Source organism: Echinicola shivajiensis, from assembly GCF_018642165.1.
GTDB classification, from domain to species: Bacteria; Bacteroidota; Bacteroidia; order Cytophagales; family Cyclobacteriaceae; genus Echinicola; species Echinicola shivajiensis.
Genome location: NZ_JAHHZM010000007.1, coordinates 1 through 115343, shown reverse-complemented (window position 1 = coordinate 115343; position 115343 = coordinate 1). Strand labels below are relative to the sequence as shown.

Sequence of the window (115343 nt, the reverse complement as noted above, 5' to 3'; positions counted from 1 at the left end):
ATAAGCCTTTGTGGGGACCAGATCTAAAAACACCATTTCCGCCAATTGGCGAGCTACCTGCCCTGACTTCTCCATGACTACCTTCGCCAAAATAAACATCTTGAAATTCTGTATAATCTGCACAGATCCATGGATTATATGAAATCAAACGATTCGAATTACCTGCTCTTGCAGCAAGACCCATTTTTTCGAATGGGGCAGGATAATACACCAATCCATCGTCAAAAAACCAACCATCAAGGTCCTCTCCCAAGTTCTCACCAATTTCTTTGATCACATCCATCCAGTTGGCAAAAAACACATCACGTTGTCCGCTTCCTGTTGCCGCAAACTCCTCTGGCCATTTTTGGGCTTGCCACCAATCAGTTTTTCCTCCCATATGACTGGCATGTCCTAAATGATAATAAAGCATAAAGCGAATATTGTTTGCTTTAAGTTCATGGGCCAATTTGCCTATAAAATTCTCCGAGGACGTTCTTTCACTATTACCGATTATCCTGTCGACACTTTTCGAAGGCATCATTAATTTATAATCCCACCAAGTGAGCGACCAAATAACATAAGATGCTCCTGTTTCTTTTACCATGGCAACGAATTTATTAATATCAAAATCACGCGCCATTTCATCCATGGTCTTTCTTTCCTCTCCTTTTTGGGGATAGGCCCAAGGACCATATTGAAACATCAAGCCATATCCTGTATCAGCAAACCAATCAGTACTCACCTTAAACTGTTCAACTCTTTTTCTATAATCACTCAATTCGTCCTCTTCAATAAGTTCCAAGGACTTTACGGACACATTTGATTTATTTGTCTTTTTGATCAAACGAATGATATTTTCTCCCTTTGAGAGGGAAATCATTCCCCCATCAATTTTATCCCATCCATCTATTGAAGAGGTAAATAGTAAGTTTGAACCATTATTGAGCACCTGAATTTCGAATTGTTCTTGCGGCTTGGCACTTAATAATACGTCTACATGAAAGCGACCAGATTTTTTGACATTCACTCTACATTCCAAGGATTGATTTATATCATTAAACCCTTCCACCCAAAAATGCTTAGGAGATTTGTCTGGCCACTTTACAGTAAGTCCTTGGCTCATTGTTGAACTTGCTGCCATCAGCACAGTGATATTGTCTGTCTGCTTGTTCAGATTAATGTCAACAACACCCTTCTCTAATTCATCTGTTTGGGCATATAGGACCGTTGTGAACATAAAGATTAGTATAAAAGGAAAAGTCTTCATCTTTTTATATCGCATGTTTAGATTGGAATTCGGTCGGTTTAAATCTATTGGCATATATTAAACCGACCAACATAATTATTAGGAAGTATACCAATATAAATGTGTCGGGATTTTCTGCTCGAAATTACTTTCAGCTTCCACATTATTTAGGAATAGTAATAGAAATAACCGACTGATTTCTCCAAATCTCCAACTCCACTCGCCCTTTCCAAGCATTCCCTTTTTCAGCTTTTTGCAGGCTCATTACATCATTTACCTCATCACCCCAGCTGCTTAATATCACATCCCCTTTTTGTAACTTTGACATATCAGAAGAATCATACCCATTAGGCACCTCCAATACCAATATTCCAGCAATTTCATTCAATCCAGCTGCAGACTGTTCTCCTAATGTCTCCACCTTTTTCAATTTAAAGCCATGCCAGCCATAAACCTTGGATGCTTCCTCTTTTCTCTCCAATAAAAGATCTGGAATCTTTGGTTGTCCTGCCTTAGACTTTAGCACAGGAGAAACCACTCCGAACTCATCCATATCAAAATTCTCAAATCCCACAGAAGTTTTTGCTGGAGAATTTGTCTGAACCCTAAAGTCACCTTCCTCAGGAGCAACAAATAATGGATTCCCTGACTCCGAGCTGGCATCTACCCCAAACTCTTGTGTTTTGCTCAAATCAGAAGCTGCGGTAAAGAAATTTTCATCCACCTTATCACCCCAAAAATCCACCCTGATCTGCTTATGTGCAGTCATCACGATATTTCGGGTAAAGACATCATGGCTTTCCTTGAACCATACATGGGGATGGAAACCATTATTCACCGTGATATTATTGTACACCGTTCTGTAAAAACCTTCCCTGAGCTTCAAACCACCACTCAAGCAAAGGTTATTGTAAATCTCATAATTACTGGAACCATCATCCAAATCGATGTCCCAGCCATGGTCACAATGGAAGCGATTGTTTCTGATGATGGTGGTTTTGATAGCATCCAACCTTATCCACTCAGGGTGTCTTGCGGTCAAATCATTCATCTTACTTCGATTGGGATGCCAGTAGCGATCTCTTCCCCAAGAGTTGAAAGCGCCATGATCACCTGTTTCCATTACCGTATTGAAAACATCATTATACTCGATGATATGACCTCCCCAAGCACCGTCTCCTATATTAATACCAGCTCTGGGAACATCATAAATGGTATTGTGGCTAATATGTAAATCCATCGCCAGCTGTATCTGAACACCTGCCACCTGCTTTTCTATCAGGCCTATATTCCTGATCAGGTTATCCGAAGCGGTGGAATTCGAAGGATAATTAGCTGTCTTTGGACCAGGAATCGTGTCCAGGTTTTCCTCTTCGACAAACTCATGGTAATTAAAGCTCGGTGAACGAAGGGCATCGGCTCCGCCCACAAAACTGATGGCACTCCCGCCGATCTCCTCGATCAAGTTGCTGCTGATATTCGCCTGACGGTTATAATTACTTACAAATATGGCATTGCCTCCAAGGTTTCTAAAAACCGAATTAGTGACAGAACAGTTTTCTGTTCCGTCCATCAAAATAGTCCCTCCTCGGTAGATTGTCCAGTCACTACGCATGAGCTGTTCTTCGGTCTTCATAAATGTAGGGGCAGTATGGGTAAATTCAATTCCCTCAAAGCTGATATACTGTACTGGATGGTCTTTTTCTCCTTTAAGCGTTACCAAGTTTTCCAAAACAGCAATTTCTACCTGTCCAATATCCTCTTTGCCCATCCCTTCATTGGGATAATAGTAGAGCAAACTTTTCTTTGTATCAAGGTACCATTCTCCCGGAGCATCCAATTCCTCAAATATATTCTCTACAAAACGCATGCTTTTGTGCATCTCACTTTCACGGTTATTTTGCCAGCCTCCTTCATAGGCTAAGGTCCCATCTGCATTCTTGCCAGTAATCACATAATGCATTCCTCCCCAGCGCCCGGAGTGCAGAGCATGTATAAAGCCACCTGTTGGATTATTCCAGCTATCGATTCTTTCTTTGGAAAGGGCATCCTCTGCAAAACCACTATACGGATATACTCCTTCCTGATAATTAGGATAGCGGGCCCTGATTTGCTTTTGGCCTTTGATAAACAAAGAGGAGAACTGAAGTCCTTTTGGTACTTTGGCCACCAATATTTCATTTTCATACGTCTTCCACTTTAATTCCAGTACCTTTCCTCCACTTAGCACCACCTCTTTTCCTTCTTCTGCACGGATTATATAGGGCGCCGCTTCATTGCCGGATTCGATGGGCCCAAACACCAATGGTTCCTGTAAATAATAAGTTCCTTCCCTGAGGATCAGGTTAACTTGATCTTCGGAGTTTTCCTCCTTAAAGTCTTTGATGACTGCCTTAGCTTTGGTTATGCTAGCAAAGGGTGATTCCACAGTTCCTGCGTTTTTATCACTCCCACTTGGGGACACATAAAATGTCTTTCCATCTTGGGCTTTGCTCATTAACGAAATACAAAAGACGCTCAGGAACGCAGCTGTAATCTTCTTAAACTTCATAGTATATCTTATCAAATAATTTATGTTCATCACTTTGTTACGGACAAAAGAACATATTAGGTCGTTTGGTCTAAATAAATGCAAAAAGAAAAGCCTGAGAAACCCTCAGACTTTTCTTTTGATTATTGGTAAAGAGGATTTTGTTCGATATTATTATTGGTAATTTCCTCAATAGGAATCGGCCAAGTCTGATTATAGGCTCCAATAGGAACAGTCAGAGAATTACCTTTCAAGCACCCAATAAATTAACATCATCCTTTAATACCTCTTGCCAATTTCAAGATGCTACACTATATCAGCTTAAACCTTTTCAAAACTACTTTATGAAGGACTACTTTGCTCAATGATAATCATTTCCTCAGGTTGCGTTTCTATTACCAAAACATTCCCCTCCCACTTATAAGACTTCGAATTATTAATTTTTATATTTTTTGTTTTAAATGGATTATCAAGTTTCAGTAATCCTCCTTTTTCCGATTTGACTTTTACAGAAACGACTTTGCCATTTCCTTTTTCTGCTGATATAAGAAAAGCGCCATAAGTTCTTAAATCAGTAAAACTCAAATCATCCCAACTTTTTGGAATAGCTGGAAATATTTTAATGATCCCTGTATGGCTTTGAATTAGCATCTCTTGAATTCCAGAAGCAAAAGCAAAGTTTCCTTCCAAGGTAAAAGGACGGTATAAAAACGTAGACTTACCGGATTTAGACTGATCTCCATTCACATGAAAGGTATTTTTTAGACAAAATGAACTGGCAAAATCCCTTAAGTACCGGGCAGCCCCTTCTCCATCAAAAGCTCTGGCCAAGATATTTCCAAACCAACTGTAAGAATACCCAGTCCAGTAATCCGGTCCTACTTTTTCCAGCTTTTCTATTGTCGCTTGAATAATTTTTCGGGCCTTTTCTCCATCACTCCAATCAATATTTCCAAAAGGATGGATGGCCATTACATTAGAAAAATGACGATGCGACACATTATAGGGATGTCCCTTCGCAAAGGTTAATGCTCCTGTCTCGTCCAAATCATAAGCTGGCAATTCCTTCCTTAAGGCTCTCCAATGTTGAGCTTCTTCCTCCAAACCTAATTCGGTTGCCATTTCCCCTGCAGCCTTGAATGCAAAAGACATACAAGCTAAGTCATAATTGGTTATATCCTTAAACCATGCCTTAATACTATTATCATAAATTTCTGGACTTGAACTTAAAGGAAGTGTTCTCACTCCATTTTTCATAATAGAGATTTCCTCCAAATGGGTGGCCACATCTTTTAAATAAGGATAAGCCCTTTCCCTTAGAAATTTTTCGTCCATGGAATATTTCCAATGCAAATAAAAATGCTGTCCCAACCAAGCCGAAACGGTGGGTGAAAACGCATATTGTATCCATCCGCCCATTGGCTCCCCTGTTAGCGTGGCCACTCCTGGCACATTCAATCCAGATGTTCCATAAAAGTCCTTGGTATATTTCTTATGCACACTGCGTTGATTCCACAGTGTATTTAAGTATCCCATTCCAGCCTTTAATTGATTCCCGGTATAAGTAGGCCAATAACTTAATTGTGTATTGAGGTCATGATGGTAATCGCCCTTCCAAGGAGGTAATTTCCCATTATCCGCCGTCCATACTGCCTGCAATGAGATGGGATAAGAATCATATCTGGTAGCAGATCCAAACTTATACATTTCATTATAATACTGTTTTTCCAATAACTGATCTGGAATATTGATACTGGAATGAGACCAGTATTCTTTCCACCAATTCGTATGCGCTGTTTTGGCTTTGTTCCATTGAGATGCCAAAGCCTCATCTACCATGTCTGATGCATTTTCATCATCCATCGATGAAGTTAAGGCCCAAACCCCAATCATTCTGTCACCTTCCTGTTTCCATTTAACCGCTGCTTGGTAATAAAAATCGCCCCAACCTTTTTGCTTGTATACCATTTTATTCCCTGTTTTGGTTACTGCTCCTTGTTGGTAACCTAATCTGGACAGGGAAAGGCCTGTAACCGGACCATCATCTTTATCTGCTGGTTTTTCATATACTGGAGGTATCAATTCCGGCACAAAAGAGGCATCTGCCCCTGTTACGACAAACCATCCAACATTTTTATTGGCATGGACAAATGTTTGCATATTTGCGCCGTTTTCCCATTGTACCTGACAAACTGCATTATCCAAATGCAGGCCAATATCTTGCACCTTTCCCATCTTCTCCAGATTAAACTCCAAAGCTGCCCCGGGAATTTTAGATGGTGCCGGATTATTGTCATAAGGTGCATCAAAAGCATCCTGAACAGATTTATAATCATCCTCCATGACCTTATCATATACCCATTTAAAACTGAATTTTTTACTTTGGATATTTTCCATAGGACGCATATCCCATAAATCCACCCGATCCAAAGACATCCTAAGCTTGGTATCTTTTTGCCATATCAGCGCTCCAATAAAAGCATTCCCCAAAGGTATACCTTCATCCCAAACATGGGGTATACTATCAAACACCAAGTCATGCTCGGAGAATTTTATCACCTCCTCCTTTTCCTGGCATGACATGATGCCTATCATACCCATAAAAAAAACCATAGCTTTCACTTTCAGGCTATTCTTTGAGCGGTTTTTAATGTATTTGTTAAATCTACTAGTCATTCTTATAATTGGGATTTGGATAGGGCATTTGGGCATTTACTTTTGAACGCCATTGATGTAATTTTTTCCTTAACTCTTTTACCTTTTCGGGATGCTTTATGGACAAATCATTCTTCTCTGCGATATCATTTTTAATATCATACAACTCACAGTGCATATCTTCATAAAACTCAATCAACTTATAATCTCCCATTCTAACGGCCCCAGCAGGTCTCCCCCCCAAACCTCCGCTATAATGGGGATAATGCCAGAAAATAGGCCGTTCTTCCTGTTCTTTGTTCTCAAGCAAAGGCTTGATACTTATGCCTTCCAGCCCCATAGCTTGAGCAGGTTTAAGATGAGCAAGATCCAATAGGGTTGGATAAAAATCTATCCCAGAAACTGGAAAATCATAGCTTTTACCTTTGTATTTATCAGCATATTTAATCACCATAGGCACGCGGATTCCTCCCTCATACAAATAGCCTTTACCAGCTCTAAGCGGCAAATTACTAGTAGGAATATTATCGGTACGATTACTGGTGGCCATTCCTCCATTATCAGAGGTAAATACCACTATGGTATTCTCATCCAGCTTGAGTTTTTTTAAGGTAGCTAAAATACGCCCCACATTTTCGTCCATACTCTCCACCATGGCCGCATAATGGGGCATATTTTGCTGTTGTTTTACCCAAGTCTTGCCATTTTTATCAAACTCCTTATTGGAGAAATCTGTTTTCTGCAGTTTTTCCCGGTATTTCTCCACCTTATCCGGCTTTCCTTGCATGGGCAGATGAACCGTATAAAATGAAAGGTAGGCAAAAAAGGGTGCTTCCTTATTTTGCTCTATAAAACTGATTACCTCATCTGTCAAACGGTCAGTCAGGTATTCCCCTTCATAACCATCTGTCAGTTCTGGATTCTTATAGGGAGAAAAATAGCCTCCTGCTGGATGCCCAGTTCTATTGGCCCCTTTGTTTATGTCAAAGCCCTGGAATTGTGGATAGTATTTTTCTTCCTCTGCGAGATGCCATTTCCCTGCTATCATGGTTTTATAGCCAGCATCCCTGAAACTCTCAGCAATGGTGTATTCCTCCAAATCAAGCTGTAGCTTAAAGGGATGCGAAGTTAATTTTTGGTCTTCGTGTGGCCCAAAACTGCGATTTCCCGGGATATAATCGGTAAGGTTTAATTGAGCAGGTGTTTTCCCACTCATTATCGCTGCACGTGCAGGGGAACATACTGGGCAAGCTGAATAGGCATCGGTGAATACAGCCCCTTCTTCAGCCAGCTGATCAATATTGGGGGTTTCATAAAAGGTGCTACCCGAATATCCTAAATCCTTCCAGCCTAAATCATCCACTAAAACGAATAAAACATTGGGCTTTTTTTCCCCCTCCTTTTTATCGCATCCTGCAAGTAAAATTAAATTAATGATGAAGATGCTCTTGATAAGTTTTATGCTCATTATTTATGCTTTCTCCCTGTTTATTGCTTAATACCCTTATAAACCAATTCAGCAATAGCCCTATATCCTGCCTTATTGGGATGAACCCCATCCTTCTCTGTAAACAGCTCAGGCTTATGATCCAGTGGGGTATTCAAATCAATAAACCCTACATTTTCATCATCAGCTACTTCTTTGATATATCCAATTAATTGCTGTAGCCTGGGCTTTCGTATTGTCAGTCCCTTCACACGATCATCCTCCAGACCGGGGGTTTCCAAAACCATAGGAGATGGCGCACAAATCCAAATTTTAGGTTTTGACTTTAATGTTTTTAACTCTGCAATCAGGTCTCTATAATCGGCTTCATATTCATCTTGGTATTCCCAACATTTCCTATTGCCACAGGTCCCCATACCACAGGTATCATTTGTTCCCAGACTAATGACAATCATATCAGGTTCCAATGCTTTAATTTTAGAAAGTTGATCCCAAACCGTTGGTATGCCTTTTCTAATTAGCGTACAACTGCCAACACCAAAATTTGACACCTCATACTGTTTGCCAAGCAATTCCTGTAATTGAGCGGGATAAGAATCTGCGTCTCTATCTTCAAGACGCGCGCCATAGGTTATGCTGTCGCCAATACAAGCCACTTTTATTATTTTATGGTTGGAGCTATGTGCTTCAAAATTGTATGGAATGAATAACACACATAGCAGCAAACTAACTTTTACCAAAAAAGATCTGCGCTTTATCATCTCTATACTTTTTATACTATTCCACATAAAATACTTCCATTGATTGGACCTGCGCTTCTCCTTTGGATGCTAAAACCCTAAGCCTCACTTTAGAATAAACCTGGGGCTCAAAACTATGGATAAACTTATGCCCTATGCTTGAGCCTTCGAAAATCGTTTGCCATCCCTCTTTTGTTTTTCCTTCTAAACTAAACTTCCTGACACGCTCTCCTTGGGTGATGTCTTCCATCAACACAATTTGATTGACTTTTTGCCCTTTTTCTAATTTTAAATTAAAGGCCTTACCTGCTCCAGAAGTGGAGGCCAAAGGATTAGAGAACCTCCTATTTATTTCATCGCCCCACTCTTTTAATCGTTGTACGTCGGGCTCAGGAAGTAAACCATCAGCATTTGGGGTCAACCCCATAATCAAAGAGGTATTATGCCCTACACTATTACTATACATTTTCATTAGATTTTCCAATGGGTAAATGCCCGCTTCATCATTGGGTTCCCAAAACCATTCGTGTCTCCCATTATACCCTCGTAATGGTGCATCACTCATGGCAGGCATATAATATTCCCCATTGGGGTCACCTTCTTTCAATAGCTGAAAATTATTTTTAAAAATCACGTCTTGGTTGGTGGAATGGGAATAGGGAAACGGAAAGGTACCCCAACTAGGATAAGGCACAGTACCTGATTCACTTCCTCCCCAACGAATATCTGCACGCTGGGTATTATGATAAAAGATGATGTTTTTTTGATGTTTCTTTACAATGGGCAATATATCGGCACCTCCTTTTTCTGGCCCATGGGCACCACCATCAAACCATACCATTGCCAAATCCCCATAACGAGACATCAGCTCCTCAACCATACCTTCACAAACGCGATTATAATGTGCTTGTCGATTCGCTGCAAAAGCATCATCTCCGCTTACCTTAAAGTCATATACCCCATAGAATGAATTCCAACGAATACCGATATATATACCAGGCTTAATTCCATACTTTCGGCATGAATTAACAAAATCGCGAACAATATCCCCTTTCCCATCACGCCATTTTACCGCCTTTAAACTATACGGATTCACGTCACTTTGATAAAGGGCAAAACCCGTTTCGTGAGTAGCTGTTAAAATCGCTATTTTAAAGCCTGCATCCTTAATGGATTTTATCCATTGATCGGTATCCAGTTTTTCGGGATTGAAAATATTATAATCTGCAATGGGAGTTATTCTGTTTTTTGCTTGGTTGTATTTAAGCCCATCAAAAACATGAAGGTCATAATGAAAAACGGCAACCATTTCCGCATTTTGCCAATCTAACTGAGCCTGTGTGGGTATAGGTACCACTGCATTGCTTTGCGCATTTAAGATGGTAGATACCGATAAAAACAAAGTCAGTGTTCCAATTAATAGTTTTATCATAATAGTTATTTATTAAATCGAGCCTTAACATACCCTATCATCACTTTCTTCCATAAGTTTTGTATTACTGAAGGAAAAGCCTGATACCTTTCACTTTCCCTATTCAACATTATTTGGGTAATTGAACTTGGCAAAACTTTGGTTTAGTACAGATCACCTTATTTGTTTAATGCTGCGTATTGATTGATGAGAGGAGTCTTTTTATTTAGTTATTATTTCAAATCGTACCAAGTAACATTCATGTTTATTGGGGACCATTGATATGCCCCATTTTAATCCATCTCCCACAACTACCGGAGCGGTTAAGTCTGGACGAAAAGCTCCCGGGGCAACTGCCCTTTCTTCCGCTTTTGCGTTAAATTTGTCCGACATAAAATCCACCCCATCAGGTGCATATTCAAAGGTTTCTGACAGCGAAGCAAAAGCGCCTACTCCTGTACCTTGTGGCCAGATGAGTACTTCATGGCTTCTTTCGAGAATGGCTTTTCCAAGCTTAGTATAAGGCCCGGCAGGATGCTTAGAATAGGCCACGCCCATACTTGTGTGCGCAGGCCCTCCTTGTCCACTTATCAATGACCGGCCTTTATAATACATCCAATACAATCCATTACGATACAGTAATGATGCATCATCTATTCGATAACTATCGAACTTTTCAGGCTCTACACTTACTTTCAGGATGGGTTCATTGCTCAATCTTTTAAAAGGCCCTACTGGTGAATCTGATACCGCTACTCCAATGGCGGTTTTATCCGTTAAGTTATTGTTCTCAAACTCACCCTCAGCATTTCCTGGTGTCGGTTTCACCCCTGTGTAGTACAAATAGTATTTTCCGTCAGCATAAATGATATTTGGGGTAAAAACAGCTTGGGCATCCCATTGGTCTGCTTCACCTACCTTCAGCATTTCACCCACTTCCGTCCAGGAATGCCCCTCATCTTCTGATTTTGCACACCAGACGCTTGCTCCCCAATATCCCGCACCCCAATATTTCGGCTGGGCATCAGGTATTTTGGTATAATACACATAATAAGTTTGGCCCACTTTTATGACATCACTGGGATCACGACGTGTACAACCTGCTTCATAACCAATTCCGCTTACTTCCTCAAAAGCAAATTCCATTTTGGAAAATTTTTCCTGTAAAGAGTCACTCGCCTGACCATAAGCATGAAGTGAGCACAAAAAGCCGATCCCAATAATTAATATTCCCAGTACTTTTTTCATCATTTCCAATTAACTAATCTTCAATATTATACACAGCCAGTTTTTTAATCTGCGGTTCGCCTTTTGATTCCTGGATTTTAAGTCGTACTTCCGATACATCCAGCCCATCAAACCTATGAATAAATTTATGGCCAATGCAGGATCCTTCAGTAATGGTCTGCCAGCCATTCTTGGTCTTACCCTCCAATACAAATTGGCGCACACGTTCTCCTTTGCTGATATCTTCCATCAATACAAGCTGATTCACTTTTTGATTTTTTGACAGTTTCAGGCTTAACTTTTCCCCAGCTCCAGAAGTACTTTCCAGTGGATTAGAGAACCTCCTTTTTATTTCATCTCCGAATTCTTTTAGTCGTTTCACATCCGGTTCAGGCATTAAGCCATCTGGATTGGGCGTTACTCCTAAAATCAAACTGGTATTGTGGCCGACTGACTTATAATATTTATCCACCAATTTTTCCAGCGAAAAAATAGTATGTTCCCGATTAGGTTCCCAAAACCAATCATGCCCACCTTCACCTCTTAAAGGCGCATCGCTCATGGCTGGCATATAATATTGGCCATTAGGATCTCCTGTTTTTAATAGCTGAAAGTTATTGGCATGGATCTCTTTTTTTGCAGATTCACCTGCACCGGTAGATGGGTAGGGGAAAGTTCCCCAACTAGGGTAAGGTACTGTTCCCGTTTCGCTTCCTCCCCAACGCATATCCGCACGTTGCAGGTTATGGTAAAACAAACTGTTAGGTTGATATTTTTCGAAAATAGACAATACATCCGGGCCACCTTGTTCAGGACCATGCGCACCACCATCAAACCAAACCATTGCCCAATCACCATAATTGGAAAAAATCTCGGTAACGATATTTTCAATCATGATATTATAATGCTTTTGCCTGTTTTGTGCAAACTGGTTATCGCCGCTTACTTTGAAGTCATGGATACCGTAAAAAGCATTCCATCGTGTACCGATATATACCCCGGGAAGAATCCCATACTTTTCGCAGGAAGCTTTAAAATCCTTTAAAATATCGCCTTTACCATCTTGCCACTTTAGTGCCTTCATACTATAGGGAGTGGCATCACTCTGGTGAAAAAAGAAGCCCGTTTCATGGCTAACAGTAAAAATAGCTATTTTAAACCCAGCATCTTTTAGAGACCTTATCCATTGATCCATGTCATATCGCTGTGGATTAAAGGTATTATAATCTTTTACGGGTTTTATCCGCACATCCTTTTGCACATAAAATTCTCCATCAAAAACATGCATATCCCAGCATACCAAGGCTGCCAATTCAGCATTTTGCCAATCCAGTTGCGCTTGGGTGGGAATGGGGATTTTACCAGTATTCTGGGCCATGCAGGTAATTGCCCAGAAGGTAATTATAAAGGTATTGATTATATATTTTTTCATCTTTTACTATTTTGAAAACAAGGGGCAAGGCCAACTAGGGCAAAGCAGTTGGAAACATTTCAGCCTAATTATGCTCTCTATACCCTAAACTTCTTTCACTTTCCATTACCTTAAAAGCTTTATAAATACGGTTTCCGTGTTCTACTAGCCCAGCAGGGGTTAGGTGAGTTTTGTCAGCCTTTGGAAGACCATACATGGTGGTATAGATTATATTGACATCCTCTTGAGCAATTTTTTGTTGGGCTACGACCACAATTGGACGCTCCTCGACGAGGTAATGCTGTTCATCAACGCCCAAAATTATTTTGAGATCATCATACGCTAGGACATCATTACGCAGGTGGTCTATCATGTGATTTAAATTGGATTGGTACATTTCAGCTTCTTGCTCGTCACCAGCATCTGTCTCCCCTTGAATCCACACAAATCCGTGGACCTTCACCACATAGCCTTCTTTTTCCAGTTGATCAATAGCCTTTTTTAAATCCTTGACCATATGATCATAAATTCCTTGCTCGCCAGGTGCTTTCCAGTCCCTGGCTAGACCAGTGCCGCCCCTAGTATATTTGAAAATTGCGGGGTTATAACCTGCCACTTTCAATTGACGGGCAAAACTTACTTCAGGACCAAAGTGACCAGCTGGGTACCTTCCTTTTTGGGCTTGCATGGTAACCCATTCCCCATTTGAACTATCATGCCCAGAAACAGTCCAGTTCAATAATATGGATTTATCAAGGCCTTGTTCATCTTTAGGGTATTCTTTCGCATCACCGGTGTAACCTTGGGCATTTGATTGGCCAGCCCAAATAAAGAGATCAATGTTTTTTTGGGCATGAACTTGTATTGGAATAATTATAAAAAACAGGGCTTTTATAAAATTTTTCATTAGTACTGTAATTATGAATTTGTTCTATTAAGTCTTATGGAGGTTCATTTGAGCACATTTAACTCTTTTGCTTATTCTCAGTAAAAAAACCAAACAGCCAAACTATACAGTTGACTGCTTGATTTCCATCCAACTAATATGATCTTTTGATTATTCTACAATAATCTTAATGGTCCAATCATGCGTGGTTCCATCTGCTGATACGAGCATATAAACAAATTCTCTATCAGATAAGTCTGTTAAAATTCCAGCCGTTGGCGTATCGTCAACAGGCTCGACCCTAACACTTTGATGGTATATCACAATTCCTGCTCTGCTCAGGTCTGCCGATTCGGGCACTCTAACAGTGGCTGTGAAATTTTCATTATCAATTTCTGCATTTCCCATAGAAATAAAGAGTCTTTTTCGGGCAGGTGTCAACTCCCCATTTTCATAATACTCCTGAAGTTCATGTTCATCAGTTTGAAGGGTAAATATGTTCACATTAGTGATAAAGGCAGTGTCTCCCCATTGTCCTTCATCAAAATCAATTCTTGGTTCACAAGAAAATAGGATCCCTACAAATGCTAAAATGAAGGGAATTAAAATATTTTTTTTCATGGATGTTTTCAGTTTAATGATCAATTAAAGTTTAAAACCAACCAGGGTTTTGGGTTAATTCAACACCTGCTTCCATATATAAATCAATTTCATTTTTTGGAATAGCAGATAAATAGGCACGTCCAGGCTCTACAAAGTACCCTTCCCCTGATTCATTGAAATCAGGATTTACGTAGAATGGATTTAAAAACCCGTCTTCGTGAACATCATAATTTACGCCCAATGTCAATCCGTATTTTTGGGCATCAACAGGACCAAGACCATCCGCAGTCAATTTTGATGGATCATTAAAATAATCAACAAACTCCTGGCTATATGCTCCTTTTGGCTTCCATCCATTGATTACATCATGGAAAATCGCCCACCTTTTTAAGTCCCTTTCTCTATGTCCCTCAAAAACCAGCTCCACTTCTCTTTCCCTCCTAATCTCATTTACAATATTTGATTCAGCAGGATCAAACCCATTTTTAGCGGAATAGGATATAGGCCAAGAATTCACTTCACTTAGCACCATTGGGGCCATTCCTACTCTGTCTCGAAGAATATTGACCGTTTTATCCAAATCAGATTGATTGAGCGTACCCAAAATCGCTTTCGCTTCAGCCAAGGCCAAAAGCCCTTCTGCGTAACGAATTAATACATCATCCACCGAACCATTTCTCCATTCATTCGCGTCAAAAATTGCCCCTTTCCATACACGAAAACCCGTAGATGAATAATTGGCAGTAAAAATATTATTAATGGTAGGGTACCTTAAAGGAAGTGCCTGTGACTCAAAACCTACTAATTGATTCTGCGGACCTCTATCCGGAGTCCATATAGATTGCCTAAATCTTGGGTCCAAGTTTTCTCCCAGGCTGTTTAAGCGCTGTGGATCTATAGATAATGAGGACAACTCTTGCGGAACGCCATTCTTATCCAGGTAATTGTCTACTAACTTCTTTGTTGGTGACTGAGGATTATCCACCACTTTATCGTAGAAATTATGTCCTACAATTTCATTTACATCATAAATACGGTATAAAAATACTCCTTCTGAAGAAGAGGCATCTTTTTGGGAGAGTATCTGATTATAGGCCTCATTAAGCGGGCCTCCATTGCTGAACAATGCCGCCCCTTGATGATCAATCAATTCCTGTATGGTAGGTTCAACCATTTGCAAAAATTCTTTACCATCTTTACCATTGACAGCAAAAGGAGTACTTTTAGCACCGTGATAATGCTCCCAACTGCCTTCGTATAAAGCAACCCTGGCTTTCATCACAATGGCCGATTCTCTATTTACTCGTCCTTGCTTTGCAAAAACTGAATTTTTCCAATCCATCTTCTCAATAGCAATGTCCAAATCCTGAAGGATAAATTTGGCTACATCGTATCTAGAGTTTCTAGTTCTGTACAATGCTTCACTATCCGTTTCCAGCACTTCTGTATAGATTGGAACATCTCCATAGCGTTGCAACATATTAAAATATACCCATGCACGGAAAAAATGTGCTTCACCGATGTATTGGTCTGCTTCTATATCACTTGGGACACGTTCAGCATTGGTTATTAAATAGTTTATCTGTCGGATCCAGCTAAAACTACCATTCCAGAAACCATCGGTAGCAGGAGCTTGCCCACTACTTCCTCGCTGCATTAAGCTACCTGAGGGACCTGTCCCCACCTGGATATCCGTATTGGCGTCCAAATAACCATTATGAGCATTACCTCCTTGCTGAAAATGATATCTTGGAAATAGTCTGTAAAAACCATTTACCATTACTTTCAAATCATTTGCTGAGGTGAAAAAGGTAGCATCAGTCATTTGATCCAATGGATATCTTTCAAGAAAATCCTCTCGACAACTACTGATTGATATTACAAACGCTACCAGCAATATCCATATATATATTAGTCTTGATTTCATGTTTAGTTATTTTTTTAATTAAATACCAATGTTCACACCCAGGGAAATTTGACGCTGAGGAGGGTAACCTCTTCCTCCGTACCTGGCAATAATCTCAGGAGAGTATTTAATTTCTGACTTATAATAGATAAAGCCCAAATTTTCTACACTAGTATAAAAATGCACCCGGTCTAACTTGACCTTATTGATTAAACTCTTGGGCAAATTGTATCCCAAACGTAAATTTTGAATTTTAAGGTGTGCAAGATTTAACTGGTACTGATCATTTGCAGCATAAGTTTTAAATGAATGTCTTGGATAATAATTATCAGGAGTTTCCGGTGTCCATGTCCCTAATTCTTTATGGGTTTCAAACCATTTTGAGTTCCATATATCGTGTCCGGCAGGACTCACGTAAAAATTATTTGAAAAGACTTTCCATTCTGGCACCCCTGTTAGTTGTGCCGAAAAATCGAAGCCATTCCAATTGGCGGAAAGATTAAAGCCGTACTGGTATCTAGGATAATCATAGCCGGCAAATACTTGGTCTCCTCGAGCATACCATTTACCACCCTCTCCTGCATTAATCTGACCATCGCCGTTTAGATCTTTCATCATCAAATCTCCCGGATAATACCAAGCTCCTCCCTGGGGTACATTGGCCTCAACATCTTCTATATTTTGGGCAATGCCATTAGACTCATATAAATAAACCTCACCGAATTTTTGACCTGGTGTCCAAGAATTCCTAAACCCATTAATATTATCCTCATACTCAACCACATAACCTATATAATCGGCTATATTAAATTTTAGGGCATAATTCACTGGTTTGTCCATTAAAGTAAACCCAATATCACGCCACTTAACTGTAAATTCCCAGCCACGCGTCTCACTAACTGCGTTATTCACATCAGGCAAACTTGTCCCTATGGTTTGTGGTAAAAATTTAGGGGGGCCTGCTTGGTCATAAATCGTACGCTGGTACCAGTCGTAGGTAAATTCAAGTCTGTTATTCAGCGCTGTTGCATCAAGTCCAAAGCCTAATGTTTTGGGCTTGGCCCAGGTCAAATCAGAACTTACCAATCCAGGCATAAATACCATATTTGGTTTTGAGCTTCCCAATAACACATCCCCATTTCCAATCCCTGTTCCCATAGTTGGGAGGTAAAGGTAATTACCGTTTCCAGGATTACCGGAGGAGGTATACGCGGCCCTTAATTTTAAGTCATGGTCATGTTGGATAGGCCAGAAATTCTCTCTCGCTATATTCCAAGCAGCTGAAACGGATGGGAAAAATGACCACCTGATGTCTGCTGGGAATTTTGAATGGGCATCATAACGTCCATTGAACTCTATAAAATATTTTTCATCATAATTATAGGCCATCCTTCCAAAAACACCTTGGGTGGCCCAGTGACTTAATGCATCCGATACAGAAGGGTTTTCATTATATGTTGTACTGATCGTAGGGATAGAATTGGTATATAGATCCCTACCCGTTCCACTTAATTGGGTATACCGGTTATACTCTTCCTGGTAGCCCACTAAAGCCGTTATGGAGTGCTTATTAATTTCTTTAGAATAATCAGCTACTAGATCAAGCGTGTGGTAATTCCTTAAATCCATTTGTCTGATCACACTACTTTGCGTGGCGGACCTTGCTGAATTACGCGTGCTACCATCTGCATTTATCACCGTAATCACATAGGTATTACGGTTGAAATGGCTAGTAAAATTCCTCCAAGTGTAATTTCCCCTTACATTAAAGTCTTTAAATGGCTTTAATGTAAAGCCACCGGTCATCGTAATCTCATTTCTATCATTGGTTTGATTACCCCCTTCGCCTCTCATGGATGGTCCACTACTTAAAAATGAAGGACTACCATTAGGGTTTATATCTACCCAAGAAGGGAGCGTTGCGGCGGCGTTAGCCCACATATCTGCATAATCAGCTCCACGACCTCGATAATTAGGAGCGACTTCATCTGTCTTCACATAATTCATGCTCATCCTCAGCTCAAGCCAATCTGTAGCATCTGTCTTAACTTTCAGCAAGGTAGTGTACCGGTCTTTCTTATCGTTGGCGCCTTTAATAATCCCATTGGACTCATTGTAACCAAGGCCCATATAATAACTCGTCTTATTTCCTCCACCTGATAAGCTGACATTATGCTGTTGACTAGGAACTGCCTTTTTAAACATGATATCAAACCAATCACTGTTTCCAAACATGTCCCAGTGCGCACCCCATTGACCATTTGGAAGTGCTATATTACTATAATCAATTTCCCCAGAGGCATAATCCCTCATTAACTGTATCGTCTCTTCCTTAAAGATTGGTGTCTGTAATGAATTCCTATATTGTTCATTTACCTTTTCAGCAAATTCATAGGAATTGGCCCAATGTGGCATTCCAAATGGAGTACCTATACTATAGTTGTTACTATAATTGACCTTTATTTTATCCCCTTTTTCCCCCATTTTGGTAGTAATAAGGATAACACCTGAAGGAGCCCTTGAACCATAAATTGCAGATGCAGCAGCATCTTTCAAAACGGTAACCGACTCAACATCATTGGGATTTACATCGCTCATGGTACGCTCTATACCATCCACTAGCACAAGTGGACCTCCTCTTTCATTTATACCTGTAAACCCTCGAATATTAAAATTGGCCTCACTGGCTGGTCCTCCATTAGTAGGGCTGATATAAAGTCCAGCCATGGCACCTTGTAGCGCTTCTGACAATTTATTGATGGGCCTATTGACCAACATTTCACTACCGATTTGCTCTACAGCAGCTGTAAGGTGTGATTTCTTTTGGGTGCCAAATCCCACCACCACAACTTCTTCTAAGGATTGGGTATCAGGAACCATACTGACATTTAATACGGACTGATTTCCTACCGCCACTTCTTGGCGTTCATAGCCCAAAAAGCTATAAACCAACACGGTTCCTTCTTCTACTTGAATAGTATAATTTCCGTCAATGTCGGTTACAGTACCTTTCGTAGTCCCTTTAAGCTGAATGGTAGCACCTGGAATGGGCTGGCCATTCTCATCGGTAACTTTCCCCTTTATTTCAATGGTGTTTATTTTTTCTTGTAAACTTGCTTCATCCGTTTCTAAGCTTGGTTTTTGACTTATAATGATTGTTTTATCATGGATTTCATAGGAAAATTGATAGGGTACCAAAATCTTATCAAGAACTTCCTCAATGCCTACCTTTTTCAAACTGACATTAACTTTTGGGATCTTCTTGATAAGATCAGATCGATACAGAAAATTAAATTCGCTTTGGCTTTTAATTTCCTCAAACACTTGCTCTACAGTGGCCTGATGTAAGTCCAATTTCAGTTTCATATTTTGGGAATAGACACTGGCTGAAACTTTCATCACGCCCACCAATATAAGTATCAGGGTGAGTTTCATGGTTAATAACATTTTACCCCTTAAACCAAAGGGTAGGTTGCTGGGCTTTTTTTCATAATTTTAAATTGCTTAAGTAAAACATTGAGATTTATTCGATTTGTTTTGAGGAGGATGTTGGTAGCATCCTCCTTTTTTATTGTATGGTAACCATCCTCCTTTCTATTTTAAACTTTACATCTCCGGTTTTTTCAATTAATTTCAGAACATCTTCTAAATTCTCATATCTCGGAACTTTACCTGTAAAAGGGATTTCTTTTGCTGCTTGTTTTTTGAATTGAAAGGAGACATCGTACCACCGTGCCAAATCCAGCATAATGGATTCTAGAGGTTTATCTTTGAAATAAAACCAACCGTCTTTCCAAGAGATATATTCCATCACCTCTACCTCCCTTTGTGAAATCACATTTTGGCCTTTAATCAGCATACTTTGCTGGTTCGGAGCCAAGACCTGTTGTTGCTGAGGTTCATCTTCCAGGTAGACATTTACCTTGCCTTCAACCAAGGTTGTATAAATAGTAGGCTCTTCCTCATAGGATGAAACATTAAATGATGTGCCTAAAACTTGAACTATTTGCCCTCCACTAATGACTTTAAATGGCTTTTCCTTATTTTTTGTAACTTCAAAAAAGGCCTCTCCTGTAAGCTCTACACGTCTATCATTTCCCACAAAGGCAGTTGGATACTTCAAGGTGGAACCAGCATTAAGCCAGACTTGGGTCCCATCCGCCAAAGTCAAATTGAACTGCCCTCCTCTAGGTATTACTAGCGTATTGTACTTCACCTCACTGGTGGCTACTTTTTCGCTATTGTACTTTAGAGAAGTCCCCTGGCTGGAAATTTCTGTCCCTCCTATGTCAAGACTAAGATTCTTACCTGAAGAAAGATCATATGAACTCCCATCATCCATTAGCAGGATGGCCTTTTCTGTACCAGGAATAATGGATGAATCAGCATGGATGAGGCGTTGTTGTTGAAATAATTCTGGCCTTAAAATGGCCATAAAGCCTAACAACAAAACAATGGATGCAGCCAATGATCCTACATATAGCAAAACCCTATTATTCCTTTTCAGCTGGGAAAGATCGATTTTATTCAAAATAGAAGACCAAGCCTCTTTGTTTGTATCTTCAGTGTTTTCAAACTGAGATCCATTTTGATAAAACGCAGTTACCTTATCAAAATATCCCTGATGCTCCTCGCTAGCAGACAGCCAGTCTTTTAACTGCCTTTCTTCTTCTATAGTCAAAGAAGAATGAATTTTTTTCCAAATAATTGAAAAGTCTATATTTTCAGAATTTTTACTCACCTATTGCTAGTTTTTACCATATGACACACGGAACTACTCAATGGGTGACAAATTTATTTTTTTTTATTTTTTTCTCAATCTGTTGCTACAAACGGCTTGGATGGAGAAAATTAATTAGCAGGGATGTTTCTATTATATATGAAAAGTTAAGCCCAGAGGCTGCTTTTAATATTATTCAACATAAAACTATTGATAGGATAAAATTGAAAAAAGAAAATGAAGCCATTTAAGCTATAACCATTTTATTACAATATCCCTTTCATAAACAGGGTGTGTTTTACTTGTAAATTACCTTACAGTACGAATTGATTTTGCTCATTTTCAACATGGATCCAAAATAATTATAGCGCTGAGCACCACCCTAATATCCATCAGGAAAGCTTGAAAAATGAATTTAATTCATTGGCCCAACTGTATTATTTTGAACTAATGACCCGCAATAAGGCCCATAATTTTATAGAAAAAAGTTAATATCCAGCGATTCCCGAAGTCCCACCCTTAACTTATCTTTTGCCCTGAGCAATTGGGTTTTAATGGTATTTTCGGTAACCTCCAGTTGGGATGAAATTTCCCGTACAGTCTTTTCTTCCAAATATTTCAGCCTAAAAATTTCAGCCATTTTAGGAGGTAAGGATTCAATAGCCATTTCAATTTTTTGAATAAGCTCAGGATCCTCCAAGTTAACATTTGAATCATTTAAGTTTGCTTCGATATATAATAGGTGATGTTTATCCACAATCTTTAGATTCCTCAAATAATTCAAACACCTGTTCTTAACGGCTTTATACAAATAGGATTTGAATGAAGTAGTAATATTCAAATATTCGGCCTGCTCCCAAATATATACAAATATGTTCTGTACTATATCTTCACAAACCTCAATATCAAATACAAAACCCTCTGCAAATTTTATCAAACAAGAATAATAATCATGAAAAAGTGCTTCAAAAACTTCTTTATTCCGCTTTTGAATTTCTTTTAATAATAATTTATCCTCAATTCTCACATTCAGACAGGTTAGTGACCAATCAAATAGAAATTTATATAAACAAATAGACAGTATAAATACACTTGATTATATGAAATTTTAGAATGATCATTTGTTTAACACGTTTTCTCAATAAAACACAAAACACTTCCATTAATTAACTTTCAGGAAATCCCTAGCTCTTTACCATCATTAAAATCTCCCTCCACTCCTAATAGTAGACACATAAAATGGCCTTCCACCATTGTAGTTAATTGCCAGCGAAACGCATAAAATCACTGCTGTCAACTTCATATAATACAATGTAAAATACTTCGTCCTTCAAGCGGTGACTAAAGGCGGGATCATCAATTAGGGCATATGATCTAAAGCAAATATAATATAAAAAACATGAATTAAAATAATGATATGACAAACGGAAATAATATTATCAAAGAATTTTCTTATTAGCGATCAGCTATTTACAGAATCAAAAACACCCTAATATCTGTATTTTATTAAGCCAAAAGAGAAACTCCCCAACAAAATCAATAGAACCTGCTTATTAAAGGAAGGTATTATATATTGGACAAAAAGTAACCGCAGAATAAAAGCAGTAAAAATGATAAGAAGAAAAGTAAGGCCAATTTAGTAGGCAAAAATATGGGAACTGTTTTCTTGAAGAAGCATTCCTAAAATGCTTTGTTTCTTTATAAACTTCTTTCTGAACTACTTAGGAATCAAAAACCATAAAAGGCTTGGTCCTCGATAAAAAAGGCTTGTATAGTTGATTGGCGGTTGCTATCAATCAATCATTTGCCCCACTCAAAACCTAGCACATTTTGATGCACCAGCTTGACCTCCCTTACAGAATCCACTTGAATATTTTGGAGCAAAACATGCTTCACTGGCTGCTCATCATCTGCCAATATTCGTGAGACAAACTGCACGTCCTTGGCATTTATATTGGTCATTTGAATATCACTAATGGAGGTCAATCTGCGCTCATAGGTAGGGACCAAATCCCTCCACTGGTAAAGCACATCGGTTTCTATGCCCAAAACTCCCTTGTCGATTTTTCCGGACTTAATGTTTTTCATGATGATATTGGAAACATACCCACCTCTTCTTTCATTAGTTTTTATAAATAGCAGGTGGTTCAATTTGGCTCCTTCTTCCACTTTACAATTTTCCATATAAATATTCTCTATCCCTCCGGAAAGTTCACTTCCTATAGCCAACAGTTGATGGCCATTCTTAACCAGGCAATTTCTGATGACCACATTTTTAGTGGGCATATTTAGCCTCCAGGCATCTTGATTTCTTCCTGCCTTAACAGCTATGGCATCATCTCCTTGGTCAAACACACAGTCTTCAATCAATATATTTTGGCTCATTTCAGGATCCACACCATCATTATTGTGACCATGGGCATAGACGTCCACATTTCGGATCACCACATCTTTTGACATAAAGGGGTGGATCACCCAAAAAGGGCTGTTTCTGATTTTCACCCCTTCCAACAAGACATTTTTGCACCTATTGAACTGAATAAACTGGGGGCGGAAATTAGCGGTATCATTTACAAACTGCCTATCTTTTACAGCAACATCCTCAGCCGCTTGCTCATAAAGTAGTTTAAGACTTTCCATATGAGGCTTTGGCCGGGCAAACCATTTCTCCCATGTTTCCATTTCAGCTTTGAGCGTTCCTTCACCTGTAATGGCTACATTTTCACAGTCAAAAGCATAAATCAAAGGAGAATAGTTAAAGCATTCCATACCCTCCCATGTCGTCTGAACTGCTGGCAGGTAATCCTTAGGGGCTCCAGAAAACAACAGCACAGCTCCTTCTTCCAAATGCAAATTGACATTGCTTTTTAAATGTACCTTTCCGGTCAGCCATTCTCCCTTTGGTATCACTACCGTTCCCCCACCAGTGTTATTCGCCTCTGATATAGCTATAGCAATCGCTTGGCTGTTTGCCCTTTTATTACCTTTTTCCGCACCAAAATCTGTAATCACAAACCGATTTGCCTTGCTAAAGTCAGGCACCTTTATGGAAGCAATTTCAAAAGGGGCTTCCAAAACCAACTCTTCAAATAGCACTTCTCCCTTTGGGCTTGAGCATCCAAGCAAAAAAATGAAACCAATTCCCTTACACAACCAACTTAGCCTATTCATTATCTTTGTTCTTTTGAAACTTTTTATATTGGACGCACCCGGTCCTTCATCATCAAATATAATCTGAGGGGCCTTCAAAAGTGTACTGATCAGTACTGTCCAAAACAAAAAACCAGCCCTATAACATAAGACTGGTTTTACAATGAGATAAATTACTCAAACCATCTGGCCTTGTAGACTTTCATATCCGGGAAAGGCACTTTTTTATCAGGTTGATGGAAAAGCACATGGTGGGTCCACCAACTTTTTTCAGGCACGGTATAGATCAGCTGTCCGCTACTTTGCTCTCCCAAACTTTTTATATTTTCCGCTTCTGGAAACCCTTCTATTTTCCCAAACTCTTGGCTGGCCAAATCAAAAAACCATGCTCCAGTATGCTCTGTCATATAAAAACCTTTTTCATCCTCAGAAAGCTGAAGGTCATGGCCTCCTTCTCCCGGTATCTTCCACTCCTTCTCCAATACCAACTTGTTTGGATTGGGCATGCTATATTCTCTTAGCACATCGTATCCCAAGGCAAATAAAGTTTCCCTTTCAGGATGCCAAACTACACCATGGGCAGAATACAGGCTATCTTCGAATACAACTTTCTCGTTTTCATTTATATCAAAAAGCATAATCTTATTACCTGTTTTACTCGTAGAGGCCGCTGCTACAAGTCTATCATTCGGTAATATCTCTACGGAATGGGCGTTGGGAACTGTGGCATAAAATAATACGCTTCGCTCCTTCATATCTAATAAAGCCACCCCTCCTGAGGAAGAAGAGACAAGCAACTTTTTCCCTTCCGAAATTGTCTTGCAGTCATCCATAGAATTAAATCTCTTTTCTCTATACACCTCTGGAAGGTCCATGGTTTGATGAGCATCCCAAGTCCATATGATTTCCGCATGTTCATCATTCGATTTCTCATAATCCACATGCAACACCTTACTATCCCCACAAACCAAAAAAGTGGTGGTATCTTTTGTGCCAGTACAGGCCATGGCCATGCTGCAGCAGACCCCCAAAATACCTGCAAAAACTCTTTTCATCTTTTTAATTATCTTTAAAATATTGGATCCAACAAACAAAAGCCCTGGATCAATGAGCCTACTTCACAAATAAATATCAACAATAAAAATACACATTTAGACCAAAAGCCCTTTCCCCATCTTTTCAAGCTTTCCATATTTTTTTGATGGATGGACGTTAATCTCCCCTAGCAAGGCCCAAACATCTGTAATTAAAACCAGATAAAATTATTTCGGAATTCCTCCTTTAAAAAAAGGAATTGGTAAGAAAAGAAATATCCAGCGACCTTTTTCACATAGCAAAAGTCCCAAATCGCTTTTTCTGATAACTTGCAATTTATATGCTTGAGTGTGCCTTTAAAACTTAAAAAACTTAGCTTCCTTTTTTATTTTAATATTAGTCATTAACAATATATGGCATGAAAAACAATCTTATCTATTTATTGAAACCCTCCTTATCCTTTTGCTTAATCTTATTGCTTGGCAGCTGTGGTACTTTTAAAAAAACCGTAGACAATCAGAATCTATATCCCACGAAGGAAATAGTCACTCCATATCATAATCAATGGACCATAGGCCATTATCAAAATCGAATCAAAAATTTCAAAGAAAATCCCCTTTCCTACGGAGACATAGTCTTTATAGGGAACAGTATCACAGAGCAAGGCAAAAATTGGGGCGAAAAGTTTGGTCAGGAACATATCAGAAATCGGGGGATTTCCGGTGATGTGACAGATGGCATCTTGGCAAGACTTGGGGAAATCATCTATCACAAACCCAAAGCGGTATTTTTGCTGATTGGCATCAATGATTTGTCCAATTATCATCAGGGAAATGAATCTAGGGCAAACATAGTATACCATACCAAAATCCCTTCTCCTGAATATGTCGGCAATAATATTGTCAAAATTGCCCAGCAGATTCACCAAGGCTCCCCAAAGACCAAAATTTATGTCCAGACTGTTCTTCCCAATGCCAGGCCTGATCTAAAAGCCAGCATCAATTTGGTTAACAGCATTATCAAAGAAAATGAGGCCAAAGAATATTACCAGGTGATTGATCTTCATTCCTTTTTTGCCGATCAGAATGGATTGATGAAAAGTGAACTTACCAATGATGGCACCCACCTCAATGAAATGGGCTATAAAGTATGGGTAGCAGCTGAAAAAAAACTAGTTAATTCACTATAAGTGGATATACCTATGCAAACGAATAAAATAACTGAACCACGGTTTATTCTGTTAGTATTTCTTTAACTTATGTCTGCACAACCATAAGACCATTTAAACATGAAAAAACTAAGCAGGAAAGATATCAAGCAAGAGGTATTTGACTTATATGATGCCTATGCCCATAATAAACTGGAACGAAGGGAATTTATGGAGAAACTTTCCGCCTACGCCGTGGGTGGGCTTACCCTAAGCTCCTTGACCAGCTTTTTAATGCCCAACTATAAGGACAATATCCAAGTACCCTTACAGGATGAAAGCCTCAATACTGAAACGATCAGCTATTCCTCTCCCAAGGGTGGCGGAGAAATAAAGGGCCAACTTTCCAGACCTGCGGATGCCAAAGCTAAGCTACCTGGAATTGTGGTGGTCCATGAAAACCGGGGACTCAACCCCTATATCGCAGATGTGGGCAGAAGGGCGGCAAAAGCTGGATTTATCTCCATTGCTCCGGACGCATTAAGTCCGCTGGGAGGTTATCCAGGGAATGACGATGAAGGCAGGGAAATGCAACGCAAAAGGGACAGGGATGAGATGCTGGAAGATTTTATTGCTGCCTTTGAATACCTGAAAAACCATGAGGAATGTTCCGGTGCTATAGGCGTGGTAGGCTTTTGCTTTGGAGGCTGGATTTCCAATATGATGGCCGTAAAAGTTCCTGAATTGAAGGCTGCCGTACCTTTTTATGGTAGTCAACCACCTCTTGAAATGGTCCCACAGATCAATGCCCCATTATTACTCCACTATGGAGAACTTGACCAAAGGGTAAATGCTGGTTGGCCGGATTATGAGAAAGCACTAAAAGAGAACAATAAGGAATATATGGCTTATATTTATCCCAATGCCAATCACGGCTTCCACAATGACACCACCCCTCGCTATGATGAGGCTGCAGCCAAACTGGCTTGGGAAAGGACTATTAAGTTTTTTGAGGAAAATTTGGGGTAAACCCAAATTACAACAAACTAGCTACATTATTTCATCCGAAAAAAACATCTCCCTTCCTTCTTTTTTGAAAATTAAAGAAAGAAGGAAGGGGAATATGTTTCAGTAATGAAAACATCACTTTTCATAAACAGGAAATTCTGTAATTCTTAAAGTCGTACAGCCATATGGTACCAGAGTGATCTCATCCACAATATCCTCTTCCCTCACTCTCTTGCTCCAAAAACCAGGCAACTCAGGAGCATCATTTTCCAGTGTCCAATCTGCAGCTTTTACTCCGCGCATTTTGAGACTTATCGGACTATTTTCAAGATTCCATGGATATTCGCCGTTCCATTTATTTTCTGTCACTTCCACAAATTTGTTAAGATCAGCCAAATCACTTCCCAATAGACCATACTTCCATTCCTCGGCAGGTATATATTCGTAAAATTCCCTATATCCATCATTTCGATTTTTGCACACTTGCTTTTCCTTTATCTTTAAGGAATACACCAAAGGCCCCCTTTCTATCGCTGCGCTGAAGGAGTACCACTGGGAATGCTTCAGTTCCATAGGCAAGGTCAAAGTCACTTTATCCCCATTTTTCCAAGAGCGGTCTATAATCGCCAACTGATTATGGATATCTCCTTTCCATTCTTCTCCATTTATCGTAATCACTGGCCTTTTCGCCCAATCAGGTATTCTTAAATGGAAAGGGAAAGAGGCTGATTCACTCAGCTCCATGCTAAAATGAACTTGATCTCTAAATGGATATCCTGTTGCTTCAATGACCTTTAAATCCACATCATCGGCTACTTTCAGCGCTACCTCACTTGGGGCATACAACAGTGCCGCTACCCCTCCATCATGGGTGGCATACCATAGATTTTGAACAAACTTAGGCCAGGCCTGATGCATATTGGAGGTACAGCAAGGATACCCCGACAAAGTCCCAAAAACAAAATCTGTCCCCTTATGGTGATTGGTTTCAAATGATGTCTGCAATTGATCGGTTAACTTCACTTGATTGGCCGCTTGGAAATACTGGCGACTCATAAAATCATCCGAAGCTTGGGTAGGCAAGGCATTATAAGCGATCTTCTCTAATTGATCGGCATACTGCATGTCCCCGGTAATTTGTAAGATGGATTCCAGGGAAAACATCCCCTCAGCAATCGAACAAAACTCAATTCCTTGGGTAGGCTTATTCCCATGCAAAGGCTCATCTCCACCATACATCCCCTGTGGCTGCCCATGGTACTTTTTCAAGTCGGCCAAGGCTTCCTTAAGGGCTTTGAGGTGATTGACATCCTTATCATATTGGTACTGAATAATGGGTTGCTTCAAGCCCTGGGCCAAATTCACTGTATGGATTCCTCCAATTTTTGACACAGTCAATGATGATATTTCTTCCTGATCAAATGGATACCGCTTCATTTGATAGAAATACCAAGGTGAGGTCGGATCGGTATGGTTTTCTTCATTGAGGAAAACTTGGGACCAAGGAAACGTCTGCTCAGTAAGTAGTTCTCCTAGATCCAATAAAAACTTATCTCCAGTGATATTATACAACCAATAGACCACTTGCAAATTATCACCACCACGTCTATTGGCCCAAAAAGTCCATTTATCCAAAGGGGTGTTTGGAAGTTCTTCCAACTGATATTTGAAATACTTTGTTAAAGCAGAAATAACCCGCTGATCACCCGTAGCATTATAGTATTGTTGCAAGATCTTCAACATCACCATTTTTGGCCACCAATCTTTCCGCATTCCACGCTGCAGGCCTGGCTCGTAGGCAGGTTCAGATTCAAAAGGGATTGGCCCCAAATAGCCATTTTCTTGTTGGTTTTTCAAAGTCCATTCTATCCATGGCTGTACTTTAGCTTTTAATTCCTCGTCATCCAAAAGATACGCCAATGGCAGAAGTCCATCAATCCAATAGGGTCCTCTTTCCCAACCATCACCATCTCCCCCTAGCCATCCATTTCTTGGCCCCATCACTTCTGGATAGATTTCATCTAGATTACCAGTAAGCCCTGTTTTCATCCTCAAAAGTTGATCTTTGATCCAACCTTTTGGCTGGATATTACCCAATGGTAATTCTAAATAAGGCTTCTCTAGCAAGGGCCTGCTATTTTGTAAATAATGGGATTTGCTTACTTTCTTCGCGTATTGCTGGCCTTGGGCTAGGGTCGAAACAGCGAATATGAGCAGGCAAAAAGCCAAAATACGCTCACTCAAAATATTATTCATTATTGATTAGGTATAAATTAGGTTTGAAATAGTTAATTAAAATCACAAAAGTAGAGCTCAAAGCTCATTTCAAGATAGTGTTAACTTCCATTCCAGACCAAGATCATTGTGAATATTCTGAATTAGGTTTCATCTTGAAACAGTGAATTTAATTTAACTTGGGACTAAAAAATCAGTTCTGTTTTACCAAATCCATAATACCTGAAACTTAGCTAACACTATGTACAAAATGGAACGCTACAAATACTGCAAAAAAAAAGCAACAAGTTGAAAATCTACCTGTCGCTTTTTATAAAAGTGAATATTCGAATCTTATCCTTTTAATGAAACCTCTCTAAATGATTTTTCATTTTCTGTAACCTCTAAGCCTTTTAATATTTCCAACTTCCCGGATCCTACTTCTTCTAAGATCACAGTATATTTTCCTTTTTCGAACACTTTAGGTCTAAAAATATTCCCCCTTATTCGCAAACAGTACTCTGTCTGACCGGAGCTTTCATTTACTAGCTTCAAAACCGGGTCTGGCTTGCCTTCTATTTTCAATAATGGAAGATACCCAACAGCCTTTCTGGCGTAATTATCATCTTGGGAAACCGTAACTGGCCATCCTTCATATTGCCCATCAGGATTCTTTTCGGGATCCACATACCTAGGCCAACATTCCAACTTCATATTTCTGGCGGATTTGTCAAAGGTCACTATGCCATATCCTGTTGCCCGATCATAAATGAGCGCAGGTTCTCTCCCGCTTTGGGAGGGGTTGGCTACGGCATGTATGGTCATCTTATTCCCAAAGCCATCATGAAAGTTACCTGTATTTTTGGATTTTCCTGGCAGCGGTTGATGCTCATCGCTCAATTGGGGCCACCATCTCCTGGGGAAAAGATTATTGAGGGCAGGTCCTGCAAACGCATATCCTGAATCTCCGAATTCATCCACCCCATAATGAACCACACTGGCCAAATGCTGGTCACCCGCAATATGTAAGGCAAAGGACTTCCTGATAATTTTCAATGCTTCATCCCTACCTTTTTGAGGCCAGCCATTGGAATCCATATCCGATGTCGGTGCATCTCCTGAGACATACTCCCCAGGCGCTGGAATAGGCAGTTTTGGGACAATACTATCAATAATACTTCCTTCAGGCAAAGTGGCAACCGTACAAAAGTTGGTTTGGGACAAAACCGCCTTCATCTGTACTGACTTGGGCCAATTTACCGTCCAACTTTCAAGAAATTCCAATTGTCTATCTCCCAGCAGCTGGGCTTCGATATCATAGTGTTTTTTGATATCGAAATCCCGGTTTTGGATAAAACCATTGGTGACTTTTGCTTCTTCAGGGAGTACATTTTTTGGGGCAGTCTTGAACTTTCTATCCTCCAAAATCGCAAAACTGACTCCACCATAAATCCAATCTGTATAATAGGTACCAATCCCTTGTTTGACAGGACTTGGATCATAGGGATCCGGTAAGTGTCCTGTTTGCGTCTTCTGAACCATATTCACCCACTCCGGAGGCATTTTATACCCCCCTTGATCTTGGGCGACATAGCCCCAACCTTCATCCGATGGAGCATGCTTACCTCCTTCGCCCCACACATTTCCATGATAAACATCATGGTCATCTGGAATAAATGCACTGGGAATATGACGGAATATTTCGCGGTAGGACCAACCAAACATGTACCATTTACGGAGATAGTCCAACGAGGCTTTTTCTATGGGAGAGGTTTGTATTCCAAAACCTCCCGTACTTTCATAAAACTGATCCCCTAAAAACACCGCTAAGTCTGGCTGATGTTTGGCCACATGCTCACTGACTTCCCCATCTGGAAAGCCATAATCTGCATTACAGCTAAATACAGCCATTTTCACCTGAGACATCGCTGTAGGTTCTTTGGCAATAGTTCCCTCATAAGTATAAGTTTTCACTTGCTCCAAAAGAGGCAATTCCAAATGAACCTGATAAGGGACAGCATCAGTTTGTTTCCAATTTTCTATTCTAAACTGTGCCACCCTTCCCATGAGATCCACCGTACTTTCCTGTATAGTTTCCCACTTTCCATTGGTTTTAGTTTTCAAGGATATCTTATGACCTGCTATGGCCTCAATCGGAGCCAGCTGGGCATTCAACTTAAGCGTATTTTCATGCAAGGTGTACTGCCCAAAGCAAATCGGCCCAAATTCCCGATCTTCAAACTGCAATACTTTTGCTCCATTTAATTTCCAATGAGAAAAGGCCACAGAAGGCTGATCACTCCCTTGTTTGGAGTCACCAGGAAAATGAGACACCAAAGCCAAAGCTCCTGAAACAGCCGCCGAAGCAATCCCCTCAACCTGATGCACTGCTAAAGTATCTCCGCTTTCAGAAAGGGCTGTCAATTTCAAATTATAAAGCCCTGCTTTTGGCTCAGCCTCTAACTTCAAGCTCAGACTTTGGTTCAAAGGTATACTTTCAGTACCCTCACTATCTCCAATAAACAACTTCCCGTCTCCTGTGATACCGGCATCAAGCCCTTGGCCAAACACCGCAGCCGATCGATAGTCATCAAATTTTCCCTTCGCCCCTACATGAAAACCGGCATAGACATCTGAACTTGAGTTTTCTGCCCACCAATCCAAGGTAACATTGAACTCAAAACCGCCCGTTTGATCGCCTAATTCATGGGACAATGTATATAGCGTCCTGTTATTACCTCGGACCACACAGGTGGCTTTGCCTTGTCTGATTTCCCAATCTTGTAGCCTATTTCCCCAAAACTCCGGACCAACCCACTTCATGTCTGGCCAAAGATGCCAAGGACTTTCATAGCTTTTATTATTTGTTAGTGTTAAAGGAATCACCTTCCCTTTTTTTAAAGGTGTTCCTCCTAGCAAAACATGTGGAACAACAGAACTTAAGGCAATGGCTTTAACAGCATGTCTTCTTTTCATATTTCAAAAATTATTAAATGACCAAATTCTACTTATTGTCCAAGGTTTGGATTGATATTTACCTCAGACTCTGGAATGGGCCATTGATCATCCACCCCTGGCCTAAAGTTTTTCGAAGTCACAAACCACCTAAAATCCGGATCAAGTTTTTTGGAGGTAGTGGCATATTTCTCTGAATCAGGAAAAGGAGCTCCCCAAAAATCACCCACCAACACTTCTTCTCCGATTTCCCACCTAAAAATATCCCAAAGTCTGACACCTTCGAAGGCCAATTCTATTCTTCTTTCATTTCTCAGTATAGGACGCAAAGCGTCAGCATTGGTTTCTTGAATCGGAGGAAGTCCCACTGATGCCCGTCCACGAACTGCGTTGATCGTCAGGTCGAGCAGATCTTGGGTAATCGGATTGCCTGCTTCCAACTCAGCTTCAAGGTAACTCAGCAGCACTTCTGCATAGCGGATAATTGGAATATTCCCCCCATAATCATTTCTTAAGTTACCTGAAAAAGACTCATCAAAAAACTTCCTAAGGCCGTAGCCACTTCTGGTGGCTTGCTTTGAGTAAGTCAGCTGATCCACTGAACTGGTGGCATCTGGGTGACAGTTATAGACATTTGACCCAAAGGTACTGTTGTTCCAAAGGAAGTTATACCTGAACCGAGGATCCCTGTTCTCACCCATATCATCATAATTGAACCTAGGGTCGTCATAGGAAAGAGGGCTTCCATCATCAAACCCATAAGCATCAGTCAGGCTGCCCAAAGGATTCACAAAATGCCAACCGCCGGAAATGGCCGGATAGGTATGTTGTGGCAAAGCATTCGGTGCCTGTCCTGGAGCAAATTGGGAGCTGAAGATATTTTCTGAGCTATTTTCCCCATTGGGATTAAACAAGGATTGGTAATCCGGATCAATTTCATTATCTCCCAAATCAATGATTTGCTTATAAGCTGCAGCAGCTTCTGTAAACCTCTTTTCACTAAGGTATATTCTACCCAAAAATGCCAAGGCGGCCTGCTTACTGGCTCTTCCTGTTTCTGATGCCTGAAGCTCCCCATAAGCAGGTAGGTCCTGAGCAGCAGCAGTAAGCTCATCTATCACAAATTGTACTATAACAGACTTCTCCGCTTTCACCACATTATTGGCCTCTTCTGGAGTAAGGGTCTCAGTAACCAAAGGCACCGATCCCCAAAACTGAGACATATAGAAATATTGAGTAGCCCGTAAAAACCTGGCCTCCGCAGCCATTCTTTGGATTTTTTCCGTTGACATGTTTACAGACTCTATATTTTCCAAGAAATCATTACAGATTGCTATTCTTTTGTAAGACCCCTGCCAATAGCCATTAATTACATTATTATTTGGAAGAAGTGTACCATTGGTCAGGCGGTTAATTGTAGAGTTATCCCCACGACGATCATAGCCATTATCTGTTGCCAATTCCAAAAATACTATTCCACAATAGGTCCACCAATCGCTTGGCACAACCTGTGTTCCAAATTCAATGGCACCACGGTACATTCCTGTCAGTGCAATCAATGCGTCCGATTCGGTTCTCCAAAAATTTTCCTGGGCAAATGCATTGGAAGGGTATTGTGAAAGTTTGTCTTCACAGGAAAACATTAAGAGCATAGCTAGGCTCAAAATCATCTGTGACTTGAAAATACTTTTTGTTTTAGTATGTATTATTTTGGGAAATGCCATAGTCTTAGAATTTAATGTTTACACCTAAAGTATATGTTGCCAAGATGGGATAATATGCGCCAGCGGTATTGATTTCAGGATCCCATCCTTGTCTGTAGGAGTTGAAGGAAAGCAGGTTCTCTCCACTCAAATAAAGTCGCGCTTTTTGAAGCCCTATTCTTTCTACAGCTGCCTGCGGAAGGGTATACCCAAGCTGAAGGTTTTTTACCCTTAGGTAAGAGGCGTTCATCACCCAGAAGTCCGATAATACGGTATTTGGTGTACCACTATTTGTAATCACTTCCAAGCGAGGATAGTCAGGATAACGCTCTGGATTATCAGGGTCAAACCTTCCTTCCATCTGCCATCTCTGGATATTACCCAAGTTGAAAAATGCCCATCCTGCATAGTTGTTCAAAAGACCATTGACACCAGCTGCGCCTTGCATCAAGACTGAAAAGTCAAAGCTTTTGTAGTTTAGACCGAAATTGAAACCAAAAGTATATTTGGGAATACGACTTCCTAGATAAGTACGATCATAAGTAGGGTCTACCTTACCATCCGGCACTCCATCCGGTCCGCTGATATCCTTATACCTAATATCTCCAGCCTGAGGATTAGGGTTGACAGCAGTCTGATTTGGCCACTCACCTATATCTTCTTGATCAAGAAATACTCCGTCTGATTGATAACCATAGTACATCTCCATGGGATAGCCAATAAACAAGTTGGAACCATTACCCACGAAACCATTTGGCTGCTCAACATTACCCAGTCCAAGGGTGACCACTTCGTTATTGATCAAGGAAAAATTTCCAGCAAAGGAATATTCAAAATCTCCACTTCTATTTCTGTATCCCAAATCAAATTCAAAACCTGAGTTTTTGGCTTCACCAGTATTGGTTTCACTCATGCTAACGCCCAATACGGAGGAAACACTTGCAGAAGGCTGGAACAGAATATCCGTAGTAGCCCTGTTAAAATAGGTGGCATTAAAGGTAAGTTTGCCCTCAAAAAAGCCTGCTTCAAAACCCACATCTGTGGTCGTGGTGGATTCCCATTTGATGTCAGCATCTTTATAAGTAGAATAAGCTGCGCCAGTTGCAATGCCACCACCGATTGGGTAATTTCGTCCTGACTGCAGCACTCTTTGATAAGGATAATTCCCAATATTCTGATTCCCTAACATACCCCATGAGGCCTTAACTTTAAGATCAGACACCCAATTTACGTTCTGGAAAAAGTCCTCTTCTGATATTCTCCATCCCAATGCCATTGAAGGAAAGAGTGCATACTTGTTACTTTCAGGAAACCTGGAAGAACCATCATACCGGACAGTAGCCTCAAACAAGTACTTTTCATCGTGGTTATATTTTAACCTAGAAAACAGGGACTGAATCGCCCACTCATCATCATATCCGCCTGAAAGCTGATTATCCGCTCCTCCCATTCCTAGCACTGTATAATCATTGCTCGGAAAATCCTGTCGATAACCATTAAAGTAATTAAGGATTTGGTTTTCAAAAGAGTAGCCTACCAAAAAGTCCAAGGTATTATTATTTATCTCCTTGGTGTACTCGGCTAATAGTTGGGTAGTTTTATATACTTGCTTATTGCTGTATTGGTTCAAATAGGATTGGGAAAGATATACATCATCGTTGAGACGCTGGGATGCTAGGTAAGAGCGCTGCTCTAGCAGCGTGAAATTGTAACCTCCTATTCCTGTTAAAACCAGCCCTTTAACCGGTGTCCACGCCAATCTGACATTTGCTCCCATTCTGGACTCTGGATTTTTCAGGTAAGAGGCAGATTGCAGCCAAGAAATTGGTGTACCGCCGCTTTCCGGACCAATGCCAAAATCACCATTGGAGGCTTGCCCCAAATAAACGGCGGGGTAACGCAAAGCATTTTGGATCAACTGATCGGAAAGTTCTCCCCCTTTATTGGCTGTGGCCTGAGGTTCATTCCGCTCTTCAATGGCACCAAACAACCTTGTAGTCATGGTGAGGTTCTTGCCGAGATCACTTTCCAAGTTCAAACGAATATTATAACGTTTATAATTATTTCGTTCAATGATCCCTTGCTGACCAAGGTATCCTGCAGAAAGAAAGTATTTATGAACATCCCCTCCACCATTTAGGTTGATAGTGTGCCCCGTCTGTACTCCTTTTCTGGAAAAAAGTTCATCCAAAAAACGGGTGTTTGGGTAATTATCAGGATCTGACTGATTCTTGTATTTTTCAATATCTTCTTCAGTATAACTGTTGCTTCCTGAAGCAATATTATAAAGCTCTGCAAATTCCCAAGAGTTGGCCAAATCAGGTAATTCTGTTGCTTCATTGAATCCCACATAGCCATTATAACTTACTGTCAGCTTGCTTTCGCTACCACTTTTAGTAGTGACCAAAATAACTCCATTTGCCGCCCTTGCACCATATATTGCTGCAGAGGAAGCATCTTTTAGTACCGATACTGACTTGATATCATTAGGGTTTATATCATCCAAAGTACCCGGGATACCATCAATGATGACCAAGGCATTGGGACTTGCTCCAAAAGACCCTACCCCTCTTACACGGATGGATCCACTACTTTGTCCAGGACGACCAGAACGTTGAATTACAGTAACACCAGGCATTTGTCCGGCGAGAGCTTGGGTTGCATTTGGCACTGGTCGGTTTTCTATGCTTTCAGAGGAAATTTGAGAAACAGATCCAATCACATTGACTTTTTTCTGGGTGCCATATCCAACCACCACCACCTCATCCAAAGATTTCAGATCTGGAGATAATGAGATATTAAGGACAGTTTGATTCCCTACTGCTAAAACCTGCTGTTCATAGCCAATAAAACTAAAAATCAACACTGCTCCCTCTTCTACATCAATACTATATTTCCCATCTATATCCGTCACCGTACCTTTGGTCGTCCCCTGAACCTGCACTGTTGCTCCAGGAATGGGCTCCCCATTTTCATCGGTAACCTTCCCTTTAACCTCTTTAAAAAGGACATCTTCTTTCGGAAAGTGGGGAACCTTTGCATCTCTTAATCGAATAGAAATATTATTATTCACCTGTTGAAAGGATAATCCAGTTTGCCTGCTGATATCCTTCAGCGCGTCTTCAATGGATATTCTTGGAGAGGAAATGGAAATCTTCTTCTTTAAATAGGAATCTCCCTCATGAATGGTAAAATGAAATTCAGACTGGATTTCAATCTCCTGGAGCACCTTGACGAGTTTTTCCTCCTCGAATGAAATACTCACATAAACTTCGTCGATTTTTTGGGCTTCAATCTTATGGGCCAGAACCACATTTAATATTAGCATCTGAAACAAAAAACCGTATAGGGTATATTTGGTCATTTTCAGAATTAGCAGTAAAGGTTTATTTTTCATAATTTTGGGTTATTAAAGTACTGACTAGTATTTTGATAGGTTTATCCAATAAGCGACCAAACCCTTGGGTAAACCGGCTTTAGAATCAGTGGGGATCCATCCTACTGATTCTTCTTTTTTAAAATCTTATGGTTATGTTGTCTCCCTTTATCTCATAAGCAAATTTTTTAGTGTATTGTAAATCAGTTAATATATTTTTCAAGTTTTGTCCTTCGTAAATAGTACTTACATGCCAGTCTTGAGGAATATCTCCCCGCACCTCAATTTTCACCCCAAACCACCTTTCCAGCTTTATTTTCACCTGATCAAAGTCCGCATTGCTAAAGACAAGCTTGCCATCTTTCCAACCAATAATGGTCAGCGGATCAAAAGACCTTTCAAATATTTCATTGGTAGACTGTACTAAACTGGCCTCCCTTCCGGGACGCAGGATCAACCCATTCCCATCATCGCCTAGCTGACTAATCGCTACTTTTCCTTCGACCAAGGATACGCTCAATTCATCCTGCCCAGGATAGGCATTCACATTAAAAGCCGTACCCAAAGCCACTGTTTCCAATCCTTGGCTTTCTACCACAAAGGGCTTGTTCTTATTTTTGGCCACTTCAAAATAGGCCTCTCCGGATAAGAATACCCGCCTTTCATTGCCTAAAAAGCCCTGAAGAAACTTGATCTTAGAGGCACTGTTCAAATAAGCTACCGACCCATCTGGAAGAAACAATTTCGTTTTTTGCCCCGAGGGATTCTCTCTTATCACATAAGTTGCTTGAAAAACAGCCGTAGGCTCAGTATCAGATTCATCCAGAAAATAGTAGAGACTCCCAGCAACACTGATCAATATCAATATGGCTGCAGCATAGTTCCATACGGCCTTCCATGGAGATTTATTCCTTTTTGTATCCTCCATTCCTGCCTCCCAAATCGCATTGATCTTTTCGTCAGAATGGACTAAAATAGGCTCAGGGCTTTTCTCGGCCCAAACATCTTTCAAGTTTTCCAGCAGGGCTAAATTTTCCTCACTTTCTGCCGCCCAATGCTTAATGGTTTCCTTATCCGCTTCACTGGCATTGCCCGCAAACCAGTCTGCCAGTAGCTTGTCTATATGGTGTTCTTCATTGCTCACATTATAAAGACAATCCTAAAAATCAAAAGGCGTAATGGGAGGTGAAGTTTTTTAAAAAATTTTCTCTATATAATTTATATTGAATACCGGATTTGATTGTGTTAGCAAAATATCACCATAATAATCAATTCATACTTTTTTGCTTCAGGTCAAAAAAGTAACCAAAAAACCACGTCGCTATGCATGTATTTGCCTAAAATTAAAGTCCTCCCTCATGCAGGCAAACTCCTCCTGCTAAGCTGCCAATCACCTTTTTGATCAGCATTTCGTCAAACCTGCCTAGCCGGACAGGCAGGCAAGCCTACCTTTTTGCTTGCCCACTTCTTTAATTTCTTAACGCCCAATACCTGCAAGGTGGATTAACCTACACGTTTGCATAATCCTAGACGGATTTTCTTCAGGCTATTGTTCATAAGAACGTTTGGCCCCATGACTTCATATAGAGCAAAAAATACATTAGCCGCTTTTCTGCTAGTAGAACACTTTATTGAGAATTTCATTGCCTCGAAAAAAATTCGTGTAAATCCGTGCAAACTTGTCCGCCGTGGTGGATTCGTGGACTCCCTATCTTAAGCCTTTAAAATCAAATCCCTTCCACAATTCCCGCTTCAACTAAAAAAATGGCAAGCCAGATCATTTGAGCATTTCTTTGAAGGGGAATAATTTTGGTAGAATCGTCTTTGGAGGAAAGGTATTCGGTGATGCCTATTCTCAAATCTTTAACCGCCAATTCCAAATGCTTTTTCACCGTTTTATCTGCGATATCCAATAACTTGGCCACTTCACCAATTTTCAGGCCCTCATCCTTGACCATCTTGAAAACCAACCGTCTCTTATGGGGCAATCGCTCCACGATAGTTGTAATGACATTTCGAAGTTCCTTGATCAACAGTTCATCCAAGGGCTGTACGTATTCCCCCGTCTTGATATCCTCAAAATCGATTATCGAAAAAAGCTGATTTTTTCTCTGATTTATTTTGATCTGGTTGAGACATTGGTTCTTTACGGAAAAATAAATATAGCCCTCAAAATTCTCTATATCCCTTAATGAATCACGTTTCTTCAAAAGTTTGACAAAAACATCTGAGACCACATCCTCTGCCTCCTCAAAATTAGGCAGATAGCAAAGAGCAAAAGAAATCAATTTGGAATGGTACCTCTTAAAAAGCTCCCCAAAAGCCCGCTTATCAGCATTAGCTGATATACGGTACAAAAGCGCTTTATTGGTCAGGGAACTTAGCATAGGTTTATTGGGTGATTATCCTTTCTCCATTTTTTGACACCTAGCCCTTTAAAGCAAAAGCCATTAATGGCTGATCAAAACAACAATGAAGATCAAGTAAAAGAACAAAAATAATTCACAAAGACAAAAATTATAAGCAAAAACAAACGCAAAAACTCTATACGACCAAAGAATAACCCACTTATGAAAAACAGACAAAATCTTTGACTAATTAGATAAAATCACATTTTATAACACTAAAAATCTTCCTACAAATTAAGGCAAGGATAATTCCAACATGAATAGCCCAGTTACACCTCCATATTTCTTCAACCTATTTTATCCTCCACCAAACTTAAAATAAGAAAAAACATCACGGACAGAAAAAACCACGACAAAACTTATCAAAAAAGCAATTACACTGGCTATATAAAATTCCAGTAAAACCACAAAGGACACCAAGTACGGAGTAAAGACATTGATAAATAACAATAGACATCTCCTTTTCACGACTTAGCACCCTCTGTGGTCAGTCAAAATTATGTGGGTTAATTTTAATTTATTGAGGAAGCATCCAGCATTTGTACTGAACTATCATTGATTTCAAAATCATGCATTTGGAGCATCCTGATTACTTCTGCACCCGCCGCAATCACCGGTCCATAGCCATGTGCTGCATAAGGATTGATCGGACGGTGATAATAGAAGGCAGGGTCGAATCCCATTCCAGTACCTACGCAAGTGCCCTCCACTTGCCCTTGATTATTGACTTTAGTACTGACTGCATTCCAGGCCAACAGGGTCATTGGCGCATGGGCCTGATCATCAATCCATCCTTCGTTGATTGCCTTGGCAATACAATAGGTATAAATGGCAGTCGCTGAAGTCTCTAAATAAGAATCATTCTGATCCAAAAGCTGGTGCCAAAACCCAGATCCAGACTGCAGTTTGGCCAAGCCCCTAATATGCTTCTGCAATAAATCCAAGACCATTGGCCTCCCTGGGTGATCTTCAGGCAGGGCATCCAATACTTCTACCTTGGTCAAAATGGCCCAGCCATTGGCCCTGCCCCAGTGGAACTGAGGATGCACATCCATTCCTTGCACCCAGCCATGCATATAAAGCCCCTTTTCTTCATTGAACATCCGCTCAGAAAAAAGTTTTATCTGCCTTACCGCCTCATCAAAATACTTTTGCTCTCCCGTATACTTACCCATTTGGATTATGGCCGGCAAGCTCATATACATATCATCCAACCATAAGGTATTCTTTAAAGGCCGGTTTCTGGCCAAGGTACCATCTTCCAACCTGAATTGCTTATTCATGATATAGTCGATGAAATTCTCAATTACCGGACGGACATTGGCATCCACACCAATTCGATCAGTTTTGATAAAGGCAGCACAAAGTGCCCCTGCATCATCCAAGGCCCCAGGGTATAAAACAGAATGCAAGGCATGCTCTTTTCCAGGTACTTTCTGAAAATGCGGATAAAGATCAGCAATAAACTTTACCCGCTCCTTGGTATAATTGGTATAGGTTTCATCCCCAGTCACCTCCCCGGCCAGAAGCATGGCAGAATAAGTCACTCCCCATTCATAACTTAACAACCTAAAATCACCTTGTTTCAACACTGAATTTCCATCCACCTTGCTAAAGTCAGCAATGGGTGTTCCACCTTCAGCAGTTAAGATCTCGGCAGGGGTTGTCCCTGCTAAATAATCCCGCACTCTATCGATGACAGCCTTCACTTCGGCTTCTTCTGGATAGCCATATGGAACTGGATAATCCGGCTGCAATAAGTGCAAAGGAGTGTTGGTGTCTGTGATTTTCTCTTCAGTTTGTGTTACTTCTTTGGGACTTTGGGGAGAACAGGCCAATACCAAGCTCATCATTCCCAATAATCCTGGTTTCAAAAAGGTATTTTGGATTTTCATATAGTCAGCAATAAATTTTCCTTCCCTTAAATTATTGAATTAAAACATAAAGTTAGCTTTTCGAAAGAATTTACTGTGCTGTAGTGTAGGGCCCTAGTCCAAAAGCCATATACAGCAGTACAGCTATTCTAAATGAGATGCTTAGTTTTATAAGTCCATTATTTATTGTACTTCTGAGAAACAAAGAATTTACAAACCACCCCGATTATGACGTTGAAAAATTCAAAATACAGTCTTTTTATTTTCTTGTCCTCCTTTATCTTATTAGCCCTTACAGCCTTTGTTTCAAAGGAAGAAAAATCAACCCTATATATCATTGGGGACAGTACTGTGCGCAACAGCCGTGGAGATGGTGGCCCAGGACAATGGGGCTGGGGAACCTTTATAGATGACTTCTTTGACAGCACCAAACTTGAGGTCAGCAACCAAGCCATGGCCGGAAGGAGTACCCGTACTTTTGTAAAAGAGGGCCGTTGGCAAAGGGTCCTTGATGAACTGAAGCCAGGTGACTTTGTAATGATGCAATTTGGCCATAATGAGGGCAGCAGGCCGGACACCACACGTGCAGGCTATCGAGGAGTATTGCGAGGTACTGGTAGTGAAACCGTGGAACTTACTTGGCCTGACGGCAGTCCCGAAACCGTTCACACCTATGGATGGTACCTGAAAAAATTCGTGACTGAAGCCAAAGAAAAAGGTGCGACCCCTATCATTTGCTCCATGATCCCTAGAAATAAATTCCAGGACGGAGAGGTAGAGCGAGCCCATCAAGATTATGGCAAATGGGCCAAAGAAATTGCACGAAAGACAGGGGCCTACTTTGTAGATCTCAACAACATGGTAGCTGATCAATACGACCAATGGGGACCGGATGTAGTCAAGGCCCTATTTGAAAGAGACCATACCCATACCAATGAAGCTGGGGCAAGGATAAATGCCTGGTCAGTAGTGAAAGGCATTAAAAGTTTGGAAGATTGTAAACTAAAAGCTTATCTCAAAAAAGACAAACCTACCCTCTATCTCATAGGGGACAGCACAGTCAAAAACGGCCAAGGAGATGGAGCCGGTGGCCTTTGGGGCTGGGGCGACTATATGGCACAGTACTTTGACCTGGACCAAATCAAAGTGCAAAACCATGCCCTTGGAGGCACCAGTAGCCGGACTTTCCAGACCTATGGACTTTGGGAAAAAGTACATGAAAAACTTGAACCTGGGGATTATGTCATCATGCAATTTGGCCATAATGACAGCAGTCCATTGGACGATAGCCATCGGGCAAGGGGCACCATCAAAAGTGCCGGTACAGAAGCAGAGGAAATCTTTAACCCTATCACACAACAATACGAGACCGTCTATTCTTATGGGCAATACCTCAAACAGATGATCACCCAAACCAAAGCTGTAGGAGCTATACCAATTGTCTGTTCACTTATACCAAGAAACAGCTGGAAAGAAGGAAAGATAAACCGTGCTGATAGTAGCTATGGCCTATGGGCCAAGCAAGCCGCATCAGCCCGAGAAGTCTATTTTATCGATTTAAATAAAATTATCGCTGATGGATATGATGACCTGGGAGAGAAATATGTAAGGGAACATTTCTTTAATGATTCTGATCACACGCATACCATCTTGGAAGGCGCCGAATATAACGCCAAAGCAGTGGTCCAAGGTATCAAAGACTTAGATGAATGTAAGCTAAAGGATTATATAAAATAAGTTGGGTTTAATTAGGTTTGAAAGGCCAGGGGTTTCGCCTCTGGCTTTTTTCCTGCCTAAAAGCCAAGAAACTACGCTACACGCTATATTTTTTTTTTTTAAATTAGTCAAATGAGAGCAGTTATATTTTTTCTATTAATCTCTTTAATTTATTTCTCTTGTAAAAAGAAAGAACAAGTCTATTTCAACCCAGATATCCAGAAAAAAAGTTACTTGACTTATTTAAAACCTGAAGGCATTTTGCTTTCAGGAAAAGTTATTTTCAATTTAAAAAAGGATACCACTTCCATATCTCATTACATCAATGGAAAACCCACAGGAAAATGGTTTGTCATCTATGGTCAGGACACCGTTGTATTTAGACATTATTACGACCTATTTGATTCAGTAAACAATGTTTCTAGGTTCAAGTTTGAATGGATTGATGTTTATGAGGAAAAATTCTCCAAAAGTGAAGACGAAGGGGATTTACTATTAGAAACTTTTAATTCTCCTGAATTTATTAATTTAACTAAAGCAGACTCTACCGCTCCCTCTCAAGAGTTCTTATTTTTTGAATCCCTCATTAAAAAAACCAATAAAATTTTGGACAATAAATATTCAGTAGGTTTTGTTCATCATTATGAAGGAGATATTAAACTTTTTTGGACAAGGCTACAAATTAAACCCTCCTTAAGGTGCCACGAATAGAATATCTCCTAATTTTCCTCAAACAACTTTACCCCAAACGGCATATCCTTAAGCTGAATAATATCAGTTGTAGTGCCCAGCACCTCATCCACCAAGCCATAGTTTTTGGCTTCCGGAGCGCTCATATAACGGTCCCGTAAAAACAATTCTTCGATTTCCTGCCAGCTATGCCCTGTATTATTGCCAATAATGTGAAAGAGCTGCACCTGCAGTCTCTCCTGTTCTTTAGTAGCAATGCGCACATCCTCTGTATAACCTTTTGACCCACCACTGGTAGGGTGCATGTGGATGGTAGCGTGTGATAGGGCAAGCCGCTTTCCTTTTTCTCCGGAGGTCAATAGGGCAGTGGCCATACTACCGGAAAAACCAACCGCTACCGTACTGACTGGGGCAGAAATCATTTTGATGGTATCATAAATGGCCAAGCCAGCATAGACACTTCCCCCGGGACTTTGGATATAAATATTGATGGGTTTCTTATTGTCTTGGCTGTTAAGAAACAACAATTGGGCAACGACCAAATTGGCCACTTGATCATTGATGGCACTTCCCAAAAAGATAATGCGCTCTTTCAACAATAGGCTATAAATATCATAGGCTCGGCCACTATGATCATTTTGGTCAATCACCATGGGGACTACTTGGGACACGTTTGCTGCGATCATGATTTTGGAGAAAATAGGTTAAGCATCGATTCTTTAAAACGTCGGTATTTTGATTGGGTAAAAAGCTGATCTTGTACATGAGCGATTTCAGCCTTGACTTGTTCCCTTCCATAATTTCTAATCAGCGAATAGGCACTTTGCTGACTTTGAACTTTCAAGGCAAACTCTTTATCTAATTGTGCTTTTGCATCCATCAATAAACGCTCCCCAGGAGCTTGCAGATGGAAGATATATTCCTCTATATCCTTAATCTCATTTAACGAAGTCCTCATAAGTCAATGCTTTTTCCTTTACTTGATCCCTTACTTTTTCCAAGCACTTATATTTTTGAACTGTGGCTGATCGGGTACTGCTATAGCCAAACTGGCCAGCGAGCTCTTCCATGCTCAGCCGATCATAGTAAAATGACTTTAGCATCTGCATGCATTTTTTACCGGCCTGCTGTAGAAATGGTATAAGCTGAAAAGTTGAACTTTCTTCGGCTATAGCATATTCTTCCACCTCTTCTATTGCTTCCAAATCGTCCATTGCCCATTCCGCTTGTTGGCTCTTATACCGCTTAAACCAAAGGTACTTGGCTACACTAAAGAGGTATGCACTTTCTTGTTGGATTTCCTTGCCAGCAACCAGCTGTTCATAATAAATCACCAAACTGTCCTGAAAAATGTCCTGCGCATCCTCCAGACTGCCTCCTCTTTTCTGGATATACTTCGCAAGGTCCGGAAAGCACTGCTGATAAAGTCTGAGGAAAACGGCTTGTCTTCCCTCAGAAGTTTTCATTTGATCTTTCATGGTTTCTAAACTTATATTCAACTATATGTGCCCTTTTTGAAAGAATATCACCCGGGTTGATCATTTTTTTTCAAAAGATTGCAATCTATCCTATCTATATTCCAGATAAGTCCTCTAAAAAAGGGGACTATTACACGCCTTTACAGCCATGTAATAGAAAAACCAAGCACATCAATAAACATCCAAAAAAGGAAACTTTTCAGCGACGGTTGCTAGCCAAGCTTTGGTCATGACCTCATGGCCTGCCACAGTTGGATGTACTCCATCCCATATCCAATACTCCGGGGGAGCCTTCTCAAAAGCCTTGTCGAATGCAGCTGAATAATCCACCAATAAGGCATCAAATTCCTTTGCCAGTTTTTGGACAATCTCTTTTCTTCTCTGCACATCCTTTTCATATGCCTCATAGACCGGGATACGGCTTCCTATAGGATATACGAAGGGCAAGGCCATGACAATGATCAGATCTGGATTTTGTGCCCTACTCTGCGTCAATATATCACGATAAGCTGTTTCAAAAACTTGAAACTGGGGGCTTTTTTCAGGATTCCTCACATGCTGCCCTGCATCATTGATCCCCACCAAAACACTGAGCAGATCGGGTTCTAGGTCCAATGCATCCTTGGCCCATCGTCCCTGCAAATCAGTAACTGTGTTTCCAGAAATCCCCCGGTTAAAAAACTCCCAGCCCTTTTCCGGAAAATCAGCCCCTATCCGGCTGGCTATGGAAAAGGCATAGCCATGGCCCATAATATGGTTAAGGTCCATATTACGTCCCCTGTTTCCATCCGTAATACTATCTCCTTGAAACAATACTCTCATTCCTTTATCTTCAATTAATTGTTTAACTTTATTTAAAGGCTCCTCTGCAAAAACCGGAATGGCCCCCATTCCCGTTATGGTGGCTGCTGATTTGACAAAATCTCTCCTAGAAATCAAATTATACATCAACTGTTTTTTTAATCAATATAGGAACCAATATGAAGTAATGCGAAAATTGCTAAAAATTTCAATATCAATGAATTGAAATTCAACTACCATCCTTGGATTTATCAGATAACAGCCGTAATTGCAGCTATACCCATCGCACTAAGATAACCCCTAAGATCATGACCCATGATAACCTTCGAAAGCAGCTTGTTGCTCTTCTTCAGTGGGAAGATGCCCATATAAACTTTGATACGGCCATTCAGGATATTCCTGAAACCTTCCGGGGGGTGCAGCCCCCCGGACTTTCCCATTCCCTGTGGCAAATCTTAGAACACCTTCGAATTGCCCAACATGATATCCTTGATTTTTGCCAAAATCCCAACTATAAGGAATTGGCTTGGCCTGAAGATTACTGGCCGGCTTCAAGAGCTCCAGCATCTGCTGAATTATGGGAGAAAAGTATTCACCAATACCGCTCAGATAGACAGGAATTAATACAATTGGCCCTCAATCCAGAATTGGACCTAGCGGACAATATCCCACATGGCACAGGACAAAGCTATTTGCGCGAGCTGCTTTTAGTGGCTGATCATAATGCCTATCATATTGGCCAAATAATACTCGTTCGGCGTCTCCTGGATATTTGGCCCTAGGCATTAATAATCAAGAAACCTGCTATAGCGGCCAAAAATATCAGTCCAAAACCCCAAAGGACGTACTTTCTTAAGGCCTTGCTGCCCACAGTCAGTGATATTCCTATTTTCACCAAGGTATTGCAAAGTGTGGCCAGCAAAATTACGTTTTGGGCTGTAAGGATAGGAAAAGAATCCCCCGCCAGCTTTGAGACTGAGATGGTGATCGCATCTATATCCGTCAAAGCAGCTACAGCACTGGAAACATAGATCCCCTTAGTTCCTAATTGACTGTTGGCGTAACTCACCAGAAACAGGATCCCGGAATAAAGAATCCCGAAAAAGAAAGCTTTCTTCAGGTTAAGCGGCTCACCCAAGGGAAAGCCCGTCGTGATGTCCGAATGGCGGGAAGGCCTTTTGAAATAATAATAAGCCACTCCAAAACCTGCCAAAAACACCAAGACCAAGGGCAAAACCAACTTCCCAAGCATGGCTTGGTTAAAAATGATTATCCACACCAATACCCTGACCACCATCACTGTGGAAGCGGAAAGGATGGCTACTGCGCAATTTTTTGACAAGCCTGCCACTTCCTTGCTCTTTTCGGCAAACACCCAGGCAACTACCGTACTGGAGACCAATCCTCCGAAAATCCCGGTCAGCAATATTCCCCTTTTACTTCCCAAAAATTTCATAAGAATATAGCCTACAAAACCAATTCCGGATGTCAACATGACCACCCAACCTACCTCTCTTGGGTTGAAGACATCATAGGGTCCCATGGTCTCGTTGGGCAAGAAAGGCAATATCAATAAGGAGATGACAACAAATTTTACCAGGGCATAAAACTCATTCTGTGTGATCTGCTGCACAATACTGTGCAAGGGGCCTTTCAAGGACAAAATCACCAAAGCAATTACCGTAACAGCTAGGCTTACCTCTATAAAGCCAAGAAGTGTAGCACAACCTAAAAGATAAGCCATCAGCATGGCAAATGCTGTGGTTCCTCCGATGTCCCCACCGCGCGATTTGATCCAATAAGAGAGCCCACCAAAAAACATCACCGAAAACAGCCCTCCCACAATCAACCAATGGGTAAAAAAGTAACTGAGAAAAGCTGTTAGAAAACCAAAAAGTACCACAAATACGAAAGTCCGCACTCCAGCAAAGATTTCATCTTTGATTGGAGAAGAAGCATGCTCCCGTTCCAGGCCTATCAACAGTCCAATACCCGTAGCCACCAAAAGCCTGATGAAAAAGTCCAGCTGAGTAAGCTGAAAACTTTCCTGATCGATCATGAATATTTCTTCCATTGGCTAAAAAGCGTAACAAAAATCAAGTATTGTGTTTCCCTAAACTAGCATCCAGCCAAAACAGGGCATTCGCCTAGAATTCCATACTATATTGAATTTAACAATTTTAGCCCATTTTATCTGTATGGCACTTGCAGTTGGTTCTGATCACAGGTATTCTTCCCAATAAAAAGATGATGGAATCCTCCAATTAATTCAATAGCATCATAAAGCCTAAATGGAATATCGGCCTGTCGGTAAAGAAAACAAAATCACTACCAGATTGCTCTACATTTCTCTCCACTGGAATAGGTCTTGTCACATTCTTCCCACCTACAATTTTATTATCATAATTTTCATATTGGAAAAGGTTTAGATTTCCCTGAACAGCTACGCGCTCCAATAAAAAATAATTCAAACCAAGTGTTAAGCCCGCGTATAGATTCCTTTCTCTGTATTCCAAACGCTCTATTTCTCCATATGGTGGAGTGATAGAATTTTCAATAGCGCTTTCATTACAGCTAGGACAAACCAAGCTTACGTAATCAGTAGTAAAAACCCCTTTTCCCTGTTCAAAAAGTCCAAAAACAGTGGTTTGAAGTTCAAATCTTTCTCCTAATCTAAAGAACTTGCTAATAAATGGTCCTGTGCCCCAAAGTAAATTATCCGTTTCAAACTTATATTCCTCTGTTGCCCCAATCTCAAAATGATAAGAAGCCATTTCTTGTACATTCTGGGATCTGATCATTCCCATAATTCCTATTGTCATATGGTCATTTACCATGATCCCTCCCTTATTCATCCATTCCCAATTGGTATTATGATATGAATTCTCCAGCACCCTATTCTTGTCAGATCGGGAGATTGGAGAAAATCCAGTGGAAAAAGTCCATTGGGGAGCTTGAGCCAATACCTCAAAAACAAAAAGGGAGACTAGCGTAAAAGTGATTAGTATTTTTTTCATCCTTTAAACAATTTTAATCTTTAACAAAAAACTTACTACTTAGACGCTAGTCATCCGCAACACGTTACAGATTTACTAAAATTTCAGGAATTATTTTATAGCATTCACTCCCACCAATGTATTCCAATTGTAGACATCATCTTCCGCACCAGAGCGGTGTGCTGTAAGCTTTTGCTTTAGCTGATACATTTGAGCGTCCTCTCCTGTATAGGGAAAGTAATCCACTCCGTCCAACTGGATCAATTCAAAGGGAGCTACCACAGCGGCTGTCCCTACACCAAAAGCTTCCACTTTCTTACCTGCTTCAAATGCTTCCTTAAGGTCTTGTAAGCTAATCGGGCACACCTCCATCTGCCAGCCCAGATCCTGGGCTATTTGAAGCAAAGAATCCCTGGTCACCCCTGCCAAGATGGTTTCCCCGGTTGGAGGAGTAAGCAATTTGCCATCCACTATAAACATCAGGTTCATGGTTCCGGACTCCTCCACGTAATTATGTGTTTGGGCATCAGTCCAGATCACCTGATCGAATCCTTGCTCTTGGGCCAAATTGGCGGGATAATAGGCCGCACCATAATTGCCCCCATTTTTGGCCGCTCCTACGCCGCCTTTTGCAGCACGGGTGTATTGCCTTTCTATTTTTACCTTAAGTGGCTTGGCATAATATGCAGCCATCGGAGTGCAGACCACCATAAAAAGATATTCTTTGGAAATACTTACCCCCAAGCGCTCTTCAGTGGCAATCATAAATGGCCGAATATAAAGCGAATACCCTTCTCGGTCACTGATCCACTCCTGCTCCAAGTCCACCAACTTCATGATGCCATCTTTAAAAAGTTCTTCTGGGACATTGGGCATGGCCATGCGTTGAAGGGATTGGTTCATCCTTTCATAGTGTCTGTCTAACCTGAAAATACTGAGCTCCCCATTGACCTGTCGGTAAGCTTTGAGGCCTTCAAAAACCGTCTGCCCGTAATGCAGACACATGGCCAAAGGTGAAACACTCAAATGTTCAAAGGGTTGAATCGCAGCCGACTGCCATTTGCCCTCACTGTAACGGGCCACCAAAATATGGTCGGTGGCTTTCACTCCAAACTGGAACTGGTCAAAGTTGAATTGATCCGCGGTATTATGGGATTTTGTTTGCATTTTGATTTCCATACCACTCCTCTTTCAGGTTATTGTTTTGATTTTTTTCAAAATTAACCAACAATCCACAACCATTACAGATACAGTTTTTCGTATTTTTGACCATAACAGATAAGTTACTATGAATTTATACGAAAAATTGGCGGATGACCTGGAAAGGCAAATCAAAAAAGGCACTTTCAACTACGGTGACAGGCTCCCTTCTGTTCGTAGCATTCATCAGGAAACGGGGGTGAGTATCAGCACGGTTTTGCAATCCATGTACCTTCTGGAAAGCAAGGGTTTGATAGAAGCCAAACCCAAAAAGGGGTATTTTGTCAGTCCCTATCCTCGACCTGACCAAAGTAACCCGGTTATTTCCAAACCTATTGCCAGAAAAGGGAAAAGAGATATCGAGGATTTTATCCAAAAGGTCTATGGTCCTATGGACAGTGATAAGTCTTTGTCCAATTTTTCTGTAGGCGTTCCTTCTCCTGAGATGCTGCCCATTGCCAAATTCAAAAAAATCGTTCGGGACATGATGCGGGATCTCCCCGATGCCTGTATACATTATGAGCCTATCATGGGCAGTGGATACTTGCGTCGCCAAATAGCCAAGAGGACATTGCTCTGGGAAAACAGCTTGTTGGCTGACGACCTGGTCACCACCCATGGCTGTATGAATTCACTGGCCTTTGCCCTGATGTCAATAAGCCAAAAAGGCGATAGCATCATCACGGAAAGCCCTGTATATTTTGGCACCCTACAATTGGCCAAGAGCCTTGGGCTCAATGTCATTGAAATGCCCACTCATAGCGAATACGGACTGGACTTGGAAGCCGTGGAAAAGACCATCAAAGAAACGCGAATTTCGGCGATCATTGTCGTCAGCAATTTTTCCAACCCTATGGGCTACTGCATGCCCGACCAAAACAAAAGGGCTTTGGTAAAGATCTGCACGGAACATCAGGTTCCCCTATTGGAAGAGGACCTTTATGGAGATGTTTACTTTGGTTCTGAGCGTCCCCTTTCCTGCAAAAGTATCGACAAGGATGGCATAGTACTTTGGTGCAGTTCTGTTTCCAAGACATTGGCCCCTGGATACCGGGTAGGTTGGATTGCTCCAGGGAAGTTTATGGACAAAATCTGTAAAACCAAACTTTACCATAATGTCGCCAGCTCCTCCCTTACCCAGGAAGTCATTGCCCGTTTTATCGACAAAGGACGCTATGAAAACCATCTTAAACAGCTTAGAATAAGCCTTCATCACAATCTGATGAAATACTTGCAAGTGATCTATGAGCATTTCCCTCCAAATACCAAAGTAAGTCATCCCAATGGAGGCTTTTTACTTTGGGTAGAGCTGGACCCGATGATTGACACCACCCTTCTTTATGATGAAGCCTTAAAACAGGGCATTAAATATGCCCCTGGGAGAATGTTTACCCTTCGGGATCAATTCAAGAATTGCCTGCGCTTAAGCTTTGGGCTGGACTGGAATGAAAAAACAGCCAATTCTTTGGTCAGATTGGGGCAACTTTTGAACAATAGTCTGGAAAAACAGAAAAGTCTCACCACCTCCTTAAAATAAGCACACCGCTTAAATTAATACCACCCTGCACCGAACAAAAAACACTTATAATCAAATATTTGCATCAATCATCCCTCATTTGTTTTTAAGATAAATTCTGTATTTTAATAGAAAGCCCTTGAAGTGAAATCATATGAATTATAGGAAGTTTGGAAATACTGAGCTGATGGTCAGCGAAATCGGATTCGGAGCCTGGGCAATAGGAGGGACAGCCCAAGTCGGGGGAATTGAAATTGGCTGGGGGCCTTCGGATGATAAGCTGTCCATGAAAGCCCTGAAATCTGCCAAAAATGCAGGAATCAACTTTTTCGACACTGCGGACTTTTATGGTTTGGGCCATTCGGAAACATTAATTGGAAAAGCCTTCCCTAATGATCAGGATATAATAGTCGCCACCAAAGTCGGCCAAAGAGCTGGGAAAAACGGAAATATTGAAATCAATTACTCAAAAGCCTATATCATGGAGGCCTGTGAGAAAAGCTTGCGTAGGCTGAAAAGAGAGTATATCGATTATTATCAATTTCACGTAGCCAAAGTCCAGCACCTAAAAGAAGGGGAATGCATCGAAGCCATGGAGCGATTAAAGGAACAAGGAAAAATCCGCTATTGGGGCAGCTCCCTGAACACATTTTCACCAGAACCAGAAGCTCAGCTACTCATAGAGTTAAATAAAGGACAAGGCTTCCAACTGGTCTTTAACCTGATCAACCAACTCGCTCTGCCCATCATTCGACAAGCTGCTGGCAAAAGCTATGGAATCATTGCCCGTATGCCCTTACAGTTTGGCTTGCTAAGCGGTAAGATCAGGCCTGATAAGATATTTTCTAAAACCGATCATCGATCCTACAGGTTATCTTCCGAATTGGTCAAAAAAGTGCTGGACATCCTAGAACAAAAGGTGCAAGCCATGGCTGAAAAGTACGGCACCAGCTTATCCTCTTTGGCATTGAGTTATATTTTGTCGTTCCCAGAAATCAGTACAGTAATTCCCGGAATCAGAACACCTGAGCAGGTCCAACTAAATACCCAAGGCTTGGTCAAGTTAAGTTTGGAAGACAGAGACTATCTGGAAAATCTTGCCGATTCTGATTGGGGAGAAGTACTGGACATAATGCGCCAAATGGGCTAAATTAATAGAAAGAGAACTGTTTTGATCTTAATTATCTGATCACAACATACAATACAGGGTAGAATCCGGAAGAGAACCAAAATCATACCCTTCGTTCCAAAAATTAACCCGAATTACTTTCAACCTCCTTGATTTCTAATGGATGGCCTTTGGTATGACTGATTTTAATTGAATTACAGAAGCCGTTAAGAAAGGAAGTTAGCTCGCGTCGTGGAACAGCGAGATCCACTTCCTTTTAGGCTGTAGTAATGCAATTAAAATTAAATTGGGAAACATACTCGCTATATTTTAAAGTAAACCAACTCCCAATTTAAAAGTCAGAACAACTGCCTAGATTTTTTGTTACTTTTTCATCAATGGAAATGCGAAGCATTCATGATGACCATCAAGAATAAAACATTAACTGAATAAAAAGTAAGTCTTAGAATTTCAAAATTCCTAATTTAAACTTTCAAACCTCCCCATAACCTCTTTCCAATTAGTAAAAATAATACCCTCCTCCTCAAAAAACTGAATCAGGTCCGGATCTCCAAACATTTTGGCCTCCCATACTCGCTGCTTCCATGAGTTGGTAATGGTCTTCAGGTTTTCTGTATCCGTGGATGGATGAAAAATAATTTCGGTAATCCCCGGATCCAAGGATCTTACCAATGCCTTGAATTTCTCAACCTTTTCTTCATAAGTATCCGCATTTGGAGCACTGGTAAAATCATCCAGTTTTGGCAATGAATAGTCATTGGCCAAGGCAATGATATCCTCATCTATTGGATAACCTCCTCTCCTGAACTTCTCTACAATATGTGGCTTATTAAGATCAATGACATTTGCTGGAATATTATATTCTTCAGCAACTTTAAAAAATACATTGACATAATCCTTATGGCCATAAAGGGTCCCCATATGGGTATCAATATGATTCGGGCGGTAGCCCAGAGCAATGGACTTTTCGATTTGGGCCCTGATTTCCTTTTCTACATCTTCAAGAGCGGCATGCCTAACTACATCAGGCACTTCCGGCCAAAGCATTCCCTGTGGATCCAAAAGGCTGGGTACATCTTTGGGATTGGAGACAGGACCCCATCGGTGGGTCTTCCATTCACTGGTCAACGTCAAATGCAGCCCTATATCCTCCTTGGAACTTTCTTTGGCCCAGGCAATAAATTCATCAAAATTAGGGCAAGGTGGCATGGCAGCAGCAGACTGAATAAAATCATTATTTAGATAATTCATGGTAGCTTCATTGGCTTCCGGGCACATTCCCGCATCATCCGCATGGAGAATAATTACCTTCTTACCAGCAGGATATCCAAGTTTTTCTGCCCAAGTCTGAGGCATTGCCTCGGCTTCTGATCCTTGATCCCCTTTTGAATGGGAACAACTAATCATACTAATGCTTAAAAAGCATATAAAGATCAATTTCAATAAATCCTTCATCAATCTGATTCTTAAAAGTTTATAAGGATATGATTTCTTTAAGTATTACTGGAAATCAATAAAATGTACTATTGTATTATGCGTTTTATTCTGTTTTATGTAAATAACCAAGCCTTAAAATCTAATGGGTGCCTACTTGAAATAATTCCATTTAAATCCATTATTGGATTAATCAGAAAACGCTAAATTGTGTTTTAAACCAAATTAAAATCATGATATTCTTGGTCTTTCTCTATTTTTTAGGATGCGCATTACTTTTGGCAGCCCTTATTATTACTTTTCTAAAAATCCAAAAAATCAAAAAATCTGTTTATAAATCTGAGGACTATTGGTGCATGCAATACCAAAAACACCAGTTTTTCCAGGAAGAAGAACTTGCTCGCGAGAGCCTCAAAGAAGCACTGTGGGCCTTTTTAAGCGCAAAAGACTTAAAAAAGCTAAACAGTGATCTAAAAATGCAACGGTACAGAGCGGGAAAGGTAAAATACGAGCACCTATTTAAAGAAAATGGACTTGAATATCCTGAACCAGGATATTTTCAAACCATGGCATCCTGACAAAAACTGAAAACAAAAAAACACCTATGAAACCAAAGGATAAGTTATTGATCATAAAACTGGTCCATACCATTATCTGGATGTTTTTTGTCTTGGTGATTTTTTATATCCTTTTTTCAGGGATAAGTAACAGGATAAATATTTTCACTTGGATAGGTATTGGATTAATAATATTTGAGGGGCTGGTCTTGCTAATTTTCAACATGTACTGCCCACTGACCGTGCTGGCCAGAAACTACTCCAATTCCCAGCGGGAAAATTTTGATATATTCCTTCCCAACTTCTTGGCCAAGTACAACAAAATCATTTTCACTAGTATCTTTTTGCTTGGACTAATTATTGTGATTTTTAGGACCCTAAACAGTTAAGAAAGTTTGATTAAATCTGATCAAGCACTTTTTGAAGCTTATTCTTCTTTAAGGAATTGACTTAAAAAACTGTGTTTCCAAAATGTTGCATATATCGAAATTCAATACTGTTTTTCCTAAATTGATCTTTCCTACTTTTTCCATCGATGAAAAAGTAGGCAAAAAATCTAGGCCAAGGAGCATTCTTCAAATTGAGAAAATTTTATTTTCGACATTGTTACTTTTGGCTCAATTTGATTTTATGCCAGCTGCTGGAAGCTAAAAATGAGCGGATCTCGCTGTTCCACGACACGAGCTAGCTCATTTTTTCAACGCCTCCATCAACTGTCCCAAAACCGAATGCTCCAAAGGCCTTAAGATGAATATCATTTAAATATTTTGTTTCTAGAATGCTACCTGCAAAGTTTCAGGTAGTCAGGTAAATCAAATTAGTTTCACTCCAAAATCACTCACTTTCATATAAAACCTTGACCTCTTTCATTCCCGTTTCAGGACAGGTGTGGAAGCCAGCGATTCCCCCACTTTTACAAAATTCATTGCCTTCACAATCATAAAACACATATAGCTCATCTGCGCAGTCATAGCAGCCCGAAACCATAAAAATATCCGTTCCATTATATTCATATTGAACGATTTTCTTTTTGGATCCTTGACCATCTGCTTCTTCAAATTGCTCAACTATATCTTTTAGCCAAGGAATTTCTTTCAAGGGATCATTATACTCACAGGCCTTTTTGTTTATTCCCTCATGGCATGAACTTATGAGCAAAATCAGAATTAAATATATTTTCGCTGTTTTCATTATTATCGAAATTCTATTTCCTTACACTCTCTTCTAAATCTATACGAAACAATATTTATTAATGTGACAGCATATTAGAATTTCACCAAAATAAAGACTCAAAAATTAAGGGTAGTTCATTTCCTCCCCATTGATCACCACATTTCCAAGTTTCACATCCTTCATGTGATTGACATTGAATACATGCTCCACAATATCAACAAGACAGTTGATAATCTGGAAGTTCTATACAGCCGACTTATCATAGGCAATGGTTATAATGTCTCTGGGGAAAAGGAGAAAGTATCATCACATTAATTTGATAAATTGTATTAGGCAATAAGCCTTGAACTCCAATTTATATAATTGCCCATACAATCTATTTGCCATGGATTTAGATATTGAGGATAAAACCGTCCAGCAAAGAAAACCCCTAATATTCAATAAAGTTACTGCGTGGCTGATCAAAATAAAAAGAGCTTGGTTAATCACTGAGCTGAGCATAAGGTACCATTATAAAGTAAGATTTATCTGATGACTTTCACCCTTCAGGGTCAGTTTAAAAATGGCCTCCTATTAAGCTTTAGACTGGACTTGAACGAAAAAACAACCAATTCCCTGATCAATCTGGGGGACTTTCTTAATAGTCAACTATTATAAAACAAACAGCAGCTTCATATCACCTGAAGCTGCTGTTTAAAATGGAGCGCTTTAAAACAATATCTGCCCCTACTCCTTGATGATCTTTTGGACTGTCCTTATACCAGAAATATTTACATACATGAAATAAATACCAGATGCATAACTGCTGATATCCCAAGTGCTCACCGGGCTGTCAATCAATCTATCAGCCTTCTTAACTCCATTGACATCATAGATACTTACGCTGACCAACTCTGTAACTTTTTTTGGCAAATAGAGCTTGATCAATCCGCTACTGGGGTTTGGGAAGACCTTAACCTGCACTTCTCCTTCACCATTAACCCTATTTATAGCCTTTGCCAAACTCCGCAGATCAGCCGATTCAATTGAATTAACTTGGGGTTCATTACCAAAGATCAATTTTCCGTAGTAATAAACCGTGATGTTATCTTGCAAAGTCCAATCACTATTATCCATAAATGAATAATCGTTTTCCTGCTCAAAATCAGACCAGTCGGTCTTGGTTATCCTAAGCGCTATTTCACCCGTCTTGCTCAGAGGGGCCAGTTTTCCCAAGGCCTGATCCAATTTTACTTCGACATAGTGGTCCGCACTTAAAGAATCTCCAGTTACATCCATAAAGGCGCCTTGCACATTGTCTTTGCCCAATACAGCATAATCAGCAGTAAGCTTCAAAGTGCCTCCCCCATCTTTGGTAAACCAATACCTAAAACTCAGTCCTTCAAAATCTAAAGGTGTATTACCATCATTTGCTAAATTAAAGGACTTTTTGATCGTATTATCCTTTGAGGAATGATGTTTAGAATAAATTTTGGTCACCCTTTCTTCGGGTACTAGGGAAGGCTCATTGCCCCAAATTAATTTTCCTTGATAATACAAGGTAATGAATGGGTTAAGGGTAAAGTCAGAAGACTCCAGCATGGAATAATCATTCGTTTCATCAAAGTCAGACCAATCTTCATCATGGATTCCCGATTTGATTTCTCCGGAATCATTGCCCTGAGCAAGGTGGTTATTTTCTTCAAATTTATACTCCACATAGCCTAAGGCCTTTTCCCTTGGTTCAGTTAAGCCTACATAACTCATGGCCACTTGGTCTGCTCCCAACGCAGCATAATCCAACCTGGTTTGAATATGCTGGATATTTTCTGGAGTAAACCAGTACCTTGCAGTAATATCCTTTAAATCTACTGCCATGGTATCCTTATTGACCAATTTGAAGTTTGGCTGAATCTGATTATCCACCAACTGATTTAGATCTTCATTTTTGTAAACAACCTTCAGTTTTGGAAAAGCATAATACAAAGCCGTTATTTCAGATGGGTCCAGTGCATAATTATATAGTCGTACATCATCCATTTTGTCCCTATAAGGTTTATCTTCATCAGAATTGCCCAACCTCACAGGGCTCGTTTTTCCTATCCTACCTGTACCTGAACTTGTTTCTGCAGTCATTTGTCCATTGATATAAAATCGGATCTTGCTTGAATCGCTATCCCGAATGGCCACCAAGTGCACCCATTCATCCATAAATATCGGATGGGAAGAACCATTGCTAACGGTAGTACTTACAGAAGTTTTGGTCCTATCATCATCAATAGCAAATGTCAGTCGACCATCTCTCAGTTGGATTCCATACCAATTATCTGCAAAACTTCCTTTATGAATCAAATAACAATCTTTCCCTTCCCCATATCGATAGGTATCTTCTGGAATTTTCACCCACATGGAAATGGTAAACGAAGTCTGATCAAAGGTTAAATGATCGGCATGGGGAATATCAATGGATGCGGTGCTATTCGAGCCTTCAAAAGTATACGCCTGCCCAAATTTCCCTGCTACTCTATCTGAGCTAGCAAAGCCTTGGGCCACTCCATCCTGTTCATAGATACTGTGGTCTTCTATCAAAATCCCCGTCTGCTTATCCATCTTCCAATAGCCCACCAAACCCGCAGGAGCAGCAGCCTCGAACTTCCAAACATCCCCAGTAGAAGTACCATTTGGTCCTACCGCATCCACTCTCCAATAATAGGTCTTTTTTCCTTCCAGATCTTTCAAATAATAGCTGGGGTTTTCTACATCAGTGCTGCCTACCAATTCTAAATTATCTTCTTCCTCTCCAAGGTATATTTGGTAAGAAGTAGTGTTCACACCACCTTTCCAGCTGACAGGGATTTCATCATCAAATCCTTCCAAAATAGCCCCCTCGGCCAATGAAGGAGCAAATGCTTTCATCGGTGTCGAAAGGGTATGGTATAATTCTAGCACATCCTGCTCAGTCAGCCGCTTGTTGAAAAGTTTCACCTCATCAATATAGCCTTTAAAAGGTGTTCCAAACCCATTTGAATTTCCCAAAACAATCGGTTCCAACTGTCCGATACTTTTCTCTGTGCGGTCATTGGTTTCCTTTATTTTGACCCCATTAAAATAAATCCTCAGAACATCATCCTCCCGGTCCCTGATGGCCACTAAATGCACCCAATCTCCCGAAAAAATAGGGGATGCACTAGTGGAAAGTTCCGTTTTGTTTTCATCATCGTCCACAGCAAAACGAAGGTTGCCATCTTTGATCTCTAGGCCATACCATTGCCCAGTTCCACCCGTGTTCTCATCAGCTTTGAACGTACCTTTGTGAATCAAATAGGATTGTGAGGTCGGAGTAGAGGATTTTAGCCACATGGAAAGGGCAAAAGAATGTTCATCAAAATACAGTTGATCTGCATGAGGTATAAAAACATGGGAAGGATTTTCCGCATCAGTGAAGTCCAAGGCATTATTTACCTTTCCTTCTGCCCAGGAAAAATCATTAAGTTCATTGACCTCCCCATCATGCATAAATCGGCTACTATCAGCCACCAAAGTTCCTTCCTCATGATCCATCAACCAAGCCCCTACCAAACCTCTTGAGATATAAGGACGGGTGGTAAAGTTCCATACAGGACCCTCTGTAAGCCCAAGTTCATTGCCCACATCCACTTTCCAATAATAGGTATGACTGGATATCAAGTCTATCAGTTGATACTCATTGGTAGTTAATGAATCCATCAACTGCAAATCCTCAGGATCACTACCTGTGTAGAGTAAATAAAAATCGGTATTATCACTTCCTGTCCACCTTAAATCCAAAGAAGTGGTATCCGCAAAACTGAAACCATCATCAGGATAGGGCAAGCTCGCTTCAGAAGGAGCTGTTGGAATCGGGGTGGTTTTAACGTTCAAAGTATTTGAAGGCACCGCCGTTAGTACACTGCTGTATGGAGTCAATCTAAATCGATAATTCGTATTCGGCTCAAGCTCTTCAACCAATACTTCATTAGTATTTCCTGATAGGCTATCCAACAAGCTAAATTCTCCATTGCCAGTTGCGCTTTCTAATACGATGCCCTCATATCGGCCATCATTATTCACCCAATCCAGCTCAACAGCATAAGGACTAACCTCACCATAAGACAGTTCCGTTATAGGCCTTAAAAAATCTTCAGGGGTTTGCTCCAGAATTCCATTGATATAATGTTCGATATGGGCATAGCCATCAGCAGCTATCTGCATGGCATCAGCAGCATCATTGGGATTCAGCCCATTGGCCGTTTCCCACTCATCAGGAATCCCATCCCGGTCCGTATCTGCTTTTGATGGAGCACCAAAAACTTGCCCCGGACCTCCTGTTGGCAGCTCCCTTTCATTTGAAATCAGCTTGCCCTCCAAGCCAAGGCTGCTCAGCTCAGTCATCAGGAATTCATCAACTTGATCTCTTCGCGGATAGTTGGCCCCTGCCTCCTCTAAAACATAAGCATAACTCTCCTGAGCAGTCATAACCTGTTCTGGGAAAGCATAATCGTAAGGTGTATCCGCAAAGGTAGTGATCCCTTCATATGCAGATTGCTCTACCAATTCTCCGTCCAAAACACCATTTAAATTACCGTCATGATAATTCCCCTCCACATAGGGGATAAATGACTCCGTTCCTCTGGAAAAGGGTCGGATGCTCGTACTTGGCCCATCGATATAGTAATTGTGGATGATATTTGCTCGTGATTCAGCTGTCGATCCCCCCATAATATATCCGCCTCCGCGGCCCCAATTATAGACCACATTATTCACGAACTGATTCCGGTTTTTAACTTTGGGATTCCTTGTATTATTGTCAATATACAAGTTCCTAAATAGGCTGATCACCCCTGACGGTTCCAATAATCCACCACAGGAATGGGTTTCCAGTCCTTGGGAGATAATGCTGTTTTGGATGGTGATACTGTCAGCATGTCCAGTGATAGAGAAAGTCTCATCCCTTCCCCAGCTAGCAGAGACATGGTCAAAGATAAGGTGCTTAGCATCATCTGTCATGGTCATGGCGTCTGCACCACTGGTGCCATAGCGTCCCATCCTTACCCGCAGATAACGGACAATGGAATTGCTTGCCTGGGTGAAGGTAATACCATCACCATAAATGACGACTCCATCTCCCGGAGCTGTCTGTCCCGCAATAGTGACGTTATGGGCAACGACTATTCTTGAATCCGTCTGAATAATCCCTCCCACTTCAAACACTACGATTCTATTGGGTTCACTTACAGCATCTCGAAAGGATCCTGGGCCGGAGTCATTGAGATTGCTTACAATGTACACTTCACCATTTCTCCCTCCTTCTGCAAATCTCCCGGAGCCTTCCGCACCGGGAAAAGCCAAGGTTTGGGCAATATTTTGATGAATGATTAATCCTGTCAATAGGATGGTCAGAAAGCAGGCTAATCCTACTTTCCTAAATGGATAAGTAAAAGTAAAATTCATGTTAGTACTTGGTTATTTTGGTTAAAACTTTACTAACACTTGGGGTTTGCAAAAATAATTATTACTGTAACAGGCAATTTCAAAAATAATGTAAAGGGAACTGTTCTGACCTATACTGTATTACCTCAAAAACAATCAAAGTACGCTGCTCCAAAAATTGCAAAAATCTGGGTCCTTCATGCTCTCCACACCTTTATTTATTCATGGTTTTATTAGTTCTAACCATTTAGAAGTTAAGGGACATCAAGGAATAGAGTTGTTTTTTGAGGAAGAAACCTTCATGTACTTAATCCCTTCATGTCTTCATGGTTTTTTTAGTTCTAACCATTGAGAAGTTAAGGGACATTAAGGAATGGAGTTGTTTTTTTGAGGAAGAAACCTTCATGTACTTAATCCCTTCATGTCTTCAGGTTTTTTTTTAGTTATTAACCATTAAGAAGTTAAGGGGCATTAAGGAATAGAGTTGTTTTTTGAGGAAGAAACCTTCATGTACTTAATCCCTTCATGTCTTCATGTTTTTTTTTAGTTATTAACAATTAAGAAGTTAAGGGGCATTAAGGAATGGAGTTGTTTTTTGAGGAAGAAACCTTCATGTACTTAATCCCTTCATGTCTTCATGGTTTTATTAGTTATTAACCATTAAGAAGTTAAGGGACATTAAGGAATAGAGTTGTTTTTTGAGGAAGAAACCTTCATGTACTTAACCCCTTCATGTCTTCATGGTTTTTTTAGTTATTAACCATTAAGAAGTTAAGGGACATTAAGGAATGGAGTTGTTTTTTGAGGAAGAAACCTTCATGTACATAATCCCTTCATGTCTTCAGGTTTTTTTTAGTACTAACCATTAAGAAGTTAAGGGGCATTAAGAGTTGGATTTCATTTTTATTGAAGAGACATCTACTTTACAACTTCCTTTCTTTAGGTTTCAATCATTAAATAGAGAAGGGAAATTAAGAGCACTTTTAACCTAATTAAGCAAGCATCCTCAATTCCCTTACCGTCCTTCATTTATTTCCTATTCCCAATTTTTAGCCATTTAGTTGAACCAAAAATTTATTCTTTTTCTCCTTCAAACTTAACTTCCTCTCCATTGATCACCACATTTTCAAATTTAACATCCTTTAAGTGGTTGACATTGAATACCTGCTCCACGCTATCAATACGACAATTGATCATTTGGAAGTTGGTTACTGGAGAACTCTCATAAGCATTGGCCAAAACAGCATATTTACCTCCATTTTTGACTTGAAGGTTTTCTACAATGACATTTCGAATGGTCGGAACATGATCACCTTCCTCTTCGTAAAACATATTAAAACGAACTGCTGCCTCTTTATAAGTACCCACCACCACATCTCTCATATACACATTCTCTACGATCCCTCCCCGCTTGGAGCTGGTTTTGATACGAAGCACTCGGTCTAAGTTAGGGCTATCCATCAAAAGATTTTGAGCAAAGATATTTCTAGCACCACCAGAAATCTCGCTTCCGATCACTACACCTCCATGACCTTCTTTCATCTCACAACCCTCAATGATGATGTTTTCGGAAGGAATACCAGGAATTCTCCCATCTTCATTTCTTCCAGATTTTATCGCAATACAGTCATCTCCGGTGTCAAAATAACAATCTTTGATCAAGACATTTTTACATGCCTCTGGATCACAACCATCATTATTGGGTCCCAAGGTCTCTATGCGAACCCGCTCTACTGTAACATTCTCACAAAGCACAGGATGTAGGTTCCACATAGGGGAATTGATCAATTTCACATCTTGGATCAATACATTTTTACACTCAAAAGGTTGCACAAACTGCGGACGCAAAAAGTGTCCTTCCCCAAACACCCTTTCTTCTAAAGGAACTTGGTCATGCACCATTTCATGCAAGAGTTTCCTAGCTGGATTTTGCCGTCCAATACCTTCTTTCCAGCCATAATGCTTGGCACCGCACCATGGCCACCAATTCTCCATATCAGAATTCCCATCCAAAACGCCTTTACCGGTAATGGCAATATTTTCCTGTTGGTAGGCATAGATAAAAGGCGAATAATTCATCAGGTCCATGCCCTCCCAACGACTGCGCACCACAGGTAGATAGTCTTTGGAGTTACGGCTAAACCTCAGTACAGCACCTTCTGAAATATGAAGATTGACATTGCTCTTCAGGTGTACCGCTCCCGTAAGAAATACCCCCTCAGGCACAATCACACGTCCACCGCCTGCTTCGTTACATGCTGCAATCGCTTGGGCAATAGCTGCCGTATTGAGCTGCTCGCCTCCAGCTTTGGCACCAAAATCTGTAATAAGAAAATCCTGTTCCTGAAATTCAGGAGCCTTAATCAAAGCTCGGATGGAATCCAATTGCGACCAAGGACCTTGGTCAACCTGTTCAACTTCCTTTTGGCCACAACCTATCAATAGACTAATTATTAAGCCCAAAATATAATAGCTACTGTTTATTTTCATCATTTATAATTTTACAATTCCACAATCTTCCAATCTCTCTACCTCCCCAATTCCATAGCTGCCAAAATAAATGGCCCTACACCTTTCGGGTCATTGACTCTGATCTTTTCATTGACATAATATTCATAAGAGCCATCCCGATATGGTTTACCTCCCAGTCCTGCTACTGCACATACTTGCGTCAAGTTGAGTTCACCATCCTCTTTCACCTCTATCAACTCACTGATAATCCCCTCAAAGCCTTTCTCGGCCGTCACCCAATAAGCATTATCCAAATGCCCCTTATTCACACCTTTAGCCAATGCATAGACAAACATGCTGGATACCGATGCTTCCAAATAGTTTCCTTCACGATCACCTTGGTCGACCACCTGATACCACAATCCACTTTCCTTGTCTTGATAGTGACTTACGGCTGATGCGAGCCTTTGCAAGATTCCTTTCAGAACCACACTTCCATAATGTTCATCAGGTAAAAAATCCAAGGCATCTACCACTGCCATGGCATACCACCCCATGGCCCTGCCCCATACATTAGGTGATCTGCCAGTTTCAGGATCCGCCCAAGCTTGGAACCTGCTTTCATCCCAACCATGGTAAAGCAAACCTGTTTTGGCATCCCTAAGATGTTTTTCCATCAGCTCCAACTGCAACACGGCTTCATCGAAGTCCTTTGGCTGATTAAACTCCTTTGCATATTGCATCAAAAACGGTGTGCCCATATAAGCACCGTCCAACCACATTTGGTTGGTATAGCGCAGTTTGTGCCAAAATCCACCTTCACTGGTTTTTGGCTGATATTTCAGCTGACCTCTGAGGATTTCTATTGCTTTTTTATAACGTTCATCACCGGTTTGACCATACAGGTTGAACAATAACTTACCGGAATTGATCATATCAATATTATAGGTTTCGTACTTATAAGTTTTGATTTGCCCATCCGTCTCAATCAGTTTATCCGCATAAGCTTGGATATAATCATAATAGGTATCATTGTTGGTTTTCTTCCATAATTCTTCAAAAGCATGTAACATCAATCCCTGTGGATAACTCCACACCGCTCGATCCATAAAATCCACCTGCCAGGCTTCAGGATTCCGCTTCATCACGGACAAAGCCATCCGCTCTGACCAATCCAGATTTTCATCAATCTGCCCAGATTGTCCAAAAGTCAATTGGCTTAAAAAAACGGCCATTATAAGTAGGAAACTATTCTTCTTCATGTCGGTTAAATTCTGGTTGTAAGGTTATAATGTTTTAATTTATAAATGCTTAGATACCGCATTCGAAGTGAAATAATATTTAATGCTTAAAGGATAGCAAAAGGCCACATTGCAGATGCAGCTAAAAAAGCCCTTCGACCCTTCGACAAGCCTGCCTTTCGTCAGACGAGCTCAGGGATCGAAGCTCAATCAAAAGTCTCACATCTTTCATATAATATCTAGCGTCTATTTCAAGGCATTTTCCTCAGTCCCTCCCACTTGACATTCCATTTTCCATTGTCCGGGAAACCCGGATTGGCCCGGTCTGGCGCTCCTTCCCAACCCGCAGCCATCATAGCCACGGTGGTTAGCAATCCCCCATTTCCTGGTAGATAAATTCTCAACCGCGTATCTTGGTAGTTATGACCATTGGGTAGATAGGTATTCTTTTCTTTTCCCATAAACAAGGCCTCCAAAGCTGTTTCTGGCATATTGAGTCTTGCTGCACTCATGGCCATCATCGGGTAATCCCAGCCCCAGGTAGAATCCCAGTTCCAAATCTTCAAAATTTTCTCCAATGTATTTTTCATAATGACCGTATCGATCATATCGGTCTTAGGTAAAATCCCATAAGCCCCCAAAACCACTGGATGATCGTGCAGATAAAAATCATCCTCATAAGCCCTGGGATGAGTGCTGCTAGGCAGATAAAGACTGTCTTTAATGGCCAAAGGAGCTAAATTATCCAAGACCTCTCTCCACTGAGGATTTTCTTCCATACCCAAACGCTTTTGCCAATCCAATGCTATATTCAAGCCATAGTGCCAATAAGCCAACTCAAAAGGAGGATCATCGGTAGCATTGGCAGGGAATAGCTCTTGAGCGGGAATCAATGGCGCAATCAAATGGTATTTGCCATCCTTATCGCTTTTCTTTGCAAAGGATGCCATAAATTCGGCCGTTTCGAACACAAGCTCCTTGTATTTCTCTAAAGTGGCCTGATCCTTCCTATCCTGATAAAGTTGCTCTACAAAGTACAGGATATGAGGTTGCTGCCAGATCAGGTATGGGGCCACTTTGGAGGGGCTTTCATCTCCATAAGGATCAGTCATTTTTTGCCATCTGGCTCCCTTAAATCCCTGACGAGCTGCAGTGGCTTTAGCCTTTTCCAATGAACTGAAATACCAAGGCAGGCTTTTCTCCATTAGGTCCACGCGATTCCAAAGCCCAAAATGCGCACCGTGCCACCAGTGCATTTCCATATGGAACTTTCCATACCAGCTGTTCATGGTTAATCCTGTCTCTTGCGGAGGTAAGGAACCCGCACAATTGACCTTGGTAAGGTATTGGGAAAGCACCACTCTTCTTTCCAGCTCCTCTGCACGCTCATCGGTACATTCTGAAAAATCAATCACCCCACCGGATTGCCAAAATTCTTCCCAACCTTGGCTGCTGCTATTTGCGGTAGCCTTAAAGTCGGGCAATGTATCCTCTCCCTCTTTGGAAAAAAGGGCTGTAAATTCCAATGTTTCCTGCCCTTCTTGGGCATTCAACAGAAAAGAATGCTTTGCTGCTTTTTCAAAAGCGCCATTACCTTCCCAACTAATATCCGTAACGTAATGGGTGCTATCCAATGTCCTGGACACACTTACTTGACTTGGCCTTTTTACTTCTACATAAGAAGTATGTTTATCCTCTTTGCTCCAATCGTATCCAGGACAAACATGGCAACCAGAGCCATAGGGAAACTCAAACTTCACTTTCAATTTGCCACTTGCCACCAAAGGTGAACTGATTTTTGCCGCAATCCCATCTTTTTCCTGGTGGGCAAAAAGTTCTACTTTGACAGGCTGACCTTCTATGGTGTATTCACTAGTGACCTTCCCATTCCATAAATCCAATTCCTGATGAATATTTTCCAGATCATCCACGTCCACCTTACTTCCATCTGATTTTAATATCTCCAAACCAATAATGCCCAAATGCAGACGATGTGGACTGGTCCTGAAATAATCAGTAACTTTCTTTTTTCGTCCCTCTTTCCACTGTACTGGAAAAGATATCACCTGACCAATGGCTGAGGTATCATATCGTAAAATCTCCTCCCATTGATAGTTGTCCGGATTGGGAAAAGCATGCCAGCCCCATTGACTTTGGGTACCAAGGGACACTCCCTTTTCATAATATTCAGGAAATGTCTGCAGGCCGCTGACATCCACCGTATAGGCAAATTCCCCATTCCCCACAGAAAGGGAGGCTAAAGTATCTGGTTCAGTCAATACTACATTATGCCTATTGACCAAGGAAAAACGGTCTATTGGGGTGGATTTCTCCTCCCCACTCTCTTGGGGCATAGAGCATGAATAAAAAGTTAATCCAGCAGACAATACCAAACTAAATGCTTTGAAAGAACGCTTCTTAAATAATTTGATCATATGGGTATTATTGAATTTAATGTGCTTCATAAAAGATATTACTGCGGATAAAACCGACTCATTCATCTCCTTTCCCTCGAAATCCCTTCCTGAAATATTTTTCAACACAGTAAAATCTATCAAAACTGGTTTCCATTCCAACTTAGAGAACGATCCTCTACCAGTCCATTAAGATAATTTTCCAATGCGGTATATCCGTTCTTGTCTGTCCGGTTTCCATCATTAGCATCCTTCGGGTCCAAGCCATTTCGCTGCTCATATTTGTCTGGTATTCCATCACCATCGCTATCTTTATGAGCTTTGCCTCCTTTAACCTTTCCTGGACCTTTCATGGGTAGCTCCATTTCATCACTGATGGTTTTTCCTTTTTTCCCAAGAGAAATCAAGTCATTGATCAGGAACTTATCCACCTCATCCCTGTACAGTGATGCACCTACTTGATCCACAACTTGCTGATAGGCTTCATTTGGATCGAGGGCCATCACCTCTGGATAGTCAAAGGGCTCTTCCATCCACGTAACTGGCTCATATACTTTTCTCTCTACTGGCTCACCATCCAACTTTCCATTGAAGTTCCCATCATACCAATTGTCTTTGGCATAAATATGAAAGTTCTCATTGGACCGGTTAAACGGTGGAGTATCTCCTGTTTCGGGACCGGCTATGAAATAATTGCCTTCTACATTTGCATAAGATTTCCCTGCTGAGCCTCCTCCTTGAATATAACCGGCAACTGCCCAATTGTAGACCACATTATTGACATATTGATTCATACCTTTTACCTTGGGATTTCTAGTATGGTTATTGATCCATAGGCAAGACAAGATAGAAACACCGCCATTCGGCTGGATCAAGCCTCCTGTAGAATGTGTTTGCAAGCCCTGTCCGATGATAGAATGCTGCAAAGTAACATTTTGCACATCACCATTGAGGTCAAAAGTTCCATCTCTGCCCCAAGTAATCGAGACATGATCAAAAATCATATCATGACCGTGAGCTATCCCTATTGCATCTTTTCCCTTGTCTCCAACCTTTCCCATTCTTACACGGACATATCGGGTAATGGTATTGTTGGCATCAGAATAGCTCAATCCATTTCCATAAATCGTTATTCCTTCACCAGGAGCAGTCTGCCCTGCTATGGTAATATTTTCTTTCACCACGATCCTAGACTTAATATGAATCACTCCTCCTACTTCAAAAACTACTGTCCTATTGGACTGACTTACTGCTTCTCTAAAGGAACCAGGACCGGAATCATTTAAGTTGGTAACTTTATAAACTTCCCCTCCTCTTCCTCCTGAGGCATATTTACCAAAGCCCTCTGCACCTGGAAAGGCCAATTGCTGGGCATAGCTAACCGCAGATGAAAATAATGTTATGACTAATAATAATGGGATATATCTCATTTTTCAAATGGTTTTGATGAGTATTGAGTCATGAGAATCCAGCTCAAGACTCAATACTAGCTACTCTATACTTACTATTAAAAAGACAAAACCGGGCAAGAATTTGCCCGATCCTGTACTGAATTAACAAACCCCAAGTATGAAATCAATAATTGAATGACAATAAAGGCCTTGTGGATCTGGTGTTTGATTTGACATGAGTTTTGCCTCTTTTTATTTATTCAGATCGTACTTGATAAACCAGTTCTCAGGTTGCATAAGCAGGTTTCTGATGCTTTCACTTTTTCCAGAAGGATACTTAGCACTTACTCGGTCAGCCAGCATGCTTGGATCATTCCATCTCTTCGCCATCCTGATCATGGCAAAATAAGATCTTGCCTCCCCTGCACTCTCCATGCAGGTTTCTTCCAATAACAGGCTATCCAGACCTTTTTTATATTGCTCAATCTTTTCAGGAGTATCCAAGTCTTCCTTGCTCAGTCCCTCCGGATAAACCGGCCCAAGATCAATCCTTCTTCTCACTCCCCAGTTAATATTTATGGCCGCGTTATAGGTTTCATTATTCAATGGATAGGCTAAATTATCTTCATTTCGGGAAATGTAATTTTGAACTCCATCATTAAGAAATGCCTCCGCTTCTTTAAATTGTTCCATTTGATTGAGTGCTTCAGCAATAAATAAATGGATATCAGCTGCCCTGTAAAGAACAACATGTACATCATTCTTGTGGATATTATCAGCGGTTTCGTGAGCACGCGAGAACTTACGGACTACCCATTCACCATTTTGTCTCCAATAGGTGTAATTTTCTCCACGATAATTATCACCAATCGTGATTCCATCTTGTCTTACCTGCTGTTGAAAACGCCCCATTGCCGCATCTGTAGGGCGTAAATAGTACTTATTGGGCTTTGTATTGGAGAAATACTCTATCAGTCTGTTAGTCTGTTGACGTTGGTAATCAAAAGGAACGATATTGATCAACTCCCTAGTTTTAGTGATTGGATCTCGGTAAAAGAACTGGATCCACTCCCCGTTATAGTCATCATTGCCCAGCTTATACCTTCCACTGCCCTGATCATAAATAAAGGACATTCCCAAACTCACCACTTGCTCATAATTACCATTCCAAAGGTAGAGCTCAATAAGTAGCGGCTCAGGTGATGGACAGATCATGTTCCAAGTTAGGTCCTGTGCGGAAGTACTCACACCAGGAAACAAGAGATCCGACCAAATCAATACCTGCTTACCATCAACCCCATTTACACCACTTTCCATCAAGCTGATGAGTTGACTGATAAGCTCTTCAAAGCCCATCGTGGGATATTGGGACAAATCTGCTTCTTTAGTCAGCGGTTCCTCTAAGTACACTGCTTCACCATAAAGCTTACCCAACATCAGATAAGCCCATACCTTAAAGCGGATCGCTCCACTTACCAAGGGCTCAAAAACAGCATCTTCCACTGCATTCGGATTGGCTTGCTTGTATTCAAAGGCTTTTTTGATATAGTTGTTGGCATTGGAAATCACATCATAGTATTCCCTTGGATCAGCCAGGCTGTTGTCTGGGCTGATGTTATAGTTATAGATTTCCCACAGTTCTTGTGGGGCATTATCCGTAGGTTCAAGGAAATCCCCTCTCAGCTCTGAAAGGAAAATAGCCTTATCTGCAACTGTCTGCACCTTGGCTGCAATGCCCATGTAACCAGAATACAGCTCATTGGTATTTCCAATATAATTTTCCTCTAAGAGCATATCATCCGTATCAGTCTCAAAGTAGCTTTCACAGCTACCCAAGACCAATAAGCTCAAGATTAAGGTATATTTATAAAAAGCATTATACTTCATAGCTTCTGTCATTAAAATTGTAGGTTAAAACCGAATTTGACGGTAGAAGGTAGTGGCATGGCACCATAATCTACTCCTTGCCAAGCGGGCTGATAGGCATAAGAAACCACTGGATCCAGCCCTAAATAGTCGGTAAATGTCAGCAGGTTTTCACCCGCCAAATACACTTCTCCACCTTCGAAAAAGCTCCACTTGCCCAACTGATAACTCAAAGTGACATTATTTAGGCGCAGATAAGATCCATCCTCTATCCAGCGATCAGAGAAACGACTATTGCCCATTGGGTCACCATAGTTGGCTTTGGGAATATCGGTCTGTTGACCATCCGTCTGCCAACGCTTATCCACGGCCAATGACTGGTTCCTAAAATCACTCAGTGATTCCATTTCCCTTCTTACTCCGTTATAGATCTGATTACCTGAACTAAAAGTAAATTGGGCTGATAGGGCTAGTTTCTTATACCTGACTTGGGTAAAAAAACTGCCAAACAAGTCAGGAGAAGCATCACCGATGATAGTTCTATCCTGATCATCAATAACCCCATCTTGATTCAAATCTTCAAATTGTATATCTCCTGCATTGAATTGGTCACCTTTGTAATCCACCAAAGCCAAGGCATCTGCTGCTTCCTGCGTGCTGATCACGCCTTTTGAGACAAAGCCATAGAAATTATAAGGATTTTGACCTACAGCAGATGAAACAGCCCAATTTCCACCATCCATTTCGCGGATAAGAGGACCTTCTCCCCATTCCATGGCAGTGATCTTATTTTGATTTTTATTGATGGTACCTCCTACACTCCAGCTCACATTCCTGTTATCCACCAATCTCAACTGTATTGCTGCCTCAATTCCTTTGTTCTCCAGCTTGGCTCCATTGATATACATTTCTTCAATACCATATACTGAGGAAATACTTTGAGGAAAAATCACATCTGAGGAAATGGTCCGGTAAAGGTTGACGCTGGCTACAATCCGTCTGTCAAAGAACCCTGCATCTATGCCCGCATCCAAGTTTTGATTACGTTCCCGACCCAGACTGGTATTGGCCACATTGCCATTTACAATCCCGGCCAACTGACGGTAGGCCTGACTGGTATAAAACTGGCGGCTCAGACCAGTAGGAAACTGGCTGTTTCCTGTCAATCCATAACCCACATGTATATCCAATTGATTCACAACTTGGCTATTCTTCAGCCATGGGCTGTGCTTTGCTTGCCATGTCATTTCCAATCCTGGATAGACGCCAAACCTGGTCGCATCAGCTCCTGTGGAAGAAGCACCGTCTGCCGACATATTTAAGGAAGCAATCCATTGGCTACCCATGGTGTACTTGGCATAACCGTAAAGGCTCATCCAATTCCAAGCGTTATGATACCCAGAAAAGTATCTTCCCTCTGCATCTACATAGGAAAGGGTTTTATAAAAATCCGAACTGGTATTCCTACCAAAACCTCCATCAAACTCATGCCGGGTCATTACTCCCTGATAGCCAATGCCCGCCTCCAATGGATTTCCTGCCAATTCCTCTACGATGTCCGCACTGACCTTATAGAATAAATTAGAGACTTTACCGGTTCCTGCCCTGGCAGTGTTAAGCGCCACGCCTTCTTCCTGTGGGGCAATGGTCTGATTTGACCGGCCAGGGATAAATGCAGACTGCCGCTTATAGCCAGAATAATAGCCAAATACGGCCTGCATTTTAGTGCGATCGTTTACTTCAAAATTTAATCCTGTGTTCAAGAAGGCATCAAAATTATCCGATTCCATCTTAGTATCATTTACTACAGCCAAAGGATTGGATACTCCAAACTGCCTAACTGCATCATAAGCAGGCAGCTGGTTATTGTATTCATCTTTCTTAAATGGACTCAAGATAGGTGCCTTGTACAAGGCTGCCATCAAAGGATTAGTAGCGTCGTTTAGGATCTGCTCGTGCAGTTTGTTATTCCCATAAGTCAAGCCCATGGAAGTCACCAACTGAAACCGCTGACTCAGTTCAATTTGTGCATTTAGGCGAGTCGTATAACGGGTAAAATTAGTATTATCATAGGTTCCTCCTTGGTTGCTGGCCCCTACAGATAGGTCATACTTCGCAATCGCATCCCCACCTTTTACACGCAGGTGGTTAGAAGTAACAAAGGCAGATTTATCGACCAGCTCCTGCCAATCGGTTTGATTGTTATAAAGGAAATTATAGTAATAATCTGGATCGTCGCGCAAAAAAGGAAACAAATCCAGCATATCGCCCATATCTTCATAACGGGTAAGCCCCACATCTCCGATATAACTTTTAAAATCATCCACACCCAATACCGGCAGGCGTTTATTATTGTAGGCCATGCCATATTGACCGGAAAATTCGATTACAGTTTCCATATCCTTTGGAGAGCTCGTCTCGATCAATAAAACACCATTAGATCCCATGGAGCCATACCGGGAAGCTGCACTTCCCGTTACGAGTTTGATATTGTCAATATCATCCACGCTGAGGACATTGAACATGCTGGGAGAATAGCCTTGGATGATCGCAGAATTGTTCATATCTGGTAAATAGGGCATACCATTGATGATGATGAGTGGGGCATTCTTGCCTGTCAAGGATCGAATCCCCCGCAAATTCACCGTAGCACCTTCTCCTGGCATGCCTCCTTTGTTGATGACATTTAGCCCAGGGAATGCCCCTTGAAGGACATCCTCCACGTACATGGCACTCGGTTTAAAACGTTCCGCGGGTAATACTGCGCCCTTCATATTTCCTTGGGCATCACTTTTGGCTGGCACATCATAATAGTCTGTCCGCTGGGGAATCAGGACAATTTCAATATAATCCCTACTTAACAAAGGAATCACCTGCTCTTGAAATCCAGGAGCCCAAACGGTCAAATCACCCTCCAAATGGTCTAATTCTATACTGAATTCGCCTTGCTCATCCGTCTGGGCAGTACTTTCCTCATGCGCTATCGAAATGTAAGCATCACTGATAGGAGCATCACCGTAAGGGCTGCTTACCTTTCCTTTCAGCACTTGCTGAGCATTGGCCCCAAAAGCCAACACCATCATCACTGCAATCAGTAAGGCTATTTTATGTTGTTTTATCATTGTTCCTTCCATTTTCATCAATAGTTATTTTGGGTGGGTACAAGCGCCCAGTGATAAAGCTTCATTTCTTCTCTGGAGGATTTCCCTAACAAAGCCACCTCTATCCGGATCTTAAAAGTTCGTACTTCATCCCCTTCAATATTCACAACGCCGACCAAGCCGCCGAGACCATCCCATTTGGTTCCTGAAACGGTATTGGTGCTTCTGTCATAGTTCCATGGTGATGAAGGCTCCACGTTTAACTCAGAAGCTACCAGTTGATCATCAATGTAGACATTCAAGAAGGGATGGTTCTTGGACTGAACCCCCATATAAAGGTTATATTCCCCTGGGGGCACTTCCACCACGGAGGCTGTCGTGGTACCATCTTCGTTTTTGTCAAGCTTTACCGGTGTATAATCCACTGCCAAGGGTTGGCCTGGAATATCATCTCCAAACAAGCGAAGGATGGTATATGTACCCGATACATTCAAGCTTGGAAAAGAATAATTGTCCGTGCCCTGCGCCCTGATCTCTGTGGCATTGTGAAAGGTAAAAAGCGCATCACGTTGGGCATCTGGCACAAATTCATAATAATAAAACAGCTGTTTAATGGCCGATATGTGGACATTGTTTGGAATCTTCAAGAAATTCACATCATAGATTCGGCCATTGCTCATCCTTTTGTATTGTGTATTGACACCTTGTATGGAGGTTTTCCACCGTGCTCCAAAAGCAGAAATCAAATCCTCTTCCGAACCATAATCCTCTACTATATCATCATAGAAAACCGCATCCATAATCCAATTCCAAGCAGTCAAAGAATCCTCTCTGGTAAAAGGCTTACCAAATTGGTCATAAAGTCCCTGAAGGTTCTGAAAGCAATTGTCCACCACTTGGTTGCTGGGCAGAAACATGGTCACTTGAGAAAATTCTGACCTAAAATCAACCTCCTCAAAAATCGGATTCTCAATCACAAATGCTGAATCATAGATCGTATTTCCAGACTTATCTACCCCAATCGGAACACTATTTTGGGCATCAAAAAGCGTATCATTAGCCGCAAATACAGAATCCCTGATCATGGAATAATCATCTGAAAGCTGGTAGACATAATCATAAATGCTCTCATCAGGCACCATCAGCTCGCTGATTTCATGTACCACTCCATTTTGACAAAACTGATTTCCATTCGTTATGGTAGCATCTGCCACCATAATGTTATTTTCTATCTTACGGGTCACGGGAATGTATTTTCCATTAAGTGACCTCAACCTCAGCCCATCCCTTAACTTGCTCATATCATAGGTCAGGTTGTTGATATGGTAGCGTAGGACAAATTCAGTATCCAAGTTCATTTGGGCGAGGGCATCCATCCCTTCATTATTCACCGCCCAAACTGATAAATATTGATCTCTGGTTAATTCCTCAGCAATCCCATTCACTTCCAACGCTTCCACAAATTTGGCATAGTCTGGGTTTGATTTCAGGTAATCCAATAGGTTGAGTTCCGAAACCACTTGGGTATTTTCATCTGTTCCTACCAAGCCATAGTGCTCATCCCAGGTTTCTTTACACCCCATACAGAGTATGAGGGCCAGTCCTAATAGATATTTTAAATTTTTCATGCGCTTCATTTTTAGTCAACAGGTTTAAATCTAATGTGATCTAGTGTTAGCAATTCACCGTCAATGGCCACAATTCTGAGTGTATGGCTGCCGGTTTCATCAAAGGTGAATGAACTAGTCATACGCCTCTCCAATGCCCTGTCATAGCGTCGATTGGATACTGGCCATTGACTGCCCAGTCTTTTTCCGTCCATAGAACACTGCAGGTAACCTGTGTTTTCTTTTTCTGTATAGCTGAGGTAAGTCATGGTGATTTCATAGCTTCCCTTGATCAGCACTGGGGTCTCCATCTCTATCCAACCGGACTGTCCCAAATCCAACCGAAGGTGATCGTGATTTACCGCATCAGCATACCAGATACCATCAGCACCTCGATTATTCCGATAAGCCACTGCATTTGGTCGGTATTCAGGTGTCGACTTCCACTTATAACAGCTCAATTCCTCTTGGGTAAAAGCCCTCGTATAAGTGGAATTCAAACTGCTGTTTTGGTATTGGTCGCAAAGGGCTTGCAAGTCAGCATAATCTGTCAAATCCCAAATGACCGTCACCCTTTCCGGAGTGAACAGTGGCATCCAATGGTCCACCTCATGCATGACACCATTTTTGCAATTGATGTTTTCTTCAATAAACTCCACTCCCCTGTTAGCTGCTGCATCAAAGTTCATCACCAAACTTCCAGACCGATCGGCTATGTTAATCAGCTCATTGGTCGCCAAGGTATTGATGTTCATAGAAGTCTCTCCTTCCGGAAACTTACCTAAATCCGCAAAGGACCTAACTTGCGACAGCAAGTGATAATCCACATACTTTCTCAAGCCATTCTCGTTGTCTGTATAATTATCATCCTCCACCTCCAATTTTGCAATCAGATCCTCCAAACTCATGATGCCCTCTTGGGCATATACCTCATCAGACACCGCAAAAGCTGTCATGCGAATTCTGTATTCCAAGGGATTTCCGCTGATATCTGTTTCTTCAATCACAATGGTATTAAGTATATCCGCTCTCCCTGTCATCTCCACTGCCTCCCGGAAGATCGAAAAACGTTCCTCTCCCAGACGATCCATTATCGTGGCCCTTACCGGCACCAGCACCTCTTCCAAACTATGGATGATACCATTGGTCGCCTCGATGTCCAAGTCCTTGATGCGGGATTCCCCGTTGAGGAAGATGGCATTCAGACCACCTTCGCGGAATTCAATGGATAGATTATCATCGGTGGCATTGCGGTCATTGATCACACCGTTTTCAAATTGACTTTGGCTGATTTTAACCTGATTGATGGTGTGGTATTTTACCAAATAGGCAGCATCCTCTTTGGGAATGTCTGTTATATTGGACCAGTTATTGGCCTCCAAATATTCCTGTACGCCTTCATTAATTGGCGCAAAAACCGTATAGGTACTCTTAAGATTCAGCGTATTGTACATATCCGCATGTTGCATAAGCTCTACCCACATGGAAAATTTTTCTGGCTGGGATTCCAGCAATAAGGAAATAGGCAACTCTTCGTAAGCGGTAAATGTCGTCTCCTCATAGGGATCCGAGCAAGAGACCAGTGCCATGACCAGCCCCATTAGGTATATGAAATAGTTCTTTATGATCTTCATGGCGAGGTTAATTTAGGTTATCGTAATAGGGGTTTTGCTCCAAAAGCCTGTTAGCAGCCAACTCTTGGATGTGAATGGGCAAGTAATGGCTGTCTTCGTCAAGCAATTTTGAACGTATGATGGGAGCGGAACTCGCAGGAGCCGTCAGCAGCACCTGGGTAATCAGGTAGTCCTTGTATTGATAGTCATTCCTGCTCGCAACGCGAAGGATATCATACCAGTTTTTACCTTCGCCGACGAATTCCCTACCCCGCTCTTCCATGACCAATTGTAGCATTTCCAATTCCGTGGAAGCGGCCGATACAGGTTCTGAAATTTGGGCGCGTTCACGTATCTGATTGATCAGCTCTGCGGCTTCTCCATAGCTGCCAGTACCTTTCATCACCATCGCTTCTGCCTTCATCAAATAAATATCCGCAATACGATAAATGATCCAGTTTTGGTCACTGTAAACCCTTGGGATACCTGTTTCTGCTTCTGCACCCAAGTATTTCCAAACGCTAAAGTCTCCAGCCAAATAGCTCGCTCCTTCTCCTCGGACATCTTCATCCGATTCCGCAAATAATTCTACCGTGCGTTCGGTAACATTATACCTTTGGTTTGTACCGAACCAGGACATCAAATTATTCGTCTGGCTTTTGTCAAAGTCAAATTGGATTTCAAAAATCCCTTCATTGGTATTACCCTCACTGAAGATGCTGTACCAATTATTATTATTGTTGACCATTCCTTCCAGCAATCCCAGTTGGCCACTGTTGATGACGGCATCGCAAGCCTGTATCGCCTTCTCATACTCTTCCGTCCACAGGTAAACATCCGCTAGTGTGGCATATATGGACCACTTGGTAGCCCTTCCCTTCGCTTCCCAGACGGTAGGCGCGACTTCCTTGGCATATTCCACTGCACCTTCTAGATCCACTTTAATCTGTTGGAAAATTTCGTTGGATGGGGATTTGGCCACTTCAAAGGCTGTCTGATCATCCATATACGGCTCTGTGATCAATGGCACATCTCGGAAATTCCTCACCAAATAGAAATAAGCCAAGCCCCTCAGGAAATAAGCTTCAGACAGGTAAGATTGCATGACATTTTGATTGAAAGAAGGATCTCGCTCCACCACCTCGGGGCCATACTTGATGACCATATTGGCATAATTGATTACCTGGTAAAACTTATCCCACTTCACAAAATCATTACCCGGGAGAATATCCCATTGATTGATTCTAAAGATATCTGCTAAGATGGCCCCACTACCCGTGGTTAGACCATTCCCGCGCATTTCCCCCCAAACCAGCTGCTGCTCCATGGTTTCACGAAGCCTCACATAGCCGGCACCAAGAACCGCTTCCACTTCTTCTTTATTGGTCCAGTATTCATCACTGACCTGATTATTTTCGGGCTGTAGTTCCAGCCAATCATTACATGAACTGATGGCAAATGTCATGACAGCCAGTAAGCATATATATGTCTTTCTCATGTTTACTTCGGATTAAAAGTTCATATTCACACCCATTGCAAATCGCTTGGGACGTGGAGTGGATGCACCGTCCACACTAAGCATGTAAATATTGCTGGAGAGGTTGACCTCCGGATCTTGGCCGGAATAGTTGGTCCAAGTATGCAGGTCTTGAGCGGTAAAAAACACATCAAACCGATCGATCTTATTGGATGACAACCAAGATTTTGGCAAAGAATACCGCAGCGAAACGGTCTTTAACCGTACAAATGAACCATCCTCCACAAAACGATCTGAGCCTAAGTAATTATACCCTTCGTTATAAAGCGCCCTAGGAATATTCGTATCATCTCCTTGATGTCTCCACCGTTGAAGCACAGCAGTACTTTGGTTGGATGTTCCATACATGTTCTCAGTATTGATCCGGGTCTGGTTGACAATCTTCTGCCCAAACCTTCCATGGAAAAAGGTAGTCAGCATGAAGTTTTTCCACCGGATGTTAAAACCGGTACCAGCTGTGAATAAGGGCATGGCATTTCCCAAATAAACGATATCAAATTGATCAATGACGCCGTCTCCGTTGATATCCTCATATTTAGCATCACCGGGATATACACGGCGGTTTCCATTTTGCATATAGACCAGTTCGCCATCGATATCGTACATCAAGTTGCCATCATTGTCTCTTGCATAGGTTTCTTCCCCATTCTGATAGACGCCTTCATAGCGATAGCCATAAAAAGATCCAATTGGATTTCCTTCCACAATCTTGTGGGCATAGGATCCGTTTTTAAACTCATAGTTTTCAAACAGCATGTTTTCGGGAAGCTCCTCCACCTTATTTCGGTTTCGGGCAATATTGAAGTTAAAAGATACCCCCAAGTCCTCTCGCTTGATCGCATCATAGTTAAAAATCAGCTCCCAGCCCCTATTATACACTTCTCCGGAATTGTAGTACCTCACCTCTGAGAATCCTGTGGAAGAAGGTAAGCTATAATCTTTCTGTAATAAATCTGTGGTAAGTCTATCATACACTTCTGCAGTAACATATAACCTGCCCTCCATCAGGGAAAAGTCAATGCCGATATTGGACTGGGTAATCGTCTCCCAGCGAAGGTTTTCCAGCTGGATACTGGAAGGGGAAATGGCTACCATGTCCATATAGCCAGGAGTGATCGGGCTGAACGTACCGATATAAGGAAAGGCGCCTCCTGGAGGGTTACCGCTTTTACCCCAGCTAGCCCTTAATTTGCCCAACTCAATGCCGGCAAGGTCCTTCATAAATGGCTCGTCACCGAAGTGCCAGGCCAAACCGATGGAAGGAAATCCAGCCCAACGGTTACTGGCACCCAAGCTGGAATTGGCTTCCCAGCGATAACCACCAGAAATGATGTATTTACCATTAAAGGTATAGTGGGCATTAGCAATCGTCGACACTCTCCTGGTCATAGAGTTATCAGACTCCATTCTGGAAACGGCAGCGCCATCTGTAGGATCACTTAACGAAACCGAAGCATTTCCGCTGGTTTGACTGACATAACCAAAATTTCTTCCTTCATTGGACTGTACCAAGCCACTGAGGATAATATGGTTTTTATCATTGATGGCCTTATTATAAATCAGTTTATTTTCGGTATTGATATACAGTTGATCTGAAAGCATGTCCGAACTCCTGTTAAAATAAGGATCCGTCCAGAGTACCCCCGTAACTGACTGCGGCAGGAAGCTGGTGTTTTTATTCGTTCTAGTATCAAAGCCTACTGTCCCTTGGTATTGCAGATCAGGGTTGAACTGATACCGCAAGCGAAAGATTACCCGCGCATTATCAGCCTTGGTCTGATTGCTTGATTCATGCACCAATGCTACTGGATTGTAAAATTTATTATTGGCAAAACTCCCCTGGAAATTCTCCAAAGGTGAGAAATATTCCGAAGTCCTGTTTCCATTGGCATCCAGCACATAAGGACTCATATTGGGCATCTTTCTCATGGCCATGGATCGGGCCGACGAAATACCATTTCCCGTCCAATTAGCCTCTTTAATACTCTGCGAATACGACATATCCGCACTTACACTCAATTTATTAGAGAAATTATAGGTTACACTGGCCATGGAATTAAACCGATCCAATGAGGTACCAATCGTCGTTCCTACATCTCGGAGATAGCCTAATGAGACTCGGTAGATGGCCTTGTCCCCACCTCCACTGAGCGAGAAGTTATTGTCCAAAAAATACCCCAGTTGAGTTACCTCATTTATCCAATTGGTGTTTTGGTTGTATTCGTCAAAGTACACCCATTCCGGGTCAAAATTGATTTCAGGTGTCTGAAACAACAAGTCCGTATAGGCTGACCCAGACTGATAGCCTACATCATTGATCGAATTCCAAATCCCGTCCTGCACTAGGCTGACATATTGGGAACCATCGAGCATGGGAATGGTATTGGGCTCTTTCTTCATTTCTGACTTGGTAGAAAAGGAGAACTTCGTCTTGCCTTTTTTCCCTTTCTTGGTTTTGAATATCAGCACACCATTAGCACCTTGGGAACCCCAAATGGCCGTAGCAGCTGCATCTTTCAGTACCTCGATGGACTCTATATCATTGGGAGAGATATTGACCAAGGCCCCAAAATCCTGGTCATTGGCTGTAGCAAAGTTAAAATCATCTCCAAAATTAGTAGGATAAGGAATCCCGTCCACCACAATCAATGGGTCGGAATTGGCATTCAGCGAAGATGTCCCCCGAATCCGAATAGTACTCCTTGATCCAGGGTCAGCACCTGAGATAATATCCACATTGGCCATCCGACCCTGAAGCCCTGACTCAATTGAGGTCATGGGTACTTCCTCTAATTGTTCCACATCAAAGCGCTGGCTGGAAGACACTTGCTCACGCTGGCTAATGCCCAGTGAATTGGTCTGCACGCGCTCCGCCACTACTTCTGCCGAACCATATTCGAAGGCATCTTCATTCAATGTGGCATTGAGGGTCGTTTGATTCCCAATGCTTAACTTTTTGGTTTTAAAACCAATATAGGAGAAAACCACTTTTAGGTTATTTCCCTGAGGAACTGCCAATCGATAATTTCCATTTTCGTCAGAAATCGTTCCATTTAAGCTCCTTTGCTGTTCATTTTCGATGAAGATACTCGCGCCAATAAGCGGTTCTCCACCTGTATCGGTTATTTTTCCTGTCAAAACCGTCTGTTGCTCTTGTGCCTGTAAAGGCAATACAGAGAGCAGCATTAGCAGACAGCTAATGATATAAGTTGTTTTCATAAAACTGGTATTGAGGGTTTAATGTCCTGAACTGAGCACTTTATCAATCTGATAAACAGCGCCATCCACATAGATTTTTGGAAAAACACTGACCACATTGGCCGTCTCTCCTGTAGCCGACCTTACCTGTAGGCCTGTACCATTGTCCAAAAGTGCAAGTTGACTGAATACATCGCCATTTTCCTGGGCAGTGACCAGCTCGCCTTGAACACCCATGCCTGGAAAAGCATAATCGCTATAGCTATTGGTACTCGCCGGCACAAAAAAATACCGAAGAAAATTCTCCAAATCACCTTCATCTTCTGGAATAAGGCCTTGTTCCTTGGCTGCTAAAATGGCCTCGTTGGTCGGTGCAAAGAGCATATAATTGTCCCCAAATAAAAATTCAAATTCGTTATTGGGGTCCACCAAACCCGCTTGGGAGAGGAGTTTGGAAAACTCTGAAAATTCCTGAATGGTACTTGTTCCTGAACTGGCTGATGCGATGATGTATTTGAAACTTCCTTCTTCACGGATTAATGAGCGTTCTACTTCGTAGGCCATGCCATTGTTCCATTCACCACTGACTGCCGATGCTGGAGCAAACTCTCCAAGGTTATAATTATTGGAGGAGGCTACCCCCTCATCAGAGATATACAGATAGCTGAATGGATTTCTTGTCCTGTAAACCTTTGTACCAGAAATCTCCGTGATTTCCTCTGTTACAATATGGTTTTGGACAAAAGCCCTCATCGCACCGGTACTCATAGGTACCCGGATACCATCGGCATTTTCAACCTCTACCGCTTCATCGCCAAACTGCAATGGATTACCTTCGTTCCAGAAAATTTCACTCCCCCCATAAATGGTATTGAGAATGGTCTCATTGCTGGGAATAAAGACAGTAAACTTCAGGGCATCACCGAGAAAGGCTTGCAGGCTGCCTGAACTGTAGAGCATTTGTAAAAACATGCTGTATTCGGGTTGCTGAAGCATAGGACCGATCACTCCACGGAAAAGTTCAGGAACGATCACCTCGTTCAAGCCATAATAAACGCCATTTACTCCTATTCCTTTCTCTTCCACGTCTTGCTCAGGATCAAACTGAATGATATTACCATAGATACTTTGGATATCTCCTCGTTCGATTTCGGAAGGAAAAACAATGCTTCCTTGGTAGACGTGGTTAGTCAGCAATAACCTGATCGGCAAAAATGGCACCTCGTCAAGGGAAGCATAATGATCGGCCCAGTATTCATTAAAGAAAGTCTGCAATGCAGTGTTGTTTGGGGCGAAGACATTATAGGCATTGCCTGAAAGTGCTGCTAAATTTGCATAATCCGCCAGACCAACGCCGCCATTATATGACCATTCGGAAGCGATTTCTGGTAGACCAGTATGTATCTTTATATACAAAGAATCACCCGCCTCTGCATAGGCCTTGGAAGTTTCATCATCATACCAAAAACTGGTAAAACGATCGTAAATTTTTATAAAGTCACTGTAGTTTGCCTCTTGTCCCAGTTCATCATAGATCGTCTCTAATGGTTTTACCACGCGGTCCACAATATAGACATAGCCATTATCAGTAGGCAAGGCATATTCATCTACCGTAGCATTTGAAACATTGAACCCTCCTGAACCGGTCCATCTACTTTCAGGGTAAAAGTACTCGTAATTGGATGCGGCATCGATATTTTTAGAAGTAAATAAGTTATAGGAAAAGACAGGCACAAAGCGCTCCTTGTGAAAAATCGTTCGCTCTTTCCCTGCTACCTTGTCCATCTCCACCGAAACTGTATCCCGGCTTTTGGTACGGTGCTTGTAATACATTCCCGCCAAGGCTGGCTTTTCCACTGACTGTCCCTCAGGACGGTAATTGGCAAAACGATTTCGGGAAAAAGAATAATACACCAAATGGTAGCCCATCAACTTTTTGGCCTCAGCTACCGATAGTTCATCGACACCGCCAATACCCTCTTCAGAAAAGTACTTTTCAAAGGCCTCATCTGACGGAGCAAGCACCGTGATAATTCCTTTTCCTTCCACCAGACTCTTAAATCCCGCTTTTTCAACGGCTTCAAGAAAGATGGTAAAATTTCCCCTGCTTTCTAGCAATTCCCAGGCATTTCCTTTAAGCCATTCGGGACTTTCATAATGTTCTTCCCAGCCTACTTCCCTACATCCAAATAGTAGAAAGCAAGCTGAAAAAAAGTAAGTAATCCTTTTGATCATCTTAACTTGGTTTAGGTTATTAAATTGGGTTGTTAATTTTCTCTGGCAACTATGCCCAGGTCTCAGCCCGAAACTCTATTGTTAAAATCTGCCAATTAGAGAAATTACTTTTCTACTATTAGTTCAGGGTAAAAATTATAATCTAAATATATTGTCATCAGAAATCACAACTGATCTGTACTGTCCTGTGCTGACCATACAGTACGGGTATGCTTGCATTATTTATATATTTTCTTATATTATTTTAATATTTTATTTGCTTAACATGATATTATATTTGCATAATTGATTAGTTTTACACCATTTAATGGTAGTTGCACCTAAATGAAATTCTTAAAATCATGCTGGTATAAAACAAAAATAGCCCCACCCGATAAGAGCAAGGCTATTTAAAGTAAAATTGGCTACACATTATAATTTAAACCGTCAATCTATGTAGCAAAGAAAAACTCAGGACAATATTCTTAAATCCTGAGATCATGACTATTAGAAGTTATTCTTTCATTCCCAATATTAACAAGCTGCTATCTCTCCAAAGTCAGCCCCATCAATCCAATAAGCACCTCAATAGTGGTGGCTTTGACCTCTAAGTAATCCAATTCCTTACTTTGGTCAAGTGGTAGATCCCAAACGGTAGCCGCTCCTCCATCAATCGCATAAGTAGTAAAATGATCTATGGCCGTATAATCATCATGGGCTTGATTACTTATTTTACCTGTTTTTAAATGTACCCTGACAGGTCGTGGAGCACCTGTTTCAAATGCAAAACCATCTATATAATAGTCCTGCTCAATAGGCCACCATGTCTCCGGATTCCTTAGGGACAGTTCAGTAGCACTGCCATCCTTATAATGAATAATGACCTTTCCATTTTCTATCCTGCTTTGCATATGATTGGTAGAACCTGCCATCAACAAATAGGCATGACTAGCCCTGCCGGATAATGAAACCTTTGCACTATCAGGGTAATTATCCCAAATCGAAGTAAAGACAATATTGTCCTCGGCAGGATTTCCTGGGGAGAAGAATGGAATCCCCTGTGGTAAGGTGATTTTATTTTCATCACCAGCCAATGCCCTCAGACCTACATCATCAATATCCATATATGCCCCATATGAAGCCCAATCCCCCATCCCTTGGATGGGTATTTGCAAGGTAGGGTAGGGCGAGCGCGGACTTATATATTCATTTCTAAAGATATTGGTCACTTTATCGTTAAAAGCACCTGAAATATCAATTGGTTCCAACTCCCGAGCTTTAATAGGCAGGTTCCAGTTGACCATTTTTTCACGGGAAAGTAGCTGCTCACCTGCAAACACCTCTATTATATTCGTCCCTGTTTTGAGGAATTCATGCGAATCAATGGTTAAATCTCTTTGTTCCTTGGCCTTAAAATCAAGCTGCTCCTTCCATATATTCCCATTGACTTTGATACTTAGTTGTTGCTTTTGCTCAGCATGGTGATTGACCCTGAACTTTAAGGATGAATCATCCTGTTCCTTTGCCAATATTAATTCTATTACAGGCTTCACCTCAGTGATTATTGGCTCCCACCAACTCATTTGACCTTGCTTTAGTTTTGCAAAAAAAGTACCATGGCCCAGGACATTTCCAATACTCGCTGTTAGTATTTTATCCGCAACTTCAGCCTCCGTCAAGATATTCTCTGGATCATACACCTGTAACACTTCTAATTTATCACTGCCAAGTCTAATCAAATCCCTAGGAACAAGACTTTCTTCGTGTGAAACCGCTTCTATTTCCGCCCCTTTCCAAACAATTGAAATGGTAGCCTTTGCTTCCAACTGAACTTTTATCGAGACCTTGGGGCTTCCCACCTGCTCTCCCAAAGGTTTCCAAGAAGCTTCTTGGCCATCTATCTTCAACTCCTGAATAGACTCGTAAGGAGCATCAAGTATTAAATTCAACTCCAAACCTTTCCCAAAGCGGTTAATTACCTCATACTGATCCTCTTTTCCTTCTCTTTTAAAATCAACTGCCAAATCGGGTATTTTCAGTTTAGCGTAATCCCAGCTGTCCGGAAAACCTGGCTGAATAGTCAAACGATCATGCATCAGGTCAGGCTGTATTCCAAAAAGTCCCTCTATCAAAGAACGCGCTCCCATACCGACAGCATCCGCAAAATCCCTATAAAGCTCGCTTCTCATGGCATCCAAGAAGGACAACTGCTGAAAGTTCCCAGGACTGCCTCCCAAATACATGCTTTCCAAAATGGCACTTTTCCAGAGCTTGAAAGCCCCTGTTGCATTGCCTGCTTGCCAATAGGCCAAACTGGTATGTAAGGCTTCCGCCAATGCCACATTGTTCACAGACCAAGTATAGGGCATCCAATTCGTCGTGGAAATGGTCTGGAATTCCCCTTCTGGAAGACCTGCAGCTACTAAGGGAATATGGGGAATTTCCGTATCCACATATCGGGTCATTTGAAAAGACTGAAAAGCATCCGGAACTTCACTATCTAGGGTATGGTACACCGACCAAACTCCCGCTTGGGGGTGCAATGTCTTCGGCCCCAAAAAGTCTTTGTATTCAGCATACCAGCCACTATCCTTTAACCATAGCTCTTCATTCATGGCCCTCAAAATCTTTTGGGCCTCCGCTTGATACCGGCTTCCATCCTCTCCCAAAATATCCGCCAATTCTGCTGCTTTTTTATGAGCATAATAATTATAAGCCGAAGAATGCGCGACGCCACCACTATTATACTGCAAGGCATCACTGGCCCAGATACTGGCATAGGCATTATAAAGGCCGTCATCATCTGGATCAAAATTGCGCTGCTCCCAAGCAAGGTGTCTTTGGATTGCTGGCCAAACTTCCTTCAGGTATTGAATATCTCCTGTCCAATCAAAATGGCGGATCAGCTGATCAAAGAACACCTGGTTCATATCATAATGATGCGGGCCTGATGGCTCCCCTGGCCTCCTGCTGATATATCCTTTATTGAAAATAGATTTGCCTGTTTTTTCAAGTTGGCGGGCCAAATGTTTTGCAGAGTCAGGGTCATTTCTACTCCCCTCTGGTCCCAAATATTGCGAGGCCAAGTAACCGTCAAAATGGCTTCTTGCCCTATCATGCCAGCCCATCCAATCTGCCACATAAGCTCCTCGCCAACCAGGCAGGGGCATCCTCCAAGCCACTGCACCATGCACATAGGCCGGGGCATCATAAATGGCATCTGCAGCAATCCCCAAGGCGCCACCTATGGTATTGATAAAAGGATCGGGAGTATTCACCATTACCCTATTGGCTAAAGCAGCTCTTTCTTTATTCGCTCTTTCAAATGCTATGGGAAGGTCTGTATAAACCATTTCACCAAAACCTGGCCGATAAATGGCAAAATAATGCTGCTTGGAAGACAAGCTCATTTTCCCCATTATGGCCGCTGCTTCATCTGCCTGGGACGACCAAAGCCTATTAATATCATCCATCGCTTCAGGATTCACCTTTTTCAGGCTAGCCACTTCTGGAAAAACACCCATCATCTTGGCTCTTTCCTCTTCGCTTTTTTCATCACCATAGAAAAGCGCTATCTGATTGCCTTCATTCACCTGTATACTATTTCCTATACAGTTTTCCACCTTCAGATCAAATACAGAAGGTGGATCTGCTCCCAAATCACCCATCCTTCTAAACCGCTTACCTGTCACCCCACCATAAAGCCAAACCAGGTTCACTTCCCCAACTTCATCTTTGGCCATCACCTTAAAAACAGCCCCTTCCCTATCTCTAAGTGGCATGACCACTATTTCTATTTTTCCACCTGAAAGCATAGGGTCTGCAATGGTATAGACCATGGATCCTGCCCGGTAGCGGGACTCGATATAAGTAGCCTCACTCAGCCATTTTGATTTTTCTCCCTGCTGTATGCCAAAGCGGAAGTGTCCTCCCATACCCGGTAAGTAAAAAGAAAATAAAGGCAAATCTCCCGCTTCTGTTCTGAAATCAGAGTGATAACCATAAAGTGCCCGGTTGAACCTACGCGCTCCATTTTTGATTACAAAATCCTCTCCATCCGGTTGGTATCGAAGCTCCCTATATTCCCCATGCCAATATTCCTGTGCAAGGACCAAGGGACTTTGCAGTGTTAGAAACAAGGTTATAAGCAGGACACAAAATTGAAAAATACTGTGTCTTGGAAATCGCTGAATCATAATTTTTGAATTAGTTTTTATTTTAAAAAGGCAGGTGTCGAGTATTTCCGGCTAAACATAAAATAATATTATTGACACAATTTCATTTCAAAGCAGATAATCAAAAGCCAAAAAACCATCCGACTGATGCGGATGGTTTAATTAAGCCTTATTTCATTTCCATCGTTTAATACCCAGGATTTTGGTCATATAAGCCTTCCTTGACATCCAATTGGTTGATTGGAACGGCATAAATCATATCATCAGATGTGATATCGGTAGAGATTTTATTGGCCTCATCTTCCTCCGCAATCCAAGCGTCCATCACTTCGATGGCCATTCCTGACCTTACCAGATCATGCCATCTCAGTCCTTCACCAATAAACTCCCTTCTTCGCTCTTCCATGATCTGCGCATAGGAAACATTGACCAAAGGCAATAAAAGGCCAGCTCTTTGACGAATCCTATTCACCAAGGCATCTATCTCCAACTGTGAACCTCCACTTTTACTCAAGGCTTCAGCCTTCATCAACAAAATATCAGCATAACGTATTACTGGAAAATTCAGCTCAAAATCAAAACGATCTACACCCAGATTATCCAGATCCAGGTACTTTTTGATAAATCTGTCCTGGGTGATATTTCCATTCCCATCATCATAGTTGATCCAAACTGAAAAATCATCACGAACATCATTGCCCTCATAGGAGTCCATTAAGTTGGCTGATACCGTTTTCGGTGCATCAGGAAAAGTCCCTCCTGCAAATGGAATCCCATTGGTTCTGGCAAATGCTTCAGGATAATGATATTGCACATATTCTCCACCTACACCTTGGCCACCACTCAAGAACTGGATGTCAAACACAATCTCCTCATTATTCTCATTGTCATAGGCAAAGATATCTGCATAATTGTCCACCAAATCAAACTGGCCACTGCTGATCACCTGATCCAATAAACTAATGGCCTTATCCCATTCATTGGTACCTAATACTGGTCCATCCGGATGAAGTTGCGTTCCAGACCGGGTCATATATACCCTGGCCAAAAGCCCTCTGGCAGCGTGGGAGGTAGCCCTGCCCAAATCCGTGGCGCTGGTGAATTCATCTGGCAAGTTTGAAATGGCAAATTCCAAATCAGTAATAATCAGATTATAAACTTCAGCAACTGGACTCCTTGGTATTTCCAAGGCTTCCAAAGGAGTAACTGGTCGATCAAACAGTGGAACTTTTCCATAAAACCGTACTAAATCAAAATAAAATAAGGCCCTCAAGAACTTTGTTTCACCCTCAATCCTGGCCCGCATATTATCATCTGCTACCACATCAGCAGTCAGCTTTTCCAAAATGGTATTAGCACGCATGATATTATTGTACAGGTCATTCCAAGTGCTGTTCATAATACCGGCTGTTGCCAAATTGGTATTGAAGTTATTGATCAGGTTATAATCCCTCACACCTGCAGTTCCCGGGCTGTAAATATTATCCGAGCGCACCTCACTCAGTTCAAAATGATTGATTGGATAGGCATTCAAGCCATTATAAACACCTGAAAGTGCTTTGATAAAGTCTGACTCATTTTGATAGAATGCGTTTGATCCCAATGAAGACTTAGGGGATTGATCCAGCTTACTTTCACAGGACATCATTGTTCCAGAGGCCACGCTGATCAAAGCGATATATAGAATTTTTATCTTTTTCATGATACTTGTCTTTAGGAGTTAAAACTTAAGGTTTACACCAAATACAACTGATCTGGAAAGCGGAAAGGCACCGTAATCATCTCCGTTATTGTTAACTGCCTCAGGATTGAAGCCTCCCGTATACTTATCTCCTCCAAAGAAATTTTCAGCAGTGGTATAGATACGGGCACCAGTAAGGAAATTCTTGTTTTTTACCAGTCTGCCAAGGTCATACCCCAATGTAATATTTCTGATCCTCCAATAATCTGATGGATAGAGCCAGTCTGTATTTTTTATTCTACCAAAACTGGACACGGCCTTGCCTGTCTGCCCATCACCAGGGTTCTCTGGTGATCTCCAGCGATTCCTGTGTCGGCCAAGGGTATTTTCAACAAACCCCATTCCCGGACGGTCCATCGCCCTGCCAAAAGTGGAATAGATCAATCCTCCCCATTGGCCTTGCACCAATATATTTAAGTCAAATCCTTTATATGAAAAGGTATTGGTAATCCCCCAAACATAATCCGGATTGGGATGGCCTGAAAGTATCCTATCATCTGGATCGATCACCCCATCACCATTGGCATCAAAATACTGGGGATCACCCTCCTGTTGGTTACCATAAAGTGCCGCTCCATTATCAATTTCCTCTTGGGTGAGGATCCCAATATTCTGCACCAAGTACAGGCTGTACATAGGCTCGCCTACCATAGTAATATTGTGGTTGATATCGAAGCTACCTCCTAAAATCGGCGTGTTTTCTGGTCCTAGCTGTCTGACCTCATTGGTATTATGGCTAAGGTTAAAATTGGTAGACCAAGTAAATTCACCCGTTAGATTCCTGGTGCTCAACTCAAATTCCCAGCCCTTATTCATCACCTCACCGATATTGGTCAAGGCGGAGCTAAAACCTGTTGCGGATGGCACAGGAATATTCAATAGAAGGTTGGTGTTTTTCTTGGTATAATAATCAAAGGAAGCATAAATTCTATTTTCCAATACCCCTAGGTCCAATCCGATATTGAGCATTTCGGACTCTTCCCATCCCAGTTGATTATTAGGGAAATTACCGGGGATCAAACCATTGACCAATGCTCCACCATAGGAATAATTGGCAAAATCCAAGGTAGCGATATGGGAGTAATCTCCTATCCCATTATTACCAGAAAGTCCCCAGCTCCCACGCAATTTCAAATCACTCAAGAAAGATATATCTTTCATAAAGTCTTCATCTGAAAGCCTCCAACCCAAGGACACGGAAGGAAAGAAACCCCATTTGGTATCTTGTCCAAAGCGTGAAGAACCATCTCTCCTTGCCGATGCAGAAATCAAATACTTACCTTTATAATCATATTGCACACGACCAAAATAGGAAAGCAAGGTGCTTTGTGTTTCTGTAGTATTGGTACTTCCTGCATTGATCACCGCTGCATTCAGGGTCGTAATGCCTTCTACATCAAAATTACCTCCCATAGTAAAGGTATTGCGCTTATTGAAATTATAGGACATCCCTGCCACGGCGCTCACATTATGCACTTCATCAAAAGTCCTATTGAAGGAAAGGGTGTTTTCATTGACAAAGGTGAGTTTTCTATACCCGTTAAAGCCCCCCGTAGTCTGCTTATTTCTGGTAACAGGTGCTGGGGTATAGTTTTTATTTTGTTGATCCACATTATCCACATTCAAGGTTGTTTTGAATGCCAATCCCTCTATAAAGTCATATTGTCCATAAATAGTCGCCAGGTTTCTAAATATGGTAGTTTGATTAAGCCTTTCTTCAGCATATGCTATAGGGCTGATCCTAGAGCTGGCCCAGGTATAAAGCGGAATATCTCCCACACCTGTATACAAGCCCGCATCAGCTTCTACCACTGGGGCCATTCCTACCGTAGTATGGGTAATCGCATCTTTACCTTCTACCCCCGGATCATCCAAAGAGGAATAGGAAGGATTGAGATTCAAGCCAAATTTCAATTTATCACTTGCCTGAACCTCTACATTAGCACGGGCAGAATAGCGCTTATAATCAACTCCAACTGCTATCCCTTCCTGGTCCATATAGTCCCCAGAAATAAAATATTTGACAAATTCATTACCTCCTGAAGCATTCAACTGGTAATTCTGTACCAAGCCTTTTCTGAACAAATGGTCTTGCCAGTCCACCAACATTAAGCCAGGGTATCCCTCTTGCATCCATCGTTCATCATACATATAATTTCGATCAAAACCACCCAAGATAGCTTCCCTTTCAGCTAGGGATTGGGAGGCTGACCTGCCCTCACCAGAATTTTCCCATTGGGTATTGATCATTTCTGTGGCGCGATCAATCCACTCCGTAGGGCTCAGCACATCCAGTTTCTTCACCGTCTCATTCCATCCTGTATAGGCATTTAAGCTGATTTGGGCCTTGCCCGATTTTCCGCTTTTTGTATTGATGATAACCACACCATTGGATGCCCGGGAACCATAGATAGCTGCAGCTGATGCATCTTTTAATACCTGAATGGTCTCAATATCATTCGGGTTCAGGTTATCCATGGGATTGCCGCCAGCACTCTCCAAGGGAAACCCATCGATTACATATAGCGGTTGGTTGTTGGCAGTGATGGAGCCTACCCCTCTCACTTGGATATCAAAGCCCCTGCCCGGCACCCCGGAGGTTTGCTTTACCCGAACACCCGCCATTTGGCCGATCAATGCCTGATCCACTCTCTGTATAGGTCTTTCATCTAAATTATCAGGTTCGATTTGGGCGATGGCCCCGGTAATATTGGCCTTCTTCTGGGTACCATAACCTACCACGACCACTTCTCCCAACTGCTGCAAATCCACCTGCATGGTAATATTGATCGTACTTTGGGAACCGACAGTAATCTCCTGCCTTTCAAATCCGATGGAACTGAAAACCAATACAGATTCTTCATTGGGAACTTCTATCTTAAATTTTCCATCAATATCAGTGACCGTTCCCGTACTGCTGCCCTTGATCAGGATACTTACACCCGGAAGGGGCATATTATCTTCGCTTGACAGCACCGTTCCGCTTACTTCTTTGGCGAATTGCTCATGGGAAAGTACAAGAGCATCATTCAATTTTAATTCGGCTGCATCATAAAGCAAACTACTTGCACTAGTTGCTGTACCGCCTGCCATGGCCAACAGGAAGAGACTTCCCTTCAGCCAATGGTTTTTTAAGGTAAATTGCTTTTTCATGGTTTAATTTTAGGTTTAGTTTGTCCAATGAATCGAATCATTTCTACTTAGGAATAATATTCCCAACCATCCTCTACTACTAGGTTTATAAGCATGGAAACCTTGTTTCTTTGGATCAAAAGATTTCTGCTAACTCCAGTTAGTTTTTCATAACATCAGCAAACTAGCATCACTGTTTTAAAAATTTGTACTGTACTATCATGGAAAACGGGCTTTTCAAACGTTTGAATTTTCTACCAAAAATTATCAGAACATCAATAAAACAATATTTAAAACCTTAATAACACCATTAAAACATCTTAAAAAATAGAAAAAACAACCTATTTCAAGACAATATATACTTAAAACAACACCTTAAAATCATAACATCTCAGCACCAACTGTTATGGGGTATCCTGCCATCAATAGTCGTTGAAAATCTAAACTTGAAGCAATACTTCCCTAATTAGATCAAAACCAAGCTTAATACCCCTTAACTTCTTAATGGTTAAAAAATAAAACATAAGCATGTGGCGATATTTGGAGCAAGAAGAACTCTTTCCGTATAAAACAAACCCAAAACTTAATGTCCCTTAACTTCTCAATGGTTAGAACTAAAAAAACCATGAAGACATGAAGGGATTAAGTACATGAAGGTTTCTTCCTCAAAAAACAACTCTATTCCTTGATGTCCCTTAACTTCTAAATGGTTCAAAAATAAAACATAAGCTTGTGGCGATATTTGGAGCAAGAAGAACTCTTTCCGTATAAAACAAACCTAAAACTTAATATCCCTTAATTCCTTAATGGTTTAAAAGACTAAAAAACATGAAGAAATGAAGGAGTGAAGAGCAAGAAGCTCCCTTCCCCTATAAAACCAATCCCAACCCTTAATGCCCCTTAACTCCTTAATGGTTTAAAAATAAAACATAAGCTTGTGGCGATATTTGGAGCAAGAAGAACTCTTTCCGTATAAAACAAACCCAAAACTTAATGTCCCTTAATTCCTTAATGGTTTAAAAGACTAAAAAACATGAAGACATAAAAGTATGAAGAACATGAAGCAATCTTCTACACAAAAACCCAATCCCAACTCTTAATGCCCCTTAACTCCTTAATGGTTAAATATAAAAAATATGAAGATATAAAGGAGTGAAGAGCATGAAGCACCATTCACCTATAAAACCAAATCCAGACCTTAATGCCCCTTAACTCCTTAATGCTTAAAAACACAAATTCCACTCATGCTTCAATCTGGCAATTCCCGAAAATATTCATTCACCATAGGTTTCATAGTTTTGCTAATATTATCAGTAAAAAAATTAATCAATAGCCCCTGAGGCTTCTTTAACAACTTCATATAAGTTAATAGCTGAGCTTCATGAACAGGCAATACATTCTCGACTGCTTTTAACTCTACCACCACACAATCATTTACAAGTAAATCCAAGCGCAAAATTGTTTCTATAACCTGTCCGTAGTATGCTACTGGGACAATCATTTGCTCTTTAACTTTAAAACCTTGCTTTCTTAATTCATAAGACAAGCATTGTTGATACACGCTTTCCAACAAACCAGGTCCCAACTCCCGATGCACCTTTATAGCACATCCAGTTATTTCATAGGACAATTGCGTAACATCAAACTTGGTCATATTCAAAAATGAAGACATCTCTAAAAAATTTTTATCCAACAAAAAACAATAGCTACGAATATAATAAAATCAAATATTAAACTCAATTTCCCTTAAGGCACTAATGGTTTAAAATTAGAAACATGAAGAAATGAAGAGCTCTTCCCAAAAAACAACTCCAACCCTTAATGAACCTTAACTCCTTAATGGTTAAAAAAGAACCATGAAGACATGAAGAACATAAAGCAATCTTCCACACAAAAACCCAATCCAAACCCCTTAATGAACCTTAATCCCTTAATGGTTAAAAAAGAACCATGAAGACATAAAAGCATGAAGAACATAAAGCAATCTTCTACACAAAAAATCAATCCCAACCCTTAATGCCCCTTAACTCCTTAATGGTTCAAAAAACTAAAAACATCAAGACATGAAGGGATGATGACCATGAAGCAATCTTCTACTCAAAAAACAAACTCAAACCTTAATGCCCCTTAACTCCTTAATGGTTTAAAAACTAAAAAACATCAAGACATGAAGGGATGAAGACCATGAAGCAATCTTCTACTTAAAAAACAAACCCAACCTTAATGCCCCTTAACTCCTCAATGGTTCAAAAAACTAAAAAACATGAAGAAATGAAGGGATAATGACCATGAAGCAATCTTCTACTCAAAAAACAAACCCAACCTTAATGTCCCTTAATCCCTTAATGGTTAAAAAAGAACCATGAAGACATAAAAGCATGAAGAACATAAAGCAATCTTCTACACAAAAAATCAATCCCAACCCTTAATGCCCCTTAACTCCTTAATGGTTAAAAACACAAACCACTCCCCATCCCTCCCAGACCATAACAGTTTTTAGCCCATATATTCCTTTCTTAGTCGATTAAATTCTTTAAAATAACCTAAGCCTATGGAGTTAAAATTGTCTAAGGAGAAAAAAAAGTCAAATCACCTAAAAACAGTATTATACCTGCTGACAGGGCTTTTATTATTACCTCAATGGCTTATTGCCCAAACAAAAGAAGTACAATACCTCAGTGGCAAAGACAGTAAACATACCGTTACTTGGGATTTTTACTGCACCGGAGGCAGAAACAGTGGAGAGTGGACCACCATTGAAGTCCCTTCCCATTGGGAGCAACAAGGATTCGGTACCTATAATTACGGCAGGGATTATTATACCTATGGCAAATCCTTCCGTTTTGCGGATGAAAAGGGTCAATACAAACATACTTTCCACGTCCCTGCTGACTGGGCCGACAAAACCATCGAGCTGGTATTTGAAGGTTCCATGACTGATACAGAGGTAAAGGTTAACGGTCAACTTGCCGGGGATATCCATCAAGGCGCATTTTACCGCTTCAAATACGACATTACCGACAAAGTGAAACCTGGTGAGGAAAACTTACTGGAAGTGACTGTCAGCAAAATGTCATCAAACCATTCCGTCAATAGGGCAGAACGCTATGCAGACTATTGGATCTTTGGCGGTATCTTCAGACCAGTTTACCTGCAGGCCTTCCCTGAACAACATATTGCCCATACCGCTATTGTCGCTGAGGCAGAAGGCACCTTCAAGGCAGCAATTCACACCCAATCCACTACTAAAAACAGTAGGATCAAGGCCATCATTACCGATTTAAATGAACGGGAAATCAAAACCTTGGATGTCAAGGTAGACAAAACAGGCATCACCTCGATCGAAAGTCAGCTGAATAATATTGCCACTTGGACTGCTGAGACGCCCAATCTTTATGAGCTGCACCTGAGCCTTATGGAGGGTAAGGAAACGGTCTTTACCAGCAAAGAGCGCTTTGGCTTCCGTACCATAGAAATCCGACAAGGTGACGGCATCTATGTCAATGGCACCAAAGTAAAACTGAAAGGAGTCAACAGACATGCTTTCTGGCCGGAAACTGGCAGGTCACTTACACCAGAAATCGACCTACAGGACGTATTGCTGATCAAGGAAATGAACATGAACGCTGTCCGTACGGCCCATTATCCCCCGGATCCTTCTTTCTTGGACCTTTGTGATTCACTGGGACTTTATGTCATGGATGAACTGGGTGGATGGCAAAATGCCTATGATACCGAATCCGGTGAAAAGCTGGTCAAGGAATTGGTCATGAGAGATGTCAACCATCCTTCCATCCTCTTTTGGAGCAATGGCAATGAGGGAGGGACCAATAAGGAACTGGACGATGATTTTTTACTTTATGATCCTTCCAAAAGACCTGTGCTACATGCCCACCACCGTCCGGGCAATGCCTTCAATGGAATAGATACAGACCATTATGAAAACTATAAGAGCCTAAGCAACAAATTCAAGAGCGACAGCCTGATCTATATGCCTACCGAATTCCTGCACGGTCAGGATGATGGCGGTGCTGCTTCCGGATTGCACGATTACTGGGAGCTGATGTGGCAATCCAAAATGTCTGGAGGTGGCTTTCTTTGGGTATTGGCCGACGAAGGAATTATCCGAACAGATATTCACAATAAAATCGATGTTAACCGCCTCAATGCCCCTGACGGATTGGTAGGGCCTTTCAGGCAAAAAGAAGGCAGTGTCTATGCCATCAAAGAAATTTATTCCCCGGTAAAAATCCAATTGGAGCAACTACCTGAAGCCTTTGACGGCACCATTGCTTTGGAAAACCGCTACCACTTCACCAATCTCAATGAAATCACTTTCGAGTGGAAGCTGGTGGATTATGCATCCATGTCCAGTCCCCAAACAGGATATGAGACTGTTATCTCAGGCCAATTTCAAGGCCCTGATTTGGCTCCTCTGAAGACTGGTTCCATCCAAATCCCATTGCCCGCCAACTGGCAGGAACAAGAAGGATTAAGGCTTACCGCTACCGATCAGCATGGGCAAGAAATTTACACTTGGTCCTGGCCCATTGCTCCTATCCAAGGATTGATGGCACAGATCAAAAATAACGAAGAAGGAAAAACTGGCACTTTCGAAGAAAAGGATGGGCTGATAGCCATCAGTGGCGGAGGCTTCACCCTTAGCTTTGACAAGGAAACCGGCAAACTTGCCCGTATCCAGAAACCTTCAGGGCCTGAGCTTTCCTTTAATAATGGCCCTAGTTTTACCCAAGGCGATGGGGAGGTAAGTGCCATAAGCCATGAAGAAATTGACGGCAAGCAAATCTTCAAAGTCAATTATGATGGTGCCTTGAAATACGCCCAATGGACCATCCAGCCCAATGGTTGGGTAGCACTCACCTATGAATACGAATTGCCAGAGGGCGAATATCCCTATATGGGCATCAGCTTTGACTATCCCGAAGCCAATGTTATCAGCGCCAAATGGCTGGGCAAAGGACCTTACCGGGTGTGGAAAAACAGGCCCCAAGGACAGTTTGGCTCCCACCAGAACCTGTATAATAATACCCATACGGGCGCTACGCCATGGGAATATCCGGAGTTCAAGGGCTATTTTAGCGATATTGCCTGGATGGAGATCAACACCGCCCAAGGAAAGTTTTATATCGTCTCTCCAGGCGACCAACTCTTTGTCAGGTTATTTGACTTCTATGGCATTTCCGGACCAACTTCCTATCCCAAACTGCCTACAGGAGACATTTCCTTCTTGGATGGCATCCCGGCTTTGGGCAGTAAGCTGGCACTGGGAATCACCTCCAGAGCGGGCGTCTATGGTCCACAAGGAGACGACAATAAAGTACTTGGCCCTGTAAAAAGAACCTTGTATTTTTATTTTGGCATTTTACAAGATTGATTTGAAATGAAGTCCATGAATAAACAAATCGCTTTCCGCATGAAACTCCTTCCCGGGCATGAGGAAGAATATGAAAAAAGACACCGGGAAATCTGGCCGGAACTGGTCCAACTGCTAAAGGACAATGGTGTGCTGGATTACTCCATCTACCTGGACAAAGCAACTTCCAGCCTATTTGCCGTACAGACCGTTTCGGGCGACAGCTCCTCGCAGGATTTGGGAAGCACGGAGATCGTGCAAAAATGGTGGGCCTACATGGCCGACATCATGGAGACCCACCCGGACAATTCACCGGTAAGTGTACCTTTGAAGGAAGTGTTTACTTTATAGATACACACGTCACTGCAAGAAGTCAACATTTTCTTAAATATAAAGGAGCTGAATGACGTGAGCTTCAAATCGATGTCATCCTGACGAAGGAAGGATCTCTTCCAGTAACGATTAGCTAAAGAGATTCCTCCTATCGTCGGAATGACAAAGAGCTAAAGTCAATTATTGCCCCCTCGACTGTGATGAGGGCCTCATATATAAAACCAAATTCGACCATAAATAACTCCGCTATAGCGGATAAGCACAACAAAAAAAAATTAACCACACCTGCCTGCCGCCTTTAGGCAGGGATGAACACAGATAAACACCGATGGAGTGGTTCTTTCAGCATATATCTGTGTTTATCCTTTTCATCTGTGGACAATATTCTGTGGACAATATTTTGTCTATTTAAATTGAAAAACCTGCAACCATAAATAACCCATTCATGAAACTCAAAACAGGCCTTTTTTCCTTAAGCTTAGCTACAGCCATATTTACTTTTTCCTGCCAGCAAAACACCGAAACGCAAACTGTCCCCCAAATACAAGCAGGCAGCTGGCCGGAGATCAGCCAGACCGCCAAACCTTGGACCCGCTGGTGGTGGATGGGCAATGCGGTGGACAAGGAGAACCTGAGCTATCTCCTGCATGAGTATGCTGATGCCGGACTTGGTGGCGTGGAGATCGCCCCGATCTATGGGGCCAAAGGTTATGAGGAGCGTTATTTGGATTTCCTGTCCAAACCATGGCTGGACATGCTGCACTATACCGTGGATGTGGCCGATAGCTTAGATATGGGTGTGGACCTGACCCAGGGTACCGGATGGCCATTTGGAGGACCTTTTGTGGAACCTCATTTTGCCGCTTCCAAACTGGAAATCAAGGATTTTGATTTTAATGGCAATGGGACTTTTAAGGCCGATTTGAATATAATAAATGAAAAAAATCCTGCCCTTTCTCCCAAACTACTTGCTGTGATGGCCTATGGTGAAAATGGACAGGTCGAAGATATCACCACTCAGGTAGCAGAAAATGGGGAAATAAATTGGGAGGCGGCAGGAAACTGGAAAATCATGGCCATCTATAATGGCAAAACCGGGCAAAAAGTAAAGCGGGCCGCTCCCGGAGATCAAGGTTATGTACTAGACCATTACGCTGAAGAGGCCATTGAAGATTACTTGGGAGAGTTTGATAGCGCCTTTATCAAGAAAACACCAGGCATACGAAGCTTTTATAATGATAGTTTCGAAGTCTATGGAGCCAACTTCACCCAAGACTTTTTGGAGGAATTCCAAGAACGTAGAGGCTATGACCTCAAGCCTCACTTGCCTGAACTGCTTGGCAAATCAGACAGTGATAACGCCCGCCGGATCAAGTCCGACTATCGCGAAACCCTGCATGAACTGCTCTTGGAACACTTTACCCAACGGTGGACCGATTGGGCGCATCATAAAGGCAAGCTGACCAAAAACCAGGCCCATGGCTCACCGGGCAACCTGATCGACCTCTATGCCACCGTGGACATTCCCGAATGTGAAACCTTTGGCTCCAGCTATTTCCCCATTCCGGGATTGCGCAGGGACAGTGCCGATATCCGCAATGTGGATCCCGATCCCATTATGCTGAAGTTTGCTTCCTCCGCTGGCCACCTGGCAGGCAAAGAACTGATTTCCTGCGAGACCTTCACCTGGCTGGGCGAGCATTTCAAGAGTTCCTTTTCACAGATGAAGCCCGAGGTAGACCAAGCCTTCTTGGCAGGCATCAACCATATATTTTACCATGGGGTGACCTATTCTCCTAAGGATGTGGAATTCCCAGGCTGGTTATTTTATGCCTCCCTGAACTTGACCCAGCAAAACAGCCTTTGGCCGCATTTCAAAAGCTTTAATGAATATATCGCCCGCTGTCAGTCCGTACTCCAGGCTGGCAAACCGGATAATGAACTGATCATGTACTGGCCGGTATATGATGTATGGGCGGATGAGGGCAATATGTTCCAGATGATCTCCGTGCACCATATTGACCACTGGCTGCACCCTACACAGTTTTATGCCCAGTCCACCGCCTTAATGGAACAAGGTTACGCGGTGGATTTTGCCTCCGACAAACTATTAGCAGGGGCACAGGTAATCGACGGTAAAGTCCAAACACATGCAGATGCTACACCTGCCAAGGCCCTGCTGATCCCTGCCATGGAATTCCTGCCTCTAAAAACCTTGGAAAACATTTTAAAACTGGCAGAACAAGGCGCTACGATCATCTTCCAGGAACAGCCTAAAGCTGTACCGGGTTTCCATCAAGTAGAAGAAAGAACAGCTTCCTTAAACAAGGCTTGGGAGCAACTCAATTTCAATGCACAAGGCATTGCCTCCCATGGCAAAGGCAAGGTGATCCTGAATCAGGATATTAAGACTGCCTTGGAAACCGAAAGCATACAACGGGAAGAACTGGCCGATACGGGTCTGCAGTTTATCCGCAGGGCAGTGGGCACGGACAAATACTATTTCTTGGTCAATCACACTGACAAGACCATCCAAAAAGAAATCCCACTGAACCTAACAGCCCAAACCGTAAGCATCCTGGATCCACTGAGCGGAACTACAGGCCTGGCACAATCCCGTATCGAGGGAGAAAAGACCTTGGTCAAGGTTCATTTGGCATCCGGGCAAAGCCTGATCTTGCAAACCAGCCCATCAGCCCATCAGAATATCCCAGCGTGGAAATACCTTGATATCACCAACCAACAAATCACCCTAGAAGGCCCTTGGCAAGTCCATTTCGATCAGGGTGGACCAGAAATCCCAGAAGATCAAAACATGGCAACCATTCAGCCTTGGACCAATCAGGGAGATAAAATAGCCGACCAATTCTCCGGACAGGCCACTTACAGCAGCACCTTCACCCTTCAAAAAGAAGTCGGAAAGAGCTACCTGCTTAAACTGGGTAAGGTCTACGAAAGCGCCAAAGTCTGGATCAATGGACAGGAAGCCGGCTATGCCTGGAGCCTTCCTTACCAGTTACGGATTGGGGAATTCCTCAGGGATGGCAAAAACGAAATCGAAATCCAAGTCGCCAACCTGATGGCCAACCGCATCCGCTATATGGACCAGCAAGGCTTGGAATGGAGAAATTACCACGAAATCAACTTTGTCAATATCAACTATAAACCTTTCGACGCCTCCGGCTGGAAGGTCATGCCTTCGGGAATTGAGGGGCCAGTGGTGATTGAGGTCTATGAAGAATAGATGGGAGATGTGAGATTTGAGACGCTAGACATAAAAAACGAAATTAGTTGTCCCGCTGTCTCTGACGCGGGACCTACTCACTACTTGGCAATGTGTATGGCTTTGAGCGTTGGCATCTTGTGCAATATGTGCAATTCAAATTAATTTGTAAAATGCCCCAGTCGAACCTAGTCCTCGTTTGCAACGAGGACTCTTAAATCCCTGCGTTTATCAATGCCATAATTTATATTTACTATATTGAAAGGATTGGTAGTTAGATAAGGCCCCTAATATTCTTAAAAAAATTTCAATTTATAAGTGAACATGGATTTAGACAATATTGCCATTGATATAATATGGGTTGAAATGACAACATTTGTCGGCGCTCTTTTATTGTGGATTTTCAGTGGAAAGGGCAGAACCTTAAATGAAATTAAAAGGGATAAAAAACTTGTAACCAAACAACTTATTTTCGGAAATGCACTTATTATTCCAGTTTTAGGATTGCTTTCTTATTTTATTTATTCGAAATATAGGTAAAAAATCTTTCAACTGATCCCCCCTTTCCCAGCATCACTCGTTCAACACTGCATTCAGATTCACCTGCCAAGCATAGGTCTGACTCTCCTAAAAGGTTTACCCTCTTTGGAAGGCTTGGCTGTTCCAGCCGTCAGAATGCTTAGTTATTGTGCGTTCGTTTTTTTATTCTTTTTATTAATGCTGTCCCTAAATACTCTTTCAGATTTGAAAATTTCAGTCTGTAATATTCATTCCAATAACTTATCATTCTGCTTTCAGTCTGTTGCCAATATTTAGGGTTTTCTTCTGTAAATGAGTGGTAATCATCTATTGTCTTTTCATTTATGTGTTCTTCCAAGACTTCTAAAATCTCATATACATACTCCCCAAGCAATTGAACTGTAAATGGGATTATCCACTTGTTATCCTTATGAACTAATTTTTCAAGTCTATTTTCCCGTAAGTACCCATTGTGATGTCTCAGAAAAATGCAGTTCAGAATGGTTTTCTGTCTATCTGTTAAATTATTTTCAGAGTCAATGTCCGGCTCGTCAAAGCATAGTCTGTAAGGAATTGTCAGCTGTTCCCCATTCAATTTAATCGTCAATTCAGTCGGATGAATCAGATTATCAACTTTATGAACCTGCCCATCACAAAGCTTCACTTCATTCTTTTCGAGTGGCAATATTTTGATAACCGATTCCACGTCAGATTTGAGCTCGGCCGGAAAGGATTTCAGAAGTCTGTCCTTATATTCTTTGGTTTTATTTTTTGTCAACCAACTCAGCATTAGTTCTTTTTAAATGACGTACAAGGGCTACGGTTATCGCAAGTTGTGGGAGTAGGGACGCGGACTTGTCGGATGAACCATTTTCTTTCTTGGTTTCTAATTTTACACTTTTTCCACAATACCCGTTATTTGCGATGAACCGATGTTGGCCACTGGCTCTAATTTTGCATCATCATATTGTAATGTTCAATTTGATTAGTTTCTTCAAAAATCTTTTGAAATACTTCAAGATAATTGTCTGTGGTAGTGTCCTGTAACTCTACAAATAAATCATCAGGGATTGTATGAGAGCCTTCATTAATCCAACTTATTAATGATCTACAAATTTCTTTTTCTTGTGGATTTTCAAACTTATCGATAAGACTGTCATCTGTATATTTACCAAGGATTTTGAAATAATTTTCAATTATTCTTCTCATCGTATTTTGAATAGTTACACCTGAATGATGGTCTTTATTTTTTAATTCCTTCCAAAGTAGTTCGTATGAATTTTGAATTGGATTTTCCATTTCAAAATCTTGAATAAATGACCGATTCTCTATTTTTCTAAGAATCCAAAAATTTGTTTGATTGCATTCTTTGGTTCGTCCATTTATAAAAGAAACCTCTTTATGAAAATATACATTATGAGTGAGTAATATTAGTTGTTTTATATTAGTATCTCCAGATTTTATCTTTTGAACTATCTGTTTAATTAAACTACTAACCACAAAAAGAATATTACTATCTAAGCTAGAAATTGGGTCGTCAATTACTAAAACTCTTTCTTCAGTAATGTTAGTTTCGGAGACACTTCCTTTGCTAAGTTGTAGATAATACAGAAATGTTATAAAGGTAATCTCTCCTTCACTTAAAGTTGACTCTGCCAACTCACCATTTTCTCTTTGAATTTGATATGTGTTAACCCCAACTTTAGAAGGAACTATTTTAAAATTTTTAAAACCAAAAGATTTTAGAGTTGTATTTATTTCGTCTACAGATGGCTGTATACTTGTGACATTCTTGGTCAACTCTCTGATTTTGATTTTTAATTTTCGATGTTTTTCTAATAATTCTTCTACATCATCATTTAATTTTGAAATTCCTTTTTCTAAACCATTGGCTTTCTTATCGAAATTTTCAAGTTGGTCTTTATTTTCCTCAATTAAATATCTCCAAACGCTTTTAACTAAATTTGTTTTCTCAGTACTGAAATTATCTACTATCTGGTTATGTTCACTGATTAATCTATTGGCATCACTTATTAATTTGGCTATTTCTTCTAATTGAGATTTAGTTGATTTTAAATTAATTTCTCTACTAGGTTCTTTAGTTTTATTATTAATCAATTCTTTATTTACTAAAAATTGATTGTTCAAAGTCTTAAGGAGTGCCGAAAACTTTTCTATTTGTAATTTTGATTTTTTATTTGATTTTTCATTCGTTTCTATTGAGTTTAGTTGATTTATGAGGTTTTCGAAATCTCCGGAATACTTCTCAGATTGTTCTGTTACTTCATTTATATCAGTTAAAAAGGTTTGGTCGAAGTATTCTTCTAGTTGTTTTTTGAAGTTATCGGTAATTGTTTTTTCTTGACAAAAAGGGCATACTTCGCTTTCATCTTCAATATATTTTCTTCCTTCATTAACCCAGTCATTAATGCTCAGTATTTGAATTAGTTTGGCAATTTCAACATCACCTTTTCCAATAATTTTTTTTTGCCATATCTCTAAACTCTCAATACTCTGAATTTCATTAAAATCAATTTCTGTTATCTCGTTTATTTTTTCTGGAGTATCCCCAAAAATTGTTTCTGCTTTCTTAGTTAAATAATCAAATTCACGAAGGTCCGAGGAGTTATTTTTATATTCTTTGAGCAGTCTATTTAAGAAGGATTTCTTTTGCATCACTCCAGTAAATGCCTCCTTAAAATTCTTTTCATTTTTCTTATAAACTGTTTTCCAAATTGTTTCCCTGAATTCATTTTCTAAATCTTCCCGGGATTGTTCTTGTTTGACGAGAGTTTCTCTTTTCTTAGTTCCTTGTTCTTTTAATTCAACTAATTCCTGGTTTTTTAATTCTATTGTAGCTTTTTCTTCTTTTGTTGCTTCTCCAAGAGTAAAAACTCCTGCAATAGTTTCCTTACCAAAGTTTCTATCTCTAAACTCTTTGTTGTAAACCAAAGTCTTTAAATCATCTCCATTTTTCCAGATAATCCTGCAATCTGAATAACTTTCTTTAGTAGGATCTAAAAAATAATTAGAAATAGATGTTTTTCCACTTCCATTAGCTCCATATATAAAGTTTATTTTTTTGAGACTTGGAATATCTATTCCTTCGTCGCAAAATGTTGCAATGTTCCTAATTTGAAAAGAATTGATCATTTAATTATTATTTGTATTTCGTTCAAGAGCTTGTGGCCAACGAGTCAATAAACTCATTGCGTTTATATCTCTTATATTTTCCCAATTTCAAGCATTTACATTCACTTATAAACGTTTGAAAATTGATTAATCCCAAACATAACCAATCCCCTAAAACCAAAAAATACCCCATATGGGGTATTTTTAGATATAATTGGTGAAATTTTGGTCTTTTAGTGTGGTTAGGCTTTGAATTAGGGAGTAGAAAGGAGGGAAAGTCAAATTAGCTTCTAATAGATTAGTTTATGTCCTATAATCTTTTGTAAAATCACAACTCGGATAATTAGAACAACCATAGAACATTCCATATTTCCCCTGTTTTATCGATAAGCCTCCTCCACATCTTGGGCATGTTATCGGATTTACACTGCCTCGTTGATTTGTTTTGGCTTTTCTAATATGTGATTTCCTTGATCCTTTATCAAGCCTATTGAGACTGATCAGTTTTTGATAGATTTGATCAACTTCTTCATTAGATAAACATTCGTTTTTACTAGATTTTGAAATATAGCGCAGTAATTTACTGGGTTTCAAAACGGGAACCTTCGAGGTGATTCTTTTTAGTTTTGAATTTCCAGTAAACACAATTACAGAATAATATGAAACTGATGGAAAGTCAGGTAAAACAGCTTTAAGAGTATTGATATGCCCCCAATTCTGTAATACTGGATTTCTAAACTTGTACTTCTTTCCATATATGGTTTGCGTCCAATAACTTGAACTTTCATGCCCGAATATCCAACCCTTATAATTCTTGGTCTCTATTACAAACAGCCCATAATTAGATACTACTATATGATCAATTTGACTGCTCCTTGAAAAATCCTTAACTAGAACATCATTTATTACCTTATAGCGGTTTCGGTTTAGCAGCTTTAATATTAAAGAAACATTTGCCTCTCCTAAAATGCCTTTAAGCTTTGGCTTTAATAGCTTAAATAATATAGCCAACAAAGCTATTAGGGCAATTAATAAACTTTTAAAAGCACCTTCATTCATCTTTTAAGGATAAAAATTTCACTATTATAAAAGGAATTTCACACATATAATAATCCCTTTGTCAATCCATTAATCAGAAAATCGTTTTAACATCAAGAAGTGGCCTTTTTCAACAATGGAAATGTGTAGCATTCATGAGGACAATCAAGAACAAAACTGCACCCGAATAAAAGGACAACAAATGAAAGCCAGTAAAACCAAACAGTCATTCCAAAAACTCCCCTTTCCAATTATGGACTTTTTATGTAACTTGTCCTTTAGTTTTTTAGTAGCCATCAATATGACAAACTCCGCTTCACATACTATCCATCAGGGTCGAAATATCAAACGATTCCGTGAAATGCTTGGTATCAAGCAAGATGCGCTAGCCCATGAACTGGGTGATGACTGGTCCCAAAAGAAAATCTCTCTACTGGAACAAAAGGAAACCATCGAAGAGGATATCCTGCGCCAAGTAGCAGAAATTCTCCATATCCCCGTAGAAGCCTTCCAGAACTTTGATGAAGAACAAGCGGTAAATATTATTGCGAATACTTTTCAGGATTTTAAAGAAGGCGCATCGGCAATTAATATTAAGCCCGTTTTTGATCCTGCTGACAAAATTCTAAAACTCCATGAGGAAAAAATGGCCCTATATGAGCGCATGCTCAAGGAAAAAGACGAGATGATCGCAAGGCTGGAAAAGCTGATGACGAAGTAAAGACACCCTAGTCCTCGTTTGCAACGAGGACTTTTAAGTCTTTGCGTTTTTAAAGCCATAGTTTATTTGTCTAGTTTTACCCTGTCCTAAGAAAGGGAAGCTTTCATAGCTCCTGAATATGAACTCAAAGAAAACTATCCCCTTCCCTCACTAGAAGAACCCGAAACTTATATCCAAGCCAACAAACACCTACCTGAAATCCCTTCTGCGGCTGAGATGGAGGAAAATGGCATCGAGCTTAAGGAAATGAACCTGCTTCTATTGAAAAAGATGGAGAAAATGACCTTGCATGTTATTCAACTTAACAAAGAAATGGAATCATTAAAAGAACAGGTGGCTGATCTTCAGAAAGAAAATATGGGGTTAAAGGAGGGAATACAGGCTTCAAAGGAAAAGTAGGAGTTATGAGTTATAACCACAAAGTGCAATGAGGTCACAAAGTTTAAAGAAAAATGTAATGGTCTCAGTCATCTCTGGGCTAAAGACTGAGACCATTCTTAAGCTTCTTTAAAAACCTAAACCATATTGAAATGCCTGATTAGACCAGACCCAATCACATTTTTATATACTTCAGCTCAACAAGCTAAAGACAGGAGTAAATTCAGGTCCAAGTCTCTACTACTATAAAGACTTGACCATATTAAACTCATATATTTGTATCCAACCCTTCATCCATATAAGGTTTTGAAATTTTATTATTTAAACTTTAATTAGCATTATAAATTGTATCATATGGACAAACATAGCCTAATTTAAAGCTATAGTTACCATTAATCTCAATAATAAAAGAATTACTAGCTTTATTAACAATATCTGACACTTTCAAAGCTTCAAAGTACTTTTTATCTTTTTCAAGATTTAATAATAATTTATACACTTTGTTTCCATTTTCAATCTTTACAATCTTATATTCATGATTATTATAATCTATATATTTTTCTTTAACCCTTCCTCTATTTATTTCACTCTTAAAAAATTCGTAATGTTCTATACAATTAATATCTTGTCGAGGAAAATCATCAAAAAAGCCTATTGTCCATATTATTATTGTTGAAAATATAATAATTAACATTAATAATATTTGATAATTAAATCTTTCCATTACCAAAATCTTGTTCTACCCATTTGATAAATTACTCCAATATCTGCCGGTGTTGGTATTCCAATTAACGGGGAAACCGAAGTGCTTCTTTCCTTATATGTATATCCCATAGATTTTGGATTAATATTCCATTTAGCATCTCCTCCTCTGGAATCTCCAACAAATCCTGCTCCAAAACTTAAATTCTTTCCATTCCCTTTGTAATTGTCTACATGATACTTTGTTCCAGGTTTTGGAAATATTTCTTTGTGATTATAGCCAAAATCTATCCCAAAACCAAAATTAGCTGAAACTGTATAAAATCTTCTTCTTCCCCCATAAGGATCATTAACTACTCCTACTTCACCAGAAACACCTGCAAAAAAGGCAAATGAAAATGAATTTGCTATTCCAATTGAACTATTATTAAAAGTAGAAGGAAAAGTATTAACCCCCACCTAGGTGTAGAATAAACCATCTATGGTGGTTGGGTGTAATTTGCAATTACACCCTAATTATCCTAGCCGATTTACAATTGCAAAAAACCAAAAAACAGCCCGTAAAGCTGTCCAAAGGACTATAAGCCAAACAAAGAAAAACCTAAACACTGCCAAAAAGAAAGAAAACAAGTTCTAAAAGCACCGTGCTTTTTGACCCCGAACCTCCAAAAACACAAAAGGGGGAAAAAGCTTTCCCCATAATTATCCCTTTCCTGGCACCACTCGTTCAACACTGCATTCAGGTTTGGCCGTTCCGGCCAAACGAATGCTTAGTTATTGTGTGTAGTTATTTTAATCCTTCGTCTACTGAGTACTTAAAGTCCACCAGTAATTCAGCGATTTCTAAATTTTTTGTTTCATTGATTCCTAATCCCATTGAGCTTGATTCAATTTTACCCAACTGGTGTGCAATCTTCTTAATATCTTCCTCAAGAACACATTTGAGAATTGTCATAGTGTAGGAACTGTACTCACCTCTAGCAGCGGGGGTGTCAGATACTCCAATTGGGTCCCAAACATAAAATAAGACCTCATCAATTCTTCTTTCTAATTCTCCCAGTTTTAATTTATTGGTCATATTATCTTATATTGCGCCTACTCTACTTTTCCATCTAACCCATGCCAAGTCAGAGTTTCTGTTTTCAATTTCGAGAATTCACGGAATAGTTGTCCCAGTTTATTCAATTCTGCTGGTTTACATTGAATATTAAATTCAGATATGGATTTTTCAATTCCTTCTTCGTTGTTATTCAATCTAATCCCTACTAAACAGTCGCTCGTGTGTTTTATTAATGAGAACTCACATTTAAAATAGAATGCAAATCTGTCTTCGGGTTTTTCAGATCCCAACTCCCATAAATATTGCTTCTCATCTTCAAACGGAAAATCTTCAAGAATGTCCGCTAACTTTTTCAGTCTATCCGCATTATCATAAATCTCAAGCTGTCCTGCACTTTCTCCATTCGTAGCCTTAAAAATCAGATTAATGTGATAAGGCTCTTCATATGGGGTTCGCTTTATTTCAATTAATTTTGTCAATTATCAGCGGGTTCTTTTTTAATTACACACAACGAGTAAATAAACGCATTGCGTTTATATCTCTTATATTTTTCCCATTTTCAAGCATTTACATTCACTTATAAATGTTTGAAAATTGATTAATCCCAAACATAACCAATCCCCAAAAAACAAAAAATACCCCATATGGGGTATTTTTAGATATAATTGGTAAAATTTTAGTCTTTTAGTGTGATTGGACTTTTAATTTAGGAGGAGAAAGGAGAAACAGGGGGATCTGTTCTTGAGCAATTCACTTTGAGACACCTATACAGCGGAGCGTCTTGTATTTTATAAATGAGATTGCCTGCCTGGGAAAAGCAGACCTCACTTCCTTACTATTGACAGGGAAATACTTAATGTGTCAGGCTGAGCCCTTCGACTTAGCTCAGAATAAACTTAAGTCGAAGCACTGCTGATTTAGTTAAATTGGATTCTTGTTGTATATGCTGTTTGCATTTAGTGAGTGTCGTAGACCTCACTTTATGGGTGAACAAGCACCCTCGATACATTTGTTATTCTACAATAAGTTCTATCCTATCTTGTCCTCGTTTGTAACAAGCACTCCTAAATCTAAGCGTTTTAAACGCTACAATTCATTTTAAAACCGCATTGCAAATGCTTGGATTTAGCAAATCGCGTTGCAAACGCGGGTTAGCAAAGGATAAACTTAAGTCGAAGCCCCTGCTGATTTAATTAGATCGGATTTTTGTTGTATATGCTGTTTGCATTTGGTGAGTGTCCTAGACCTCACTTTACGGGTGAACAAGCACCCTCGATTCATTTGTTAATCTACAATAAGTTCAATCCCTGCTTTCTCGGCTTTGTACTTTATTTTTGTCATGAGTTCATAATAACTCCAGTTCCGTAATACAAATTCTTCCTCCTTAGCTATTCCGATCTTATCCTCCTGATTTAATAAAATAAGAGTTCCTACCTGATGTTTAATACAGAAATCAATGAGTTTTCTGCTGTATAGATGTATACGATCACGTATATAATCAGCTTCCATATGGTGAAACTTGTTCACAGCTTTAAGTTTTCGTTTACGTCCTTTTCCTGATTTGCAGTAGGTAGCGCCCATCTGTGCCCTTCTACAGGCTGCTTGTATGGCCAACCTCCTGTAAAGAAACTCTTCTCTGGTTCCAATACTGAGTTTTGTCTTACCGGTTTTTACCACTATAGGGCATTCCAGAGAGAGTGATGCTTCTGCTATTACCTCGGGTTTCAGGCCGTGCTCTTCCTTTTCAATTTCAAATACTGCCAGCCAAAAGATTTTTCCATCTTCGAGTTTAATATGTGAAGTGCATAGCTTAATATCATCATTTAGCAAACGCGCTAATAGTTGTCTTTTGTCGGTAAAATCTCCACCTAAATAGGTCTTAAATGGAATTTTAAATAAATGAAAGCAAAAAGCTTTTTTATCTTCTTCATAGGATAGGCTTTTTATGTTCCTTGGCCTAAATGGAAAAGCAATGTCTCGTCTTAAGTTTTCCAGAGAACGTAGACCTTTCCAATATTCCAATTTATTTTTATTAAAAGTAGATAGTAAGGTGTTATTCATACATGACAAAATATCGGTAGGGACTTCGCCTTTAAAGCGATTTGATACCACCCGATAGGTGCTACCGATACGGGAACGTTCCAAGATGCCATCTGCATCTTTCTTTTCATCGGCCAGTTTATACCTGACCCCTTCTGTGAGATAAAAAAAATCCTTAATCATTTCTTGTACATACAAATGGGAAACGATAAGGTTGGCTGCTCTAAAACATCGATTCCGCCATCGGTAAAGCGTACTCAATGCTTCCTTCTTTTCTTCTTTGGTGGGCAGGTCAACCAATAACTGGATCTTCCTTGTTAATTTTAGTGTAGGGTTTTCCATGCTAAACGGATTCGAACTGTTTTTCCTTCCATAGTTTATATGCGGTAACAAATTCTTTGTGAGCTTCCTTTTGAGACAGGTTCAGCGCTTCGGCAATTAGCGCAAAGGAATACTTCATATGGCATCTGAGTTCCAATATCCTTTCCTGTTCCTCGGTCATCTCCTCTGGACCTTTTATATCACTACCAGGAGATTTTTGCTTATATGCGCTTGTATTTCCATGATGTACGATGGTTTTAATGTCCTGAATAGCCCGTTTTATCTCATTACTGGTTTCAGTGATACCCTTTCCCATAACCTGGGCAATGGCTTTATACTGAAAGCCATATTTTAAACAGAGTCCAATCAAATTCCTTCTTTCTGCATTGAGCAATGGCAATATAGTTTGGATTCGGTCGAAGGCTTTTTGTTCCGATTCCTGGTCTTTCAGATTTTCAGACACACTTTCCGGGTCGTAGCCCACCATATAGTCTTGGTAATTATCATAATCCTCTAATGAATTGACTTCCCTTAAAAACTTATTTCTGGGTTTATAATAGTAGGAGATGCATTCCTTTTTCATCACAAACTTTAAGAAATAGAGAATATGCTCAGGTCTTTCTATTCTGTCCCTATAAAACCATAATTTTAAAAAAGTATCCTGAACTAAAGTTTCTATTGCAAACTGATCATTCAGTATTCTTCTACCGATCCAAAAGATGATGCCACGATATTGGGTATGAATTTGTTCTAAAGCATAAGGGTCGCCTTTTTTTAATAATTCATAATACTTTTCCATGGGCTTGTGCATACTTTTCATAAGCATAAAGTTTTGCAGATAGCGTTTGTATTTGGAATACTTAAGGTAAAAGAATTCCCTTGCAAGACTTCATAATGATCCTATGCAGAAACCTTTGCTTTGGAGGAGAAGTACATTCCGAACACCCCTGGAATATAAAATAGGAAGGCGTGGAACTCTACTTATCTAATCAGAGGTACTGGCATACCATTGGAACGATAAGAGAGCCCACGCCCGGGTCGTGAGCAAATCTGCTTATCATCTCGTTCCTAAAAGAAAAGTGCCAGTTTTCCGATTGGAGACTCAAAGCAATTGCTTCTAGTATTTTCTATTTGAAGAATTGCAGATATATGTATTCATATCAAAGATAAAAAAAATATTTAAAGGATACATATATGTATCCTTTTTTTCGGTTTTAAAGCAGGAATTTTATTCTCATGAAAGAGAATAGTTTCAAAGAAGAGAAAGAGGCTTTAGGGTATAGAATTAGAGAACTTAGAGAGAAAGTTATTGACGCTGAAACAAATAAACCACTTTCACAAGAAGAATTGGGTTATCGCACCGGTTTTGCCAAAAAAACAATTGGAGAGATTGAGAGAGGTAATACAAATCCTACCTACGAAACCCTCTTAAAAATATCGTTACAAGTAAAAGTATCTATAAAGGAGCTCTATAACTTTGACATGAAAAAGTATATATCCTTAGCTAAAAGATCTAAGAATAAAAAAGAGAATATTATTAGATAGAAATACTTTATGTGATTTATTAAATAAGCGTTCATTTGAGATTAAGACAAATATACCCCTGTTGAGAATTCGCTTATTTCGCTATTTTTTACGGTTTTTCGACCGATTTTTATATGGCCCTGGGGGGAGTAAGTGAGAAATTTAAGATTGCTAAATGGAAGAAAAGTGACTGAAAAGGAAAAACTTGGAAAATATTTATTAAAACTTAGGGAAAAAATACCAAGTAAAGAGTATGATAAAGAACATATTTCCCAACAAGAACTTGCTGACAATAATACTAGTTTGACCAAATTCTTAATTGGGACAATAGAAAGAGGAGAAGCCAATCCCACCTTAGATAAATTAATTTTTTTAGCCAAAGCGTTAAATTTAAAGACAATAAGCCTCTTCGAATTAGAAATTAATGTAGATAAGTATATTAAAGAACTAGAGAAAAAATAATCTCCCTCTGGTTCTTGTTAGAGATTGATCTTAAAATAAACAAAATAATTTTTTGGACAGTAAATTAAAAGTGTCTGACTCGATAGCAGTCATAAAATAAATATTTTAAGGATACATACATATATCTTTTTTTCGGTTTTAAACCAGGAATTTTATTCACATGAAAGAGAATAGTTTCAAAGAAGAGAAAGAGGCTTTAGGGTATAGAATTAGAGAACTTAGAGAGAAAGTTATTGACGCTGAAACAAATAAACCACTTTCACAAGAAGAATTGGGCTATCGCACCGGTTTTGCCAAAAAAACAATTGGAGAGATTGAGAGAGGTAATACAAATCCTACCTACGAAACCCTCTTAAAAATATCGTTACAAGTAAAAGTGTCTATAAAGGAGCTCTATAACTTTGACATGAAAAAGTATATATCCTTAGCTAAAAGATCCAAGAATAAAAAAGAGAATATTATTAGATAGAAATACTTTATGTGATTTATTAAATAGGCGTTCATTTGAGATTAAGACAAATATACCCTATTGACAATTCGCTTATTTCGCTATTTTTTACGGTTTTTCAACCGATTTTTTTTGGCCCTAGGGGCCATTTGTTTTAAATCATCTGCTATAGTAAAGTACAGGCATCTCAACTGTCGGTGAGAATGATTTTAGTTTAGTCAAGATGGTTTCAACAAACATTGGTCTGTCCGTGTCAAGTGTCAACAAAAAACTAATTTCTAAAAACGGTCCTCCTTGTAAGCAAGTCATTTGTAAGTAATTTTTTAAAGCCCACAACGTTTAATGTAAAATACGTTTTAATGCATTTTTACATAGTATTATAAGCTTTGTTTATTTCCTTGCCAAAATACTTTTCTCGAGCTGTTCCAAGATCAAGATTTTCTTTTTTTATACTCCAAGCAATATCAAACAATTCGACAAGGTTTGTCATAGCAACAGTTCTAGTTGGGTGGATATAACGGTTTGAATTGTGCCACCCTTTTCGGTCAAACTGTGCCAGGCCTTTCGGTTTAAACCGTGCCATTTCCAGTTGGGATTTCGGTTCGAACTGTGCCACTTTTGAAAGATCAAGTTTAA

At 40.7% G+C, this 115343-nt stretch carries 75 protein-coding genes and 1 pseudogene (1 of these 76 running past the window's edge); 18 read left to right on the top strand and 58 right to left on the bottom strand.

All coding sequences use genetic code 11. The features are described 5' to 3' along the window. The 16 genes from KMW37_RS13170 to KMW37_RS13095 form a co-directional block, all read right to left on the bottom strand. Positions 1–1264: the 5' portion of an alpha-L-fucosidase gene (locus KMW37_RS13170; protein ID WP_215225100.1), read on the bottom strand. It extends 230 nt beyond the left edge of the window; the window shows 1264 of its 1494 coding nt (coding positions 1–1264); the start codon lies at positions 1262–1264; the stop codon falls past the left edge of the window. A gap of 127 nt (positions 1265–1391) precedes the next feature. Next, positions 1392–3779, bottom strand: coding sequence for a right-handed parallel beta-helix repeat-containing protein (locus tag KMW37_RS13165; protein ID WP_215225099.1), 2388 nt, complete (start codon positions 3777–3779; stop codon positions 1392–1394). Positions 3780–4100: 321 nt separating this feature from the next. After that, the gene (locus KMW37_RS13160) at positions 4101–6434 is read right to left on the bottom strand and encodes a glycosyl hydrolase family 95 catalytic domain-containing protein (RefSeq protein WP_215225098.1); all 2334 of its coding nucleotides are present in this window, start codon (positions 6432–6434) and stop codon (positions 4101–4103) included. Next, entirely contained in the window at positions 6427–7881 is a 1455-nt protein-coding gene (locus KMW37_RS13155) for a sulfatase (RefSeq protein ID WP_215225097.1), read from the bottom strand. The genes KMW37_RS13160 and KMW37_RS13155 overlap by 8 nt, the downstream gene beginning before the upstream one ends. A gap of 20 nt (positions 7882–7901) precedes the next feature. Beyond that, positions 7902–8621: a DUF459 domain-containing protein gene (locus KMW37_RS13150; protein ID WP_215225096.1), complete on the bottom strand. Its 720-nt coding sequence runs from the start codon at positions 8619–8621 to the stop codon at positions 7902–7904. Positions 8622–8637: 16 nt separating this feature from the next. Next, a complete protein-coding gene (locus KMW37_RS13145; protein WP_215225095.1) occupies positions 8638–10032 on the bottom strand; it encodes an alpha-L-fucosidase in 1395 nt (464 codons plus the stop codon). Positions 10033–10233: 201 nt separating this feature from the next. Next, positions 10234–11262, bottom strand: coding sequence for a family 43 glycosylhydrolase (locus tag KMW37_RS13140; protein WP_215225094.1), 1029 nt, complete (start codon positions 11260–11262; stop codon positions 10234–10236). 10 nt (positions 11263–11272) lie between these two features. Continuing rightward, the gene (locus KMW37_RS13135) at positions 11273–12670 is read right to left on the bottom strand and encodes an alpha-L-fucosidase (RefSeq protein ID WP_215225093.1); all 1398 of its coding nucleotides are present in this window, start codon (positions 12668–12670) and stop codon (positions 11273–11275) included. A gap of 64 nt (positions 12671–12734) precedes the next feature. Beyond that, complete coding sequence (locus tag KMW37_RS13130; protein WP_215225092.1) at positions 12735–13556, bottom strand: sialate O-acetylesterase; 822 nt, start codon at positions 13554–13556, stop codon at positions 12735–12737. Positions 13557–13706: 150 nt separating this feature from the next. Further along, positions 13707–14156 (bottom strand): DUF5018-related domain-containing protein, encoded by a 450-nt coding sequence (locus tag KMW37_RS13125; protein ID WP_215225091.1) that lies wholly within the window; start codon positions 14154–14156, stop codon positions 13707–13709. A 31-nt stretch (positions 14157–14187) separates the two neighbouring features. Further along, positions 14188–16065, bottom strand: a complete 1878-nt coding sequence (locus KMW37_RS13120; protein WP_215225090.1) for a RagB/SusD family nutrient uptake outer membrane protein — start codon at positions 16063–16065, stop codon at positions 14188–14190. A gap of 18 nt (positions 16066–16083) precedes the next feature. Beyond that, complete coding sequence (locus KMW37_RS13115) at positions 16084–19479, bottom strand: TonB-dependent receptor (RefSeq protein WP_215225089.1); 3396 nt, start codon at positions 19477–19479, stop codon at positions 16084–16086. Between the two features lie 133 nt (positions 19480–19612). Continuing rightward, positions 19613–20785, bottom strand: coding sequence for a FecR family protein (locus KMW37_RS13110; RefSeq protein WP_215225088.1), 1173 nt, complete (start codon positions 20783–20785; stop codon positions 19613–19615). Positions 20786–21239: 454 nt separating this feature from the next. Beyond that, positions 21240–21791, bottom strand: a complete 552-nt coding sequence (locus KMW37_RS13105; protein WP_215225087.1) for an RNA polymerase sigma-70 factor — start codon at positions 21789–21791, stop codon at positions 21240–21242. A 773-nt stretch (positions 21792–22564) separates the two neighbouring features. Further along, on the bottom strand, positions 22565–23935 hold the full coding sequence (locus tag KMW37_RS13100; RefSeq protein ID WP_215225086.1) for a glycoside hydrolase family 28 protein: 1371 nt from the start codon (positions 23933–23935) through the stop codon (positions 22565–22567). Positions 23936–24087: 152 nt separating this feature from the next. Further along, positions 24088–24969, bottom strand: coding sequence for a DUF6528 family protein (locus KMW37_RS13095; protein WP_215225085.1), 882 nt, complete (start codon positions 24967–24969; stop codon positions 24088–24090). 398 nt (positions 24970–25367) lie between these two features. On the opposite strand from KMW37_RS13095, the gene KMW37_RS13090 reads away from it, so the two are divergent. Both KMW37_RS13090 and KMW37_RS13085 read left to right on the top strand, forming a co-directional pair. After that, complete coding sequence (locus KMW37_RS13090) at positions 25368–26138, top strand: GDSL-type esterase/lipase family protein (protein ID WP_215225084.1); 771 nt, start codon at positions 25368–25370, stop codon at positions 26136–26138. A gap of 99 nt (positions 26139–26237) precedes the next feature. Then, on the top strand, positions 26238–27125 hold the full coding sequence (locus tag KMW37_RS13085; protein WP_215225083.1) for a dienelactone hydrolase family protein: 888 nt from the start codon (positions 26238–26240) through the stop codon (positions 27123–27125). Between the two features lie 114 nt (positions 27126–27239). Here the strand turns inward: KMW37_RS13085 and KMW37_RS13080 are convergent, their stop codons facing one another. The 7 genes from KMW37_RS13080 to KMW37_RS13050 form a co-directional block, all read right to left on the bottom strand. Beyond that, positions 27240–29360: a beta-L-arabinofuranosidase domain-containing protein gene (locus KMW37_RS13080; RefSeq protein WP_215225082.1), complete on the bottom strand. Its 2121-nt coding sequence runs from the start codon at positions 29358–29360 to the stop codon at positions 27240–27242. Positions 29361–29672: 312 nt separating this feature from the next. Beyond that, the gene (locus KMW37_RS13075; protein ID WP_215225081.1) at positions 29673–32294 is read right to left on the bottom strand and encodes an alkaline phosphatase D family protein; all 2622 of its coding nucleotides are present in this window, start codon (positions 32292–32294) and stop codon (positions 29673–29675) included. A 32-nt stretch (positions 32295–32326) separates the two neighbouring features. Then, on the bottom strand, positions 32327–33997 hold the full coding sequence (locus KMW37_RS13070; protein ID WP_246581481.1) for a RagB/SusD family nutrient uptake outer membrane protein: 1671 nt from the start codon (positions 33995–33997) through the stop codon (positions 32327–32329). 4 nt (positions 33998–34001) lie between these two features. After that, positions 34002–37373, bottom strand: a complete 3372-nt coding sequence (locus KMW37_RS13065) for a SusC/RagA family TonB-linked outer membrane protein (RefSeq protein ID WP_246581480.1) — start codon at positions 37371–37373, stop codon at positions 34002–34004. A 118-nt stretch (positions 37374–37491) separates the two neighbouring features. Next, positions 37492–38496 (bottom strand): FecR family protein, encoded by a 1005-nt coding sequence (locus tag KMW37_RS13060; protein ID WP_215225080.1) that lies wholly within the window; start codon positions 38494–38496, stop codon positions 37492–37494. 583 nt (positions 38497–39079) lie between these two features. Then, the gene (locus KMW37_RS13055; RefSeq protein WP_215225079.1) at positions 39080–39739 is read right to left on the bottom strand and encodes an RNA polymerase sigma-70 factor; all 660 of its coding nucleotides are present in this window, start codon (positions 39737–39739) and stop codon (positions 39080–39082) included. Between the two features lie 533 nt (positions 39740–40272). Next, positions 40273–41610, bottom strand: coding sequence for a glycoside hydrolase family 88/105 protein (locus KMW37_RS13050; RefSeq protein ID WP_394369623.1), 1338 nt, complete (start codon positions 41608–41610; stop codon positions 40273–40275). 252 nt (positions 41611–41862) lie between these two features. Here KMW37_RS13050 and KMW37_RS13045 point away from each other — a divergent pair, with 252 nt between their 5' ends. Further along, on the top strand, positions 41863–43371 hold the full coding sequence (locus KMW37_RS13045; protein ID WP_215225077.1) for a rhamnogalacturonan acetylesterase: 1509 nt from the start codon (positions 41863–41865) through the stop codon (positions 43369–43371). Positions 43372–43482: 111 nt separating this feature from the next. Further along, the gene (locus tag KMW37_RS13040; RefSeq protein ID WP_215225076.1) at positions 43483–44061 is read left to right on the top strand and encodes a hypothetical protein; all 579 of its coding nucleotides are present in this window, start codon (positions 43483–43485) and stop codon (positions 44059–44061) included. 8 nt (positions 44062–44069) lie between these two features. On the opposite strand, the gene KMW37_RS13035 is transcribed toward KMW37_RS13040, so the two are convergent. From KMW37_RS13035 to KMW37_RS13020, 4 genes are all read right to left on the bottom strand, one after another. Then, positions 44070–44726 carry a ClpP family protease gene (locus KMW37_RS13035; protein ID WP_215225075.1) on the bottom strand — a complete coding sequence of 219 codons (657 nt, stop codon included), beginning with the start codon at positions 44724–44726 and terminating at the stop codon, positions 44070–44072. After that, entirely contained in the window at positions 44723–44998 is a 276-nt protein-coding gene (locus KMW37_RS13030; RefSeq protein WP_215225074.1) for a hypothetical protein, read from the bottom strand. The genes KMW37_RS13035 and KMW37_RS13030 overlap by 4 nt, the downstream gene beginning before the upstream one ends. Continuing rightward, the gene (locus tag KMW37_RS13025) at positions 44979–45518 is read right to left on the bottom strand and encodes an RNA polymerase sigma factor (RefSeq protein WP_215225073.1); all 540 of its coding nucleotides are present in this window, start codon (positions 45516–45518) and stop codon (positions 44979–44981) included. Before KMW37_RS13025 ends, KMW37_RS13030 begins: the two co-directional genes overlap by 20 nt. 171 nt (positions 45519–45689) lie before the next feature. Beyond that, on the bottom strand, positions 45690–46466 hold the full coding sequence (locus tag KMW37_RS13020; RefSeq protein ID WP_215225072.1) for an SGNH/GDSL hydrolase family protein: 777 nt from the start codon (positions 46464–46466) through the stop codon (positions 45690–45692). Between the two features lie 161 nt (positions 46467–46627). Here KMW37_RS13020 and KMW37_RS13015 point away from each other — a divergent pair, with 161 nt between their 5' ends. Next, a complete protein-coding gene (locus KMW37_RS13015) occupies positions 46628–47101 on the top strand; it encodes a DinB family protein (protein WP_215225071.1) in 474 nt (157 codons plus the stop codon). On the opposite strand, the gene KMW37_RS13010 is transcribed toward KMW37_RS13015, so the two are convergent. The 3 genes from KMW37_RS13010 to KMW37_RS13000 all read right to left on the bottom strand — a co-directional run bounded on the left by KMW37_RS13010 (position 47098) and on the right by KMW37_RS13000 (position 50494). Then, positions 47098–48393 (bottom strand): MgtC/SapB family protein, encoded by a 1296-nt coding sequence (locus KMW37_RS13010; protein WP_215225070.1) that lies wholly within the window; start codon positions 48391–48393, stop codon positions 47098–47100. The genes KMW37_RS13015 and KMW37_RS13010 overlap by 4 nt on opposite strands. 190 nt (positions 48394–48583) lie before the next feature. After that, positions 48584–49336, bottom strand: a complete 753-nt coding sequence (locus tag KMW37_RS13005; protein ID WP_215225069.1) for a hypothetical protein — start codon at positions 49334–49336, stop codon at positions 48584–48586. 90 nt (positions 49337–49426) lie between these two features. Then, a complete protein-coding gene (locus KMW37_RS13000) occupies positions 49427–50494 on the bottom strand; it encodes a branched-chain amino acid aminotransferase (protein WP_215225068.1) in 1068 nt (355 codons plus the stop codon). Between the two features lie 109 nt (positions 50495–50603). Between KMW37_RS13000 and KMW37_RS12995 the strand changes: the two genes are divergently transcribed. Both KMW37_RS12995 and KMW37_RS12990 read left to right on the top strand, forming a co-directional pair. Next, entirely contained in the window at positions 50604–52052 is a 1449-nt protein-coding gene (locus KMW37_RS12995; protein WP_215225067.1) for an aminotransferase-like domain-containing protein, read from the top strand. Between the two features lie 133 nt (positions 52053–52185). Next, positions 52186–53181 (top strand): aldo/keto reductase, encoded by a 996-nt coding sequence (locus tag KMW37_RS12990; protein WP_215225066.1) that lies wholly within the window; start codon positions 52186–52188, stop codon positions 53179–53181. A gap of 438 nt (positions 53182–53619) precedes the next feature. On the opposite strand, the gene KMW37_RS12985 is transcribed toward KMW37_RS12990, so the two are convergent. After that, positions 53620–54615: a polysaccharide deacetylase family protein gene (locus KMW37_RS12985; protein ID WP_215225065.1), complete on the bottom strand. Its 996-nt coding sequence runs from the start codon at positions 54613–54615 to the stop codon at positions 53620–53622. A gap of 212 nt (positions 54616–54827) precedes the next feature. Here KMW37_RS12985 and KMW37_RS12980 point away from each other — a divergent pair, with 212 nt between their 5' ends. Beyond that, positions 54828–55172 carry a hypothetical protein gene (locus KMW37_RS12980; protein ID WP_215225064.1) on the top strand — a complete coding sequence of 115 codons (345 nt, stop codon included), beginning with the start codon at positions 54828–54830 and terminating at the stop codon, positions 55170–55172. A 26-nt stretch (positions 55173–55198) separates the two neighbouring features. Then, on the top strand, positions 55199–55540 hold the full coding sequence (locus KMW37_RS12975; protein WP_215225063.1) for a hypothetical protein: 342 nt from the start codon (positions 55199–55201) through the stop codon (positions 55538–55540). 445 nt (positions 55541–55985) lie between these two features. Here the strand turns inward: KMW37_RS12975 and KMW37_RS12970 are convergent, their stop codons facing one another. The 17 genes from KMW37_RS12970 to KMW37_RS12890 all read right to left on the bottom strand — a co-directional run bounded on the left by KMW37_RS12970 (position 55986) and on the right by KMW37_RS12890 (position 95104). Continuing rightward, positions 55986–56342 carry a DUF6970 domain-containing protein gene (locus KMW37_RS12970; RefSeq protein ID WP_215225062.1) on the bottom strand — a complete coding sequence of 119 codons (357 nt, stop codon included), beginning with the start codon at positions 56340–56342 and terminating at the stop codon, positions 55986–55988. 708 nt (positions 56343–57050) lie between these two features. Then, a complete protein-coding gene (locus tag KMW37_RS12965) occupies positions 57051–61772 on the bottom strand; it encodes a LamG-like jellyroll fold domain-containing protein (protein ID WP_215225061.1) in 4722 nt (1573 codons plus the stop codon). Between the two features lie 1053 nt (positions 61773–62825). Then, complete coding sequence (locus KMW37_RS12960; RefSeq protein WP_317195575.1) at positions 62826–64244, bottom strand: glycoside hydrolase family 28 protein; 1419 nt, start codon at positions 64242–64244, stop codon at positions 62826–62828. A gap of 35 nt (positions 64245–64279) precedes the next feature. After that, positions 64280–65464, bottom strand: coding sequence for a glycoside hydrolase family 88/105 protein (locus KMW37_RS12955; protein WP_215225060.1), 1185 nt, complete (start codon positions 65462–65464; stop codon positions 64280–64282). Between the two features lie 230 nt (positions 65465–65694). Beyond that, positions 65695–67983 (bottom strand): glycoside hydrolase family 65 protein, encoded by a 2289-nt coding sequence (locus KMW37_RS12950; protein WP_246581479.1) that lies wholly within the window; start codon positions 67981–67983, stop codon positions 65695–65697. A 14-nt stretch (positions 67984–67997) separates the two neighbouring features. Next, on the bottom strand, positions 67998–69287 hold the full coding sequence (locus tag KMW37_RS12945) for a pectate lyase family protein (protein ID WP_215225059.1): 1290 nt from the start codon (positions 69285–69287) through the stop codon (positions 67998–68000). Positions 69288–69500: 213 nt separating this feature from the next. Further along, entirely contained in the window at positions 69501–71147 is a 1647-nt protein-coding gene (locus KMW37_RS12940; RefSeq protein ID WP_246581478.1) for a RagB/SusD family nutrient uptake outer membrane protein, read from the bottom strand. Next, positions 71147–74236: a SusC/RagA family TonB-linked outer membrane protein gene (locus KMW37_RS12935; RefSeq protein ID WP_246581477.1), complete on the bottom strand. Its 3090-nt coding sequence runs from the start codon at positions 74234–74236 to the stop codon at positions 71147–71149. The genes KMW37_RS12940 and KMW37_RS12935 overlap by 1 nt, the downstream gene beginning before the upstream one ends. A gap of 17 nt (positions 74237–74253) precedes the next feature. After that, positions 74254–75843, bottom strand: coding sequence for a fasciclin domain-containing protein (locus KMW37_RS12930; RefSeq protein WP_215225058.1), 1590 nt, complete (start codon positions 75841–75843; stop codon positions 74254–74256). 11 nt (positions 75844–75854) lie between these two features. Then, complete coding sequence (locus KMW37_RS12925; RefSeq protein ID WP_215225057.1) at positions 75855–77456, bottom strand: fasciclin domain-containing protein; 1602 nt, start codon at positions 77454–77456, stop codon at positions 75855–75857. Positions 77457–77463: 7 nt separating this feature from the next. Further along, on the bottom strand, positions 77464–78933 hold the full coding sequence (locus KMW37_RS12920) for a RagB/SusD family nutrient uptake outer membrane protein (RefSeq protein WP_215225056.1): 1470 nt from the start codon (positions 78931–78933) through the stop codon (positions 77464–77466). Between the two features lie 12 nt (positions 78934–78945). Continuing rightward, positions 78946–82191, bottom strand: coding sequence for a SusC/RagA family TonB-linked outer membrane protein (locus KMW37_RS12915; protein ID WP_215225055.1), 3246 nt, complete (start codon positions 82189–82191; stop codon positions 78946–78948). Between the two features lie 18 nt (positions 82192–82209). Further along, complete coding sequence (locus KMW37_RS12910) at positions 82210–84405, bottom strand: fasciclin domain-containing protein (RefSeq protein ID WP_215225054.1); 2196 nt, start codon at positions 84403–84405, stop codon at positions 82210–82212. Between the two features lie 524 nt (positions 84406–84929). After that, the gene (locus KMW37_RS12905; RefSeq protein ID WP_246581476.1) at positions 84930–88523 is read right to left on the bottom strand and encodes a DUF4450 domain-containing protein; all 3594 of its coding nucleotides are present in this window, start codon (positions 88521–88523) and stop codon (positions 84930–84932) included. 223 nt (positions 88524–88746) lie between these two features. Beyond that, a complete protein-coding gene (locus KMW37_RS12900; protein WP_215225052.1) occupies positions 88747–90261 on the bottom strand; it encodes a RagB/SusD family nutrient uptake outer membrane protein in 1515 nt (504 codons plus the stop codon). Between the two features lie 18 nt (positions 90262–90279). Further along, the gene (locus KMW37_RS12895; RefSeq protein ID WP_215225051.1) at positions 90280–93453 is read right to left on the bottom strand and encodes a SusC/RagA family TonB-linked outer membrane protein; all 3174 of its coding nucleotides are present in this window, start codon (positions 93451–93453) and stop codon (positions 90280–90282) included. 1228 nt (positions 93454–94681) lie between these two features. Further along, positions 94682–95104, bottom strand: a complete 423-nt coding sequence (locus KMW37_RS12890) for a GxxExxY protein (protein ID WP_246581475.1) — start codon at positions 95102–95104, stop codon at positions 94682–94684. Between the two features lie 879 nt (positions 95105–95983). On the opposite strand from KMW37_RS12890, the gene KMW37_RS12885 reads away from it, so the two are divergent. The 4 genes from KMW37_RS12885 to KMW37_RS12870 all read left to right on the top strand — a co-directional run bounded on the left by KMW37_RS12885 (position 95984) and on the right by KMW37_RS12870 (position 102902). Then, on the top strand, positions 95984–98827 hold the full coding sequence (locus KMW37_RS12885) for a glycoside hydrolase family 2 protein (RefSeq protein ID WP_215225050.1): 2844 nt from the start codon (positions 95984–95986) through the stop codon (positions 98825–98827). 15 nt (positions 98828–98842) lie between these two features. After that, the gene (rhaM, locus tag KMW37_RS12880) at positions 98843–99157 is read left to right on the top strand and encodes an L-rhamnose mutarotase (RefSeq protein WP_215225049.1); all 315 of its coding nucleotides are present in this window, start codon (positions 98843–98845) and stop codon (positions 99155–99157) included. A gap of 427 nt (positions 99158–99584) precedes the next feature. After that, complete coding sequence (locus KMW37_RS12875) at positions 99585–102383, top strand: glycosyl hydrolase (RefSeq protein ID WP_215225048.1); 2799 nt, start codon at positions 99585–99587, stop codon at positions 102381–102383. A 303-nt stretch (positions 102384–102686) separates the two neighbouring features. Further along, the gene (locus KMW37_RS12870) at positions 102687–102902 is read left to right on the top strand and encodes a hypothetical protein (RefSeq protein WP_215225047.1); all 216 of its coding nucleotides are present in this window, start codon (positions 102687–102689) and stop codon (positions 102900–102902) included. 139 nt (positions 102903–103041) lie between these two features. Here KMW37_RS12870 and KMW37_RS12865 read toward each other — a convergent pair whose 3' ends face one another. The 3 genes from KMW37_RS12865 to KMW37_RS12855 all read right to left on the bottom strand — a co-directional run bounded on the left by KMW37_RS12865 (position 103042) and on the right by KMW37_RS12855 (position 107072). Then, positions 103042–103659, bottom strand: coding sequence for a hypothetical protein (locus tag KMW37_RS12865; protein ID WP_246581474.1), 618 nt, complete (start codon positions 103657–103659; stop codon positions 103042–103044). A gap of 170 nt (positions 103660–103829) precedes the next feature. Next, positions 103830–106034 (bottom strand): AAA family ATPase, encoded by a 2205-nt coding sequence (locus KMW37_RS12860; RefSeq protein WP_215225045.1) that lies wholly within the window; start codon positions 106032–106034, stop codon positions 103830–103832. A gap of 282 nt (positions 106035–106316) precedes the next feature. Beyond that, positions 106317–107072 carry an NERD domain-containing protein gene (locus KMW37_RS12855; protein WP_215225203.1) on the bottom strand — a complete coding sequence of 252 codons (756 nt, stop codon included), beginning with the start codon at positions 107070–107072 and terminating at the stop codon, positions 106317–106319. Positions 107073–107352: 280 nt separating this feature from the next. On the opposite strand from KMW37_RS12855, the gene KMW37_RS12850 reads away from it, so the two are divergent. Next, a complete protein-coding gene (locus tag KMW37_RS12850; protein ID WP_215225202.1) occupies positions 107353–107772 on the top strand; it encodes a helix-turn-helix transcriptional regulator in 420 nt (139 codons plus the stop codon). Positions 107773–108018: 246 nt separating this feature from the next. Continuing rightward, the gene (locus KMW37_RS12845; protein WP_215225044.1) at positions 108019–108171 is read left to right on the top strand and encodes a hypothetical protein; all 153 of its coding nucleotides are present in this window, start codon (positions 108019–108021) and stop codon (positions 108169–108171) included. Between the two features lie 307 nt (positions 108172–108478). Here the strand turns inward: KMW37_RS12845 and KMW37_RS12840 are convergent, their stop codons facing one another. The 6 genes from KMW37_RS12840 to KMW37_RS12815 all read right to left on the bottom strand — a co-directional run bounded on the left by KMW37_RS12840 (position 108479) and on the right by KMW37_RS12815 (position 113093). Continuing rightward, a complete protein-coding gene (locus KMW37_RS12840; RefSeq protein WP_215225043.1) occupies positions 108479–108874 on the bottom strand; it encodes a hypothetical protein in 396 nt (131 codons plus the stop codon). Next, complete coding sequence (locus KMW37_RS12835; RefSeq protein WP_215225042.1) at positions 108874–109311, bottom strand: hypothetical protein; 438 nt, start codon at positions 109309–109311, stop codon at positions 108874–108876. The genes KMW37_RS12840 and KMW37_RS12835 overlap by 1 nt, the downstream gene beginning before the upstream one ends. A gap of 328 nt (positions 109312–109639) precedes the next feature. Beyond that, a complete protein-coding gene (locus KMW37_RS12830; RefSeq protein ID WP_215225041.1) occupies positions 109640–109930 on the bottom strand; it encodes a hypothetical protein in 291 nt (96 codons plus the stop codon). Between the two features lie 17 nt (positions 109931–109947). After that, on the bottom strand, positions 109948–110391 hold the full coding sequence (locus KMW37_RS12825; protein WP_215225040.1) for a hypothetical protein: 444 nt from the start codon (positions 110389–110391) through the stop codon (positions 109948–109950). An 805-nt stretch (positions 110392–111196) separates the two neighbouring features. Beyond that, positions 111197–112294, bottom strand: coding sequence for a hypothetical protein (locus tag KMW37_RS12820; protein WP_215225039.1), 1098 nt, complete (start codon positions 112292–112294; stop codon positions 111197–111199). Between the two features lies 1 nt (position 112295). Beyond that, the gene (locus KMW37_RS12815) at positions 112296–113093 is read right to left on the bottom strand and encodes an RNA polymerase sigma factor (RefSeq protein WP_215225038.1); all 798 of its coding nucleotides are present in this window, start codon (positions 113091–113093) and stop codon (positions 112296–112298) included. Between the two features lie 416 nt (positions 113094–113509). On the opposite strand from KMW37_RS12815, the gene KMW37_RS12810 reads away from it, so the two are divergent. The 3 genes from KMW37_RS12810 to KMW37_RS12800 all read left to right on the top strand — a co-directional run bounded on the left by KMW37_RS12810 (position 113510) and on the right by KMW37_RS12800 (position 114728). Further along, complete coding sequence (locus KMW37_RS12810; RefSeq protein ID WP_215225036.1) at positions 113510–113818, top strand: helix-turn-helix domain-containing protein; 309 nt, start codon at positions 113510–113512, stop codon at positions 113816–113818. A gap of 165 nt (positions 113819–113983) precedes the next feature. Further along, positions 113984–114259 (top strand): helix-turn-helix domain-containing protein, encoded by a 276-nt coding sequence (locus tag KMW37_RS12805; protein ID WP_215225037.1) that lies wholly within the window; start codon positions 113984–113986, stop codon positions 114257–114259. A 160-nt stretch (positions 114260–114419) separates the two neighbouring features. After that, positions 114420–114728 carry a helix-turn-helix domain-containing protein gene (locus KMW37_RS12800; RefSeq protein ID WP_215225036.1) on the top strand — a complete coding sequence of 103 codons (309 nt, stop codon included), beginning with the start codon at positions 114420–114422 and terminating at the stop codon, positions 114726–114728. 346 nt (positions 114729–115074) lie between these two features. On the opposite strand, the pseudogene KMW37_RS12795 reads toward KMW37_RS12800, so the two are convergent. Then, positions 115075–115343, bottom strand: a pseudogene (locus tag KMW37_RS12795) (hypothetical protein); the annotation flags it as partial.

Excerpts from the sequence above, each read along its gene's own strand:
- KMW37_RS13050 (WP_394369623.1), bottom strand. The coding sequence starts at position 41,610 with ATGAGCTTGGTATTGGCCTGTTCTCCCCAAAGTCCCAAAGAAGTAACA.
- KMW37_RS13085 (WP_215225083.1), top strand. The coding sequence starts at position 26,238 with ATGAAAAAACTAAGCAGGAAAGATATCAAGCAAGAGGTATTTGACTTA.
- KMW37_RS12875 (WP_215225048.1), top strand. The coding sequence starts at position 99,585 with ATGAAACTCAAAACAGGCCTTTTTTCCTTAAGCTTAGCTACAGCCATA.
- KMW37_RS12810 (WP_215225036.1), top strand. The coding sequence starts at position 113,510 with ATGAAAGAGAATAGTTTCAAAGAAGAGAAAGAGGCTTTAGGGTATAGA.
- KMW37_RS13120 (WP_215225090.1), bottom strand. The coding sequence starts at position 16,065 with ATGAAATCAAGACTAATATATATATGGATATTGCTGGTAGCGTTTGTA.
- KMW37_RS12850 (WP_215225202.1), top strand. The coding sequence starts at position 107,353 with ATGACAAACTCCGCTTCACATACTATCCATCAGGGTCGAAATATCAAA.
- KMW37_RS13160 (WP_215225098.1), bottom strand. The coding sequence starts at position 6,434 with ATGACTAGTAGATTTAACAAATACATTAAAAACCGCTCAAAGAATAGC.
- KMW37_RS13145 (WP_215225095.1), bottom strand. The coding sequence starts at position 10,032 with ATGATAAAACTATTAATTGGAACACTGACTTTGTTTTTATCGGTATCT.
- rhaM (WP_215225049.1), top strand. The coding sequence starts at position 98,843 with ATGAATAAACAAATCGCTTTCCGCATGAAACTCCTTCCCGGGCATGAG.
- KMW37_RS13025 (WP_215225073.1), bottom strand. The coding sequence starts at position 45,518 with ATGAAAGATCAAATGAAAACTTCTGAGGGAAGACAAGCCGTTTTCCTC.
- KMW37_RS12935 (WP_246581477.1), bottom strand. The coding sequence starts at position 74,236 with ATGATAAAACAACATAAAATAGCCTTACTGATTGCAGTGATGATGGTG.
- KMW37_RS12955 (WP_215225060.1), bottom strand. The coding sequence starts at position 65,464 with ATGAAGAAGAATAGTTTCCTACTTATAATGGCCGTTTTTTTAAGCCAA.
- KMW37_RS12925 (WP_215225057.1), bottom strand. The coding sequence starts at position 77,456 with ATGAAGATCATAAAGAACTATTTCATATACCTAATGGGGCTGGTCATG.
- KMW37_RS12815 (WP_215225038.1), bottom strand. The coding sequence starts at position 113,093 with ATGAAAAGTATGCACAAGCCCATGGAAAAGTATTATGAATTATTAAAA.
- KMW37_RS12945 (WP_215225059.1), bottom strand. The coding sequence starts at position 69,287 with ATGAGATATATCCCATTATTATTAGTCATAACATTATTTTCATCTGCG.
- KMW37_RS12915 (WP_215225055.1), bottom strand. The coding sequence starts at position 82,191 with ATGAAAACAACTTATATCATTAGCTGTCTGCTAATGCTGCTCTCTGTA.
- KMW37_RS12910 (WP_215225054.1), bottom strand. The coding sequence starts at position 84,405 with ATGATCAAAAGGATTACTTACTTTTTTTCAGCTTGCTTTCTACTATTT.
- KMW37_RS13155 (WP_215225097.1), bottom strand. The coding sequence starts at position 7,881 with ATGAGCATAAAACTTATCAAGAGCATCTTCATCATTAATTTAATTTTA.
- KMW37_RS13100 (WP_215225086.1), bottom strand. The coding sequence starts at position 23,935 with ATGAATAGGCTAAGTTGGTTGTGTAAGGGAATTGGTTTCATTTTTTTG.
- KMW37_RS12820 (WP_215225039.1), bottom strand. The coding sequence starts at position 112,294 with ATGGAAAACCCTACACTAAAATTAACAAGGAAGATCCAGTTATTGGTT.
- KMW37_RS13090 (WP_215225084.1), top strand. The coding sequence starts at position 25,368 with ATGAAAAACAATCTTATCTATTTATTGAAACCCTCCTTATCCTTTTGC.
- KMW37_RS13150 (WP_215225096.1), bottom strand. The coding sequence starts at position 8,621 with ATGATAAAGCGCAGATCTTTTTTGGTAAAAGTTAGTTTGCTGCTATGT.
- KMW37_RS13045 (WP_215225077.1), top strand. The coding sequence starts at position 41,863 with ATGACGTTGAAAAATTCAAAATACAGTCTTTTTATTTTCTTGTCCTCC.
- KMW37_RS12965 (WP_215225061.1), bottom strand. The coding sequence starts at position 61,772 with ATGAATTTTACTTTTACTTATCCATTTAGGAAAGTAGGATTAGCCTGC.
- KMW37_RS12860 (WP_215225045.1), bottom strand. The coding sequence starts at position 106,034 with ATGATCAATTCTTTTCAAATTAGGAACATTGCAACATTTTGCGACGAA.
- KMW37_RS13015 (WP_215225071.1), top strand. The coding sequence starts at position 46,628 with ATGACCCATGATAACCTTCGAAAGCAGCTTGTTGCTCTTCTTCAGTGG.
- KMW37_RS13165 (WP_215225099.1), bottom strand. The coding sequence starts at position 3,779 with ATGAAGTTTAAGAAGATTACAGCTGCGTTCCTGAGCGTCTTTTGTATT.
- KMW37_RS13070 (WP_246581481.1), bottom strand. The coding sequence starts at position 33,997 with ATGGCATTTCCCAAAATAATACATACTAAAACAAAAAGTATTTTCAAG.
- KMW37_RS12985 (WP_215225065.1), bottom strand. The coding sequence starts at position 54,615 with ATGAAGGATTTATTGAAATTGATCTTTATATGCTTTTTAAGCATTAGT.
- KMW37_RS12980 (WP_215225064.1), top strand. The coding sequence starts at position 54,828 with ATGATATTCTTGGTCTTTCTCTATTTTTTAGGATGCGCATTACTTTTG.
- KMW37_RS12990 (WP_215225066.1), top strand. The coding sequence starts at position 52,186 with ATGAATTATAGGAAGTTTGGAAATACTGAGCTGATGGTCAGCGAAATC.
- KMW37_RS13130 (WP_215225092.1), bottom strand. The coding sequence starts at position 13,556 with ATGAAAAATTTTATAAAAGCCCTGTTTTTTATAATTATTCCAATACAA.
- KMW37_RS12890 (WP_246581475.1), bottom strand. The coding sequence starts at position 95,104 with ATGTCTTCATTTTTGAATATGACCAAGTTTGATGTTACGCAATTGTCC.
- KMW37_RS13065 (WP_246581480.1), bottom strand. The coding sequence starts at position 37,373 with ATGAAAAATAAACCTTTACTGCTAATTCTGAAAATGACCAAATATACC.
- KMW37_RS13080 (WP_215225082.1), bottom strand. The coding sequence starts at position 29,360 with ATGAATAATATTTTGAGTGAGCGTATTTTGGCTTTTTGCCTGCTCATA.
- KMW37_RS12995 (WP_215225067.1), top strand. The coding sequence starts at position 50,604 with ATGAATTTATACGAAAAATTGGCGGATGACCTGGAAAGGCAAATCAAA.
- KMW37_RS12845 (WP_215225044.1), top strand. The coding sequence starts at position 108,019 with ATGAACCTGCTTCTATTGAAAAAGATGGAGAAAATGACCTTGCATGTT.
- KMW37_RS13010 (WP_215225070.1), bottom strand. The coding sequence starts at position 48,393 with ATGGAAGAAATATTCATGATCGATCAGGAAAGTTTTCAGCTTACTCAG.
- KMW37_RS12970 (WP_215225062.1), bottom strand. The coding sequence starts at position 56,342 with ATGAAAACAGCGAAAATATATTTAATTCTGATTTTGCTCATAAGTTCA.
- KMW37_RS13055 (WP_215225079.1), bottom strand. The coding sequence starts at position 39,739 with ATGCTAAGTTCCCTGACCAATAAAGCGCTTTTGTACCGTATATCAGCT.
- KMW37_RS13075 (WP_215225081.1), bottom strand. The coding sequence starts at position 32,294 with ATGAAAAGAAGACATGCTGTTAAAGCCATTGCCTTAAGTTCTGTTGTT.
- KMW37_RS12930 (WP_215225058.1), bottom strand. The coding sequence starts at position 75,843 with ATGAAAAATTTAAAATATCTATTAGGACTGGCCCTCATACTCTGTATG.
- KMW37_RS13000 (WP_215225068.1), bottom strand. The coding sequence starts at position 50,494 with ATGGAAATCAAAATGCAAACAAAATCCCATAATACCGCGGATCAATTC.
- KMW37_RS13005 (WP_215225069.1), bottom strand. The coding sequence starts at position 49,336 with ATGAAAAAAATACTAATCACTTTTACGCTAGTCTCCCTTTTTGTTTTT.
- KMW37_RS12920 (WP_215225056.1), bottom strand. The coding sequence starts at position 78,933 with ATGAGAAAGACATATATATGCTTACTGGCTGTCATGACATTTGCCATC.
- KMW37_RS13020 (WP_215225072.1), bottom strand. The coding sequence starts at position 46,466 with ATGTATAATTTGATTTCTAGGAGAGATTTTGTCAAATCAGCAGCCACC.
- KMW37_RS13140 (WP_215225094.1), bottom strand. The coding sequence starts at position 11,262 with ATGATGAAAAAAGTACTGGGAATATTAATTATTGGGATCGGCTTTTTG.
- KMW37_RS12855 (WP_215225203.1), bottom strand. The coding sequence starts at position 107,072 with ATGAATGAAGGTGCTTTTAAAAGTTTATTAATTGCCCTAATAGCTTTG.
- KMW37_RS13135 (WP_215225093.1), bottom strand. The coding sequence starts at position 12,670 with ATGAAAAAATATATAATCAATACCTTTATAATTACCTTCTGGGCAATT.
- KMW37_RS13035 (WP_215225075.1), bottom strand. The coding sequence starts at position 44,726 with ATGATCGCAGCAAACGTGTCCCAAGTAGTCCCCATGGTGATTGACCAA.
- KMW37_RS12895 (WP_215225051.1), bottom strand. The coding sequence starts at position 93,453 with ATGAAAAAGCAATTTACCTTAAAAAACCATTGGCTGAAGGGAAGTCTC.
- KMW37_RS12830 (WP_215225041.1), bottom strand. The coding sequence starts at position 109,930 with ATGACCAATAAATTAAAACTGGGAGAATTAGAAAGAAGAATTGATGAG.
- KMW37_RS12940 (WP_246581478.1), bottom strand. The coding sequence starts at position 71,147 with ATGACAGAAGCTATGAAGTATAATGCTTTTTATAAATATACCTTAATC.
- KMW37_RS12800 (WP_215225036.1), top strand. The coding sequence starts at position 114,420 with ATGAAAGAGAATAGTTTCAAAGAAGAGAAAGAGGCTTTAGGGTATAGA.
- KMW37_RS13030 (WP_215225074.1), bottom strand. The coding sequence starts at position 44,998 with ATGAGGACTTCGTTAAATGAGATTAAGGATATAGAGGAATATATCTTC.
- KMW37_RS13095 (WP_215225085.1), bottom strand. The coding sequence starts at position 24,969 with ATGAAAAGAGTTTTTGCAGGTATTTTGGGGGTCTGCTGCAGCATGGCC.
- KMW37_RS13125 (WP_215225091.1), bottom strand. The coding sequence starts at position 14,156 with ATGAAAAAAAATATTTTAATTCCCTTCATTTTAGCATTTGTAGGGATC.
- KMW37_RS12840 (WP_215225043.1), bottom strand. The coding sequence starts at position 108,874 with ATGGAAAGATTTAATTATCAAATATTATTAATGTTAATTATTATATTT.
- KMW37_RS13040 (WP_215225076.1), top strand. The coding sequence starts at position 43,483 with ATGAGAGCAGTTATATTTTTTCTATTAATCTCTTTAATTTATTTCTCT.
- KMW37_RS12885 (WP_215225050.1), top strand. The coding sequence starts at position 95,984 with ATGGAGTTAAAATTGTCTAAGGAGAAAAAAAAGTCAAATCACCTAAAA.
- KMW37_RS12975 (WP_215225063.1), top strand. The coding sequence starts at position 55,199 with ATGAAACCAAAGGATAAGTTATTGATCATAAAACTGGTCCATACCATT.
- KMW37_RS13115 (WP_215225089.1), bottom strand. The coding sequence starts at position 19,479 with ATGAAACTCACCCTGATACTTATATTGGTGGGCGTGATGAAAGTTTCA.
- KMW37_RS12870 (WP_215225047.1), top strand. The coding sequence starts at position 102,687 with ATGGATTTAGACAATATTGCCATTGATATAATATGGGTTGAAATGACA.
- KMW37_RS12900 (WP_215225052.1), bottom strand. The coding sequence starts at position 90,261 with ATGAAAAAGATAAAAATTCTATATATCGCTTTGATCAGCGTGGCCTCT.
- KMW37_RS12960 (WP_317195575.1), bottom strand. The coding sequence starts at position 64,244 with ATGATGAAAATAAACAGTAGCTATTATATTTTGGGCTTAATAATTAGT.